The organism is Galliscardovia ingluviei, assembly GCF_014635685.1.
Taxonomy (GTDB): domain Bacteria; phylum Actinomycetota; class Actinomycetes; order Actinomycetales; family Bifidobacteriaceae; genus Galliscardovia; species Galliscardovia ingluviei.
Genome location: NZ_BMDH01000002.1, coordinates 115,344 through 230,686, shown reverse-complemented (window position 1 = coordinate 230,686; position 115,343 = coordinate 115,344). Strand labels below are relative to the sequence as shown.

Below are 115,343 nucleotides of genomic sequence, written 5' to 3'. Positions count from 1 at the left end.
GTGTATGAGGTGGGAGAGATAAATGAACAACTCAAAGAAGATTCTTGCAATCGCAGCATCTGTTGCTATGCTGGGTAGCCTTGCTGCGTGTGGTAATAGTGGTAGCTCAAGCTCTGGTTCAGGGTCGAGTGAAGATGTCAAGCTGCTAGTTTGGACACCTCAGGAGGACCAGAAGGCTGGATGGATCCAAGATCAAGAAAAAGCATTTGAAAAGGCACATCCTGAATATAAGATTACTTGGACGAATAAAGTAGTTTCCGAGGGTGATACTGGTACCACAGTAAAGAAGGATCCTGCAGCCGCTGCTGATGTATACCTCTTTGCAAACGATCAGCTGGGTATGCTCGTAGAAGCAAATGCAATCGGTGAGTTGTCTGATTCTGCTGCTGAACAAGTAAAGGCTGATAATGATGAAGCTATGGTTCAGTCTGTAACCAATGATGGCAAGCTCTATGGCGTGCCATTTACTGGAAATACTTGGTTTATGTATTACAACAAGTCCAAGCTCTCCGATGCTGATGTGAAGAATTTCAACACCATGATGGATAAGGCAAAGGTTTCCTTCTCCATTGACAACTCTTGGTATCTGCCAGCATTCTATTATGCAAACGGTGGCACACTCTACGGTCCAGACGGTACTGACGCTAGTGCTGGTGCACAATTCGGTGGTGAGCAGGGCGCTGCTGTAACTAAGTTCCTTGCTGAAAACATTGCTGCAGGCAAGATTATTGATGATGTGGATGGCTCCGGTCTTGCTGGTTTGGGCAATGGCTCTGTAGACGTGATCTTCTCTGGTACTTGGGATGCAGAGAATGTTAAGAAAGCACTCGGCGATAACTATGCTGCTGCACAGCTGCCAACTGTAACCATTGACGGTAAAGAGCAGCAGATGAAGAGCTTTGCAGGCTCTAAGGCTGTAGCTTACAATCCTAACTCCAAGTTCCAGAAGGCTGCTGCACAGTTTGCTGCATTCCTTGGTTCTGAGGAAGCTCAGCTTGCTCACTATGAGAAGCGTGGTGTAGTACCAACTATCAAGTCTTTGCTTGACAATGACAAAGTTAAGAACGATATTGCCGCACAAGCACAGGCAGCAACGATTGCAAACACTGCAGTATTGCAGCCAACCATTACTGAGATGTCCAACTTCTGGGATCCAACTCAGGCATTTGGTAAGGCATTGGTACAAAAGGATGTAACTCCTGACAATGCTGCTGAAAAAACTGAGGCTTGGGTAGCTCAGCTAAACAAGCAGTAAGCCGTTCTTACTGAGACTTTTCTTGAAGTTAAGACATAGTCATTTATGGTAAGATTTGAATGGGGTATGTCGCTACATGGCATACCCCTGTTTTATGTGAGTTTGATATCCATACTCTTATCAAGAGAAGATTTAATGGGAATAAAGTAGTTTTCCATTTACATGTGAAAGGGTCGACATGGCTGGTACCACAACAGTAGCGCCATCGACAAGGCGTGCTCATGCACGCAAACCGAAAAAAATTGGTGCAGATTATGTGCCTGCTGAACCTTGGACTTTACGCGCAGCATTGCAACAAGGTGATATTTTCACCCGCTTATCGGCGCTAATCTGGGGTTTAAGTAATGTAGTGCGAAAGCAGTACGTTAAAGCTGTACTGTTTTTTGCCATAGAAATTGCTGCTATTGCATTTATTATCGTTGGCGCAATACCATCATTGGCACAGTTGCCAGGACTTGGTACAGGAAAAGTAGAAAAAGTTAAGGATGCTGACGGTTTCTGGCAGACTATAGTGCCGACACCATCTGTTGTTTTACTGTTGTATGGCGTTTCATCACTGGTCATGATTGTGCTTATTGCATGGTTCTGGACAGTAATGATGCGCTCGCAATACAAGGCTCAGTATTTAGCAAGCACACAAGGACACGCACCTACGTTCAAAGAAGATTGTGAAGATCTGCTTTCTGGACGTTTGTGGCTTACGCTGATGACATTACCAACTCTGGGCATTTTCACGTTTACCGTCTTGCCATTGATCTTCATGATTTCTATGGCATTTACGAGTTATGATGCGAAACACCCAACAAAGTTTGACTGGGTTGGTTTGCAAAACTTCGGTCAGCTGTTTTCAACAACAGGTTCCACAGTAAATTTTGCAATTTTTACTGAAGTTCTTATCTGGACGTTGGTTTGGGCTTTCTTTGCAACATTCTTGAACTTCTTCCTCGGCATGTTCTTAGCTATGGTGATTGAGCGCCCTACAACAAGGCTTAAGGGCATGTGGCGCGCAATCTTTTCCATGTCTATTGCAGTACCACAATTCGTGTCTTTGCTGGTTATGCGCCAGATGCTGCAGCAGAATGGTGCTATTAACCGATTATTTATGCAATGGGGTTGGATTGATCAGCCATTGCCATTCTTTACTGATCCAACGTGGGCTCGTGTAACAGTAATTATTATCAATTTGTGGGTTGGTATTCCATTTACCATTATGCAGATCACCGGTATCTTGGAAAATATTCCTGGAGAGCTTACAGAAGCAGCAACATTGGATGGTGCAAATTGGTGGCAGCGCTTTACTAATGTTACGATGCCATACATTATTTTTGTGATGACGCCGTATTTGATTACGACCTTTACTGCAAATGTTAATAATTTCAACGTTATCTACCTGCTTTCTGGTGGAGATCCGACACCGGTTGGTTCCTCTGCGGGTAAGACAGATTTGCTGATTACATGGTTGTACAAGCTAACTGTGGATAAGAATAATTACAATATTGGTGCAGTTATCGGTATTTTCACCTTTATTGTGCTTGCTGTAGTTTCCTTGATTACATACCGTTCAAGCGGCTCTTATAAGAATGAGGAGGCATTCAGGTGAGTAGTGCATCCGTTTCGCGTTCAGTATCTGCAACTAGCACAGGTGGCGAATTGCCAAAGAAAAATTTCTATGGTCGTCGTGTAGCAGGTGATGTGCTCAGCTACCTGTTACTTACTGTTCTTGGTATTGTCTGGCTTGTGCCAATTGTATGGGTGGTACTTGAGTCATTTAATGCAGACCCTCAGCCATACCAAGAGACCTTTTTCCCTAAAGAGTACTCGCTCAATAATTATGTGCAATTATTTGCGGATAAATCAGTATTTGATTTCCCACGTATGTACATGAATACGTTGATTATTGCAATATTTACATGCTTAATATCCGTATTCTTTGTGCTTTCAGTGGCATACTGTATGTCCCGTTTGCGTTTCCGCATGCGTCGCACCTTCATGAATATAGTGCTTATTTTGGGTATGTTCCCAGCAATTATGGCTGTGGTGGCAATCTACTTTATTTTGAAGGCTGCTGGTTTAACTTCTGCAAACATGACTGTTATTGCGCTGATTTTGGTGTATTCTGCTGGTTCTGGCGCTGGTTTTTATGTGATGAAGGGATATATGGATACTATTCCATACTCTCTTGATGAAGCCGCTCGCCTTGATGGTTGCAATAATTGGCAAGTATTTACTAAGATTATTATCCCAATTACCAAGCCGATGATTGTATATCAGGCAATTGTCTCATTCCTGACTCCATGGCTTGACTTCGTGCTGGTGAAAACGATTGCCACTACGCAGGAAGGATACACTGTTTCATTGGGTCTGTGGAATATGCTGCAAAAGGAATATATCCATAGCTACTATGCGCGATTTGCCGCTGGCGCAGTGCTTGTTTCCATTCCAATTGCCATCTTGTTTATCGTGATGCAACGGTTCTATCAAGAATCAATGGCAGGTTCTACCAAGGGCTAGAAGGCAGTACATAGACAACCTAATTCTTTCTTCTACATTCTAGGGGAGATTGCGGTGACGTAGTCTCCCCATTTCCATGTAGCCTATCCGTTTCTATATTGAAGTTCAGCCTGATACTTTGGTTAATGAAGCGCAGTATGTCAACAAGTTACCTTACGGATTGCGATATACTGCACATAAGATACCTGTCGTTAAGCAAGGATTCACCATGGAATCTGATTCTAGAGCAAGTAGTATTTCACACGAACCATATACCGCGATTTTCTTTGATTTGTATGGCACACTTGTTGATGCGCATACTGAGGAAGATGAACTGCAAACGTTTGAGGAATTTAACAGATGGTTGAGTGCACAGGGTTGCCATTTTGCATCGGCTGTTGTTTTGCGAGAACGCTATCGTAAAGCATTGTTGCAAGTGCAATCGGCACTGCCTAACGGAGTTGCGGATATTGAGCATGAATTTGATATTGCCCCTGTTTTTGTCAGTATTCTTCGTGCGGGCATGGGTGCCCATAGTGCCATAACTGCATCGATGGTACAAGCATGTGCTACAGCATTTAGAGTGGCTAGTAATCGCAAGCTTGAGCCTTACTCTCATGCTGCATCGCTTTTAGTACTATTGCGCGCATGGGGGCTCACTACAGTACTAGTTTCCAATGCGCAGTCACTATTTACACGACCAGAACTGGAAGATTGTGGCTTAGCGAAGAGTTTTGATCATGTGCTTATCTCTTCAGAAGAAGGAATCCGTAAACCGAATAAAGCGTTTTTTGAGCGGGCGTGTGCGCTGGTGCCCTGTGCGGCGCAGTCTGCTCTGATGGTTGGAAATGAAGAAGTCAATGATATTCAGGGAGCTGGTAGGGCGGGAATTGATGCATTTTACTTGCATACTTCTCCTGCTTCATGGGGACAGCCTGAGATTGCCCAAGATGCCGTGTGCTCAGTGCAAGGAGCAGATTATTACCGTCTGGCTCAATATATTGCTCAGCATAACGGTTTGACAGGCGAAGCAGTACAGCAAATAGATCGATTGCTCAATAGCAATGAATAGCAGTGATAGTGCACACGTTGCTATTTGCTTGGTATAGATAACATAGGGGATATAGTGGCATTATATAAACGTGAATGGAATACCAGTATCCATCAGTCAGCTCCAGAGGCTCCGAGGCGGCGTAAACGTCAGCGTGGGTTGAGTATGTTTCGGCTAAAAATCATCGCTATGGTTTTACTTACCTTAGGGACGCTGAATACCGCTGTTGTAATGCCGCATATTGATATGAATAATATAGGTGATTTAACACTTGCCATATTGCTTGACGCGGTAAGTTGGGTCGCCATACCAATATTTGCGTGGATTACCGTTATGGGTGTGCATCATTCACAGCACCTGTGGCATTACTTAGGTAGAGTGCTGTTGCTTGCTGCACTGAGTGAAGTGCCCTATGATATGGCAACCAGTCATGTGTGGTTCGACAGCACATCGAATAATCCTGTGTGGGCTGTTGCTGTTTGCATAGTAGTGATTGTGGTATTGCGATCATTAGACACACGTCCAGTGCATGATGCCTACACAGGTCCTGTATATCAGGTGAGCTATGGACAAAGTATTGGTATTCGGATAGTGGTTTGTGCTGCTGCTGTGCTTTGGTTAATCCTTGGTCATTTTGGTGTGCGTGTAGGTGTGATGAATGAGGGACTGGTGCTCCTTGCCATGGTTATTATTTTTGAAATACTGCATCGTCATGAAAATACGATGATGTACTCTGCGGCTGTGGTAGGTGCTCTTGCAGGTCTAACGCCAGGATTAGGCGTGGCAGTGGTGCATTATCACAATGACCAGTTAGGATATACCAAGAAGGCGGTAGGTCTTGGTTTTTATGTGTACTATGTAGTGCACCTTGTGCTTTTTGCTGTGCTGGCTGTATTAGCGTAGTATGTTGTGAGCGCCATTCACGCACTATTCACAAAATCTGTGTCACACTACTAGCTAAACCGTGTAGCACTCATGCTAGAGTAGTGACCTAGTATTACAGCTAGTATTCCAACTAGTATAGCTAGTTGTACAGGCTAGTGATGAGGTATTACAACTAGTATTTGGTACTAGAATTATCGTAATGACGATGTAAACGAAACTGCTACCGGTGAAAACCTGCAGGAGAAAGCGTTAAGCCAGGGAGAACATAGTGAGTAATCAAAACGAGGACGTGCTCCACGTTGTTGGTGGTAAGCCACTTCATGGAACAATCAAAGTTCGCGGTGCTAAGAACTTTGTCAGTAAAGCGATGGTTGCAGCGCTACTGGCTCCGGGGACTTCGGTATTGCGCAATGTTCCGGAAATTCGTGATGTGCATGTAGTGTCAGATTTATTGCGCTTGCACGGTATTCATGTTGATGTTGATGGTGCTCAAGGCGTAGTCACTATTGATGCCAAACATGTGGAAATGCCAAGTGTTGCTGATGTGGATACTTTGGCTGGCTCTTCGCGTATCCCAATCCTGTTCTCCGGACCGTTGTTGCATCGTCTTGGTGAAGCGTTTATTCCAGCCTTGGGTGGTTGCAATATTGGTGGACGTCCAATTGACTTCCATTTAGATACATTGCGCAAATTGGGTGCCAAAGTTGATAAAGAACATGCAGATGGTATTCATATTACTGCGCCAAACGGCTTAAAAGGCGCTAAAATTCATCTGCCATACCCTTCGGTTGGTGCCACTGAGCAGACATTGCTTGCAGCAGTGCTTGCTGAGGGCAAAACTGAGCTTTCTGGTGCTGCTACTGAGCCGGAAATTATGGACTTGGTTGCTGTTTTGCAGAAAATGGGCGCCATTATTTCGGTTGATGTAGACCGTACATTCCGTATTGAAGGTGTTAAAGAGCTTAAGGGCTATACGCATACGGCGCTTACGGATCGCATTGAGGCGGCAAGCTGGGCTTCGGCAGCATTAGCAACGCATGGTGACGTGTTTGTTAAGGGTGCTACTCAGCCTGAGATGATGACCTTCTTGAATGTATTCCGCAAGATTGGCGGAGAATTTGATATCACTGATGCTGGTATTAGATTCTGGCATCCAGGTGGCGATTTGAAGCCAGTTGCTATTGAAACAGATGTACACCCTGGGTTTATGACTGATTGGCAGCAGCCGTTGGTCGTGGCTTTAACTCAGGCTAAAGGCTTGTCTATTGTGCACGAGACGGTGTATGAGAATCGCTTTGGTTTTACTAAGCCACTCGTGCAAATGGGTGCAACTGTGCAACTGTATCGGGAGTGCCTAGGATCGTTGCCTTGCCGTTTCCAGCAGCGTAATTACAAGCATTCAGCTGTTATTTTTGGGCCAACTCCACTTACTGGTCAAGATATTGACGTGCCTGATTTGCGTGGAGGCTTTAGTCATCTGATTGCGGCATTGACTGCAAGCGGTCCTTCTGACGTGCACGGTATTTCGCTGATTGACCGTGGGTATGCAGACTTCCGTGGCAAATTGACAGCTCTTGGTGCGCAAATTGACTAGTTCTTTGTAATATGGCGTGTATGTGTAATACCGTGTATTTGGTATTACACATGAGTAGCTCAATATTTTTTTGATAACCATAGTGTGGTATAGCAATATACCACACTTTTTTATTGGAATTTCAAGCAAAAAGAATAGTTACTCCCTGATTATCGTAGGGTCTACTGGAGGATTATCGTAGGGTCTACTCCCTGATTATCATAAATGTCGCGCCTAGATTGTTATTAGAAGCGCATGAGGTACAATGCCAACTATGGTTTCTAAAGGTACTCCTTCTCCGCGTAGCGCAGTTACACCGCTTTCTGATGAGCAGGTAGCAAAACTTGCTCAAGAGCACACTTTGGTTGATAGTACGCGCTATTACCCAACTGGTGTAGTAAGACCGAATGAGGCAGAAATCAATGCGCAGAATCCCAAGGCAACTGATCGATTGCTTGCGGGAACTTCTCTGGTGCTGCGTATGCATAGTAAAGTGCGCGCGTGGGGATTGGATCAGGTGCCGCAGACTGGACCATTTATTACTGCTGCTAGTCATGTAACCATGTATGACGTGTTTGTGCCTATGTCAGCACTGTTTCATATGGGGCGCAGACCGCGATATATGGCTAAAGCGGAGCTTGCAACGTGGCCGGTGCTGGGTAAATGGTTTCAACTTGTTGGTATGCAGCCTGTTGCAAGGCGTTCTGGTCAGGGGCATGCCATTATCGATGAGTCGATTCGTATTGTTACCTCCGGTCGTCCGCTTACCGTGTGGCCTGAGGGGACAGTGACGCGCGATCCGAAAAAATGGGTAATGAGTCTCAAAGCTGGTATGGCAATTGTGGCATTGGAGTCGTCGCGCAGATTAGGCTATCAAGTGCCTCTTTTTCCTGCGGTAACATGGGGTGCGGCGAGTATCAACCATTGGTGGCCGTGGCCGCGCAAAAATGTTGTACTGCATTATGGATCGGCTATTGATTATGCGGATTTGTTAGCTGATCAAGATTCTTGGGGGGATCAGCCTCCTGCTCATGCTGTTGAAGCATTGACTATGCGTGTGTTGAAGCGCATGAATGCGATGATGGCTGAGATTCGCGGTGAGCAAGAACCTGCAGAAGGGTATTGGGATTATGCCACGATGAGCCGCAAGCCATATCCTCCCGAGCTTGGATAGGTTTAGATTTCCGTGTTCTCAGTTTTGCGTATAATTACTGTTACCAAGTATCAAATAAAGTCAAGTGATTTTGCTTAGGGCATAGTTTCCTGTACAATCTCTGCGGTTGCAAGCGTTAGATGACATCGTTGCGATGCGAGTGTAAAGCAGTATGTTTGCGTACTCATGCGCACTTGCGATTTTTATGCATAAGTGTGATCTAACGTGCATTACTGATAGAGCGGAGAATGACGTGGACTTTTCACTTACCACACAGCTTGCTGCTGAATGTGTTGGTACAGCATTTCTAATGATTTTTGGTAATGGTGCAGTAGCAAATACAGAGCTTGCGCGCACTAAGGGTCATAAATCTGGCTGGCTTAATATCGCTATGGGTTACGGTTTTGGCGTAATGTTCCCAGTGCTTATGTTTGGTGCAGTTTCTGGTGCACATATCAATCCTGCAATGACAATCGCCCAAGCGGTAGCTGGCATGTTCCCATGGGCAAAAGTTGCGCCATATATTGTAGCTCAGCTTGTTGGTGCTGTTATTGGTCAGCTTATTATTGTCGCAGCATATTGGCCTCATTATCGTGAAACAACGGATGCTGATGCTATTTTTGCCTCATTCTCGACTACAAATGCAGGCGAATCAAAGTTCAACTACTTCGTCAATGAGTTCTTCGGTACGTTGGTACTTGTTTTGGGTGCTTTGCTGTGCTTGACTATGCCTTGGGGTGAAGCCAATCATGCTGCCGCTTCTATTGTTGTTGGCTTTATTGTGTGGGGTTTGGTGACGTCTCTTGGCGGTCCTACAGGTCCTGGATTGAACCCAGCTCGTGATTTGATGCCACGAATATTGCATCAGTTGTTGCCAATTGAGCATAAGGGATCTTCTCGCTGGGGTGAAGCATGGATTCCAGTTGTTGCTCCGATTGTTGGCGCTATTGTTGGTGTACTGCTATATAAAGCACTGTTTGCAGTGGCACTATAAGCTAAAAAGTTCAATGCTTTGGTTGTAAAACAGGTACACTAGAGCATATGACAGCAGATAATCAGACGGTAGATTCTTGTGTAGGGTCTACCGTCTCTTCGTATTCCATGAAACATTGTGTTGAACAAACAGTGAATAATGCTGGGCAATATTGTGTGCAAAATACCGCTCTTGTACATAACACCCATATTGCGCATAGTAATGTCACTACGAAGCAGTCTAAACCGCTTGGTCGATTTGCGCCATCTCCAACTGGCAGAATGCATCTGGGCAATATTGTGGCAGCAGTGGCAGCTTGGGCAGCGTGTGAAGGAAATATGCTGCTGCGTATTGAAGATGTTGATACCGATCGTGCTCGCCAAGATGCCGACCGATGGATTATGGACGATTTACATTGGCTTGGTTTAGATTGGGTCGGAGAGCCGCAGTATCAATCACAGCGCACGGAATTCTATACTGAGGCACTGCGCAATTTGCCAGTTTATCCGTGTTATTGTACTAGGGCACAAATTCGCGCAGCATCAGCTCCGCAAGAGGGTGATGGTTTTGTGCTGTACCCTGGCACATGTCGGCCGAAGCATGTGACACCTGGATTGTATAGCGCTGTTGAGCGGCAAGACTTTGCAGAGGGCAAAGAGTGGTTGGCACAAAATCGACCGGTAGTGGAGCGGCAAACGAACGCGCATCAGCGTTTTGCGTGGAGACTAGCAGTTCCACAGTTGGGTGAGTCTGAGTCGGTTATCCGCTTCACTGATGAACATGCGGGCGTGCAAGAGTACGCTGTAGCGCAGCAACTAGGCGATACGATATTGCGCAGATCTGATGGATTATTTTCCTATCAGTTGGCGGTGAGTGTGGATGATGCGCTGATGGGGGTTACGCAAGTGGTGCGTGGTCGTGATTTATTGCGCTCTACAGCATTGCAGCTTTATATACGGCATGTATTGCAACAGGCTCATATAGTGCCAGTGGTTCCAGATCCGCAGTTCGCTCATATTGGTTTGATTCGTGATAGTGATGGTACGCGCATGGCTAAACGGTTGCAATCGATTGATATGGGTGTCATTCGCCAATCTACGCACTCTGCTCAAGCTGTGCTTGGAATATGTGCGCAGTTACTGGGATTGCAGGACTCTTTCACGCCGGTTACTAGTAATGAGTTGCAGTATTTATGGAAGTGCCGGCACGGGGATCGCGTATATAGCGATACAGTATGCGATATGGCTGCAATATTGGGTAGCTTGGCGTAACTTTGGAAATTTTTGGAACACCGTGTGCTAAATCACACCACCCCTTTGAGTAGGGGGTATACTGTACTTAACTACGCGGTGTTGCAAATATGGAATGCGTCTCATACATAGAGGTATGGGCGGTTTCTAAGAGGGAGGAGAGATGGTATAGAGCTTGTGAGTTGTGTAATTTTTACAATAAATTTTTTGGTCCAAGGGGGGTTATTTTTTAAGCAATTTGTGTAGCATGCTCCATAAAATCCATGAATAAGGGGGATTGGTTCTTATTTTACGGGGGTATGCGGCATTGAAAAAATGCCAATATACTTCGGTACGAAGAGAACCTTGGTAACCGTATTGGTTACAAACATGCGATAGTAACACTGTGATACACAACGAACTGGAGAGTATGAACACTCATAAGGCGCAACATTATTCACTAAAGAGAGAAGGAAAAGGGGAATATTATGGGTACCTTGGGTGGTGGTTCGTTTAGTGCGCGTGAAGTGGCATATTTACAGTCGCTTCCAGCAGTAGAACGTGTGAGCAATAAGCGAATCGAATATACAGAAGAATTTAAGCGATATGTGATGCGTAGATATGCTGCAGGAGATTCTCCAGTAGTAATTTTCAGAGCAGCCGGTTTGGATTCAGCGCTTATTGGATATAAGAGAATTGAGCGTTGCATTGCTCGATGGAAGCAAACAGTTGATATCAGTGCGCAGTCTGCTGAAGAAGAATCACAGCCATTGCCAGCGGCATCATATACGCCCGTTGAAACCGATGAAACCGTAGAAACTATCAGTAGAACGCTAAACCCATATATGGCAATGATTCAAAATGGGCATTATGACATCCTCATCGCGCATCAGCTACGACGTATTGATGATCTTGAGCGTGAGGTCAGTCAGATTAAAGAGCGCATGGACAATGTGCAAGATCAAGTAGACGACCAAAGCGCATAAGTTAAGTAAGTATGTAAAAATAATTGCTTAGCGCTGTCATGAGCTGTTACTCTCAACCTGTTATGCAATGCGCTATGATTGCATTGCAAGTAACACGTGTGGAGGGCAATTGTGGCATATATGGATCACAAAAATTTAGCAAATACGCAAATTAGTGATCAACGAGCACAAGAAATCGCTGATAATGTGCATCGCGTACAAGAACGTATTGAAGAGGCTGCACAAGCCGCTGGTCGCAGTGCGCAGGAAGTGACACTTTTAGCGGCAACCAAGACACGCGATGTGGGTGAAATTATGGCAGCATTGCGCGCAGGTATTCGCACTATCGGTGAAAATCGTCCACAAGAACTCACTGCAAAAGTCGATGGCTTGCACACAGCATGCCAAGAGCTAGGTTGGCAGTACGGCGCAAGCTTGCCGTATCACACCGATGCGGAAGTCCATATTGATGTTCATTGCATTGGACAATTGCAGTCAAATAAAATTAACAAAGTGCTACCTATTGTCAATGCTGTTGAATCTGTAGATAGCTTAGATCTAGCACAAAAAATTGCCAAACGTGTTCAAGTACGAAATCAAGAACTTGCAAGTAAAGGCATAGCAGTTGCGCCATTAGGGGTGCTACTGGAAGTGAACGAATCTGGCGAAGTATCAAAATCTGGCTGTGATCCACAGGAAGCACTGGATATCGCATATGCTATTGCACAGTGCGAAGGACTGCAACTACAAGGGTTTATGACGATTGGTGCGCATGTTGATGATGGGCGCACGATTCGTGCTGGCTTTGCTCATCTACAATCTTTGCGCGACCAAGTGCTCGCATCCAAAGAACACGGCACTGAGCATGCGCAGACCCTATCTATGGGTATGAGTGGTGATTTGCAGTATGCGATTGCAGAAGGTTCAACTTTGGTGCGCGTTGGAACGGCATTATTTGGCGCTCGTGATTTTATATAATTGGCTCACATGCTCTGCGCTGAGTGCGTAAAAATAGATTCATGTAGCCCTGTAGTCGATGCTGATATGGGCATATCGCTACACTGTGATTATGAGAATTGCACGGTTTTCCCTTAATGACAATGTTCGTTATGCCTTTGTGCAGACTGACGAATATGAAGGCAAAGATTATTTAGTAGCATTAGATGGCTTCCCTCTGGCAGCAGGACAAGTTCATCCAACAGGTGAACGCTATGCTTTGGACGCAGAAGGTGTGCGTTTGCTTGCACCAATTATTCCGTCAAAAATTTTCGGACTTGCAAAAAACTATCAAGCACATGCCCAATACATGGATGAGCACCATTTAACCACAGCTACTCCAAAACCTGGCGAAATGATGATTTTCACCAAACCATCCACGGCAGTTATCGGTCCAGACGATCCTATTGTGTTCCCTTCATATTCCAACGATATGAATTTTGAGCCGGAAGTAGCTGTTGTAATCGGGCGTATTGCAAAATATGTTCCGGTCGAGCGTGCTATGGATTATGTGCTCGGCTACACTTGCACCAACGATGTGACTTTACGCGATTTGCAAATGTCAGATCCAATGTGGACACGTGCTAAGGGATTTGACACGGCTTGCCCACTCGGCCCTTGGATTGAGACTGAACTTGATTACACAGATGCTCGCATTGGTTTTAGCTTAAATGGTGAAGTAGTTCCTGAAGCAAGTGGCACTACTGCTCATCTGATTCATTCAATTCCTCAGCAGATTGCCGCAATTTCACAGTTCAGCACGTTGCTTCCAGGAGATGTTATTTTGACAGGAACGCCAAACGCTACAGGTTCGTTGCATCCAGGAGACGAGGCTGTGGTGAGCGTGGAAGGTATCGGGCAGTTGCGTAATGTAGTGGTTCGTGGCTAAAATAACCCCAGCCAAATCCATGTGTGGCAAACTATAGTCCACAGGAATAGGCGTGCAGCGTGTGGTTCTACCATGCCTGCACGTTTTTGTGGTCTATGGGGGCAGGGACGGAGCAATTTGCAATCCTCATACTGTATCTATTGCAAATTGTGTGGCTTCCCAGATACAGTACATGAGTGAAGGAACTAGGGATTCCATGCAAAAGCGATATTGGCGTGCAATATTGTGCACGGTATTAGCAGCTTGTTTACCATTTTCGTTGGCAGCATGCTCTTCGAGCGCAGCGCAGAGTGAACAACATGGGTTGAAAAAAGTAACGTTTATGCTTTCTTGGGCACCAGACACTAACCATATTGGTGTCTACGTTGCCAAACATTTAGGATATTATGCCAAAGCTGGGCTGCAGCCCGATATTGTTGCAGTAGCTCAAGCAGGTGCTGAGCAGGCAGTGAATAGTGGTAATGCTGATTTTGCACTATCTAATCTCACAAATGTTTCTATAGCCAGTACCAAGGACGCGCAACTACTGCAAGTATTACAAGTACAACAAAAGCCAAGTGCTATTTGGTGCTCGCTGCAATCAAATACTGCTATTACCAGACCAAAAGATTTTGACGGCAAAACTTTTGCAACATTTGGTTCTAATGAATCGGATGCTGTGATTAAGCGCATGATTGAACACGATGGCGGTAAAGGTGAGTTTGATAAAGTCACCGTCGGTACATCGACATTCCAAACGCTCTCCAGTGGCAAAGCTGATTTTGGTGGATTCTATGCCACATGGGAAGGTGTGCAAGCTGAAATGAATGGGCCGCAATTGCGTTGCTTTACCGAGCCTGATTATGGGGTGCCGGGCAATGCTGACACTATCGGTGTGATTACTAATAGTAAAACAGCAAAGCAAAACCCAGAACTGGTACGCAAATTCACCCAGGCGACACAGCGCGGCTATGCGTATGCCTATGAACACCCTGATGAAGCTGCGAAAATCTTAGTGGATGAAGCGCCAGAAGCGAATTTAGATCTGGCTTTTGTTAAGCGCAGTATGCATACCATTGTTGATGGAGCGTATTGGGGCGATATGAATGCCATGAAACAGGGCAGCTTTACCTTAGGTACGAATGATGTGTCTGGTTCGCAGCAGTATATTGACTTCTTGGCGCAGGCAAAGGTGTTTACTGATGCTGCAGGTAAGGTGGTAGACACGGTACCACAGGTGCAAACGCTTTCTACCGATAAGTTCCTGCTGAGTGCGCAAGAACTTGCACCTTCATTCAAGTAATGTGTCCGTGTAGTGCATTCAAGTAGTGTGTTCATGTAATGCATTCGTGTAATGCATTCCGATAGGTGCAAAACTATGCGGATTAAGATGTAAGGTCTGCAGGCTCTAGCTAATCTATCCACTTCATCCAGTGCCCGCATAACGCCATAGTATATGGAATGTGTGGGCACTTGATTAGCTATGCAGTTCACAAGAGGGGAGTGAGCGGGATGATAACAAATAATGCTGTAGATAATTCAGGCACGCAACCGGTGTGCATTCTTGCAGATATGGACACGGGTATTGATGATACTTTAGCGTTGTGCTTACTTATGGCATTACAGCGTGCTGGGCGGGTGCAGTTATTGGGATGTGTGGGAACCTATGGCAATGTGTTAGCCACAGATGCCATGCGCAACTCACGTACAGTACTTGATGCTTGCGGTGGTACTGAAATCCCAGTGTATGCTGGACTTGCTGCTCCTCGGTGGGCACAGGGATTTGCTGTTGATGCTGGTTGCGCTCGCTTTCATGGTGCTAATGGTCTGGGTAATGTGTGCTGGGAGAGTGTGCGTGCGCAGAGTGCTGCAAATTCACACAGCGGAGCTGATACTTCTGCTAATTCGTCCGCTAATATGTACGCTAATACTTCTGCCACCGCGCCTGCAGTGCAAGCTATCGAATCCTCCCAAGTTGGTGTGCTATCTCTTGGCGGTGAGCGCGTCCAGCCTGATGATCCACGATTAGCGCATAGGCAGATTCAATACCAAACAGATATGCAGTCATGGACTACTTATGCCAGCAAACAGTGTGGCTTTGTGCTGCACGATGGAGTGCAAGCGATTATCGATACAGTGCGGCGTTATGGTGACCAAGTAACTATTTTGGCAACTGGTCCTTTGACTGATATTGCCGAAGCGTTAGAACAAGCTCCAGATATTGCACAGCAGATGAAGTTGGTGCTGATGGGTGGTTCGCTTACACAAGAGGGCAATTGCTACGATCTAATTTGTGAAACTAATATATTCCAAGACCCTGAATCTGCTGATGTTGTATTCCACTCTGGCGCCTCGGTGACAATGGTTGGTCTCGATGTGACCCATCAATGTTTGCTCACGCGGGAGCATATGCGTGCTTTTGCTGATGCTGGTAGCAAGTTGGGGAAGATGCTGGCGCAAACACTGAAGTTTTATATTGAAGCCAATGAAGCGAGTGATCCGCTTTTTGCGCAAGGTTCTCCGTTGCATGATCCACTTGCGGCACTTGTTGCTGTGGAACCTGGTGTGGTTACTTGCTTACCACTGGGGATGAAAGTTGAAACACGTACCGGTGTGGGTGCAGGTTTTCGAGGCAGAACTATTGGAGATCCTGCTCAAGTGCGCAATGCTCATCCGCGCACGCAGGTGGCAGTGCAAGTTGATGCGCAGCATGCTGTTGATGAGATTATTGATGCTGTGCTTGGCTTATGTCGAGTTGTGAAGTGATGTGTAAGTAATGTTGTATGCGCTGCTATTTGCACTGATGCTCGTACTGTAAAAGTTGCAGTATTTTCAACGATGCTTCTGGGCATCGTCTGTGGAACAGTTACTCACTCGTGTTCAATCACTTCACAACTCGGTAGTTGGGGTGTTTGAGACTGGGTTTGTAGGAGGAATTCAGAGCGAATGTAAAAACTTGAGTCAAACTAGCTCAAGTTTTGGGAATAAATTGATGCCCCTCAAGGTTATGTATTGCAGAACGTGAAGATTCAAGAAGTGAAACCGTGTATACATGCGATGGAGACCTCTTGGATTGCATGAGGAGGCATTATGGAACAGAATTTCACTCGACTTGCCCAAGAAGCCATAGGTGATGCTATTCAAAGCGCATCAGCTGCGGGGAATGCGCAAGTCGAAACATTACATTTGATGGACGCATTACTACGCCAACAAGAAGGCGTGGTAGCAGGTTTACTGCAAGCTGTAGGAGCAGATACACAAGCTATTGGAGCCGCAGTACGCAATGCGCTAGTAGCATTACCAAGCGCAAGCGGTAGTACTACATCGCAACCACAAGCCAGCCGACAGCTTACCCAAGTTATTGCCCAAGCAGAGCAGGAAATGCGTACCATGGGTGATGAATACGTATCTACTGAGCATTTGCTCATTGCTCTTGCTGCAGGGACGAACACTACTGCAGATATTTTGCGTAAGTATCATGTCAGTGCTCAGGATTTGCGTAAAGCAGTGCCTGGCATTCGCGGTGGCGCTAAAGTAACTAGCCCAGATGCAGAAGGTAATTATAAGGCACTAGAAAAGTATTCCACTGATCTTACAGCGCGCGCTAAGGAAGGAAAGCTCGATCCAGTAATTGGCAGAGATCGAGAAATTCGCCGCGTTATACAGATTTTGAGCCGTCGTACCAAGAACAATCCAGTACTAATTGGTGAGCCTGGCGTTGGTAAAACAGCTGTTGTAGAAGGTCTTGCACAACGAATTATTGCAGGAGATGTGCCAAGCAGCTTGCAAAATAAGCGACTTATTGCGCTAGATATGAGTTCGATGGTAGCAGGCTCGAAATATCGTGGAGACTTTGAGGAACGCTTAAAGTCAGTTCTTGAAGAAATTAAGCGTTCCAATGGTGAAGTCATAACCTTTATCGATGAGCTGCACACTATTGTTGGCGCGGGAGCTGCAGAAGGTTCAATGGATGCTGGCAATATGCTTAAACCAATGCTAGCTCGTGGTGAACTACGGTTAATTGGTGCTACCACACTTGATGAGTACCGTGAAAATATTGAAAAAGACCCAGCTTTGGAGCGTCGTTTCCAGCAAGTGTACGTAGGTGAGCCAAGTGTAGAAGATACTATTGCTATTCTACGTGGTTTAAAGCAACGCTATGAAGCACATCATAAGGTCACTATTGGCGATGATGCGCTAGTAGCGGCAGCAACACTGTCACACCGCTATATTTCTGGAAGGCAATTGCCAGATAAGGCCATTGATTTGGTCGATGAGGCCGCAGCACATCTGCGTATGGAATTAGATTCGCAGCCGGAAGAGATTGACGAATTACAGCGCAAAGTAACCCGTCTTGAAATGGAAGAAATGCAGCTGAAAAAAGCAGAAGATCCAGCTTCTAAGGAACGTCTGGAAAAGCTGCAGGCTGACCTAGCAAATACCCGCGAACGTTTGTCTGGATTGCAAGCACGCTGGAATGCTGAAAAGGAAGGTCATAACAAGGTCGGTGATTTGCGTGCTCAACTTGACGCCAAGCGCGTAGAAGCTGATAAGGCAACGCGCGAAGGTGATCTTGAAAAGGCAAGTCGAATTCTGTATGGAGAAATTCCAGCAATACAAAAGGAATTAGCTCTTGCAGAACAAAGCGACTCTGCTGCTGGTTCTGATGCTGCATCTGCTTCTACTTCTGCCGATGAGGCTCATGCTGCGCAAGCTAATTCGACCACCAATGAGTCCGAGCCAATGGTTCCAGATCATGTGGATGCAGATTCTATTGCAGAAATTGTCTCTGACTGGACAGGAATTCCGGTTGGACGCTTGATGCAAGGTGAAAATGAGAAGCTGCTGCATATGGAAGAGATGCTTGGCAAGCGCGTTATCGGTCAGAAGGAAGCTATTGCCGATGTCTCTGATGCAGTGCGGCGCTCGCGTGCAGGTATTGCTGATCCAAATCGTCCAACTGGTTCATTCCTATTCTTGGGTCCGACTGGTGTAGGTAAGACTGAATTGGCGAAAGCCTTGGCAGACTTCCTCTTTGACGACGACAAAGCTATGGTGCGTATTGATATGAGCGAGTATATGGAAAAGGCTTCGGTATCTCGTTTAATCGGTGCGGCTCCTGGCTATGTTGGTTATGAAGAGGGTGGTCAGCTGACTGAGGCAGTGCGTCGTCGTCCATATTCGGTAGTGCTGTTTGATGAGATTGAGAAAGCTAATCCAGAAGTGTTCGATGTGCTCTTGCAGGTGCTTGACGATGGTCGTTTGACTGATGGTCAAGGACGTACAGTGGACTTTAAGAACACTATTTTGATTATGACCTCTAATTTGGGTTCACAATTCCTAGTGGACGGTCAATTAGATGCTGACCAAAAGCGCAACGCCGTGTTGGATGCTGTTCATCGTCAATTCAAGCCAGAATTCATCAATCGTTTGGATGATCTAGTGATCTTCCATCCATTAACTCGCGATGAGTTGGCGCAAATTGTTGATATTCAGGTTGATCAGGTGGCTCGTAGACTTTCTGATCGTCGCATTACCTTAGATGTTACTGATTCTGCTCGTCAGTGGCTTGCTGATGCTGGGTATGATCCAGCGTTTGGTGCTCGTCCATTGCGTCGTTTGGTACAGACTGAGGTTGGCGACCAATTAGCTCGCATGTTGCTTGCTGGCAAGGTACATGATGGTGACACCGTGCTTGTGGATCAAACCGGCGGAGAACATTTGGAACTCAGCGCATGGTCAAGTGACCCAATTATTAGCGAGTCGGCAGATACTACTGGCACTAATACTGCAGCTTAATAGCAAAACATGTGCGAATAGTGTAGCTAGTGTTTGACGAGACACATCGCTAGTCTTGAGCACATGAGTACTCTAGAGCACGAAAGCATGCATAACGAGCATGCAGCACATGAACATGAGCATCATCATGATCATCACGACCATGGTGATGCTCATGCATGTTCACATGAGACATCAACCACAGTTGGAGCATTTCGCAAAACTGGAGCACGAGGAGCACAAGCGGCTGTCTCTGCATCTGCATCAGGCACAGATGACGGCGCAACTTCGGCAAGTGAGTTTATTGATTTCGGCGCTTCTGAAGGATTTTTTGATGCGCGTGGTCAGCTCGAACCAATGGTGCGTGAAGAGCTACATGACCGCGCTTTTAGCGAGTTACTTTCGTTATCACTCGATCATCATGCTTCTGGGCTTATTGGGCATGCACTGTTGGATACATTAGAGGATCAGGGCTTAAGTGTTGGCGATTTTGATGCTGTCGGTGCTTTGACTACGGCAGCACTCCCAATGGCTTGTGCTATGGTACATGCCGCATCGATGCGTGGAGAAGATTTAGACGCTTTTATGATGGACTTTGTATTCCCCTCTATTAAAGGTCCAAGTATTGCAGGCAAGCACGTGCTTATGCTCGACGCTTGGCTAAGTGAAAAATCCTATGTGCAAACATCGTCGTTAGTTACTTTGCGCAACGGTAATGAGCTCGGGTTAGATTTAAGCATTATTGAGCATGAGGGTGCGCATATTGTTGGTATTGCCGCTCTTGTAGGCGGTGTGGATATGACTGAGCCGAATATTGAGGTAGTTAGTCCTGTAGATGGTTCCAGCCAAGTATTGCCATTTATTCGCGTTTTTGATGAGCAGCAATTGCGCGATTAGGCAAGTGTAAACGCTTGAATAGCGTATGCAATGATAAGAATGATAAGTGGGAATCGATTAGCTGATTGGAGATTGCTGTGCGGCAAATGCATCCGGTAACGCAGGCAGCGCTTGAATCTGATGAACCGGTGTGGCGTGAAGTTGGATTAGGTCCGTGGGCTGAGGTGTATCCGCATCGACCTCGACCGGACAGGCGTGGTGATCCGGCAAATTTTGATGAGCGCTATGATACTGAGCTTATCGAACACGGTGATAGGCGTAATGTGCTCGACCGCTATCGGTATTTGAGCGTAGATGCAATTAAGCAAGATTTGGATCAGCGTGGGCGTCATAGTTTTGATGTTGCTGTAGAAAATTGGACACACGATTTTAATTTAGGGTCTATGGTACGAAGTGCCAACGCTTTTGGTGCAGGGCGCGTATACATTGTGGGTCCGCATAAATGGAATCGACGCGGCTCTCTGATGACGGAGCTTTACCAGCATGTGGAGCATGTGCCAACGATTGAATCGCTTATTACGCAATGGAAACAGGAGCACAATCCTGCGCTTGATGCGAAGTATGCTGATGCCAAAGTGATTGCTATGGACATTGTTCCCGGCTCTATTCCTCTGGAAACCTATCAATTCCCGAAGCACTGTCTGTTGTTGTTTGGTGCAGAAGGTCCTGGGTTAAGTAGCGCTGCACTTGAGATGGCGGACGATGTAGTGCATATTTCTCAGTATGGTTCAGTGCGATCGATAAATGCGGGTGCTGCTGCAGCGGTGTCTATGCATGCTTGGGTGGCGCAGCATGGTGTGCCTATGCAGTCATAGAGCATAATGCTCGACTGTAGATTGGTCGGTGCAGCGTAATGTATGGTGCTCTTACCGGTCAGGTATCGCTTAATGTTGAAGGTAGTGGCAAGGAGTAATAATGAGTTTTGGACCAATTCCAGATATTGAACTTTCTGATGGGGTGCGCATTCCACAGCTTGGTCTTGGCGTCTTACGTATCGATAATGATGCCACTGCTGATGTAGTTAGTGACGCACTGGCAGTTGGTTATCGACATATTGACACTGCTGCTGGTTACGGTAATGAGCAAGGTGTTGGGGATGCGTTAGTGCGTAATGGTTTTGCCCATGGTCAAGCACGCAAGGAAGTCTTTATTACCACAAAATTGCGTGACTCTGAGCAGGGGTATGACAGTGCGCTTCGGGCTTTTGATAGGCAGCTGGGCTATTTGCAAACAGACTATGTGGATATGTACATGATTCACTGGCCAACACCATTTGACTGGCGCAGCACTCAGACATGGAAAGCCTTCTTACAGTTGCGGGATGCGGGTAAAGTGCGCACGCTCGGTGTATGTAATTTCTTACCAGAACACTTAGAGCGTTTGCATAATGAGACTGGTTGCTGGCCTACTGTTAATCAAATTGAGTTGCATCCTACTTGGCAGCAACGAGAGGTTGTTAAGTTCTGTCGAGCGCATGATATTGCTGTTGAAGCATATTCACCGATGGCTCGCGGTGCTGACTTACAGGCTGGCGGAGGTCTGCTTGAAGAGATTGCTCAGGCTCATCAGGTGAGTGTGGCTCAGGTTATTTTGCGTTGGCATATTGAGCATGGCATTATTATTATTCCTAAATCAACGCATCAAAGTCGGCAGATTGAAAACGGTTCTATTTTCGATTTTGCGTTGACGGCTGATGAGATTGCTGCTATTGATGCGCTTGATGGACCAACTCGTGCAGGACATGATCCCATGACCTTCTCCTATAGCTAAGGACTTTCTGCGCTAGCTATGGTGAAGCTCATACAGCAGTTTGAAATATGTTGGGAGTATAGGTGGCAAGGCGAAGAGTACGGCGGTTTTCTGGTAAAACTCCTATAGAACGCTTTTTGATATTGCTGGTGCTGGCAGTAATGATTGGCGTCACGCTGGCTTTTGTATTACCCAAATTCAATACCACGCTTGGGCAGGCAGCAGGAGAATATAGCGCAGTCGGCGATGCTGCTGAGACGTTAGATACGCTTCAAGTAGTGGACAATCGCAAACCTCAATCTCGCTACCAGCGCGCATTGTTTGGCTTCCGCGAATATGACTTTGATGGGAATGGTTGCGATGCGCGCAATGATATTCTTGCGCGTGATTTAACGAATGTGCAATATGCTAATGCTGAACACTGTAAAGTCAATGCTGGTATATTGCATGACCCATATACTGGCAAAACAATAGAGTTCAAACGCGGGCAGTCTACCAGTGCTCGTGTGCAAATTGACCATGTGGTAGCTCTTAATGATGCGTGGCGTTCTGGTGCGGATACATGGGATACGCATAAAAGAAATTTGCTAGCGAACGACCCTTATAATCTGCTGGCAGTTGATGGTCCTGCTAATGAGGCTAAAGGGGATGCTAACGCTGCTGATTGGTTGCCGGAAAATACTCAATTTGATTGTGCATACGTGGCTCGTCAGATTGGTGTGAAAGCGAAATACGGGTTGTCGGTAACTTCTCGTGAGCGTACGGCTATGTTGCAGGTGTTGCATACTTGCCCGAATCAAGAAGTGCCCAAGCAGTAGAACTTTAATGTTTTGTAACAGTGTATTTTTTGGATAATAGATTCGTTGTATAGCAGGTTGGTTGTATGACAGGTTTGTATTAACTGATTTAGCAGTATCTCCGAGTATGGCGCATGGGCAACACGCTGTACATGCAAGCTATTGCAAACACTATATGTAGTTTTCTATAAAATATCTACCCCAACATATAGTGTTCTAACTCGTAATCTATACGACATATTACAGGTGTAGAACATCGGCTAGATAGTCAAACACATTCAAATGTGTGAACTGAACACAGGAATGTGTGAATACGCCTGCGCATGTGACTGTAATGAGACGGTGTATGAATTCAGTTGCAGCAAACAACTCAGGTGGCGCATTGGGGTGATAGCTATGGCACGACTTCGCTCGCGCATACGAACATTAGCGACGATACTTGGACCGGCATTCGTTGCCGCAGTAGCATACGTAGATCCTGGTAATGTCTCCGCAAATCTAAGTGCCGGTGCGCAGTACGGGTATTTGCTGGTGTGGGTGTTGGTACTGGCGAACGCGATGAGTGTGTTTATCCAATATCAGTCGGCAAAACTAGGGATTGTTACCGGGCATTCACTGCCATATTTGCTCGGGTCGCGCTTAAGTTTCAGCGCTCGCGTGCTATTTGTGGCGCAAGCTGAGGTAGTAGCTATTGTTACCGATTTAGCAGAGGTTATTGGTGGAGCCGTGGCATTGCAATTGCTGTTTGGTCTTCCACTTATTGCAGGTGGCATTATTATTGGTGTGGTTTCTTCTGTACTATTGATGTTGCAAGGGCATAAAACACAGCGGCAATTTGAATGGGCCGTTATTGGTTTGCTGCTTATTATTACGATTGGTTTTGTTGCAGGTGCATTTTTAGATCCACCTCCCGCTGAGCGTGTGTTATCTGGGCTAGTGCCACGATTTGCAGACGCGCAGTCGGTGTTGTTAGCAAGCTCCATTCTAGGGGCTACGGTAATGCCGCACGCAATTTATTTGCATTCCACATTGGTAAATGATCATTACCATGCTGAGCGCCCTCCAGTTGCGAAAGAACTCTTTGGTACGAAAATTGATGTGCTATGGGCACTGATTATTGCTGGAAGTGTGAATTTGCTGCTGTTGCTTATTGCCGCTCACACGCTGTTTGGTGTTCAGGGTACGGATACGCTTGAGGGTGCGTATCAGGCAATATTGCATGCTTTTGGTCCTGCAGTGGCATGTTTGTTTGCAGTTGGTTTGCTGGCTTCAAGTTTGGCAAGTACTTCGGTTGGTACATATGCGGGGCAGGAAATTGTGCGTGGACTATGTCATATTACTGTGCCGATGTGGGTGTGTAGGATTATCACCTTGGTGCCGGCGCTTGTGATACTTGCTGTGGGTATTGACCCTACGCAGGCTTTAGTTGTGGGACAGGCAATACTTTCGATTGGTATTCCGTTTGCTATTATTCCGCTGGCCCGCTATACCAGAAATACTGCAATAATGGGAAAATGGGCTAATGGCAAGTGGACAGCGCTGGTATTTGCTGCCATTGTTGTGGCGGTAGTTGGGCTTAATATGGTGTTGATTGTGCTTACTGTGTTGGGTATTCAATAGGTATTTGGTATGCCATATAGGTATTTGGTATGCCATATAGGTATTTGGTATGCCATATAGGTACTTGGTATGGCACATAGGTACTTGGGACGCTCTAAGGTCCCTAGTGGTTAACGGTAGACACTTGGTAGGCATTCGATAGACACTCGGTAGGTATTTAGCAGGCACTCAACAGGCGCAAGATTCGCATGTAACTCATATTCAATAATGCGTCATAAGTTATGCATATAGCGAATTTTCGCCGTGAATATGAAAAATGTGTGCACACATACATGGGTTTCCGCTACGATGTGTGAAGCTGATATTGGAAGGGGCGATCTGTGAACTGGAGTTTCATTGCACAGTACGCGCCGTTTTTTGCAAATGCAGCACTCATGACAATCTACATATCTTTTTTCGGAGTGCTTCTTGCTTTAGCGGTGGGTCTGGTATGCGCGGCAGTTGAATCTGCGCATGTGCCAGTATTGCGCCAAATTGTGCGCGTATATGTGGAACTCAGTAGAAATACGCCACTGCTTGTGCAGTTGTACTTTATCTATTTTGGTTTGCCGAAGCTTGGTGTCGTCCTTTCTGCTCAAGCATGTGCCATTGTAGGCTTGGCGTTCTTGGGCGGTTCGTATATGGCTGAGGCATTACGTGGCGGTTTTGATGCCGTACCGCGAGTACAGCTTGAATCTGCTCAGATGTTGGGATTGACACGCATACAAACCTTGAGTCATGTGCAAATTCCTCAGGCACTGTCCACTGCTATCCCTGGCGTGGTTGCTAATGTGATTTTCTTGGTGAAAGAGTCGTCTGTAGTTTCAGCAATTGCTCTTGCTGATGTGATGTATGTGACGCGCGACTTGATGGGTATGACGTACGACACGTATGAAGCCTTGACGTTGCTCATTATCACATATCTGGTGATTTTGCTCCCAATTTCTATTATTGGCACGATTTTGGAACGGAGGTTTGACTATGCACGGCGCTGAGTTGCTTTTGCAGACAAGTGTATGGTTGCGTCTGCTCCAAGGTCTGTGGGTAACGGCGTGGATTGCGCTGGTATCCGTGGGTTTGTCGGTTCCAGTGGGGCTTATTGTTGGCTGGCTAATGACTTCACGAGTGCGTGTAGTGCGTTGGATTATGCGGCTGTACTTAGAGTTTATTCGCATTATGCCGCAGTTGGCACTGCTGTTTATCGCTTTCTATGGTTTTTCACGAGCCTGGGGATTAAATTTAGACGCTACTGCAGCATGCGTGGTCGTGTTTGTGCTGTGGGGCGGCGCCGAATTGGGCGATTTGGTGCGCGGCGCATTAACTTCTATTCCTCGCTCACAGTATGAATCGGCGCAAATGCTAGGGCTTAATCCTTGGCAAACATTTACTCATGTAATTCTGCCGCAAGCGCTGCGCCGTATGTTGCCTGCAAGCGTGAATTTGGCAACACGTATCGTAAAAACTACATCGTTGGCTGTGCTGCTTGGTGTTGTAGAAGTAATTAAAGTAGGACAGCAGATTATTGATGCAAACCGATTCCAATATCCAGATGGCGCACTGTGGATTTATGGAGTAATTTTCTTTATGTACTTTATTGTGTGCTGGCCACTGTCGATTGTGGCTCGACGACTTGAGCAAAGGTGGAATCACGATGACTGATCAGCGACAAGAAGCAGTACCTGTAGTACCCGTGGATGTTGATGCACATAATAGTAATAGTGCAGCAAGCGATACGCGAATCAATCAAGCTGGCGGATTGCAAATACAGGGTTTAGTGAAGCAGTATCCTCATAGTGATCATCCGGTATTGAATGGGATTTCTCTGGATGTGCCAGCCGGTAAGGTTATGGTTATTTTAGGGCCATCTGGTTCTGGTAAATCAACGCTATTGCGCACTGTGGCAGGCTTGGAATCCATGCAAGGTGGGCAAATTTTGATGGATGGTAAGCCACTTGACCGCCATGATGTGGGCATGGTGTTCCAAAGCTATGATCTATTCCCTAATAAAACCGTGCTCGGCAATATTATTATGGCGCCGATGTTGGTGCATAAGCGCAGTAAGGAAGATGCTACTGCAGAAGCTATGCGCCTGCTTGAGCGCGTAGGGCTTGCTGATCGTAAAGATGCTTGGCCTCATGAGCTTTCTGGCGGTCAGCGTCAGCGCGTGGCAATTTGCCGTGCATTAATTATGCATCCTCGTATTATGCTGTTTGACGAAGTTACTGCAGCGCTCGACCCCGAAATGGTGCGTGAAGTGCTTGACGTGATTGTAGAGCTCGCTGACCAAGGGCTTACTATGATGATTGTCACCCATGAAATGGCTTTTGCAAGGGCAGTAGCAGACAGGATTGTTTTGCTTGATGGCGGCAAGTTGGTAGAGCAGTCTGATGATGCAGAAGCATTCTTTACCCATCCACAAACAGAGCGTGCACGGCAGTTCTTACACACTTTTGCTTTTGAACGTGGTCATCATGCGCAAAATCTTGATGACCAAGCGTAACCTAAAGGCACAGCTGAACAGGAGGTTCCTATGAGCGAGTGTTGTTGTAGTTGTTGTAAAAGCGCAATGCTGTAATTGATGGCAGATTATCAATAGCATATACATTTTATTTTTAATTGTTCTAATACTTGTAGAGTAACGAGTAACTAGGGACGCCTGCATGTATGTGCAAGCGTATGGAGGAGAGCTATGAATATTACGAAAAAAGTTGTAAGAACAGTTGTTGCGGCACTTGGTGCATTGACGATGAGCGTTGCTGTGGCAGCTTGCGGTCCAAGTGCCAGCCTACCAAGCGATGCCAAAGATAGTAGTGCTTCTACTTCAGGAACTGCAGTGAAAGCGCGCACTCTCGATGAAATTAAAAAGTCTGGTGTGCTTAAAGTTGCAGTATTTTCTGATAAAGCACCATTCGGATACGTGGATCAGGATGGTAAGTATCAGGGATACGATGTGGTATTCGCTGAACGCCTTGCTAAGGATTTGGGCGTAAAGGTGGAGTACACGGGTGTTGATCCTGCAGCTCGTGTGGATGTGCTGAGCTCCAACAAGGTTGATATCACTTTGGCAAACTTTACTGTCACCCCTGAGCGCGAAGAAAAAGTTGATTTCGCCAAGCCATATATGAAGGTGGCTCTTGGTGTGGTATCTCCTGAATCTGCTGAGATTACCGATGTCAGTCAGCTTAAGGGTAAGACGCTGATTATTGCGAAGGGCACTACTGCTGAAACATACTTTGAGAAAGAGCATCCTGAGGTGAAGCTGCTCAAGTATGACCAGTATGCTGATGCATATAATGCTTTGCTCGATGGTCGTGGTGACGCATTCAGTACGGATAATACTGAGGTGTTGGCGTGGGCTAAGGCCAACAAGGGCTTCGCTGTTGGTATTACGGATTTGGGTGAGACGAGCGCTATTGCTCCTGCTGTGCAGAAGGGCAATAAGGAAATGCTCGACTACATTAATTCCGAGATTGATAAGCTAGCTGAAGAGAACTTCTTCCACAAGGATTATGACGAAACATTGAAGCCTGTATTCGGTGATCAGACTAATCCAGATGACATCGTGGTAGAAGGCGGCAAGTTGTAATACTTAAATTTCACCTTAGTGTGAGACATGGTATGCGGTTGCTCTAGTATGTAGGGCAACCGCTTTTTCTGTCTATATGCCAGAGTTTATGCAAATTCATCAATAGGATTTATGATAATCCGTTAATAGAACGTTCAAATTGCTGGAATTAGTTGGTTTTTGTGGGCTTGATATTGATTGTGACGTTGTGGTCGAAGTAATTGTATTTTGTGGTGGATCATTTTACTTAGGTCGGTTGTGAGCCGTTTGCGTTGATTTCCTAGGGCGAAGATATCTTTCTGGGTCTTATGTTGAGTTGTGAAGTGATTTACGTGAGCATATTGGTGGGCTATGAATAAAGTGAAATTGATATGGCGGTTTTTCTTTATTTTTCAATGTTTTATGAGGGTTGGTTTGTGCCGTCTGTAATAGGAGATGTATGACTTAATAGAAATCACTTCACAACTCGATTCATGTAGGTAATATTCCGAAGTTAAATATGCAGGGGATTGCAATTTTCGAATATTTCGAATAGAGTAAATAGTGTGGAGGTAAAATCGATGGGAACACAAGTATTAGATAGGGATGTTATTACCCGCTATCCGAATAATAGTGATAGAAGTCAGTTTGAAGATATTGTTAATCTGCTTACTGAGAATGATGCTGCGTATGCTGAGATAAATATTCCTGGGAAAGATTCTATTATCCTCCCAAAGGAGCTTGCAGAATTGCTAGTAGAAGCTGCACGGAGGCTTCGTCAGGGGAAAGCTGTCTTTTTATCGTCGTCAGAAACGCAGTTAACTACACAACAAGCTGCGGATTTGCTGGGGATTTCGCGACCGACTTTTGTAAAGTTACTTGAAGAAAACGAGATTCCGTTTGTTAAAGTGGGTCGGCATCGTAGAGTGTATTTGAAAGATGTAGAAACATATAGCGCGAAGCAACATAATAATTTTATGCTCGCTATGTCTGATTTATCAGCTAATACGAATCCGTTAGATACAGTTGATAACCCGCTGATCAGGGGTTAAGTATGGCGTTTTCAGTGTTTTTGGATACATGCACTCTCTATGGAGAAGTTGTTTGTGACATACTACTTCGTTGTGCTGAGCGAAAGATTTTCGTACCTTTCTGGTCTGAAGATGTGTTGCTTGAATTAGAACGAGTGCTATCAGATAAGATTGGCGATGAAAAAGCTAGAAAACGAGTGAATGTTATGCGTGAATTCTTTCCAGCTTCATTGGTTTCTGATTATGAAAATCTAATTGAAACTATGGAGTGTAGCGATGAAGACAAGCATGTGCTTGCTGCAGCAAGTCATTCACCTGCTAACACCATTGTTACTTTTAATGTTAAAGATTTCCCTCTTGAGAGCACAGAAAAGCTGAATATCGAGGTAGTAACTCCTGATAATTTCTTGTGTGATACTCTAGATCTAGAGCCGAGCGTAGTGATAAATATCTGTTTCGAAGCATTATTAGGCTATAAGAAGTATCCGCAACAGCCTGAAGAATTATGTGCTGTACTGCAGAGGAGTGGTCTGCCAAATTTTGCTCGAGAGATATATTTACCGCTGAAAGTGCGATGGGAAGCGTAGTCTGCACATCTATTTAGTTTTAACCACTCTCTCTATCTTGGGTTATGGGTGGTTTATGTTTTATCACTTTAATAATTTTGCTCTGCAGTATTGTGCTTTTGGCGCGCTGTGGAGATGGCTTATGTTGAGTTGTGAAGTGATTTACGTGAGCATATTGGTGGGCTATGAATAAAGTGAAATTGATATGGCGGTTTTTCTTTATTTTTCAATGTTTTATGAGGGTTGGTTTGTGCTGTCTGTAATAGGAGATGTATGACTTAATAGAAATCACTTCACAACTCGATAGATGTCTGTATTTCATGCTTCTGTACTTGTGTCTCGAGCATGTTGAATTTGCGAAAAACTGATGTGAAACCAGCTTGTAGATAAAGAAATATCACACAAAGCTGGTATAAATAAGAGTTGGGTATAAGTAATGAGGAGCAGATCTATGAGCGCGTTATCAGCTGAACCGTCAACTCAACCAAAGTTGGCAATTGTAGTGCCGTGCTATAACGAAGAAGCGGTACTTGAAATTACGGCTGGAGTATTGCTTGAAAAACTAAACGCTCTTATTGCTAAGGGTATTATTACTGAACAAAGTCACGTGTTGTTCGTGGATGATGGCTCGCGTGATAATACATGGAGACTTATTGAACAACTTCATGAGCAAGAGCCGAATACTTTCCACGGAGTTAAACTTGCACATAATAAAGGGCATCAAAATGCGTTATTTGCTGGGTTGATGACTGCGCGTGAAGCAAAGGTTGATTGTGCTGTATCAATGGATGCTGATTTACAGGACGATCCTAATGCAATAGACAAAATGCTCGAAGAATACAAACAGGGTGCGCAAATTGTGTACGGTGTGCGCGATAACCGTGAAACAGACACTGCATTCAAGCGTGGGACTGCGCACGCTTTTTATAAACTCATGAGTGCGATGGGTACAGAGACCATTCCAGATCACGCAGATTTTCGTTTAATGAGTTTATGCGCATTAGATGCACTCTCGCAATATCGCGAAGTAAACCTTTTCTTGCGTGGGATTGTCCCTTCACTCGGATTTAAAACTGCCAAAGTATTTTATAAGCGTGGCACGCGCGCTGCAGGTGAGTCAAAATATCCGCTGAAGAAGATGATTTCGTTCGCGCTAGATGGTATCACATCATTTTCTAAGAAGCCATTATCCATCATAACTGGTATGGGCATGGCATCTGTGATTATCGGCATCGTCATGTTTATTTACACTTTAGTGTCTGTGTTCTCTGGTCACTCGGTTGCTGGATGGGGTTCCATCATGTGCTCTATTTGGATTTTAGGTGGAATGCTGCTGACTTCCCTAGGTGTTGTTGGTACATATATCGGCAAAATTTATGAAGAAGTGAAAGATCGCCCTCGATATATTTTAGAGAAGAAAATTTAAGTATAAGTTAAGTGTATTTGATTTTGAGCGATGTATTTCATCGCTCTTTTTATATACAAGAGCAAATAGATAGAGTATAATAAACTCCTTATGTAAAGGTTATGCTAAAAGTGTGGTTAGCAAAGATGACTCAATCGGATTGGGAAATTACTGAGAAACGTGGTTGATATGCAGGCTTTGGTTAAATTAATTGCGCTGGTTATTTCGATTCCTTTGACTGTAAGTTCAATTTCAGCTATGAAGATTGCAGATGATATCAATGGTTTAGTCAACTCTGAGAGCACGTATCAGCAATCAATAAGCACACACCATGCAGCTGAACAAGAAGATCCTGATTCAATGCCTGAGAACCCACGAGTTGGATTACCGGATGAGGTTAGTTCCAATATTCCAGCTGATGCAACAGTGATATCAAAGGATCTTACTGTTTCAAAAGATGGTACGGTGCAAGATATAGAAACCGGTCAAGAAGTTACTGACCCGAAAATTGTGGGAACTGAGGATAAGCCTGCGGATCCATTAGCAAAAACTGACGGACAGAAGTTTATACCTGTTGATGTGGGAACTGTGCGTGAGGCTGTAGAGCAGCAAGATGGACATAACACTAATGCTGCAAGTGCAATGAATACCTATGATGAGACTGCATCTGCACGTCCAGCTGTGCAAGTTGAGCATCAAGCTCAGGGAAATGTGCGCTTGGCGGCTTTACAAAATAATTCGTACGGTGCGTACTGGGGATCGTATGGAGGACGCCCCGCGTTCTTCGAGCGTCAAGGCAACCCGTATATCCAAGATGCGAAGGGTGTAATTGATGTCTCTGAGCATCAAGGATATATCGATTGGAATCGAGCCAAAGCATCCGGCGTAGAAGGTGCGATTATCCGCATTAGCTACGGGTGGGGTAATGGCTACGATAAGTGGGGATTGCGCAATATTCAGGAATGCAAGCGACTCGGCATTCCATTTGGTATTTACTCGTATTCATATTCTTATGATGCGAATACTGCTCGTGCAGAGGCTAACGATATCGTAAATCTGATGCGTCAAGCGGGGGTATATCCTGGAACGCTTGGATATCCAGTATTCTATGACTTAGAGAATTGGACTTGGAAAGGGCATCACGTACCCACCAATCCAGATGTGTATGCGTCAATTGTTGACACATGGATGAATATTGTTCGTGGTGCAGGCTACGACGGGCAGGTCTACTCATATACCAGCTATATTAATAGCTCTTTGAATCGTGCAAGTATTCGTAATCGCGTGGGGTGGGTAGCAAGCTATGGTGCTCGTGCTGGTTTTGAGACTGCAACAAATAAACGCGGTTGGCAGTACACTTCAACCGGCTATGTTGCCGGCATCAATGGGCATGTCGATTTGAATGCGTTTGGTGTAAAGAATTTGTCAGCATCGCAAGTTCCTGATCATGACGGTAAGAGCCTTGACTCACTCGGTACAAAAGATAGTAGTATCCCAGAAGGAGACTATTATATTGCTTCCGTTTATGATAACCGATACCTCGATGTATATGGCGCGAGTAAGGAAGCTAATACACGGTTAGATATTTATCCGTTTAATAATGGTAGTAATCAAAAATTCCATATCAAGCATCTAGGCAATGGCAACTATCAAATTAAAGCGGTACATTCAGGATTAGTATTGGATGCAGCTGGGCCTTCTTCTCGCAATGGAACTCCCGTAATACAATTTTCGAGTAATGGTGGGAGTAACCAGCAATGGATGCTGTATAAAACTAGTGATGGCAGCTATCTAATTGCTTCAACGTATGCGGGCAATAAAAACAAGGTGATTGACATACCAAACGGAGATAAAAATCCAACTACGCTCATTAATCTTTGGGCAGCAAATGGCGGTGACAACCAAAAATTCAGGTTGATAAGAACAAATCAATTGAATGCTCAGGGTACCGGTTGGGTATCGAATGGGAATAATTGGTATTGGTACTCGAATGGAACGATGCTTCGTAACAGAGAGTTCCAAGACCCGTACAGTGGGAAGTGGTATCTCCTTAACCCAGATGGTACTATGGCGCGTGGTTGGAAGACTCTTGCTGATGGGCGTAGGGTATATTACAATCCGAGTTCTGGTGCTATTACGTATGGTGAGGCTCAGATTGATGGTCACTGGTATTACTTCGATACCTATTACGGAACCATGGCTCGCGGAATGAAGTATGTACAGTCAAGTGGTGGCAAATGGGTATACTACAACTGGAATAGCGGGCAGATGATGTACGGCGAACAGTATGTTGACTATGATAAAGAACATACTGGCTGGTATTTATTCGATAGCCAGACTGGCGCCATGCAATACGGTGATGTATACCTTACCAAAGGTTCAAAATGGGTGAGGTACGATACATATACTGGCATCATGGTTAAAGGTTTGCAACGCTATGATGGCTCGTGGTATTACTTCGATCCAGTGACTGGTGCTATGGCACATGGGTGGGCATATGTTCCGCAATGGGGTCGAAATCATTACTTTGATATGATAACTGGTAGAGGGTAGTTGAAGAAAGAAATAGTAGAGTCGCAGAATTTTCTGCGACTCTACTATTTCTATTACTTTTTACGTGTTCGTCTTGTATAAATTAGCATTCCTACCAGTCCAGCGATACCAAGCGAGAAGAATACGATGCTAAGCTTAAGTCCTCTTGGGGTGTATTTCATCTCAATATGGTGGGTATTATTTGACTGATCTAATGGAATTGACATGAATACATTCCAGTTTTGTACAGGTTGCACCCGCTTGCCGTTATCGGTGATGGTCCAAGATTCATCGAATGGTATAGTCATGGACAAGTATTTGCTTGAACCGGTGTACTCGATATCAAACTTTGAGCTTGATTTTTCCTCAAGTTTGACATCTTTCTTTACATCACGTAAAACGTTTTTCACAGCCTCTGCATTTTCGGTGTAACTTGTGAAATTATCCTTTGTCAATTCTTGATTTTCGAGAGTTATTGAGACTTGAATAGTTTCACCAGCATCATATTGACCCAGATAGTATGTTTCTTCAAAAGTATGTGTACTGAGTGCCTCTTCTTTATCGTCCTTTTGAATAGTAATGGAGTGTGCATTTTTTGGTATGAACATATAGACAGAACCAGAATGATCAACTTTTATTGTAGCAATGTATGTATTAAGAACATTCTCACCGTCTTGTGAAGACTGACTCCGTTCAATGGAATAAATATTCTTATTAAAAATAGTCTCACTATTGCTGTCAAGGGTATTATAGATTGTATTGATAGTAACAAAAGGATTTTCTGTATTAAAATCCTTTATTGTGTTTTGCTCGAAAAAAATTGGTAACGTGTATGGATTTTCATATATCGCATATTTGTTATTAATATTTTTTACAAGTTCGTATGGCTTATTATGGGGGTTATCAGTAAGAATATATTTAAGTCCGACTAGGCTTTCTGCAGAAAATGGCATATTTGAGTTATAGCCTGCTTGCATCCAGTCACTGATCATACCGAGCTGCTTTGCGAACTCTACAACCTGTTTATTTTCAGCCGACGAATAGTTTGTTATGCCATGATAATTGTAAAAATGAGCATTAGTTCGGGTAGTCTGATTGACAGTTTCTACTCGATAAAGAGGAGATGCTTGTTGTGCATAATCTTTAATTCGAGCAAATAACTTATTTTCCCGCTCAAACCATGTTAATGTTTGTTGATTTTGTTGCTGAACAATTGCAACACTATTTAACAACAGACTGGCTATTATTTGCGCAGTGACAGTAATCACGAGTATATTTGAATTACTTTCAGCGGTTTTGCTAGAAGTATATAGGACTATCAATAGGACTAAACCGAGACTAATAATATCCCAAGTTAATAGGAGTCCTTTATTTTTTCCTGGTACAAAAGCTATCACAGCAAGGAAGAAAATGAGTACAAAAGTAAAAGCTTTTGCAAAGAGAGTAGGTAGTTCTTCGAGGTGAAGGTTACGTATACTTTCAAATGCAATATAGAGCAATAGAAAACTCATGATGAAAGAGTAGCGATAATTGAACCATGAGTTTTGACTCAATCCATGCCAGAATAGATTGATAAAAGAATTAAGAAAACTAAAAGATATTACAAATAATAATACTGCAAATCCAATCTTTTCAATCTTTGTAACAGAGGTATTTAGGAAATACATTACAACAAGTGTTATAGGAAGAATACCTATGTATATTATTGGCGAATTACCCCATAATGTATTCTGTTGTCCAGTGAAAATGCCGGAGAGAATATCAAATGGTGATCGTGGGAATCCCATCTCAGTGAATTGTGAAAGTGGGGAGACTTTTCTAAAATTCGGGATCCCAAGAAATGCTGGTATGAGTACTATTGAACTAATACAAACTGCAATTATTGTCGAACAGCAATACATTAATAAGGTATCTTTTGATCTCACGAAAAAAGCTTTGTATGTCTTTGTTTGAGGAGCGAAGCGAATAAATAAGAGGAAACAGAAAAATATAATGGAGGCAACTCCAAGCATAAAACCAAGATAATACTGTGCAATAATTCCATATGCAAGTGAGAAAATATAGAGTAGATATTCCTCTTCATAAACGAGCTTATAAAGACCTGCAACAATAAGAGGTAAGACCATTACAGCATCAAGCCAAGCGGCATGCCATCCATAGAATATGGTGTATCCCATAAAAGCGTATGAAATGGATAACAGTACTTTTGCTACTCTATAGTACTTAGGTTCAATCTGATTGAGGAAATACAGAAAAGTTATTGAACTGAGGATAATTTTTGAATATGCGACAAAATGAGTTACAGCAATAAAGTGTGTTGGGAAAAGGATAAAAAGTATATTGAAAGGACTAAAAGCAAAGAATGCCAATGATGAAAATTCACTGCTGCCAAAGACTCCATTTAAGGAGTAGAAAATGTTATTGCCCTCTGTGAGAGTTCTTAGATAAGAATAAAAGCCTAGATTTTGATCAGCATCTGCCCATAAAAACAATTTATCGCCAAATGGATATGTATGGAGGCATAACAGAATAGTAGTCAGCATCAACACAGAAACAGTGCCAGTTATCAAATACAAATAGTTATTACGTTTCTTCAACATTCCCTGTACCTTTGAGTAGATATACTTTCACAAGTTTAGAGCACAGCATGTATTTGAAGTAATATCAAAAGTGAAAGCTGAAATGTTTAGGTAGCAAATTTGCGGTACGTAATACCACGCTATATGCAGTTAGTTGTACAGTATATAAGTCATAGACTTTTGTCTTCGATACACGAATTAGGTGAGATTGAAGAAAGGTAAACAAATGGCAATAGTCGCCATGCTGAGCATTTGGGTTCTTTGCGGACTCATAATTGCACTCGGTGATATTTTCATCTCGCGCACAAGAGGTGCTTTGCATATTCTCGGTATCATCATCTCTGATATATTGCTTGTGAATTTTGCTGCATTATTTGTGCTGCGCTTTGTATTTTCAAGAGACTATATCGTCGATCCAGGTGCATATATTACTCCTTATTGGTGGAAGTACGTCATACTAGCTATCCTTATTGGATTACTATTTCTAACCATTAAGGCAGCAATGGTTGGTTTTATCCGCTTGGAACCTGACCATGCTCATCTTTCCCCATGGCGTATTGTAGTTATGGTAGTTGCAGTGATTGCAGCGGCTATTGGCGCATTTGCAGGAATCGGATCATGGTGGTTCCAAGACTTTTATGGAGTAATGACACCTGAGCAATTTCTATTTAATTTTGCTTCTCCTGTAGGCGGCGCTAATGAAGACTCTATGCGTGATTTGTATTCACGTCCAGTGTTTCTTCTTTTCCTCGTAATATTTATCCTAACCTATCTACTTGTTGTACCAGCTAAATTAGGTTTTGGTTTTGAGAAGAAAGTGTGGATTACGCGCAAAATCCGCCAGATGATTGTTATTCCACTATCATTCGCTATATGTATTGGTGGCTGTTTATATGCATATAAGCATTTGCACGCAAAAGAGATAGCACAATCATATATGGTAAAAAGTGAGTATGTGCAAGATAATTATGTTGATCCTACGAGTGTGAAACTTACTTTTCCTAAGCATAAGCGCAATTTGGTGCATATTTATTTTGAATCGGCGGAGACATCATATTTAGATAAGCAAAATGGTGGGTATATGGATGAAAATCTAATGCCCAATTTAATGGAACTTGCCAATACCGGAGTTCATTTCTCTCATACTGATAAGCCTTTTGGTGGTCCTCATCAAATTTATGGTACGAGTTGGAGTGTGGCTGGTATGACCAATATGAATTTTGGTATTCCTTTGAAAGCTCCTGGTACTCAAAATAGTTACGGGCTTGACGGCAGGTTCTTGCCTGGGGCTACTGGTTATACCGATATTCTTGCCAAAGAGGGCTACAACCAAACTATTATGTTTGGAGCCGATGCGCATTTCGGTGGTCTTGACGCTTTTTACCAGAATCATGGCGTACAAACTATTTTTGATGTGAAATATGCGCGTGAGCATGGTTTGATTCCACAGGATTATAATGTGTGGTGGGGCTTTGAAGATAATAAGTTGTATGACTATGCTAAGCAGGAAATGACTCGTCTTGCTAGTGAGGGTAAGCCTTTTAACTTGATGATGGAAAATGCTGATACACATTTCCCTGATGGTTTTGTGGAACCGGAAACCCAAGACAAGTTTGGTAAGCAGTATGCTAACGTGATTTTTAACTCGCAAAAGCAAATTGTCGACCTTATTCAATGGATTCAAGCTCAGCCATTTGGTCCGGATACTACGATTGTGGTGACTGGCGATCATCTTTCCATGGATGTGAATTTCTTCAAGGATTGGGATCCGAAGTATGAGCGTACTACATTTAATGCGTTTATTAATGCTGATTTTCCTGAGCGACATTTTAAGTTGAGAGATCGTCAGTATGCTTCTTGGGATTATTTCCCAACTATTTTGTCATCTCTGGGTGTGAAAATCCAAGGTAATCGATTGGCTTTGGGCACGAATTTAGCATCCAATAAACAAACACTTATTGAACGCGATGGTAAAGATACTGTAGATAAAGAAACTTCATTGTATAGTCAATTCTACGTTGATAAGTTGTTGAATAATAAGCAAAGTTAGTAATAAAGCTAGGTTGAATTATGAGCTATTGCCTTTGTGCTTGGTAATATTCGTGGGTGTTAGCAAGCACAAAGGCTTTTTTAATTCTTTTATCGAAGGAGAGATATTTCAGCAATTAAATTGGTCTATTAGACAGAAGTCGAGTTCAAGCCGTTGCAGTAAGATTGTTTAACTGTGAAGAATGTAGTAAAGCGTTTGCAAAGTAGATACCGCTACGCAATGGTGGTGTTTCGTGAGCTGGTAAAGACAGATTTCCAGCTACGTTACCAAGGATCATTCCTTGGAATGCTCTGGTCAGTAGTCAAACCACTGATGCTGTTTGCTGTGATGTATGTAGTCTTTGTACGCTTCTTGAAGTTCACGGATGGCACGCCAACATTCCCAATTTCATTGCTTTGTGGCACCTGCTTGTGGAATTTCTTCTCAGAATCCACCAGCATGGGTATGCGAGCAATTGTAGATCGAGGGGATTTGCTTCGTAAGATTCATTTCCCGAACTACATTATTGTGGCCTCTACAACTATGGGGTCGATGATTTCGCTGAGCATTAATTTGCTTGTAGTTATTGCTTTCGGCTTCTTTGCTCATGCACATTACACTTGGCGCATACTGTTAGTGCCTTTTAATATTCTCCAACTGTATATTATTGCTCTTGGATTTGCGCTTCTTCTTGGCACGCTGTATGTGTATTTCCGCGATGTTGCACATATTTGGGAAGTAGTGTTGCAAGCGCTGTTCTATGCGACACCTATTATTTACCCAATTTCCATGATTACCAAGAACCCTGAATTTGCTTGGGCTGCAAAGATCATCATGCTAAACCCTAGCACTCAAGTAATTATGGATGTTCGTCATAATTTGCTGTCTCCGGAGTATGTACCAACGGTTTGGACGATGATTCATAATCCATTGATTAATGTACTCCCATATCTCGCTTCGATTATTTTACTTTGGATTGGTGTCGCAGTATTTAGGAAGAATAGCGCAAAGTTTGCGGAGGTACTCTAATGGTAGCGAACGAAATGACGCAAGCAGAGGCTGAACGTCCAGTAGTACTTAAAATTGACCATGTAGCAAAGTCATTCAGGCTTCCTACGGAGCAAGCCACAGGTCTTAAAATGGCATTCCTGAATTGGACTAAAGGCATTAAAGGGTATACTGAGCAAAAAGTGCTCAAAGATATCAACTTTGAAGTACATCAAGGTGATTTTTTTGGAATCGTAGGTAGAAATGGTTCTGGAAAATCCACACTTCTAAAAATTATTTCGCAGATTTACGTTCCTGAAAAAGGAAGCGTGATGGTGAATGGCAAACTGGTGCCATTTATCGAGCTTGGTGTTGGGTTCAATCCTGAACTTACTGGTAGAGAAAATGTCTATCTCAACGGTGCGCTGCTTGGTTTCTCACGTGATGAGATTGATGCCATGTATGATGACATTGTAGAATTTGCCGAGCTAGAAGAGTTCATGGATCAAAAACTCAAGAACTATTCCTCTGGCATGCAGGTAAGGTTAGCATTCTCAGTAGCAATTAAAGCACAGGGAGATATTCTTGTACTTGATGAAGTGCTTGCAGTGGGCGATGAAGCATTCCAACGTAAGTGCGATAACTTCTTTGCTGAGATAAAGAAGGACCCTACCAAGACAGTGATTTTGGTTACGCATTCTATGGATGCGGTAAAGCGCTATTGCAATAAAGCTATCTTAATTAAAGATGGTGAGATTATCGCAAGCGGTGATAAAAACGATGTCGCCGATCGTTATACACTCGAGAATTTAAAGCGAGAGAACTCAAAAGATAGTGCCGACCAAAATACTGAGAAGCTTGACGTCTATCCAGAAGGATTAAATAAAGAAGTCCCAATTTTAAGGATAAATCCTGTATCTCCAACAGTAGCTCAATCTTCATCAGACTTTATATTTGAAATTGAATATATGTATGGGCATAATGATGGGTATATTGCAATTTCATTGAATGATATTAAACGTGGAGGTATTCCATACGATTCTGGCCCTGACACATTTAAGGTACCTCAAGGACACCATATTGTTCGATTCTCCATGCCACTGCATCTTTTTAATGATGGTGAATATAAAGTTTTCTGCACGCTAAGACGGTTGACATTGTCCGATAGTGAGAAAACTGAGATGATTGCATTCACAAACAATAGTAATTCACTTATTTTTGCAATCAGAGATTCAAAAAATACCAACAACTATGCACTGATAAACGATAGATCCATGAGCGTTTCCTTAGTAGAAACCATGCAAGTATAACGAAAAGGTTACATTATGGCTGAGCTTTCGATTATTATTCCTGTATATAACAAGCGTGATTTTTTGCCTGCATGTGTTCAGTCTATTCAGGATCAAGATTTTGATGATTTTGAAATAGTTATTGTTGATGACGGCAGTAGTGACAACTCATTAAACGTAGCTTATGAGATGGCTAATCGAGACTCTCGAATCAAAGTTATTGCATTAGAGCAAAACTGTGGCACGCTTATCGCAAGGAAGAGAGGAATTGAGTCTTCAACTGGGAAGTACGTCACATTCATTGATCCCGATGACGAGTTCACACAAGGCGTACTAAGCAAGCTGATGAATGAGGTGCATCTGTCAGATGTAGATATACTTCATTTCGGTATTAAAGTGGTAGCAGACACACTGGAAGAAAAAACAGTAGCTGGAATGGAATCATTTATGAATCCTATCCCGCGCACTCTGTGCTCACCAGAAATACTTCGAATTGCGTTTGGACAAAATGGTTTTGATTGGAATTTAGCACACAAAATCTTTAGAGGATCATTAATTCGTGGAATTACAGAATATATTGACGAACAATATTTAGTTCGTTCAGAAGATTTGTATACCTTCTTCGTCATAGCATATTTTGCAAAATCATATAAAGCTCTGGCTAACTCGCAGTATTACATCTATCATTTAGATCGAGGTGTATCGAGTATAGATAGCCTTTCGGCAAAAGACTACGAGTATATCTGTCAGCAAGATAGTATGGCAGATAGCTTGTGCATGGATTTTATTAATAAAACAGATAACGATGCTGTAGAACTAACTGAAGTGTACCATGCGATTCATAAGAAACTTGTTCAGCACTCTCTTAATGAATGGAATGATTGTGTTGATCTTTCATTAAAGAAAGAAGCAATAGCATACGCACAGGAGCACTTTACGGATAGTGACATTTACTGGGAGTTGTATCGTTACCTTAGAGATGCTACATATAAGACATTTCACGAGTTAACATCAGGAAAACAGTTACATGACATTGATGACAATCTACAATTAATTGATTTGTATAAAGAATTAATAAAACAAATTGATATTTCAAAAGTTGTGTACGTTGATCGTCAATCAGTTGAAAATAGAAGTTTGGCAATACAACATAGTAAAGATTTAGAGAGAGCTATGATTCAAAGAGAGAAAATTAGTGCATATTCCAACCAACCTATCCGCATTTTTGTAACCACGCATAAAGAAGTGGATATTCCTGATGGCAGTATTCTTCAGCCTGTACAAGTTGGATCTAAGACGCAGCGCCTTTCTTGGGCGTTGCAAGATGATGCTGGAGAAAACATTGCCGATAAGAACCCTATGTACTGTGAGCTGACTACTCAATACTGGGCTTGGAAGAATGTTGATGCAGACTACTATGGATTCTGCCATTATCGCCGTTACTTTAATTTCTCCTCGACAGACTACAAGGAGAATGCGTACGGTGAGATCATGGATGACTATATTGATGCGAAAGCTATCGCTAAGTATGGTCTTGATGATGAAACTATACGTAACTCCATCGAGGGGTATGACGTTATCACAACGAGATTTGGTGATTTACGAAAAATTATCGAGGGACATGGCACACCGAAAGAAGTATGGGAAGCTGCGCCAAAGCTCATTGACGAAGACTTGCATCGTATGTATGACATTGTGTGCGAGCTGCAACCAGCATACAAGCAGGATGCCATTGCTTTCTTAAACGGGCACCAGTCATGCTTCTGCAATATGTTCATCATGCGCAAGGAAATCTTCCAAGACTACTGCGAATGGCTCTTCCCACTGCTGGAAGAATTTGAGCGCAGAACTGACATGTCACGGTACAGCAAGGAAGCGCTGCGCACTCCTGGACATTTAGCTGAACGACTACTCAATATTTATTTACTTCATCATAAGCGTATTGGCGCAGGATGGAAGACCAAAGAGCTTCAGTGCGTGCATTTCACGTCGCCAGCGCCACAAGAGCAGATAGAAGAGCTTTTGACTGTTGATAACCCTGCTTCTATTGTTCCTGTAGTGTTTGCAGCGGACGATAATTACGTACCTCAACTTGCTACTACAATGTACTCGGCAATGGCTAATGCTGATTCCTCACGCTTCTATGATGTCGTAGTGCTTCAGAGCAATATCACTTGGGCTAAGCAGCAGCGGTTGAAAGAATTTTTCAAAAAGCAGTTTGACAATATGGAACTTCGTTTCATTAATGTTGATCGTCTGGTCTCTGGCGTAGAGCTATCGACCAATAACGAGCATATTAGCGTGGAAACCTACTATCGATTCCTCATCCAAGAAGTGTTGCCTTTCTACGACAAGGTGCTGTATCTTGATTCAGACATCGTCATTAACGGCAATATTGCTGAGCTTTTTGATACTCAGCTTGGCGATAACCTGCTTGCAGCGGTTCGAGATATTGACTTCCTTGGCAATCTCAATATGAAAGATGGCAACCGCCTAGAGTACAATCGCGAAGTGCTGGGCATGAAGAATCCTTATGAGTACTTCCAAGCAGGCGTGTTGGTACTTAATACCAAGGCAATGCGAGAACAGTATTCCATTACGCAATGGCTTGAGTTTGCATCTAACCCTGATTACATTTACAACGATCAAGATGTACTCAACGTCTGCTGTGAAGGCAGGGTAGAGTATCTTGATTGGAATTGGAACGTGATGCACGACTGTGCTAATCGAGTAGCAAACGTGTTCTCGTATGCGCCAAATAGTGCTTTTGATGCGTACCAAGCATCACGTCAAAATCCTCTAATCATCCATTATGCTGGATTTGAGAAGCCATGGAAGAACCCAGATTGCGATTTTGCAAGCTATTACTGGCGTTATGCTCGCCAAACGCCATTCTATGAGCGGTTACTCAAGAAAATTGAGCATGAGAACTTCCGTCCAGCAAGCAAGCGACAGATCCTACATGAGAATGCTATCGGGGAGCAGAACCCTCTACGTAAGGTTATCGATCCAATTGCGCCACTTGGTTCTCCTCAGCGAGAAGCCGCAAAAGCGATAGTGCGCAAGTTACGCGGTCGCAAGTAATATGATGGTTTTTATGTTGTAGGTTTATCTGTATCAACCCTGTCATGCTGTTACATGAGTAGTAAAAGGGAATGAGTGGTTATTATGACGAGCGTGAAACGAATATTCCAACTTGATGTGATACGTAGTTTTGCGATTATTTGTGTGGTGTTTAATCATGCTACGGAATATTCGACACACTATAACTCAAGTTATCTAAATAACATGCCGCTGTTACACCGATTAATTGAGATTTCTTTTTTCACTTTTGGAAGATTGGGAGTACCACTGTTTCTTATGCTGACAGGGTATCTATTATTAGATAGAGATTTTTCAGGAGATAATGGTAAAGGAGTCTTGCAGTTTTACCGTAAAAATCTGTTACCATTAATCATCGCATGGCAGTTTTGGATTCTCTTATATGAAGTTTTTGACTGTATCTTTTATCAACATACTTTCTCCGTGTTTGGCTATTTAGCTAGAGCGTTATTGATTGCTCCAGTTAATATGGCACAGGCATGGTATATACCAATGATTATAGGAATATATGTTTTATTGCCTTTTGTGTCAATTGGTATCCATAGTGTTAGTAATAAGGCATTGTCAATTATTACAACCGCAGCTTATTGCTACGTATTTATAGTCCCTACCATCCAATATCTAGACGAAAATATTTTCTCTTTTAATACTGAAATTATTTCACAAGTTAGTTTTCCATTCAGCGGTGGTATATATGGTATTTATGTCGTGTTGGGATTTCTAGCTAAGAGCTTGTCTTTGAAGTTAAGTACTTATTCGAGTAGAAGAGAAGCAGTAATTACTATCTTACTAGTTATCTTTGCAGTTTCGGCTTTTATCGGTACTGTATTATATCAGAATTTTCTATTTAGTCGAGGTGTGGAAGGACCAATCTGGTACTCATTCTTCACTTTGCCGCTAGTTGCTGTATGCATCTTCTTAGTTTTGTATCGAGTAGTAAAGTTGGGAGTATTTAGTTCATTAGTAACAAACTTATCCAGATATTCTTTTGGAATATTCCTTATGCACATGTTGATAATCCTTCCCTTAGAGAAGCACTTTCCTAGCACATTTAACAGATTATGGACACCGGTGTTATTTAGTGCAATAACGATAGTTGTATGCTATTTCGTTTGCGCAATACTTGCAAGATCACAAAAACTCAGATGGTTGATCTTGGCAAAATGACGTATTTGAGAAAAGTGGGTGATATGAGAGTCATATCACCCACAAAATCTAGAATTGTATAAGTTGCTACACGGTGTTTACTTAAGGATGGTTTGTGAAGATGCCATTCCATGGATAGCGTCTAAGTAGCGGCTAGATTTTCACTGATTCAGCTATAAGCAATTCGAACATATGTTTGATTATTGGCGGTAAAATACAATTCAATGTAAATCGCTCAACTAAGAAAGTACTCGATGTCAAGGAAGAGTAACTCAATGAAGAGACAACAGAAGGCGCTCGGTCCCACAAATGATACTGAGGCACGAGATATTTTGCGCCGATTTGTGATAAGAGCACGTCGTGTTGAGGCTCATTCATTAGTCCAGAATCAATCTGTTTTGAAATACATGAATCCTTCATTTACCCTTCGTCACAAAGAGGGATATTCTCCTCAGATGAGGTATATAATGCCTGAACAAGAGATCTTTGAATCACTTGCTGCTCGTACGAGACCATGCATTCTCGAATCAGAACCTGTTTATCTTGATAAAGTATTTCGTTCAATAGAAATGTTGCTTGGTGATCGTCAGTTGGATGAGGATGAAAATCAATGCTTACAATCTTGCCAAGAAACATTTCATAACTTGCGAGATAAAAATCATGGGAAGTCATATACAATTCAAAGATTCGATAAAGAGAATGTTCCAGAATCTGAACCTTTATCAGATTTATTAATAGGTGAAGCTTGGTTGTATTCAGATTTAGTTCATGCCGATCCTAAAGGAAACAAGGCTAAAGCTCTAAGTCTTTCTTATAGGGATCGATATTTTGCTGGTACAGCATTCTTCAGTACATTAGCTGTTCTTATCGTCAACCTTTTGAAGATGATTACTGTTCTTGATAAGCAATTCAAGTTGAATATAGATAAGTCTGCATGGGAAGAACAAGTTGTAGCCACGGAAGAAGATCTAGTGACTTCGCTGAGAATAATGGTCGCTCCTGTTGGTACAATAATTCCTGCAGATTTTGATCTGAGTGCGATTCCGGGGGCTGTAGATGTTTCTAGTATTACAGAAATGGGTAGGTTAATACATCCGGAGCGAAGTCTTGATGTTGTTTTTCTTCACGGTGATGAAGTTGTACACAAGGCTCATGCAGTTTTTTCTCTAAAAGACAGTTGGATATCTATTCTGATTGCTGATGCGTTAATAATTGAATTTAACCTTGCAGAAGTGGATCAAACAACAAATAACCAACTTGCGACGACAAGTATCAATTATCGATTTACTGCTGAAACTGCGGCACGTAATTCTTTACTGCCTATTATTCAGAAAAGTGAGCGTATTTCCTTTGAAATTCCCAATGGGAAGACAAACATACTCCAATGTGACTTTAAGTTGAAGGAGGTAAATGACGGACAGAATACAGATAAAACCATTGCTAGGACCAGTTAACTAGCTGTACTATGAAGTGAATTATTGGAGTAATCGTAGTTTATTATTATATAATTTTCATTATTGCTTAAAATAATAGAGTATCACTCAAATCCCGCTGTTGGGATAGTATTAGCATCAATAATGGGTATTTATCGGGATAGCATGTAGCACATTGCCCGATATGCGCATGAAGGTATGCATCATGTGTGTATGACAGCGCGTACAGCTTGCGAAATATATATGTATAGTGTGCGAAGGAGATTGTATGGCAGAAAAAGTAGTAGCAGCGGGTGAACCACTCACTGATGATCAGCTTCCTGATTTAGTAATTGTTGGCGCTGGTCTGTTTGGACTTACCGTTGCGCAGCAGGCTGTTGAAAAAACCGGCGCTCGCGTTGTAATGCTTGACGTGCGTGACCATATTGGTGGCAATGCGTACAGCTATTTCGATAAGGAAACTGGCGCAGAAATTCACAAGTATGGTGCTCACCTGTTCCACACTTCCAGCGAAGTGGTGTGGAAGTATGTCAACCGTTTCACTACATTCACGAACTATGTGCATCGCGTGTATACCACGCATAACGGGGAAGTGTTCCCTCTGCCAATCAACTTGGGCACAGTCAATCAGTTCTTCCGCGCATCGTATACTCCAGCTGAGGCAAAGGCTTTAATTGATGAGCAGGCAGGTGAGCTTGCTGGTAAAGATCCTCAGAATTTGAATGATAAAGGCATTAGCTTAATCGGTCGCCCTCTGTATGAAGCATTTATCAAGAATTACACGGCGAAGCAGTGGCAAACTGATCCAACTGAGCTTCCTGCTTCTATTATTTCTAGACTTCCAGTGCGCTTCAACTACGATTCACGCTATTTCAAGGATACTTGGGAAGGGTTGCCAACTGATGGCTATACTGCTTGGTTTGAGCGTATGATTGATGACCCTCGTATCGAAGTTAAGCTGGGTGTGGATTTCTTTGACGAGTCTCAGCCTTGGAATAAGAGCGCACTGGTAGGTCGCGTGCCAGTAGTGTATACCGGTCCGATTGACCGCTATTTTAACTATTCTCACGGTGAATTGAAGTGGCGCACCGTTGATTTTGTAGAGCGTCGCTACGATGAAGGCGATCATTTTGGCTGCCCTGTGATGAACTTTGCGGATAGCGATGTGCCTTACACTCGAGCTATTGAGTTTAAGAATTTTAATCCAGAACGTCGCGCACAGCAGAATCCTGATAAGACCGTGGTATGGGAAGAGTATAGTCGCTTCGCCAGCCGTGAGGATGAGCCATACTACCCAATCAACACGGAATCTGACAAATCACTTTATGAAACGTATAGTGAGCTTGCTGACCAAGAGCCGAATGTGGTATTTGGTGGTCGTTTGGGTACGTACAAGTATTACGACATGCATCAGGTGATTGCTACTGCTCTTGCATCTTTTGAGCGCACGATTGAACCAATGCTTGCAGGCAAGGAGTAGTGGAGTAGATTCACAAGAACTTCAAGTGCTGTATATAGCCTCATATGAGTGCCTCCATCGAACTGGAGAATTAGATGCTGCTCGTGTGAGGCTTTTGCATTTTTGTATTTTGTAGTAGCTATTCCGCGGGTTGTGCCAATATAGGAGTATGAATATCGAGAAGTTGGCAATCTGCGTAGTGACTTTTAAACGCCAAGAACTATTGAAAGTGCTCTTTGCATCATTTGAGCAGCTTACCCAAGCACCATGGCGCATTATCATCGTAGACAATGAGCACAGCGAACAAACCCAAACTATGGTTGAGGCTTTAGGTAAGAAACTTGACGAGCAGTGGGGCGAAACTGAGCCTGACGCGCAAGGCAATACTTCTCGAGTAATCTATGCTCCTCAAACTGATAATCTTGGCGGTGCAGGTGGCTTTAGTGCTGGAGTCAAGCGTGCTTATGAACTTGGTGCGCAATGGTTCTGGGTTATGGACGACGATGTTGCAGTCCTGCCTGAAAGCATAGACCGACTAGCTCCTTGGACCAAGAAGTACGAGGTGATTCAAGGCTCACGCTTCGACTATGATGGCGGCCCATTCTACTGGCAGTACCAATTCCTTGTCCCGCTCGGCATTCCAAACCCTATTGCTCCAGCAGCATTTGACGCTCGTGGCTATCGTCCAATGAATACGTTATGCTTTGAAGGCGGGCTGTTCAAGCGCAATATTGTAGACCAGATTGGCTTCCCAGACCCACGATTCTTTATCTACTGGGATGACACCATGTATGGCTACCGTGCTTCAAAAGTTACTAAGCCAATTGTGATTCAAGATCGTATTCTTCGCCGTACTCGTGAAATCGGTAATTGGGATATTGCAGGACTTCGCCAGCTGAACTCTACGTCAGATATGAACCGCTATCATATTATGCGCAATCGTGGGTATATGGCGCAGTATTTCAAACTATATGGTGACTACAATCCAGTAATTTTTGCCCTCGGCACTGCTGCCACAGCAGCAAAAGAAGTCATTCGCTTAGTAGCTGTAGATCGCAAAAATTTGCGCACTGGCATCAAGCAAATATATCGCGGTTGGAAAGATTCTCATGCACTTATGCACGATCCTAACTGGAAGCCCATGCCAGCGCTAGGCTAAAAGTAAGCAGAGAAAGCAAGTAAGCACAATAGCTTATTCTTTGGGTAGAACTTTGTCTGAAAAGTAGATTGATTCTGGGTGGATTCATGGGTAAACGCATAACACTACAACGCGTAAGTTGCTTGGTGCTTGGGTTGCTCCTTGGTCTTATTGCTGCTCTCAGTGAAGCAGTAGCAGTAGATAATGCAATTCAGTTCAACATGCGTTTGCCATTCCACATTTTGTTCTATGCAGCACTCGGCATTGCTTTTATTCACTTTGGTAGGAAGGCTGTGCTGCATGTGGTTAGCGGTACTGCTAGGGGTCGCGGTGATGTGGATAGCGACATAGATGATGCTGCAGCTACTGCGGATGGCGCACATACCACGACTTCGCATCTACGAGGATGCTTTTCGCGTATTCAACGTGCTATCCGAGCAATGCTATGCAACACCACTCGCAAGGGGTTCATTACATCATGGGCTGTGCTTTGGCTAGCATGGGTGCCGTACATCATTTTGCTGTATCCGGGAATTATTTGGTTCGATACACTAACGCAACTCTTGCAAATGCACGGACTGCCTAATGTAATTTCTTCAGGTCAAATCACAGATCATCATCCAGTATTTGATTCGCTTATTTTCAATGCTTTCGTTCAATTGGGCAATGTTATGCATTCAGGGAATTTTGGAGTGTTTCTCTATACCTTGGTTCAGTCACTTGTCACCACTTGTGCAGTAACATGTATGCTTAAGACTTGGTACAATGCTGGAGCTTCACTAAGCCTCTTAACATGGCTCTATGTAATTATCGCGCTTGTTCCTTTTATACCAATTTTCTCTATTGGTATGGTAAAAGATTCACTATTTATACCTGTTTTTCTTCTATTTTTTACGCACTGTTCACTGATTATATGTAAGAAAATTAAGCTTTCAAAGTGGCTTGTTTACGCTGTAATCTTTGAATCAATACTCATGGTGCTTACGAAAAAAACCGGTATTTATATTATTGCACTCACAGCAGTAATTGCTCTTCTTGCAATTCATGGTAAGCAGATCAAGGCTCTTATGGCTGGGATTCTAGCAAGTGCTGTGCTTGTGCAAGTGGTACTTGTTGCACTTATTTTCCCAGCATTTCATATTGCACCCGGTGGGAAGCAAGAGATGCTCGTGGTGCCATTTATGCAAGCAGCTCGTGTTGTTACCACTGTTTCAAATGTTGATCCTGATTTCAAAAAAGCGGTTACCGATCTTTTAGGTGACGATGTGGCATCTCGTTATGTGCAATTTAATGGAGACTATATTAAAGGCAATTCTTGGAATAGCGAAAAACAAGCACATTTACAAGCATTTATGCAACAGTGGACTCGGGGCATAACACTCTATCCAAAAGCATATCTGGAAGCTTGGCTTGGGATGGAATCATCGTGGTTCACGTTGCCGCATACGCAACTTCCTCAAGAATGGAAGAATGCGTATCTAATGCAGGTGTATGCTGAGGGAACAACTTTTGATGCATCTTCTCAGCAGTTTGAAGAGTTTGCAAGAGCAGCTGATTTAGGATTATCTAATAATGACAAGCGCTTTGCTCGTCTGTTGCAAGACATTATATTGTGGATCAACGGCACGGCACTCGGTTCTACACTGTTTTCACGCGCTTTGTGGACTACATGGATTACGGTATTATTATTCAGCTTCGTGTTTGTCAGCTGGGGAAACAAGCGACAGCGCCTGACCTATGGCGTAGCAATTATACCGTTTATAGTGTCATATCTCTTCTTATGGGTTACCTCAAATTCAGGTAGTATTGAAGCCATGCGTTATGCAATGTCTGTAGTATTTGGCATTCCTGTAGTGCTTTGTTTACTTTCTGTGTTGGTACAGGAGCGAGAAACTGTTAAGAGAGCTTGCGAATAAGTTCTATCAGACAGGCATGCGTAGATTTCAATTTAGGGGATTACTATGATAGGACGTTTGCAAAGCAGCAAGATTGCATATTGCTTATGCTGCTTGCTCGGCGTTGGTGCTGCATTCACAATAGTTGTGCTGTGGTTTCCGCACACTGCAGCTATGTGGACGTATCCGATCCAGCAAATTGATGCCCCAGCGCACTACTATTTTGTGCGAAAAATCCTAGATGAGGGATTGCCTGCTGCAGCTAGGCTTTGGCCCAATGACGAGTACTATCCGCCGTTTTTTCACGTACTGGTTGCCGGTCTAGTCAAACTTGCTTCACTATGCGGTATCAAGCTGAGCATTATTGGAGCATTTAATACCGTTTGGATTGCAATTTCAGGCATTATCTGGCCATTTGGTTGCCAATTGCTTGCCTCATATTGGACGAGGAAGCAATTCGTTGATTCGAATCTATTTGCCTGCATCATGGCTATCTGCATCCCAGTTTTTGCAATAAGCTCACCAAGCCACCCCTACTGGATGCTTAATGCTGGGCCGCTTATTGCTTTTGGTATGGCAACTTCAATACTTCCGCTTTGGCTGTATGTATCGCTGAGACTTCTTGACAATCTTCGCTCAATGCGGTTTATTATTGCTAATCTTGTCATGATGGCTGTGTGCCTATTTGCGCATCCACGCATTGCATTTACTTGGTTGCTGTTTATTGTCCCATTTATTGTGGTGAAATTATCACTGAAATATATACTGGGTATGCTCGGTGTATGTGCTGCCGGAGCAGTAGCATTATTTGCCTATATGACGACACATTATCAGTCTAGTAGATACTTTAATCCAAGTAGCTGGTTTCATACTTTTGTCCCTACGCGCACACTACCAGCAAGTATTGGCGTGCTAGTAACGGATAATATTGCGGGGCCTGCGGGAATACTTGTGGCAATGGTAGCTATCGGTGCTGTAGGTATTGTCATCATTGCACCATGGTATTTACGCCATGCAACGAAAAGCGTGAACAACTCTGTTAGGCGAGAGAGTGTAGCAATTGGTATTCTCGTTATTGCTGTATCAACTGTGTATGTATGCTCTGCAGCAGTTACTGGATGGTTTGCCAATATTGTTACTGCAGTATGGTATCGCGGAGAAACTAGACCTATTACTATGCTGCCTCTACTCTTTATCATACTGTTTTCCTATACGTTAAGTGTGCTCTGGTATGGTGCAACAATAGAACGCTTGGCTTGGCGTCAGGTAGTTTGTGGCATAGCGGTATTTATGATCTGTAGCATATGCCTTGTAGGTCAAGTGGCGAATCCGCTACGCACGGATCTGCGCAATACGCTTATAGACAATACGTCATTGCATAACGACAATCCACACGAACAAATGACTACACAGAAATATCGAGTACTTGCTGATGTAGCACAGCGTGTTGATACTGATGATGTTGTAATTGCGGATCCGCTCAATGGGTCTATGTATGGTACTGCTGCTTTTGGAACTGATATGTTGTACCCAATTTATAACCCTAAGGCAGAGAAAAATGGTGCAATTTTTGGGCAAGTGGAGCGTGCATTCGCCTCAGGTGATCCGCAGCAAGTAGAGCAGACCGTATGTCCAATTAGCCAGCAAGGCGAAGAGTATTTCCTCGACATGGGTCAACAGGCGCCGAGTTTACAAATGTTCACTTTTAAAGAGCAATACGACCCATTCCATGACGAGCAAATAATCAACTCATATGTCGATAAGGGAGTACTCCAACCTGTGCAGGACTACTCTCATTTAGCGCCCCGTGGAGAGCAGTGGAAGTTGTATAGGTTTAGTTGTAGATAGTGTGTATACGATGCGTATAAGTGCATATATGCTGTGTGGATGTGTCTAAGGATCAAGGATGCAGCACACCCACACGAGCTATATACATATTTGCCGAGACTATTTTCTACCACGCATTTTTCGCACTATCACCTTTGCGATCTCACGCTGTTTCGAACCAGTAGGAGCTAGAATATCACCGTATTTGCGCAATGGGCTATCCTCAGCAATTGCGCGATCATGATGTTGAATAGGCTTAGGCTTCTGTATCCCAGCCAGCATAGCGATGAGTTGCACTGAGAACGGTGTCTGCTGAGCATAATGCCAGTACAACGGACCAAAATCACACCATGGATTCTTCCAAGGCTTTTCAAAACCAGCATAATGCACAATACTTGGATCGCGGCGTGCTTGCTGATATGCTAAGAAATCCTCAGCAGGAGCAAACGCAAACACCCCATCGACTCGACCAGCACAATCGTGCATCACATTCCAACGCGCATCAAGGTAGAGTACCTTTCCTTCACACTCCATATTTAAGATATCCTGATCGTTGTAAATGTATGCCGTATCTGTAGACATAGCAAGCCATTCTTCAACAGTATGCAACATGCGCAGCTCGTCAAGATTCAGTAGCATTACTCCAGCTTGGAAGTAATTAAACCCATTGTTCATATGCAAAACAGTATCGGTGTACTGTTTTCTCTTACCATCCTTCATAGCCAGCGTGCCAGTAAAATCAATATCTTTTACCGCAGCCAAACAATAGTTCTTAATATCAGTAGCATAGAGCGTTGCAATATCAGCGTTTACTATCAAATCGCAGTCTAAATACAAGACTTTTTTATAGAATGGTAAAATATCTTGAATAATAAAGCGGTAATAGGTTTCTATGCTGATATGTGGATTGTTGGTATCAAGCACGTAGTTTTCAATTATCCGTTGCACATCATAGAAACGGATGGAGGCATGCTTTGCTCTACTAACAAATGAGGAAAGTGTATTTTGATTTTGCACAGAAATATTACGATGCAACACGATAAAATCGTAGTAATACTCTGTGTCTGCATTACTCAGTATAGAATGGATAGTCGTGGCTAGCATAGGCACATATGCATCATCTGCTGCTAAGACAATCGGTATGGTATATCGTGGATTTATATCAAGTGGATTAAGCGTCTCAATTGGCTCGGGATGTGTGAAGTGTACGCATTGAAGCTGCTTAATACGCCACTGTTTACCGATGCGCTGTTGGTGTGCCAAATAGATGTTGAGTAGTCGCTCAGAAAGATGACCGACGGTACGCAGTCTTTGCACATCAGCGGTTGACATATCCGCAGTCTGATCAAAAGCATCAAGCAAAGGAAAAAGCCACTGGCAGTAGTCGTGGAAAATCTCCTTACGCATAATAAACATATTGCAAAAAGCAGCCTTAGTGCCATTCAATACTGCATCCGCGTCGGGCTGATAATCAGGGTATGCATTGACCAAAATATCATACATATGACGCAAATCATGCAATTGCAGGTGGTCATCCGCATTCCAATGATCTTTCAAAGAAGAGAAACCATCCATCTTGCGCACATCGTTATATGGTGTGGTAATCACATCCCAGCCAGCGACATTCGACAACACATGCTCATCATCCAAGCCATAACGTTTGATTGTCTCGTCAGTTATATACGTGTCAAGAATTTCGCCATAATCGTTCTCTTGGTGACGGACGCCAGAAAAATCAAAATATCGACGATAGTGACAGAACCCGTAATAATCAGCATCTACATTTTTCCATGCCCAGTACTGTGCAGTAAGTTCACAATAGCGAGGGTTACGCTCAGAAATATTCTCGCCGATATCATCGCGCAAGGTTCCTGAGAGTTCCTTGTCAGTAAGGGTACTGCCCACATGTACAGGGTAGAAGCAAGTACCTTCTACTAGTTGCGATGGCTTATGGACACTAACGAAAATTTTCACACGCGGATCTGCAGCGTGTGGTTGCTGTTGTGCTTGCTGTTGTGCTTGTGTTTGTTCCTGCGTTTGTGCTTGTGTCTGTGCTTGTGGTGTTGAAGCCATGAAAAGCCACCTTATTTCGTGTTCTATCTATGTCCGCCTATGCAATTTAGTCTCTTAGCAGACGTTATGTTTATCAATATCCGCGTGGTAGCGCAGCAAGTATGAGCCGCGGCATGTCATTCGATTGCCTTAGTAGTTATGTCATAACGAGCACGCTATATTGTTCATAAGTATACGATACAGTAGCGCAATTGTGGAGAGTACAGCAATGCAGTCGCAGAATCAACACGTTCCTTACGATTTATGCAAACCTCAGCATATTTTGGTAACTGGCGGTGCTGGATTTATTGGTGCGAATTTTGTGCATTGGGTGATGAAAAATCACCCAGAAGTATATATCACTGTGCTAGATGCGCTGACCTATGCTGGCAGACGAAGTTCCCTCAAAGGGTGCGATGAGTCTCGATATACCTTTATTCATGGCGATATTTGTGATGCGCAGTTAGTGGAGCAGATACTTGCTCAACCCGGTAAGCGAACTTACGATGGACGCCCTATTGCTCCAATAGACGCAGTCGTACATTTCGCAGCGGAATCACATAATGATAATGCTATTGCGGATCCGATGCCATTTTTGCAAACGAATGTTACCGGCACGGCTGTGCTACTACAAGCAGTGCGGAAACATCACATTCGATTTCACCATATTTCTACAGATGAAGTATACGGCGATTTGTCGCTTGACTCTCCTGAAAAGTTTACCGAACACAGCCCATACAGACCGTCAAGCCCATATGCGGCGTCTAAAGCTGCGAGTGACCATTTAGTCCGTTCATGGTTTCGTACATATGGTGTGCCAGTCACTATCTCGAATTGTTCGAATAATTTTGGACCCTACCAACATGTAGAAAAATTTATTCCGCGACAAATAACGAATATATTAACTGGACGCCCGGCAAAGTTATATGGCGCAGGGCTCGCAGTGCGAGATTGGATTGCCGTTGATGATCACTGTGCAGCAGTATGGGCAGTACTCACTCGTGGAAAACTTGGTGAAACCTACCTTATTGGGGCAAACGGTGAGCACAGCAACCTAGATGTATTGCGTTTAATACTTACTTGTATGGGTAAGGATGAGCATGATTTTGAGCATGTCGCAGATCGTCCAGGTGCAGACAGGAGATACGCATTGGATGCTTCGAAAATTGAGCGGGAGCTTGGGTGGCATCCGCAGCATACTCAATTTGAGGAGCAAATAGAGCGCACAATCGCTTGGTATGCATCGCATCAGGAATGGTGGATCCATGATAAAGCGGCAACAGAGCGCTCATACCAGTTGCAAGGACACTAGAGTAGCACTAGACAGAGGCGATAGGGAATCTAGGCAGGAATATTAACGAATCTGGGGTAGGGGCACTGCTGAGTCTGCTGATTTTACGGAATCAACGGAATCGACGGAATTTACTTACTGAGCCCGCTTAATCTGCTTAATCTGCTGAATCCGCTGAATCAAAACCCCTTGCCTATAGCTACCTACAGCAATTGCTCTAGATTATGGCTAAAAGCTCTAAACCCAAGATGATCATAGAAAGCCTGTGCCTTAGGATTGCCCTCCCATACATTAAGCGTGATACGGCGAGCGCCAGCCTCGCTCGCAACCTCCCGCACATGACGATATAGGGCAGTACCTACTCCTAATCCTCGAGCTTCCTGATCAACGCATAAGTCGTCAATATGCAGCGAAAGCTCTTGCGCTAGTGCGTGCGAACCGTCGTGGTGATGCCATATGCACATCGCATAACCAAGAATATGTTCGCCCTGTGTTTGCTGGTGTAGTGGAGTTTTGCCGCTATCCTCATTGTCAGCCACCGCGACGAAAATTGGCTGATTTGGGTCTGTAAGCAGTTGCTCTAATTCGTGAGGGAAATGCTTAATGCCACCTTGCACAAACAAGTCAGGTCGAGCCTGATAGTGCACATCTTCTACTTGATGCAGCAGGCGAATAAGCTCATCAATATCACTATGCTGTGCGGGACGAATATGCATTATGCCTCCAATTCGGCTGAGTTTGCGCTTGATTCATCGCTTGTGCCAGCGGCGTCCTGTACTAAGAACCCTTGTCCGGCTAGGGCACGTGTTACGCGGTCTTGCATTGTTGACAAAAACATGCCTTGTTTGGCAAAAGCCATTACATTTCCTGTAATGCCGTATGGGCTAAAACCAGTGAACTTAACTAACGCAGGGTTGCCAGGCAGCATCACATCTTGCGTCTGTGTATTGACAAGATCCGTAATGTATTGAGCCAGTTCGTCGATACTCATATTATCGAGTTTAGTGCCGCGCGCCACAAACGGGACTAAAATCATAGCCTCATTCGCGGCTGGTAATTTTTCTAGCGCCGTGGTGTTCAATACTGAATTTGGTACCCACATTTCCATGCCAGAGCGGTCGATAACAATAGTGTGTCGCCAAGTAACATCTTTGACCGTGCCGGTAACCCCCTGGATAGTGACCAAGTCTCCAGGCTGTAACACTTTGCCTAGCATCAGACCAAAGCCGCTGACAATATTAGCAATTGTGTCTTTTAAGCCAAACGACACTGCAATGCCGCCAACACCAAGCGCAGTAACAAGTGTTGTCGGATTAATACCAAACACCGGCTGTAACACAATTGCTGCGGCAAACACCCAAATGAGTACGCGCACGATATTAATGAAAATTGAGGCGCTTGGTATATGTGACTTGTCAAGCAGCATTTGCAGCATACGTGATGTGGCTTTAGTAATAAGGGCTGCTGCGGCAACAACAATGATGAGGAAAATAATACTTGCTGCGTGTGCTTGCAGCCAGAGTAGTGGGTCATCGATAAGTTGTTGCACAGTTTGCTCCTTGTCGTTTGATGTGTCGTTGTATGTGTAGTTATATGCATTGTTATACGCGTCGGACATGTTCTTTGTAATGCATCCTGCATTAGCACATGCATTGTTATAGTTTATTGCCATTGTAGTGGTAGCGGTAACACTGTGCGCATCGTTTCGATTTCTCGGCTCCTCTCGTATCTGTTTATATCTGTAAGGCTATACGCAGTTGTGAAGTGATTATTTTCGATATCGCATTATGTATGAATATGAAAGCTTGGAATTATAACGAACCATAGTAGCGTATAAGCGAATGTTAGACGCAATCACTTCACAACTCGAGAGTGGAGCACAATTGACTGCGCTCGAGTGCAATCGAATGCACCTGACCGCACTCGACTGCACGAAAAGGGGAAACGCGGGTTAGGACACTTCAATATGTTTCATTTCGCATATGAAGTGCCCCTCGTTGCTATACGAGAGGCATTAGTCAGAGGAAAGGGTGACATGTCAGTGGATTTTAGCCGAGTGCCTCCTGACAAGACGAAGCCAAAACAGCACATGCTCTACGACTCTTGATGTTCACGGCAAGTCTGCCCTAAACCCCGAGAAAGCGCAATAGGATCGAGGATATTATCAAGCTCTTGGGAGGAAAGATTAGTACTCTCGGCAGCGATATTGCGTACGCTTTTGCGTTGTGCGGCAGCCTGTTTAGCGATTGCGCTCGCTTCCTCGTAACCGATGTATGGATTAAGCGCGGTTGCGATTGCAGGAGACATTTGCGCATGTTGTTCACCAATATCACGATGCACAGTGATGCCTTCCACACAGTGCGTGCGAAAGATGCTCATTGCGCGAGTCAGCATATCAATAGATTGCAAAATAGTATGAACAATCACCGGGTCAAAAGCATTGAGCTGTAATTGCCCCTCACTGCAGGCCCAAGTTACTGTGGTATGCATGCCAAATGTCATGAAACAGCATTGATTGACGCACTCAGGGATAACTGGATTTACTTTTGCTGGCATAATGCTGGAACCCGCTTGACGTGCAGGCACAGTCAGCTCTCCAAAGCCAGAAGCAGGACCAGAGTTCAGCAGCCTCAAGTCATCAGCTGCCTTTTTCAGGTGCATAGCAAGGGTTTGCAGAGCGTCTGCCGTATGCATATATGAGCTCATATCGGTGACTGCCGCAACTGGGTCAGAGGCTGCGCGGATAGGTAGTTGTGTAATACGAGCGAGTTGCTGTGTGGCTTCTTTTCTAAACCGCAGGTCTGCGCAAATACCTGTGCCAATAGCGGTGGCGCCTAAATTCAGCGTGCATAAATGTGGAATTACCGCGCGTAACATGGCTATGTCGGATTTTAGCATTGTCGCAAATGCATGGAATTCTTGCCCAAACGTCATAGGTACAGCATCTTGCAGCTGTGTTCTGCCGATAGTAATGTCTTCAATATGCTTGTCTGCAAGAGTGTGGAATGCGTTGGCTAAATGCTCACATTCAGCAATCGAAGGTTCGATAGCTCGGATAATGGCCAGTTTACTTGCCGCTGGATAGGTATCATTAGTAGATTGCGATTTATTGACGTCATCATTCGGATGAATATACTCATATGCGCCGCGTGGCTGGTTCAGTATCTCCAAGGCTCGATTAGCAATTACCTCATTCATATTCATGTTAAGCGAAGTGCCGGCGCCACCCTGCAATACATCAATAGGGAACTGATCAAGGAGCTTGCCTTGTTCAATTTCTTGGCACGCGGTAGTAATAGCTTGTGCCTGCTGCTCAGTAAGCAGTCCAAGGTCATGATTTGCTAGTGCACACGCGCGTTTGATTGTTGCAAACGCTTGAATCATGACGGGATGCTCGCCATCTGTGATGCCGCTTACAGGGAAGTTTTCGATGGCTCGCTGGGTGTGAATGCCCCAGTACACTGAATCGGGGACTTGCTTTGTTCCGATGCAGTCATGTTCAAGTCGCATGGTGTTTTGACTTTGTGAAGTATTGTTCGCTTGTGTCGGCGCGGCTGTGGTTGGGGTATGTGTATTTGTGTTCATTGGTGTTATCTCTAATTTCTTGCATTCCATATGTAGTGTTTGCAGTACTTGAGGTATGTATTAAAGGTTATGGCAAATGTATAGCGAAGTTCATCCTAACGCTACATTCTTGCATCAAGCGCATAGCATAGCATTTAGCGCTTCAACAATTACCGACTATGCATCGCTATGAGGCATTATGTTGCTCGTTGCAGCAGCTTTAGAATTTCCGGATATATTATCGGAACTAGCACTGCTGGAGTTGTCACTATGAGATGCAGTGTTCTGCAGCACATTGCGCTGTTGCCACGCAGTTTGAGCAAAAAGCGTGAAAGCCTCGATAATATGGTCTTTATCATCTTTGGAGAGCTCCTGCCAAGCCTCAAGCATATGGGGGATAGCTTTATTAAGTTTGCTTGGCAACTGCATGAACGACTGCACGCCGCTTGCTTGTAATACGCTAAACATGCTATCGATAACTTGTTCGCGTTTGGTATTCGGAAGCTGCTCTAACCACTCATGCAATGATGCACTAAAGAATCGTGAGGTGGAATCAACATGCGGCAAGAAAATGAAATGCGGTTCCTGATTCCGATTTTGCAATCTTTCTTTAGTGTCTGTTGAAACCTTATGTTTTTTTGCGTTCTTTGTGGTTTGTTGAACCCCTGATCGGGTGGAGGCGTCAATTGTTGCAGAGTCTGCCTCTGAAATACCTCCGAACGCTGTGTTTGTTGGGAATTGTGCTTGGAGCAAAGCCTGAGCATCAATTTGCCAACTAAATGCCAGATGTTGCATAATGCCAGATTCTGATGATTTGACTACCTTACATTGTTCTGGAGTGTCAAAAATCATGCCGACAATTGATGTTTCAGGAACGATTTTTGTAATCTTGTGTTCGATTGCGGCATACGAAGGACCAGTAACCACTTCCTTAGGAAAACCTGGACCATCTAATGAAAAAACGTGTGAAATACGCTGCTGTATTTCTGTATCAGCATGAAGCGCGGCATAAACCGCCAAATTACCGCCTTTCGAGTGGCCAGCAGTAATAAGCGCATAGCGTTTATAGAGGTTACCAAGACGGTTAATATACTGTGCAGCATGCTCTTGCGCAGGCACTGGGTACTGAAAAGACATATTAAAATCTTCTTTCCAGCCGATAAAAGAGCTATCGGTACCGCGAAACACAATCAGAAGAGTAGGTTTAGTCTGTGTGGCACTCGTTGACAAAGGTAATAACCGTTGGTTTTGTTGTGCGGCTGATGGCAGAATAAACGCTGCCGCTGCGAACTGCGTTTCTTGATTGGAGTCAAGAATATCGACATAGGCGCCAATCTTTACATCCATAAAACGCGGATTTACAGCAAGAGTGCGGAGTAATTCTTCGGTTTCATCCACTCCAGCAACGCCAGCAAAACCCTGATCAAAAGCAAAGTCGGTGTGCGGTAATGCTGCAGAAACCGTGCGAAGAGGAACAGCCTCTAATTGTGGGAACAAAATGTTCTTCAATGTATTGAAAGCCTTGGAAGCCCGATGTTGCGAGCGCAGTTGAGTAGCATATGCTACGCGATTGCGCAGTGTCTCTTGACGCAAACATGTTTCAGAAATTCTAGGCACACATTGAGGCATGCGCTGATACATCAACTGAGCAAAGACAAGAATATCGACCTCATTGAGTGGGCTTAAATCAAATGAACGTGTAAATGTTCGAGCATAGTCAAGGATATTTGCATGCTGGCTTTGATTATTGTCAGGTAGTGTGGCTCTTCCTGCAAACGGTGTTGTGGCATTGCGAGAACTTCGAGAGGTCACGTTTTGTGCGCTGCCGTTATGGTCCGGAGAGCCTGTTCCTTTTTCGGGAGACGAGTTCTGTAACTCATTAGTTGAGCTTTTCGTCGGGGCATTTGAGAATATGGAAAACGGTAATTGGAATGCGGAAGAACTCCTATGGCGCTGTTTTCCGCTATCGAATTGCTCACGACTACTGTTTTGCATTGTTCCCTCGTAACTACATGTGCAGCCACTTTCCTGTATGTGTATCATACGCGATTTTTTATGCTAAAGCTACCGAGCTGGTGCTTGCTGAGGTGAAGTTTTCGCACGGAATTAGATTGCGCTATGTGTGTCGAGCAGGTGTCTGCATGGAAATGGAACAGGTATCTGTATGGGGTTTTCGTATGGTTTCATGCTGACTTTCCAGGAAGTATCAAGACCGATTTTGGGATGCCGTCTCGTGTTGAGTTGGAAATCAGAATTGATGGTGTATTCGGTTGTTCTACGTTTTATGTGGTGCTTAGCCTCTGGATATGCGCAGTTGAAGAAAGACATTGGCGGAATATGCGAACATATTGTGACTTGTGAAGTGATTGACGGGTGCTCCGGGTTTTTCGAGAAGGAAGAAGACTGAAAAATCGCCAATGATTGTAAGCTTCATGCAATATGCAAAACGAAATCACTTCACAACTGCACGTATCGAGTAACGATGCGCCTGCATTGGGTAATGATCTGAGCATACGTGGTAATTGCTGTAGATTTTTTCGGGGGGAGGGGGTGCCGTACCCATATTGAGTAACGATGCACCTATAGCGGCTAGCAATGCGCTTGAATACCTGTAATTCAACGGTCAGCTCTGTCCATGTATTGACAGTCTGAGATTGAGAGCGAGTTGTTACGCATGTATGCTGGCACCATGATTCATACGTTTCGGTTCCAAAAATCATCAAATATCGCTACTATGGAGAAAGGAATTACAATGAATGGATATTCATTGCACTGCTTGTTGAAATGTGTGAGCTAGTGAGCGACCGACATATGGCGTGCAGGAGACAAGTGTGGTTATGGATTTGGTGAAAGGATATGAATGAGTCACGAAGATCAGCGGTTACAGCCCTCCTATCACCATAATCAGTACCCGATGCAAAATTGGCAGTATCAGCCTTCTGATGGTCAGTACTCACAAAATCCTTATATGGCACCTATAGGATATGCGCCACAGTATGTAAATCGGTTGAAATTGCGGCGTTTTCAAGCAGCTTGGTATCCGAAAGTAAATCTTAAAATTGCGCGCAGAGCGTTTTCTCGAATTGGCTTAGCGTTGCTGGTTTATACACTGTCAACATCAGTGTTTTATTCACTAATCTCTGCGGGCATTGACTTTTGGTTCCCCCAGCCGCAAGGGCAATGGGTTAATATCATCGATACCCTCGAATCTTCCGGAGCACAGTATTTTGTTGGTTTTCCACTGTGTTTGCTAATTATGCAGCTGGTGCCATCTTTCCCTCCCCGCCCACGCGCAGATGATCCAGCTGCTCGAATGACGCCTAAGCGGTGGATTACCATTTTTATTATGGGCATTCCGCTCATGTATGCGGGAAGTATTTTAGGAAATCTGACTGCTGATTCGTTGTCAAACGGTAATTATTCCAACATTTTGGAGAGTATGTATGCAAATCCTACGCCTGCAAGCATGCTGATTGATGCGGTGATTACGGTTCTTATGGCTCCAATTGTTGAAGAAATTGTATTCCGAAAAATGATTATTGACCGCTTGCATCGCTATGGTGAGGCGCTCGCAATTGGGGTGTCTGCACTGCTGTTTGCACTTATGCATGCGAATCCATATCAGTTTTTCTACACACTCGCATGGGGTGCGATGTGGGCGTATATTTATTTGCGCACGGGTAAGATTCAATACACGATTTGGTTGCATATGGCTGTGAACTTCATGGGCGGCGTGGTGCCTACAGTGCTTTCGCTGATTGCTGGTGATGAAGGTAGCTTGGTAATTGATGATCAGCAGTCGGCTAAGGATCAGTTCAGTGAGCTTATGCAAGGCGGCGGCGTAGTGTATGTAATTTATGGCTTGGTTATTTTGGGCTTAGTTATTGCTGGTATCGTGCTGTGGGTTCGCAATCGTAAGAAGATCGAGTTACGTCCTGCGGATTGGCAGCTGGTGCCAGGCATTGCAGCGCGCACAGCTTGGCTAAATGCGGGGATGATGCTCTTCGTGGTGCTAACTGTTTTTGCGACTATTGTTTCGCCGTTTTTGTCGATATTCCAGTAGTTTTGCATGTGATTATTGTGGTTGCCATGGTTGTTATATTTGGGATCGGCGCTCGGAGATATGATGACGGCTGCATAACAAACTACCGCAATAAAGTGCACGCAAATGCATGTAGGGGGTGCTGTGACTGGTATTTCAATAGGCATGGTGAGCATAGTGCTCGCTGCATGCGCGGTAGTAGTTCTTGGGTTTGCTGGTTACGGCATATTTACGCTGCTGCAGCGGGTACATGCAAAGCATGCGTCGAAGATAGGCAAGTTAGGAAGCATCGTCTCCGAGCCTTTACATGATGCAGCTTTTGAACGAATAGCCTATGCGATGATCCAGCGTAGTAATGATGCTATTTGTGTCGCTGATGTATATGGTGAGATAGTTTTTGTAAACGATAGCGCAAAACAGATCGAGCTTTTGGCACAAAACCGCGTCCTGCATGATGGGCTACTGCAAGTGATGCAGGCGTTGGAAAATGATTATGTGGAGCGTGGTGCTTGTCAATGGCAAAGCATGCAGATTAAGCAGCCGGTTGAGGGAACGCAAGGGTTGCTGCTGGTACAGGTGCTGAATTTGGGATTTTGTGGTTTTGAGCGTTTGTGTGCGATTGTTGCGCGTGATGTTAGAGATCAGCATCAGTTGGATACTATGCAGAAGGATTTGATATCTAATCTCTCACACGAGTTGAAAACGCCAATTGGTGCTATTAGCTTGTTGGCAGAGACGCTTGCCGATGTTGAAGATGATACTGAGGCTGTGCATTATTTTAGTTCACGTATTTTGCGCGAAAGTAGGCGTTTGCAGGATTTGGTTGCTCAGATTCTTGATATTTCAAGATCGAGCAGTCAGCGTGCGGAATCGAATTTGAGCGCGAATGTTGGCGACAGTAACATTAGTGTTGACGCTGGCATCGATGTTTACTATGGAACAGCTGGTGGCGTTGATGTATTGGCGGAAAGTGGTGAATCTGCCCCTTTGGGCGGCAATGTTGAACATAGTAATTCTGTTTTGAGCAATGTAGATGCCTGTAACTGCAAGGAAGTTGTTGGTGAAGTTTGTAATGCTGTACAAGTAATTCAACAAGCTATTGATGACAGTGCAGTGCAAGCGCAGGCAAAGCATATTCATGTGGTGTTTACATGTGTGGAGGATGGGCATCCTGTTGGACTTAGGCGCACTGCCGATGATACGGGACAGCATATTGCAGGCCAGCATGTTATCCGGCAGTACAGCATGGATGATGATTCCTGTCGTTGGATAGTCGCGATTCGAGCACAGGATTTGCGGACTATCGTTGCCAATATTGTTAATAATGCCATTGCATATTCCGCGCCATACACCACAGTTTCAATCAGTGTTGAATCTGATACTGAAAAGTATGGGGATTGTATCGCAATTCGCGTTGTAGATTTAGGCGATGGTATTCCGAAGGAGGATACCATGCGAGTTTTTGAGCGGTTTTATCGCGTGGATCCAGCGAGGTCAAGGAATACTGGAGGATCTGGTTTAGGTCTTGCAATTGTAAAGCAGTTGGTTGAACAAGCCGGAGGTCGAGTGGACTTGTGGTCGCGCCTAGGTGAAGGCACCACGGTTACAGTGCTGCTGCCTTGTGCCGTCTAGCAAAGGCGCGTTGTCTGGTTCTGCGTATATCTCGAATCCATTGAATTGTGGTGGCGGTTGCTTGTTCTGTGCGTATATGCTGGATGCTGATGGTAAGACAGAGCCATCCCATGAGCTGGAGACGCGTGATTTTATCGCTATCATTGCGCACTTGGTGTGCGGTGCTATGAACAGTACCTCCTTGATATTCAATGGCGATTTTTAGGCGAGGATATGCTAGGTCCAAGAACCAATAGTCGTATGAAGTATTATCTTGCAAACGAAAATTTATATTTGGCTCTGGTAATCGTCCCTTGACTGTGAGGGCTAAACGTAGGCGAGTTTCCATACTGGAATCAGTATTGGCGCGCGTGTGGGCAAGTGCCCACCGAATATTGGACTTTCCACGTAACAACCCAGTGGAATCAAGAAAAGATGCAGCGTCTCGGCAAAACGTAGGCAATAGCTGGTGTTGTCTGCGCTGTACGAGGTCAAATAATACAGTGAGTTCTATGCGGGTGCACCATTGTGCCACCTGCATCAGTGTTGTGAATACATCGGTTATTTCTATCCCACAGTCAAGGCGGATTGTTCCCATTGGATGAGTCCATACCCTAAACAGCACTCCTTTCAGACTAGTTCGTGATGCGGCATTACGCGCAATGGCAAAAAGTGTATTGCGGTGTTGCTGTGCTTTACGGTTGTGCGGGAATTCTAATCCATGAATAGTAAGTGCGGTAAGCATGCCGAATATGAGCTGCTGCTTTGTGCGGGCTTGTGCCTTTAGGCAGCGTTCTATCATCGTTTGAGTCTGCTGTTGTAATTGCAGTCCATCGATGGGCAGTGTATTCGCATAAAAATTCATAGAGAAAGTCTAGTGTTTGGCGAGCTTGTTTTGAAAGAGTTTTTGGAGTTGTTGACCATTGGATACCCCCTATTAGTTTGAGTAGGGGGTGGAGGATGGGGTGGGAGTAGAAGGCACGTGATGGTGTGTAGAAGGCATGTGATGGGGATAAAGATCTGTGATGTGATGGTGGGCTGGAATACCGTAGCAACTTGCATGATAGTCCCTAGATGACTGTGCACCGTGTAGGCAGAGTTGTGAAGTGATTGCGATTCAAGAGCCTGTATTCGACCACACTGTGTTATTGCAGAAGCGTGTAATTGTAGGGTTTTGTGCAGGGCATCGTCAACAGCAGTGACACATTACTTTTCCAATCACTTCACAACTCGTGACTTGCTCCGCGAAAGAGAGAGAAAACATGCCGTTGCAAACTGGAACAATCGGGCTGTAGCCAACAGGAACAATCGATAGTTTGGCGCTCAAATTCGTTGTGATTGTGCTGAGCGGCAGATAAATCCAATATCCGGTATCCGACGCGTCTGGTACGTTGATATGACTGGCGTTCTTTTTGAACTGTACATAGATTTCCCCAGCTTTTGCGTTTGATATCGTACTGGCTATAGTGTTTGGTACTATCCAGCCTCTATTTTGGTATCACATCGTTTCCATATCCGGTATCGCATCATTGGTATGCCTAGTGCTGCCTCTAAATACGGAATGAACTCATGTAGTTTTCGCACATGCTGCATTGAGCTCTCGGACGGTACATTTCGCATATTCAGTACAGTGCCTATAATCATTGACGTAAACAATCTCGTACCGCATAGCTACATACTGGAGGGCGAGCGAGTATATGATTTTCCAAGTTCCTGCAAAGACATCCCAAAACGGCGTCAATCATTCGATTCGCATGCTCATTGTTGAAGATGAAGAATCATATCGTGAGCCACTCGCATACCGATTCCGCCGTGAAGGATACGAGGTACTTACCGCGGCAAGTGGAGATCAAGGTCTCGATATTTTTCTCAATAACACCATCGATATTGCCATTCTCGACGTGATGTTACCAGGGCTTGACGGGCTTTCGCTGTGCAAAGCCATCAGGAAGCAGAGCCATATACCAATTATTGTTGTTTCTGCAAAAGGTAGTGAACTTGATAAAGTGCTTGGTCTTGAACTCGGTGCAGATGACTATGTGACCAAGCCATATTCATTTCGTGAGTTGCTGGCGCGTGTCCATGCGGTTTTGCGCCGTCATGGTTTTTCAACGAATGCTGAAACTGCTTCTGATGCCTCACTTGCATTTCAGGAGCAGACAGGTATTAAACCGTTGTTGTCCAATGATTCTTCAGATAACCAAGTTGTGCTTGAATATGGCAATATTCGCTTAGATGCTGCTCGGCATATTGTTGCTGTCCGCGGTCAGGATGTGCCATTTCCGCTGAAAGAATTTGAGCTACTTGAGTATTTGATGCGTCATAAGGGCTTGGTTGTTACGCGTGCGAAACTTATTGAGCGTATTTGGGGTGCTGATTATGTCGGTGATACGAAAACCCTAGATGTTCATATCAAAAGGATTCGCGCGAAAATTGAACTTAATCCTTCGCGCCCACAGTATATCACCACCGTGCGCGGACTTGGTTATCGTTTTGACCTTCCGCAGTCTCAAGAGTAGGGTTTTCTAATATTTTGCATAATATTTTGCATGGAGTGATTCAGAAGTTTTACCAAGTTGAGTATCGGTATTACAGGGTGTATCCATATTACACCGTGTATCAGTATCGCATGATGTATTAGCATCACATGGAATTGTATAGCTACACTGCAGAATTACTCACCTCAAAAGCACTTATGCTAAGAGTTCACCTATTGTTCATATAAACTGCACGCTTTCCCAAACCCATGATTTATGCTTGAAGTAATGAAAGCTACGTGTGTAAGGGATAAGATGCGAGTTTTTCGGTTGCTGAATCTCAAGCATAATCAGCATGCAGGTTTTTTCATGCAAATGATGAACAAACACAGTAAATACTCAGTTCCAGCAAATACTGTTGCTAATACCTTGAATGCTGTTCACACCGCTAATATCGTTAACACTGCCGATACGGCAAGTCCTGTTAACACGGCAAATCCTGCTAACACAGCAAAAGTCACTAGCGCAACTAATACTCCTAAAGTTGTCAATACTCCCAGTAAAACCGTGAGTAACGCTTCCTCAAATGTTCCACGAGTAAAGCGCTTTATTGCCGCACTCTGTATAATCGGTGTATTACCAGCTTTGAGTGCATGCGGCGATAACTTCCCAACCGCACAGGATTTACGTTCCCAAGCTCAAGGTGCTGGTCTTACCCAGCAGGATTTAGCGCCGCATACTGACCTCTCAGGTGAATTTTCTGGTGCTGGCGCTTCGTCGCAGCAGGCAGTGATGGAATCGTGGATTGCAGGATTCCAAGCGAGTAACACTGATATTGCTATTGGATATGATCCTTCAGGATCTGGTGCTGGAGTCAATACTTTTCTTATGGGTGCGTCTGCTTGGGCTGGCTCTGATGCTGTGCTCAGCGATGAACAGCTTGCTCAATCATCTTCCGTATGTGCGGTTGGGCAAGCTTTCGATGTTCCGGTTATGATTTCGCCAATTGCAGTGATTGTCAATCTTCCAGGTGTTGTGGGGCAAGATCAGCATATTGTTATGGATGCAAATACGCTCGCAAACGTATTCAATGGCACCATTACTCGTTGGAATGACCGTCGTTTGCAAGCGCTCAATCCGCAGTTTAATCTTCCTGACTTGCCAGTTACCGTGGTGCATCGTTCAGATAAATCAGGTACAACACTGAATTTTGTAAGCTATCTCAAGGATGCCGCAGCCGGACAATGGCAGTATGATTTGAGTGAAAACTGGCCTAATAATGTTGGTCAAGGTGCCAAGGGTACATCAGGTGTAGTCGCCACAGTACAACAAGCTGCGGGTACCATCGGGTATGCTGATTATTCTCAAATTGGCAAACTCGCAACTGTTGCATTATCTGTTAATAGCAGTCAACCTCCTGTTGCAGTGAGTGTAGAAGGGGCAACGAAGGCACTCGAAGATTCGCATATTGACCAGAAGCGCTCGCAAAATAATCGTGTGATTGTACAAGTAAATCATACAACGGACAAACCTGGGGCATATCCGATTGTTCTGGTTTCCTATGCCATAGCATGCACGCAGTATAGCAACGCTTCTACGACGCAGTTTATGCGCGTATGGCTTGATTACATAACGAGTGAGCGTGGGCAGGCGTTGGCTTCTCGAAATGCTGGAACGGCGCCTCTTCCCCATAATTTACGAGAGCGTGTTGCGCAATCGGTGCAGGCTATCGAAGCTCCGGCGGCCCCAGCTTCCTCGGCAGTTCCAGATCTCCCAGATAGTCCAAATAATCAGTCCGCATCAAAATTGTGATATGCAGTATCTCATCGAAATACGAATAGCACATATATCAGAGGACGTCAGCGCGCGTCGGAGCGCGGCATAGTACTTCAGAGTAGAGGATAGTTTGGTGAAAGAAGGTCAGGCAATGAGTGAAGCAACAACAGCTGCACCAACTATGACAACCAGTAGCGAACATAGTGGTAAAGCTGCGGATACCATTTTCCGCATTATTGCAAAACTTTGTGGATTGCTTATTTTGGCAACGCTTGCCGCGGTTTTCATTTTCCTAGGGTTACGCGCGTGGCCAGCTCTCGGCGGCAATAAGCAAGAGATAGCAGACGTAATTGCTAATCTCACGGGTGGGGGCGCCCAAACGTTTTGGGGTTATGTTGGACCTCTGCTGTTTGGCACGGTGTTAGTTTCCGCAATTTCTTTATTATTCGCATTCTTCGTATCTATTGGTATTGCACTATTTATTTCGCATTATGCCCCTAAGCGCCTTGCTGCAATCTTGAGCTATATTATTGATTTATTAGCTGCAATTCCGTCCGTAGTGTATGGCTTGTGGGGCGGATTAGTGTTAGTGCCTGCAATTGTTCCAGTTTGGAAGCAAATTTCAGCAGTATTCGGCTGGATTCCAATTTTTGCTGGTCCAGTCGCAGACCCATCACGCACTGTTGCAACAGTAGGCATTGTACTTGCTGTAATGATTATGCCGATTATCACCTCGCTTTCACGCGATATTTTCCTTCAAGCACCTAAGTTGCAGCAAGAGGCGGCGCTTGCTTTGGGCGCTACCAAGTGGGAAATGATACGGCTGGCAGTACTTCCATTCGGTATGTCCGGCGTTATTTCCGCGTCAATGTTGGCATTGGGACGTGCTCTTGGTGAGACTATGGCCGTGTTGATGATTCTTTCTCCAGGTCTCTCCTACAGTATTAAACTTTTCCAAGCTTCACAAAATCAAACAATCGCGGCTAATATCGCGGCCCAATATCCCGAGGCGAATGATTTAGGCGTGGCTGTGTTAATTGCAACTGGTTTGGTGTTGTTTGTGATTACTTTTGCAGTTAATGCAATCGCTCGTTCTATTACTCGTAAGGTGGGTGCGTAATGTCTACTCATACACCATCTACAAGGGCTGAATCCTCTTCAGGCACTTCAGGTAGCACACCGACAACCGAGGAGTCTATGTTGACGAAGCAATCAGGGCAGCGACATGAGACTGAGACTACTATCAATACATCTCAGAATGTATTGCAGTTTGCAAGTCAAGATGCAACTCATAATGTAGCGAAAAATGCCTCGAATGGGGATGAGTTGATGGTCCAGCAAGATTCGATGCCAGTGATTAACTGGGAGAAGTTCGAGCCAACACGTTCCCATATTGCTTCACGCAAACGCAAAGATCTGGTAATGCGCGTGCTGATCGGTATCGCATTTCTCATTGCTCTTGTGCCGCTGATTTCAGTATTGTGGACTGTACTTAGTAACGGGCTTCGCAGGTTTAATCTAGACTTCCTCACCCATAATATGAATGGTGTTATTGGTGGTAATCAGACACCTAGCGGAGGTTATGGCGGCATCCTTCATGCGCTTATTGGAACGCTTGAAATCACATTCGCCGCAATGGTGATTTCGATTCCGATTGGGCTTATGTGTGCCGTCTATCTTGTGGAATATTCGCATAACGGTAAGTTCGCCAAAGCAATTTCTCTGCTAGTCGATGTTATGAGCGGTATTCCATCCATTGTTGCTGGTTTGTTTGCTTTCTCTATGTTTACGCTGGTCTTTGGTCCAGGATCCACAAATGGCATTGCTGGCGCGGTCGCCTTGTCATTATTGATGATTCCTACTGTGGTTAAATCCTCGGAAGAAATGCTGAGAATTGTACCGAATGATCTGCGCGAGGCATCATATGCGCTGGGTGTTACCCAACAACGGACCATCGTGCGTATTGTGTTGCGCACAGCGTTGCCAGGTATCGTTTCTGGTGCAATTCTAGCCATTGCTCGCGTTGTTGGCGAAACCGCGCCATTGCTGATGACTGCCGGTTTTATCGCATCCACGAATCTCAATCCTTTCGCTGGCAAAATGACCACATTGCCTGTGTACGTGTATCAGGAATACAGCAAACTCAATGCAACTTGCCCTCCAAATGCTCTTAACACTTGTGTGTCAAGTATTCCTATGGAACGTGCTTGGGCAGCCGCATTGGCGCTGATTATAGTAGTGATGTTGCTGAATTTTATTGGAAGAATGATTGCAAAAATCTTTGCTGTACAAACGCAAAAATAGGCGTAGGGCGACAAGAATACTGCACTCGTAAACACTTACACTAGATATTTGTTATTGGTAAAGGAGAATCATGGGACAGCGTATAGACGTAAACCATTTGAATGTATACTATGGTGATTTTCTTGCTGTTGAAGATGTGAATATACATATTCAAGCCAACAAAGTTACGGCCTTTATTGGACCTTCGGGTTGTGGAAAATCAACAGTATTGCGCACACTGGATCGCATGCACGAGATTACTCCAGGCGCACATGTGACGGGAGAAGTGCTGTTAGAAGGCCGAAATCTGTATGGCGATGATGTTGATCCCGTTGCTGTCCGCCGCGATGTGGGTATGGTGTTTCAGCGTCCGAACCCATTCCCGACCATGTCTATTCGGGAAAACGTGTTGGCGGGAGTTCGACTGAATAACAAGAAAATCAGCAAATCTGATGCTGATGATCTTGTAGAGTGGGCACTGCGCGGTGCGAACTTGTGGAATGAAGTAAAAGATCGACTTGATAAACCTGGCATCGGGCTTTCTGGCGGTCAGCAACAGCGTCTGTGTATTGCCCGTGCTGTTGCTGTGCACCCTCAAGTGTTGCTTATGGATGAGCCTTGTTCTGCGTTGGATCCTATTTCCACACTGGCTGTTGAGGATTTGATCAATGAGCTCAAGCGAGACTATACCATTGTGATTGTGACTCATAACATGCAGCAGGCTGCTCGAGTCAGCGATTATACGGCGTTCTTTAATCTCAAAGAGATAGGAAAACCTGGTCACCTTGTGGAAATGGACGAAACAAAGGTGATTTTTGAAAATCCAAAAGACACTGAGACTGAACGATATATTTCTGGACGATTTGGATAGAGTTCGTACTGCTCAATCGATGGTTTTGATTGGAATAGGGCTAGATCAAGCGATCTAGCCCTATTTGTATGTGTGGGGGCGTGCAGGGAACGTGTCTCTAGGCATGTTGTAGAGAATGTGTACTTGTCTATGCCGTGGTGAGTTTGTTGCTTTAGCAGGGATATGAGTGTTTATCGGATTGATTTTTCTCGGAATAAGCGAGAGATTCTGCTGTAAATAACGCAGTATCGAGTTGTGAAGTGATTTGATAAAGCGTCCGTAACTCTAAGCTAATAGTTCGGCGGAATTTCAAGCAAATAATCTCTGCTAATAGGATGAGTGAACTTCAATCACTTCACAACTCGGCAGATGGTTCAGGTAGAGGAAAAGAGGTGAGGCTGAAGGGGGGGTCCATTGGCGAAAAGTTGGTCGGTATAGATATAAAGCGGTGATGAAAGCAGTGGAATTCTGAGTTGTGAAGTGATGCTGCAAGACATCTGTAACACTGAGTTAGCGGATTGACGAAATATCAAGCAAGTAACCGTCATGAATAAGAATACTGAGCTTTAATCACTTCACAACTCGACAGATTTGTGTCATAGAGGGCAATGGGAAGGATGGGAGAAGACGAAAGTCGTGGTGGCGATGAAGAAATGAGGAGGCTGAGCTGGATAAGGGGAGTGAGATGAGCATTGGAGTGAGGTGAGCATGGGAGACGAAAGCGATGAAAGAGGTGGGGAAGATGTAAAAGCGTTGATGCAATGTGAGCAAAGAAAAGCCGTAAGAACACTAGGTAGGAGCATTTGGTACGGCTCAGTGCACGATATGTGACGACAAGATAGTCACATGTAGGGGAGCATAAAAAAGCTCTTGAACCCGATGAGTTCAAGAGCACAAGCTATATCACATATTCACTCAGGAAACACACTGTACCTGAGTACCTGATGATTAGTACCAACGCTGAGAAAGCCAAACGCTATACGCATGGGAAGGGGAACCGTACCGACCGGCAATATAATTCAGACCCCAAGTAATCTGTCCTTGCCAATCACCAAGTGCAGGGCAAGACTGTCCGCCGCTTGGATTGCACTGTGGAATGCCTCGCGCACCAGAAGACGGATTCAGCGCATTTGGATTCCAACCGCTTTCATGATTCCATAGCTGCACTAGAGCGGTAAAATCAGCTTCGCTCCATCCACGTGCAATAACAGCATCATGAGCTGCCTGCTGAATTTGGCTCACAGGTGCAGTGGTCCCCAGATTCACTGATGCGGAACCTGCAGAGTTGCTTGAGACCTTCTTCCCAGTGCCAACAAGGATAACCTTCTCAACTGGAGCCTGCTTAACATATGCGCTAAATGGCACGCTGCTCACCACATTGTTTCCAGTCTTGGTTACAAGGTTGGTGGATTCCATAACACCATTCTTGCCTTCTGTTTTTACTTTGCGAGTTCCCTCTGGCAACGAATCGGTTTTCTCTTCGATAGTGTTGAATGGGATTTCGGATTCGCTGGTTTCAACTGTTGTCCCAGCACGTTCGATAGTAATAACTGTGGACTCGGTGACCTTTGTGGTAAGGCTTGGGGAAACAGTGTCCTCTGGCTCTAATGTAATGCCGCCTTGATCAAGCACTGATTTCACGTCGGTGAAATTAACGCCAAGCACGACTTTGGACTGACCGTTGATTACGACTTTGATGTATGAAGTATTGGCATCTGCGCCACCACGACCTTCGTTTAGTGTTTCACGGAATTCACCACGGGAAGCTGCCTTAAACGCATTGACCTGACTAGAATCCGTCGCTGAATACTGCGAAATCCCGTTTGTAGGAGACTGTGCTGGTGAAGCACTGACAGCATGCCACACAGTACCGCCAGTTGCCAAGATTGCCACGGTTGCTAGCGCTGCGATTGCGGCTCCTTGACGTGTGCGAATCTTAGTAAGTAGAGATGACTGTTTGCGGTGTTGTGCCATAATTCTCCTTGAAAGCAACATGTACACAGTTCCCAACAATCATAGTCCTACTGTCCGACTGTCGGAATAATTTCTTGCGAATGGCGATATTATAAGCCTTATTTACGTGCTAATTCATAAGACTTTTGAATTTGGATTCTCGAATATGAGTCCATGCGCACGTGTGCCTAGGTAGATATAAGGCAAAGGCGAAATACAAAAGAGCTACCCAAGCACATAGCCTATATATGCTTAGATAGCTCCATATCGTTTATTTTTAAGATTATTGTAATGGCTTACAGGTTACTGACATCATTCAAGTAACTACAAGTAACCATAAGTAAGCACAAATAATTACAGAGCCTTAATCTTGCCAATTAGCTCTTCAAGTGCTGGTGCTGGCAAAGCACCTGCCTGCTTGAATACTACTTTGCCGTCTTTGAATGCCATCAAGGTTGGTACTGCTTGAATCTGTGCGGATTGTGCCAGGGCTTGTTCTTGATCGACATCAACTTTTGCGAATACAATATCATCGTGCTCGCCGGAAGCTTTTTCGTAGATTGGTCCGAAAGCACGGCAAGGTCCACACCAAGTTGCCCAAAAGTCAATAAGTACAATAGGGTTTTTTGTAATGGTGTCTTCAAAATTCTGTGCTGACAATGCCTGTGTTGCCATGATTCCCCTTTCATAGTGTTGTCAAGCGCATAGCGCCTGACCAAGTGTCATTGTATGACCAAGTATTGCTCACTTGTGCCTGATACATACGTAATGCCTATTGGTATTAGCATCTCATATTACAGGTGAGATGGCTAGGATACACAGCAAATTCATCTCACAGCATGACATGGGTTTTGGTAGGTATCTCACATGTATTCACATGCGTCTCACATGTATCTCGAATGTATTTTGAGCAATAGATCAGTTGGGCTTATGCGTTGTAGGATCTAATTTGGTGCGGAGTATGCGAAGCCGGTAAAAAATTCTGTGATAAATCATTAACGGATGCTAGCGAAACCGAGGCATATAGCTCATAATGGAACTATGCGCGTTTTACATGATGAAGTACCAGATGACGATGATTTCGATGCAGGTCGTCGTCGTGGAGAATTTGACAATATTACTCCGGATGATTTGATTCACGGTGCAGACGGCAATCCGCCGGGCTGGCTTGATGCTCGTGATATTGAGCGTGCCCGCAAGCAAATGCCGATTGTTTATGTGCAAGTAGTGCCAGTACAAACTGATGATTTAGGACGTGCAGTACGTATTGGCACGCTGCTGAGCATTGACGAGACTGAAGAAGAGGGTCTTACTGGTGTCAATATTGGCGGTGCAGAAGGGGTCAAGCGCACTATTGTCTCCGGCAGAATACTGTTTCATGAGTCAATTCGGGAGGCTATTGCGCGCAATATTTCTAAAGACCTCGGAGAGCTTGCATTGCCTCAACTTCCTTTAGCATTGCAACCATTCACTATTGCACAGTATTTTCCAACCCCCGGCGTCAGTGAATGCTACGATCCGCGACAGCATGCAGTAGCGTTATGCTATGTAGTGCCTATTGCGGGTGATTGCAAACCTAGCGATGAAACATTAGAAGTTGAGTGGACAAGACCTGAGGTTGTGGCATCAACAGCATTCTTACAAACATTGGAAAATGGACAGGCTATTGTATTAAAGCGCGCGCTTGCTTGGCTTGGGATTGAAGAATAGTACGTAAAAGCTAGCAATAGGAAGGTGGACACATGGCACAGCAATATTTTGATATTGGCGTAACGACGTATCACACACAAACATTGGCAGCTAGGCAGTCTAATACTTTGTCAGCGGTACAAGAGGTACAAGAAGCACAGCAGCCTCAAGTACCTATCATCCTTATTCACGCTTTTCCTATTGACCATCGCATGTGGGACAAAGCTGCTGAACGATTGATTGCACATTTTGATGATGATGCTAATACTCTACATATTGCTGCTCGTGATATTTATGCTTTCGAAATGCCTGGCGCTGGTGAAACGCCAATTCCAACTGCTGAGCAAACAGGCGAAGTCGCTGAAGATGGAGCCTACACGCAGGCTATGGATCGTATGGCTGAATCATTTGTGGCAAAGCTGCATGAGCTTGGATATAGTCAGGCAATCTGGGTTGGTATTTCCATGGGTGGATATGCGGTGCTCGCTATTCATCGTTTATTCCCTGAGGCTGTGCAAGGATTAGTGCTGTGCGATACAAAAGCGAGTGCTGATTTGGGGCAAGCTCGTGCCAATAGGCTACGTATTGCGCAAATTTGCGAAACTGAGCATACCACGGATCCTGTTATGCATTTTGTAGAAGTACAGCCTCATGATTCTGAAATTAAGCGCTCGCCGGAATTTATTGAGCAGTTTACCTCGTGGATTCGTTCGCAAAATCCGCTTGGTATTGCTTGGCGACAGCGCATGGCAGCAGGTCGTACCGATGAGACGCCGTATCTTTCGCGTATGGATGTCCCTGTTGGCATTATTTGCGGTGATCGTGACCCTTCGAGCCCTCCAGAAGCTATGGCACAGCTTGCAGACCAGATTGAGCAATCTACCCTTGTAGAGCCCCCTTCGGTAGTATTCACGGTGATTTATCATGCTGGTCATTTCTCCTGTGTAGAACAGCCACAAGTTTTTGCCGATGCACTATATCGATTTATAGCTCGAGTTGATGGCGTGCATATTGAGGATATCGACATTCATGAGTAATTCCAGTAATAATGCTAATACCAATAATCTCAGTGCTACTAGTACTGTGCATAACAACGTTTCTGCAAAGGCTGGAACAAACAGTAGCAATGATACAAGGAGCAGTAACGGCGCACTTTCTGCATTGAATCCTTTGGCGCTCGCTCATGTGCTGGAGTTTTTGCCTCTTGCGCAGCACACGTTAGATCAGCAAGTAGATAGGCGAGCAGATCCTCATGTAATGGAGCAGCTCGAAGCTGATTCGCACACACGTGTGGTGTTAGTCTGTGGCGAATTTGTTGCGATTCCTTTGCAAGAGATGGCGCAAGTGCAGTTTCAAGATGCAAAGCTGCATTTAGCAACGCTGCCGTATTCCTACGTGCAGGATCTTGCGCATAATCCGCATATTCACCCTATATTCTTAGGTGTTGATAAAACCGATAGTGTTGATAAGCATGTGCCTTATATCGCTTTTGATCTGACTGAGGTGTTTGCAATTCATCGTGTGGATGCTCAGCCGGGGGTCTCGCTGAGAGCAACATTGCAGCTTAAAGACAATGTACCGCAATCAGCATTACCTGCACAAAATTCTCCATCCCAGTATGCACTATTGACAGCTATTGCACAGAAATATGCTTGGGTATCGCTTAAACAATTTGCTCCACGCACTAGTGCTCGTGACGCTGGAATGGCAACAACTGCTGTTAGTGTTGCGGCATGGCACGCCCTTGAACAATACTGCCCGCGCTGTGGTTCACGGCTTAGCATTGTTCATGCAGGATGGGTGCATCAGTGTGAGCATTGTTCTAGTGAATCTAGTGACTCTAGTGATCAGCATCAGCAGCTGTTATTTCCTAGAATTGAGCCTGCTGTTATTACCTCAATTATTGATGCTCAGCAACGTATATTGCTTCAACATAATACTGCTTGGCGTCAGAATTTCTACTCGGTTTCGGCTGGTTTTGTAGAGGCAGGCGAAAATCTAGAACATGCAGCTCGGCGTGAAGCACTAGAGGAGACTGGTATCGAACTGGGGAATTTGCAATATTTGGGCTCACAGCCGTGGCCGTTCCCGTCTTCGCTTATGGTAGCGTTTGCAGGGGTTGCGCGAAATACTAATATTCATGTTGACGGCAAAGAAACGCAGTTTGCACGTTGGTTTACGCGAGATGAACTGCTCCATGAGGTGATTGCTGGTAATGTTGTGCTTCCTGGTAAAGCAGCAATTGCTCGCTATATGATTGAGCAGTGGTATGGCTCGCCACTTCCTGATTGTTAATAACTGATTGGTAATGCAACTGGGGTAAATCGTTAATGGGTTAAAGTGCTAACAGGTACTAACAAGTTTATACAATGTGTTTTTCCTCACAGTATCATGCTGTAATTGCTATTTTTAGAGGGGTTGAAGGGACTAGTTTCACTATGCACAATATTATGAGAAAAACACTAGAGCATTGTCGAAAAGTTGCGTACACTTATGTAGAGTGGTTGAGCTAAGGAGAGATGCATGACAACGCGAGAGTGGCTTGACTCCCATGCGGATGATGATCATGATGAACAACACGGTATGACTTCTTCTTATACTGATGAGTCGACAGTAGTGATGGAGCCAGTTCAGCAGGTTACTGCAGCTGATGATTTGGCTGCGTTTGAAGAAGATCCGCAAGCTGCACATAGTGGTGCGGGTGAGCATGTTGCTCGCAAATCACATGGTTCTCGTGTTGGTCTTATTGCTGGGTTGATTGTTTTTGCAGTACTTATTGTGCTTTTTACTGGATATTGCATTGGTGCAAGCTGGTATTTCAAAGATAAGGTTGCACCTGGGGTATCGTTCGGCTCAACTCGTGTGCTGGCAATGGATAAAAATGAACTACAGCAGACAGTAAAGCAGGCTGTGCAACAAGCAAAGGTGACCGTAACTAATAAACAAGGCGAATCAGTACAAGCCTCACTATCTGATTTAGGTGTATCTACCGATATTGATGCTACGGTACAACAGTTGCTTAATGCCAAAAAAGACCATTGGTATGAGGTTGTCAATCCTTTTGCTAAACAAAATATTGATGTACAGGGTGAGGTAGACCAGCTGGCGTTGACCCAGTATCTATCTAAGAACTTAATTGACGATAGTCAGCGTGTAGTTAATGCTAGTGTTGCGTACAATAATGATGCCGCGAAGTTTGAGGTAGTGCCTTCGCGTGATGGTGAAGCTCCTGTCATTAATAATGTGCTTACCGCAATCAAACAAGTCCAAACTGATCCAGCAGTTCACGATACTGTGGCTATGAAAACGAAGAATGAGCCAGCTGCTATCGATGATCAGACGGCACAACAGACTGCGGATGCTGCTAATGCTCGATTGGCAAATGAGTTAAAAATTTCTAATGGTGAAAATAAAACATTCACTATTCCAGCTCAGACTGTTGCATCTTGGATTCATGTCACTGGCAATATTCAGGAGAAAAAGCTCGATATAGCCTATGATACTGATGCTGTGAAGCAGTATTTAGCAGATACTTTGCCTAAAGAGCTTAATCAAGATGCTGTTACTGAGAAAAATGTTGTCGATACTTCTGGCAAAGTGTTATTTGTTGATGTGAAAGGTGTTAAAGGCGTCAAAGTTGGTTCTGTTGATCAAACAGCCACAGATGTTATTAACGCTTTAGAGCAAGGTCAGCCCGCGGAAATTAAGGCTGCAGTACAAACTGAGGATTTTAAGACTGAGTCGCGCACGGTACGTTATGATGTGCCAGATGGTGATCCTCATATGGTGGTCAATCTGAGTGAACAAAAGGCGTATGCGTACAAAGGTACTACTTTGGTGAAAACATTTAATATTTCCAGCGGTACATTGCAACATCCAAGTGATAATGGTACATTTTTTGTGTATCTGAAGTATGAGTCACAACGTATGCGTGGTGGTGTTGGTGCTGATGCATACGACATTCCTGGCGTACCATGGGTTACTTATTACAATGATGGTGAATCATTCCACGGTGCTCCGTGGAATTTGTATGGTGTTGATCATGGTATTCCAGGATCTCATGGTTGCGCTGGTATGTATCCAGAGGATGCGCATTGGGTGTATGATTTCTTGCCGATGGGCTCTATGGTGCAGGTTATTGGGTCAACGCCAACCTCGGCAGTGCGTCCTGCCTGATTTATTGGGTACACTCGTTCTTAGCTGAATACAATAGCCAGACTATGACTGCATAATGTGCATGTTGTAGTTTGGCTGTTGTGTATTATAGAGAAAATTTGTAACTATATATGTAGTAGCAATACATGCTGTTGTAGCGTATTACAGGAGGAGCATGTAATATGGACGATATGCAAGAATATGATCCATTTGATGATGCAAATGGTTTTGAAGATGTTGCCGAAGATGGTGATATGTATACTGCGAATTTGAATACTCAGGAGGCAGCGGCACAAGTTGATATACCGGCTCATTTGCTCTATAGCGAGGAGCATGTTTGGGTTGACGATAGTGTAGATCCGGTGGTGTGCGGGGTAACTGCATTTGCATCCGAGCAACTTGGTGAGCTAGTGTTTATTGATTTTCCGGAGATTGGCACCCATGTAGAGGTGGGGGATGAGCTTGCTCAACTCGAATCTTCGAAGTCGGTTTCTCCACTGATTAGCCCGGTTGCTGGCACTGTGCGCTATGTCAATCACGAGGCGTATGACGATCCTTCAGTGGTTGATTCGGATCCGTATGGTGAAGGTTGGCTCGTAAAAATTGAGCTTGACGAAGATCCTGAACTATTAAGTGCTGACGAGTACGCAAAAATTGTGGCAAAAGCACAATAAGCTGCTGATGTTGCTAAGGTATACTGCTTGGGCTTTGCGAGCATGCGTATGTGCAAAATGTGATGAAATAGTGTAGACTAAATGCTTGAGCATACGCATGGTATTCATGAGTTGAGGAAAGTGCAAGGTGAGCGCAGTTGGTAGAACCAAATCAAAACAGTCGCAGCCAGTTGCAGCAGTCGGGGCGCGCTGATGGCTTGCCTCCAATTCCTGCACAAACCACAAGCTCGAATTTCGAAGCATACGGTAAGTTTACCAGTATCGATCATAAGCCATTTTCGGTGCGTGTGATGCGTCGAGCAGTGACAGAGAGTTTTGATGTTATCAGTGCGGCAATGGTGTTTTTTGCAAAAAAGTTAGGGTGGTTTCCTCGCGTCGAACCGTATATTGGGTATGGTACTGGCTCGTATTCGAGACTGATTTGTAGAACCTTACTTGCCCCTGCAAAGCGCTCGGCTGGTCTACTGGTAAGAGGAATCCGTGCTGCCTGCTTAGTACCTGCTGCGCGTACAAAAGTTCGTATTAATATTGACGGCGTTCCACTGCAAACAGTACAAGTTGGCGATAGTGAAACTTTTGAAATACCAGATAGCAAGCAACTGAAATCAAGTGAATACGCGATTTCTGACGAAAGTGGATATCTAGATCTGGTAGCTATGCGCGAGCTTAAACCTGGCCGCCACGATGTTTCATATACAGTAGGCGATCGTGCTCCGGTGCATTCTACGCTGTATACCATAGCAAGAGATGCCAAAGTTGGTATTATTTCTGATGTTGATGACACGATCATGGTCACCCAAGTACCTACATTTTGGCGGGCTGCATATAATACGTTGCTGCTCAATCCTCGTAAGCGCGTGTCAGTGCCATCTATGTCGGTGTTGTACTCCAAATTACATGAAATGTTTCCTGCCGCGCCATTTTTCTATTTATCAACGTCACCGTGGAATTTGGAAAGCTCGATTCGGCATTTTATTGAATACCATGGTTTTCCATCAGGTCCGCTGTTATTGCGTGATTTAGATCCGCGACCAGTAACGTTTATTCCATCTGGGGTAGAACATAAACTGGAATTTATTGAGCAGCTGATGGCTGATTTTCCAGATATGAAGTTTATTTTGATTGGCGACGACGGGCAGCGTGACCCGACTACGTATGCCACGATTAGTAAACGGCATCCGGGTCGTGTGATTGCGATTGGTATTCGGCAATTACGCCCAGGAGAAGCGGGTAGTTATTTGCAAAAAATTACAGGAATGACTACTACGCAGCCTGCGCCGAGTGCTAATGTTCCAGTATTTTATGGCACAACAGGGGTGAACTTGATTCATACGATGTTGCCATATTTACGCAATGTGTTTTCGAAAAAAAGGCGCTATCGACTCCTGACATAAGCACCCCACAATTCTTGGGTTAAGGGCAAGTTGTGGTGTATGGTGTGAGCAGGGCTTGCACGAAGTGAGTTAAAGGTTGGAAGTGCAATGGATATTCTAGGGTTAATGCCACCGAAGGCAATGCAACAATCTCATATTCGCGATACACAAGGTGAACAGTTTGTCGATCCATATGAATGGATGAGAGACAAAGATTCACTGGCGACACAGGAGTATATTGCAGCACAAAATGCATATACTGACAAGCGTATGGCGCCGTTGGCATCATTGCGTCAGTCACTATTTACTGAGTTAACGCAGCGTGTTCAGGAAACTGATATGTCAGTTCCTACAAGATTGCATGACTATTGGTATTTTGCTAGGACAGAAGAAGGCAAACAGTACGGTATTCAGTGTCGAGTGCCTATTAAACACGAGGATGATTGGGATCCTCCAGCCGTAGTTGCTGGCAGTACAGTAAAACTTGAGGGCGAAGAAGTAGTATTTGACTCTAATGTGGAGTCTCAAGGGCATGATTTCTTTGCTGTCGGTGGTATTGATTTAAGTCATGACGGTCGCTGGATGATGTATTGCATTGATACTGCAGGTGACGAACGCTATGACATTCATATTCGCGATTTGCAAACGGGTGCTGAGCTTCCAGAAGTGATTACGCAAACTGGAGGTGGGTGTTTAACGCCAGATGGCGCATGGGTTTTTTATATTCGTGTAGACGAAGCATGGCGTCCTTTTGAAGTGTGGAGACATCGGATTGGTACAGATGTGAGTTCTGATGTAATGGTATTCCATGAAGATGATGAGCGTTTCTGGGTTGGCGTTGGTATTTCTGCGGATGAGCAGTATGTGGTGATTGATAGTGGTTCCAAAACTACTTCAGAAGTGCGTATGATCGCTGTTGAACATCCTGAAGATGAGTTCAAGCCGTTTATCGAACGCCACGAGGGCGTGGAATATGATGTGAATTTTGCGCATTTTGAGCCTGAGGACGATTCACAGGAAGATATTCCTATTGCTGTAGTTGTTCATAATGTTAATAATCCGAATTTTGAAATTGATATTATTGATATGCGTTCACATCAGCCTCCTTTTACCCTTGGTGAGGGGGTAGTAGTGGCTCAGGGTTCGCCGTCTGGCTGTGAGCCTCCGATGGGGCGTAGAGCTACTCCGCATGATTTGGCTGTACGCTATGAGTCAGTGAATACGGTTAGTGATAATCCTCAAAATCCTGAGGTACTGCGCGGTGTGCAGGGGTTGCGTGTAGATGGTATTGCTATTTATCGCCATTTTGTCACCTTGATGTATCGCGCAAATTCGTTACCTCAACTGGCAGTAATGCCTAAACGTGTGGCTCGTGAAGATTTTGAAGCGGGTCGACCTTGGGGGTTCGGTGGCCTAGTACCTCGTGTGAATGGCAAATTGTATAGCATCGGTATGAGTGGTAATGCCAGTTATGATGCACCTCGTTTGCGATATGCCACGGTGAGTTATACGCAGCCAAGTGAGTTGCATGAGTATGATCCGCTAACTGATAGTGATGTACTGTTGCGACAGGCAACAGTGCTTGGTGATTTTGATGCGCAGGATTATGCGGAGAAGCGTTTGCGTGTGCGTGTGCGCGATGGTGAGTGTGTGCCGGTGTCTTTGGTGTGGCGTAAAGGTTTGGTACCTAGTTTGGATGGTACTGAGGAGGGGCTTACTGATGAGGTGTTGGAGACGCCACGTCAGTTGGCGCTGTCCTATGAGAATATGTCGCTGAGTCAGTCCGTGCGCACGCTTGAGAGTGAAGAGCTAGATGCGTATACGGCGAAGCCATTGGGAGCTATGTTTATTACGGGATATGGCGCTTATGAGATTAGTTCTGATCCGTCATTTTCTGTAGCTCGACTGAGTATGCTTGATCGTGGTGTGCTCTATGCTGTTGTTCATACTCGTGGTGGCGGTGAAATGGGTCATGCATGGTATGAGCAGGGGCGCAAGCTCAATAAAATGAATACATTTATTGATTTTATTGATGCTACGGCTGCGTTACAACAAGCTGGTTTTGCAGATCCTAAGCACACTGTGGCTAATGGTGGCTCTGCAGGTGGCTTGCTGATGGGAGCGATTGCCAATATGGCTCCACAACTTTATGCAGGTATTGAAGCTGATGTGCCGTTTGTTGATGCTCTGACCTCGATTTTGGATACATCGTTGCCGCTGACGGTTACCGAGTGGGATGAGTGGGGAGACCCACTGCATAATGTTGAGGTATATCGTTATATGAGGCAGTATTCTCCGTATGAAAATGTTATGCCGGCAGCAGAGCGTGAGAAACATTTTGGTACACGCCATTTTCCAGCTGTCTTCATTACAACGTCGATGAATGATACTCGTGTGCTATATGTTGAGCCGTTGAAGTGGTTGGCCAAGTTGCAGGAGCCTGAGTCTGAGGTTGATGCCATTGCAAAAATTGAAGTTGAAGCTGGTCATGGTGGTGTAACAGGTCGCTACAAGCGTTGGCGTGAGTTGGCGTATGAGAATGCTTGGTGTTTAGCTGCTATGGGTATTGAAGAATAAACTGGAGTGCAGTGTTTATGGAAGAGTGCTTGTAAGTTAGTCTCACAGAATGGAATGTGAGTACGTATTATGGACACTCTTCCTCTACTCTTGAGTTATGACACAGTCTCAACAAAATAATCAGGCACAATCTGAGGATACTCAGGTGCATTATATTGCTGTTATTGCTGGCGATGGTATTGGCAAAGAAGTCACTCCAGTAGCTCAGCAAGTCCTCGAATATGCAATACAGGGTGTGGCGAAGTTCGAATTTACTCCATTCGATTTGGGTGCAGAACGTTATTTGCGCGATGGCGCGATTTTGCCAGACGATGAGCTTGAAGCGCTCAAATCGTATGATGCCATTTTGCTTGGTGCTATTGGTGATCCACGCATTCAAGCGGGTATTTTGGAGCGTGGGTTACTCTTAAAACTTCGTTTTGCGTTCGATCAATATGTGAACCTACGTCCTAGCAAGCTGTATAAGGGAGTGACTTCTCCATTAAGCAAGCCTGGCGATATTGACTTTGTAGTAGTGCGTGAAGGCACAGAAGGTCTGTATTGTGGAGCAGGCGGTTCAGTGCGAAAAGGCACTCCTGCGGAGGTTGCAACAGAAGTTTCTATCAATACCGCGTATGGCGTAGAACGTGTAGTGCGATATGCTTTTGATTTGGCAATGAAGCGTCGTAAGCATATCACCTTAGTGCATAAGAAGAATGTGCTGGTTAATGCTGGTGATATGTGGCAGCGTATTGTTGCTCGCGTAGGTGAAGAATATCCTGAGGTTACGCATGACTATTGCCATATTGATGCTGCTACTATTTATATGGTCACTGAGCCAAGTCGTTTTGATGTGATTTTGACAGATAATTTGTTTGGCGATATCTTAACCGACGAAGCTGGTGCTGTCGTGGGTGGTGTAGGCTATTCTGCTTCTGGATGTATTAATGCTTCTGGTGAATTCCCGTCAATGTTTGAACCAATTCATGGTTCTGCGCCAGATATTGCTGGACGGGGTATTGCGAACCCGACTGCGGCGGTATTGAGTGCTGCTATGATGTTGCGTCATTTAGGATATGACGAAATTGCACAGCGCATTGAGGCGGCAGTAGAAGCTGATATTGAGCAGCTTGGTTCTACGCCTCGTTCTACAGAGCAAGTAGGGCGCGATATTATTGCACGGCTCGCATAAACGCGGGTAAAACGCAACTACGCACTCAACTTCGTGTATAGATAACCCCGAGAATCTGGAAAACTATATCTGGAATCTCGGGGTTTATCTATGTTGTATTTTATGTTGGCTTACTCTATTGGCTTGTGCTGAACGTCTTTAGCGGAAATCCGCACCCACCGCTTGCTCTACGCTATCAAAGCCATCTTGATGCAGCAGCTGCACAAGTCCGCGCTTTAATGTGGCAATATTTTGTGGACCGACATACATCAGCGATGACACAAACATAACAAGGCTGGCACCAGCACGAATTTTGGCATATGCCTGCTGTGGAGTAAAGACGCCACCAATACCTGCAATTGCAAATCTATCGCCATACTCTAAATATGTACGTGCCACAAGTTCAGTGCTTGCTTGACGGCAAGGCAAACCGGAAAGACCACCTTCCCAGTCTTTTGGCACTGTCGGATATTGCGAGCGATCTTTTTGCAAATTAGCAATAGAGACGCCTTGAACCTCATGCTCTGCAAGCACATCAAGAAAGTCTTTGAACTCTTCCCAAGACTTATTCAACGGCATTTTAACCAGGATTGGCTGAGGATGCTCAATCTCGTCAAGTGCGGTAAACAGCTTATCAAGATGCTCTGGACGCTCAGTAAAAGTCTCGCCAACCATAGTGTTTGGGCATGAAATATTGATTTCAATCATGTCGCTTGTTCCGGCGGCTTTTTGCAGAGAAATGCAATAATCTTCAATACCTTCTTGTAAGTCGCCGCAATACTGGTCATTAGTGCGAGCAAGAGAAAGTGAAAGTTTCATGGTGCGTAACTGCTTATGAGCACGTTGTGCGCGCGGCATTACGATATCTGCGCCTTCGTTGGCAAGACCAGCATGCACAACCATAGATCCGTACTCTGGCAAGCGATGGAACCATGGCTTAGGATTTCCTGGGCAAGGTCGGGAAGTGATAGATCCTGCAGTTTCAAAACCGAATCCTGCGGCATCAAGCACTGGCGCGAGCATACAATCTTTGTCTAATCCTGCGGAAAGACCAAAAGGATTATCGAAATGCAATCCCATAACAGTGGTTTCCAGTGCGGGATCAGTGTATTGCAACAGTGTACGTAATGTCCAATTCACAGGCGAGAGTTGCCCTGCGGAGTGAACACCAGAAATCATCAGATCGTGGGCTTTGTCAGGAGGCATGGAAAAGAATATTGGCTTGGCAATGTGCTTGTAGCCAAAGCGGAACAATTGTGCTCCGGCCCCACTGACAGCGTTGGCAATTGGTGACTGCGAAACATACTTCATACCTATAGTTTTACCAGCACGTCTGCACTATCTTGGTAGTTGGGCATAATGTGGATATGGTGTTAGATAGGTGCTGAGGGTGTCTGCTATAAGACGTCTGTAGGAATTATGCGCTACATTCGATATGTCCAATTCTCGTTTTCAAACTGTGTATGGGCAAGAGTGCGTGTGCGTTCAAGTATTTGTGGCACTTTCGTTGCAACTTCCTGCAACGAGATCAGTTGCGCACCGGGTAGTGTGGTTGCATGCTGTACGAGGTGGTGGAGTATGCCGTGATACGTCCATGAGGTTTGTTCAGATATTGGACTTATGCGCTTTTCAGCCGAAGTTACTGCTCGGTGATTGCGAGTTTTATCACGAAGTTTTTCTGCAGAGGTGCGCAAGATGGTGGAAAAATCTTCCGAAGTGATGCTGTAAGCAAGAGTGGCATGGTATAGCATGCATCCTGATGCGATCTGTGATGTGGTGCCACTATGTGTGGTGCTGCTTGTAGTGCTGAGTGTGCTACCTCGTCTAGTGCTGCGTGCTGAGAACATTTTTGCAGCGCCACCTCCTATTTTGCCGCCGTCTGGCGCGATGAGATCATTGAGTGGGGCAAACTGTGTATTGATGCCGAGTCGATGCAGTGCTTGGATCATCTACCAGGAGCATTGTTGGTAAGTCTCTAGAGTGGTTAGTCCTTGTAACCAGTGCTGTGGCACGTATAGGGAATAGGTGAGTGATTGTTGAGGGCGCACAATCATGGTGCCGCCTCCGGTAATACGTCGCATAATGGTGAACCCTCGCTGTTGTGCCATATCTTGGTGGATTTCGTTGGCAACACTTTGGTGGGCACCGAGTACCACCGTTGGCTCGCTCCAGCCCCAAAAGCGCAGAATTGGTGGGATCTCGCCGTTAGCAACAGCTTGAGAGAGGGTGATATCTAAAGCCATATGCATGGCGCTGGGCAGTGCCGTGGGTTCAAGAATTAAGGGGTGGAGTGTATTCCATGATGAGGCATATCGGTCAATCACTTCACAACTCGGGCTATCCGGATAGGGGGTGTACTCGCTTACAGATGTGTTGAGATGAGTAGTTGCAGAGCTTGGTGAGACCTGCTGCTTGAGGACGCGAATTTGCGATATGAGGAGTTGTGAAGTGATTTGGATATATCCGCCTTGCTGCGCCTGATGTAGGGCGCGTAGATAGGCGAGCAGAATAGCTGAAGTGCTGATGCCGACAAGTCCAGTGGCAGTGTTTGCGCTCACAATCTGTTCTACGGCGCAGGCAAGGCTCGCCATATCCTCGGGACTTTGTACCAATGCAGTCTCAGTAAATAGGCGCTCAAGCTGTTGCACCACTGGGACTGTTGTTCCGAATCGCGTGTGCTCCGTGATGGGAGTGATATCAAAAAAATCTCCGTCGAGGCGGGCTTCAATTACGGTAGTACTTACCGATGGTGTAGAAGGATTTTCGCTTGCAAGTACTTCTCTCGATTCGATACACAAGGAAACTGCTATGAGTTTTCCTTGCCATTGCTTTGCTTCGCCGCGAAACCAATGCTGTGAAATCTCTGTACTGCTCATACGGGGTATTGTAATGCAGTAGTGAGGCACATGAAGATAAATGTAAATTAGGGGATATATCAGGTGAGATATAGTGTGTCGGGTGCTAGACGAGATAGGTTATATGTCTATGATGGATAGCAATGGTGTGTTTGTCTTAGGTATAGTAAGGAATCTACAACACGCCGACTTGTAGTCAGACATCAGACGTCATATCATTAAGTAAGTTCGATACGAGAGTAATACCTCAATACTCGAACGCGATCTGATAATCACTCAACGATGAGGAGATCAAATGATCATGAGTAGTAGAAAGTTTACAGCAGCAGTTGCTGCAGCCGTAGCAAGTATGATGTTGCTTGCCGGTTGTGGGTCGGGTAGTGGTACGTCAAGTGGATCTTCTGCACCAAAGGCAGCAGGCACCTCAGTCGCAGATACCATTACTGCACAGGTTGCCTACGCAAGCCGTGATTTTTCGCCTTCAACTACATCTGGCGCATTACCAATGGCAGGCAACTGGCACGTCACTGAACCACTATACGCTTTAGATTACAGCACATTCAAAGTTTTTAATGCCTTAGCAAAAGGCGAGCCAGAGAAGGTATCAGATACTGAATATGTGGTCACATTGCGTGATGGCGCAAAATTCTCAGATGGCAAAGATGTTACTGCAGATGATGTGGTCAGCTCATTCAAGCGCACCACTGCAGAAGGTAGCCTGTATATTTCCATGCTCAACTTCATTGATTCTGTGGAAGCAAAAGGCACTAACCAAGTAGTATTCAAGTTAAAGAAGGCATTCCCACTGTTCAAGCAGCGCCTTGCCTTGATTCAGATTGTCCCATCATCGATGTCTGATGAAGAGCTTAAGAATCAGCCAGTTGGCTCCGGTCCTTGGAAGTACACTTCTATTACTGATAATCAAGTCAAGTTTGAAAAGAATGATTTATATAACGGTCAGTTCCCAGCCCAAACCAAGAATATGGTATGGAATGTAACCGTTGATGATACTGCACGTGTTACTGCAATGCAGGGTGGCAAAACCGATATTATGGAAATGGTTCCTGCTAAAGCGTTCCCAACATTGGAATCGTCTGGTTCTGAATTAAAGACCACACAAGGGTTCAATTTGCCATTCATTATGTTCAATACTAAGAAGGCTCCATTTAATGATAAGCGCGTTCGCCAAGCAGCCCTGTATGCTATTGACACTGACCAGCTTATTAAGAATCAGATGAGTGGCCAAGCAGAGGCTGCAACAAGCTTCTTGCCAGAAAACTTCCCGAACTATCACAAGGCAAAGAACGTTTATACCAAGAAGGTTGATAAAGCAAAGTCTCTATTGAAAGAAGCAGGTATCGACGGTCCTATCAACTTCACGCTGTATACCACCGATCATTCCTGGATCACTCAACTTGCTCCACAAATTAAGAATGATTTGGCAGAAATCGGTATGAATGTTGATATTCAGTCGATGAAGTCTTCTGCCTTGTACCCATCAATTACTGATAAGCAAGATGCAGATTACTCTATGGTATTGGCTCCTGGTGATCCATCAGTATTCGGCAATGACCCAGATTTGTTGATGAATTGGTGGTACGGCGATAATGCATGGACCAAGACTCGAACATTCTGGAAAGATTCTGAGGGATATACTAAGTTGCATGAGCTGATGGATAAGGCAATCGCTGCTTCAAGTGATAGTGAGCGACAAGACTACTGGAATCAGTGCTTCGATTTGCTCAGCGATGAAGTGCCACTGTATCCTCTGTTCCATCGTAAAACTACCACAGCTATTAAGAAAGGCGTATTCTCTCAGTACGAAGCTATTGGCGCAACAGGTATCAATGTTGTACAAGCCAAACTTGCTAAGTAGCATATAACTTCATTGTTTCTCTTCCTCCTGGAAAGCCGATTCGTTCGTTCCTCGAACTTACCTTCCGAGCGAGTCGGCTTTTTTATAGCTATAACTTCATAATTACAGCTTTATAGCTATAACTTCATTTCATATTCAAATACACAAATACATATCACAACACAAAATACGAAAACACCGTTTTACACGTTTGGATTTCTTATGAGTAACTTCTTGAGACTGCTAGGGCGAAGGCTTATTGCCCTACCATTTATGGCATTCGGAGTTACATTTTTAGTATTCTTCTTAATGTCATTTTCGAAATATGATCCTGCAGTTGCAGCATTAGGTGAGAACTCTTCTCCTGAAGCTCTAGCTGCCTTCCGTCACGAGATGGGTTATGACCGTCCTTGGTGGGAACAATTCGGTTCCTATATCGTCGGTTTATTCCATGGCAATATGGGAGTGTATGGCGTTAACAAGGATTCTGTCGCTCTACGTGTGGCTCAGGCATTCCCAGTAACCTTGCAGCTGACCTTTATTGGCTTGCTTATTGCAATTATTTTTGCTGTTATTTTTGGTGTGCTTGCAGCATTGTACAGGGATACATGGGTAGATCAAGTTATTCGTGTTATTTCCATTATTGCTATTGCAACACCATCATTCTGGTTAGGTGTATTACTTATTTATATGCTGCAAATTAAAATGGCATGGCTTCCAGGATCTGGTGATTTGGTACCGTTTACTACGGATCCGAGTGCATATCTTGCCCGTATGGCAATGCCTTGTTTTGCACTTGGGCTTCCAGTAGCCGGTCAGCTTACACGTATTATCAGAACCTCTATGGTAGAAGAGCTTGATAAAGACTATGTACGCACAGCAATTGGTGCCGGCATTCCAAAGAGCGTAGTTGTTGCTCGGAATGTGTTTAGGAATGCGCTTATTACGCCTATCACCACATTGGGTATGAAAATCGGGTATTTGATGGGTGGTGCTATTGTTATCGAGGTTATTTTTGCACTTCCAGGTATGGGAACTGCAATGTTTGACGGTATCAATGGTAATCAGCCAATGCTCGTACAAGGTGTGGTATTGGTGGTGGCATTGGCGTTTATCATCATCAACATTATTGTCGACTTGCTGTATGTACTGATTAATCCACGAATTAGGACGGTGTGACATGCTATTTGTAAAAAATCAAGTTGCTGAGGCTGTCACTAAGCCAGGTGTTAAAGTAAAGCGATTCAGGAGCATGTCATTAGGCTCGCAGATCTCTTGTATTGTGATTATTTTGCTTGCTATTTGTGCAATTTTTGCGCCTATTATTGCTCCTAAAGACCCTCTCGCCATTACACAAACTTATCAGGCACCAAGCGCCGAACATTGGTTTGGTACCGATAATCTTGGTCGTGATGTGCTCTCTCGAGTGTTATACGGTGCACGCTATTCGCTGGTTATTGGTCTTTCCTCTATTGCCTTTGCTTTAGTTGTTGGCTCAATTATTGGTGCTATTGCAGCTGTCTCTCGAACATGGATTTCTGAATGCATTATGCGACTTATTGATGTCGTAATGTCCATTCCAGGTATTGCACTGGCTGCGGTTTGTGTTTCCATTTTGGGTCAATCTATGATTGGTATCATTATTTCTATTGGTGTACTGTATGTGCCACAAATTGCTCGTATTGTTCGCGCCAATATTATTAGTGAATACGGCAAAGATTATGTTCGTGCAGTTATTGTTTCTGGTGCTCGTGCTCCTTGGATCTTATTCAAGCATGTCACACGCAATATTGCAGCTCCGGTTATGGTATTTACCACACTTTCTGTTGCTGACGCCATTGTATTTGAGGCTTCGCTAAGCTTTATTAATGCGGGTATTCCAGAACCAATTCCAACATGGGGTAATATTCTGTCCTCTGCAAAAGCCGGTGTGATTTTCGGCTACTGGTGGCAGGCAATGTTCCCAGGTCTTGCGATTATGATCACCGTATTGTGCTTGAATATTCTCTCTGAGGGCATTACTGATGCTATGGTTGCTGCTCCTACAGCACCAATTGATAAGTCTGCAGCAGATGCGGAAGCCGAACGAAAAGAAGATCGTTTGCTTACTGACCCAGTCGCAGCATACCGTGAGCAGCACGATGCATTAGTGGAATCACTTGCTAAACTCAAGGAAGCTGAACTTAAGCGAACTGATCGTTTGCAGCCAACGTCTATGGAGCCTCCAGTTATTGAGGTCAAGGACTTGTGCATTAAGTTCCCTCGCCATGGTGATGTCAATGTTGTTGATCATTTGAGTTTTGCGGTACGTCCTGGTGAAACTATGGGTCTGGTTGGCGAATCTGGTTGCGGCAAGTCCATTACTTCGCTTGCAATTATGGGATTGCTTGATCCTAAAGCAGAAATTACTGGAGAAATACTATTTGACGGTAAGAATCTCGTTGACTTATCTGCAAAGGAACATAATGCTTTGCGTGGTCATGAAATTGCCATGATTTATCAGGATGCTTTAAGCTCGCTGAATCCATCTATGCTGATTAAAACACAAATGAAGCAGCTGACTTCTCGTGGCGGTACACGCACTGCTGAGGAGCTGTTGGAACTGGTCGGTTTGGATCCAAAGCGTACTCTAGAATCTTATCCTCATGAGCTTTCAGGCGGTCAGCGTCAGCGTGTGCTTATTGCAATGGCACTTACTCGTGATCCGAAGTTGATTATTGCTGATGAGCCAACAACTGCTCTTGATGTTACCGTGCAGAAGCAGGTTATTGACTTGCTTAATGAGCTTCGAGAAAAGCTTGGCTTTGCGATGATTTTTGTATCTCATGACTTAGCGTTAGTTGCAAAAGTTGCTCATTCAATTACAGTAATGTATGCGGGTCAGGTTGTTGAACAAGGTTCGACCAAGGAAATCTTAACGGATCCTCGTCATGAGTACACTCGCGGATTACTCGGTTCGGTTACTTCTATTGAAGCGGGTTCTGCTCGTTTGCACCAAGTACCGGGCACAGTTCCTTCTCCTTCAGACTTCCCGAGGGGAGACCGTTTCGCACCGAGGTCTTCGCACCCAGATATTGGTTTGGATACTCGTCCAATAATGAAGCAGGTTCCAGGTACATGGCATTTCTATGCTGCACTGCCTGATGATGTACTTGCCGCAGCAGTTCAAGCCGGACAAGCTCCGATAATAGATCACAATGCGCAATTTACTCAGGCACAAGTTCAGGAAGGAGCACGCTCATGAGTCACGCAAACTCACGCAATATGAAGCCAGTTAACGACCCGAATGTGCCAATTATCGAATTGCAAGATGCTGAAGTAATTTTCACTACACGTGCTGGCTCAGGCTTATTCCATAAGAACCGCATCACGGCCGTCAATAAGGTTAATCTCAAGCTCATGCCTGGTCAGACCATTGGTATTGTTGGAGAGTCAGGATGTGGTAAATCAACAACAGCCAATATTATGTGCGGCCTGCAGCAAGTGACAAGTGGCACAGTGTTGTTCAAAGGGCAGGATGTCACACATCGCACCGCAAAAGAACGCATGGAGATTGGTCGTGTAGTGTCTGTGGTATTCCAAGATCCTGCAACGGCATTAAATGCACGTATGCGCGTTATTGACCAGTTAATTGATCCCTTGGTTGTTCATCATTTAGGTTCAAAAGCTGAACGTGATAAGCGTGCTCGTGAGCTGATTCGCATGGTTGGTTTGCCAAGTCAAGTACTGGGGGCTCTGCCTGGGCAGCTTTCTGGCGGTCAGCGTCAGCGCGTTGCTATTGCACGTGCATTATCGCTTAATCCTGACGCCATCATTGCTGATGAGCCTACCTCTGCGCTGGATGTTTCTGTGCGTGCTCAGATTTTGAATCTGCTTTCAGATCTGAAGAAAACACTGGGACTTTCTATGGTGTTTATTAGTCACGATATTCAAACAATTCGATACATTTCTGACGAAGTTATTGTGATGAATAAAGGCACTATTATTGAACGAGGCGAAACACAGCAAGTTATGCGCCATCCTCAGGATGATTACACCAAGATTCTGATGGCTGCAGCACCATCACTTCTGCATCCATCTGAAGAGGAATGCGCTTAGCATTACACCTCACTTATCTAGGATTTGCATCGTCTCCACACAGCGATGCAGCTGGCTCTGGGAATTCCCCAGAGCCAATTTTTTATGGTCTTTATCGATATGCGCCACGGGTATATGCTGCTGGATATGGGATCTCGTCTCGGCTTAGACCTAGCTTATGTGCTGCTTTCAATGGCCAGTATGGTTCACGCAGTGCTGCACGACCGATTTCTACAACATCAGCCTTACCGCTGGCAATAATCTTCTGTGCTTGCTTTGGTTTAGTAATTAAGCCAACAGCACTTACAGGGATTCGGGCTTCACTGCGAATAGCTTCAGCAAAAGGTACCTGATAATTTGGCTCAACTGGGATACTGACTCCTGGCATAATGCCGCCAGTAGAAACATCAACCAAATCAACACCGTGGTCACGCAGTGCACGTGCAAGTTCAACGCTTTGTTCCAAATCCCAACCGTGTTCAGCCCAATCCGTGGCAGAAATACGAACGATCAGAGGCATATCGCTTGGAATGGTTCCACGCACAGCATCAACTACATCAAGCGTAAGTTTCATACGCCCCTCAAGGGATCCACCATATTCATCGGTACGAGTATTGACAAGTGGATCCAAGAACTGAGAGAGTAGATATCCATGTGCTGCGTGAATTTCGATAGCTTGGAATCCAGCGGCGAGCGCACGCCTAGCTGCAGCAGCAAAATCAGCAATAATGCCATGAATTTCTTCAATAGTGAGGGCATGAGGGCTGACCATACCATCAAAAGCAATATCGGATGGACCTACAGGCTGCCAACCGCCTTGCTCACTAGGTACAGTTTGCCCCTCAAATCCTATGCGGTAGTCGCCACTTGAGGCTTTACGACCAGCATGGTTCAACTGTACTGCCGCAACAGCGCCTGCACGCTTGATACCATCAACAATCCATTTCCATGCTTGTACTTGGTCATCATTCCACAAACCACAATCATTTGGCGAAATACGACCTTCGGCGCTTACGGCAGTGGACTCCGTAATAACCATGCCAAATCCGCCGAGTGCACGTGATACGTAGTGTTGGAAATGAAATGGTGTTGGCTTGCCATCTTGTGCTTCAACCGCGTACATGCACATTGGTGGTAGCCATACACGGTTGCGTACTCGAATACCCCTTAGATCAATAGGATCAAATATACCGTTTGTAGGCTTTGTGTGTTTTGAATGACTCATATTGCTCCATTCGTTACCGTGTAATCCATGTTCATTATAGGAATGCTTCAATGTTTACAAGGACTTTGCTCAAGGTATGACTGATTTAAGCGCTAGGAGTAACTGCGCATGGGGTTGGTGAACAATATATGGCATTGTGTATCGGCGTAATTATTCGGTTAAGTGAGTGCTGACACATGAGTATGAGCATTTTGGATGATAGACGGGAGAAATACCGTAGTACGAATAAAAGGTGAGCCCTGCAGAGGCTCACCTTTATGATATTGTATTTGCAAACTAGAGCGCAGATTGGCTTGCAAACTAGCCTGTAGGCCGGCTCACAAACTAATGGTTTTGCGTATTCGCTTGGTTTTGCTGTTGGTTATTCGTTTGATTTCGCTGGTTTTGCTGCGTAGTAGAACGCGAAGCAGTTTTATTGCTAAAGGCAGTGAGCGCAGGATCAGGAGTACCATAATTGTTATCTGCAGGGATATTGGCGGCAGCAAGATAGGATTCCATGAACTTCTTCCACGTTGGCAGTGCTAAATACAAACCGTACCATGTACTGTAGTAGCGACCATTAATATTACCATGGATACCATTATTTGGATTTTCAGCATCAACAATAACACTAAATGCGGAAACTTGTGGCACAAAACCACCTGTAGTCAAACCAGTCTGCTCGTTAGTACCCGTTTTTGCAAAGGTTTTACGACCGCCAGAAAGTTGTGCTGGTGAAGCAATACCTTTAGTAACATTTAAGTTCATGGCGTAAGCTGTAGACTGTGCAACATTAGGAGGAATAGCTTGATGACAGTCTGCACTTGGAACTTTGAATTCTTTTCCAGTGCTATTGGTTACTTTGGTTAATGCAATTGGTGTACATGCTACACCATTCGCGGCAATAGTGGCATATACATTAGCCATAGTAAGTGGCGAAGGATTCATTGTACCAATCACCATAGTTGGTGAATATGAAGGCAGCTTAGAAATATCCGTACCATCGCCATTGTGGAATCCCAACGCAGTAGCTGTGTTAGCAATAGTACGCAAACCAATACGCTGTGCCATAGATGCCTGGATGGTGTTATGTGACTGATTAAGACCGTTCAATGGCGTTTCTGGATTAACTGTGCCGCCTGAATCGTTAGTAACATGCCAAACTTCATTGCCTCCAGAGTCTGGGAATGAAGAAAGTGGGTAGTTAGTAGTCGTTGGCAAATATTCATTCATAGAATGACCAGCCTGTAACCAAGCAACCATGTTAATCGGCTTCCATGTAGAACCAATTTGGAAACCCATGCCGCCACCATCGACACGGTCTACTGCGTAGTTCATTGATGTTCTTGTTGGGTCAGAGCCAGAAACATCATAAATTCTATTTTGGGCAATAGCAAGCACTTCACCAGTTCCAGGCTTGATTGCTGCAAGTATACTCTCATAGCCGCTTGGATCTGTGGTTGGTAGATAGCTTTCAATAGCATCTTGTGCTGCATTCTGTGCATTGATGTCGAGTGTAGTGTAGATACTCAAGCCACCTCGGCGGATAAGGTTCTTTCGATCTTGTAATGTTTTGCCAAATTCTTTGGAATTCTCAATTTGGTGTAATGCATAATCGCAGAAATACGCAGCATTTCCTGCAGCCTGACATCCCACTGGAACATCTTGTACATGGAGGGTATCTGCGATAGGGATTTTTTTAGCTTCGTCGGTATCCTTTTTATCGACAAAACCCCATTGACTCATTAAATCAAGTGTAATATTGCGCTGATGTTGTGATTCTTCTGGGTTTACCGTCGGATCAAAATTCGCAGGGTTTTTAGTAATTGCAGCAATAGTTGCTGCCTCGACCAGAGACAGGTCTTTTGCACTCTTGGAGAAGTAATGTTGTGCAGCAGTTTCTACACCGTACACGTTCTTACCAAATTGTGCAATATTAAGGTACCCTTGCAGAATTTCTTCTTTGCTATACTGTTTTTCAAGCTCTACAGCAATGAGCATCTCACGTAGTTTACGTGCGATTGTTTCTTCTTGAGCATGGTATGCGCCGATCGGATCATCATTTTGAATGGCTTGATCGATTAAAATATTTTTTACATACTGCTGTGTAAGTGTAGAACCACCTTGTGTATCGCCTTTTTTGACATAGGTTTGCACAAAAGCGCGCGCAATACCCTGTGGATCGATGCCTGTATGTTCCCAGAAACGGTGATCTTCTCGAGCGACAACAGCTTTTTGCATAACATCAGCGATATCTTTTAATGGCACAATAATGCGGTTTTGTTCATAAAATGTTGCAATTACTGTTTTGCCATCGGAAGCATACATACGGGATTGTTGTGGCAAATCTGCTAAATCAAAGTTGAGATCTTCCGGCTTGAGTGTGGAGGTGAGTCCTTGTGTTACGGTGTTTGCGCCGAAAACTGCTGGTAAGAAAAATCCAGTAGCAACAGCACCGCCAGCAATGCAGAACATCAAGAATGCTAATATCAAAGCAAGCACTCGTCGAAATGTTAGGGGAGTCTTTTCAGGCATGTTCTCTATTGTAAAAGGATATGCCAACCTTTTAACCTATGCGTGGTGCTGTTCGCACGATTTGCACTATATCTGTACACATACAATATTTGTATAGATGCCTTCGCATGTATAGACGTTATGCATATTGATAAAGATGCATAACGTTGTAACAAATTTATATATGTATTGACAAAATCAGCAATTACTGGTGTGCTCTGCGAATAAGTTTGCCAGGCTGATAAATAATAATAGTGTGTCCGCGTCTTGAAATCCAATGACGCTGAGTAAAGTCCATGAGAGCTTTGTTCACGGTCTCTCTGGAAGCGCCAACAAGCTGTGCCATTTCTTCTTGGGTAAGATCGTGAGGGACCACTAGACCGTCTTCGCTTGGTTCGCCGAAGCGCTGTGCTAAATCAATGAGTGTTTTTGCAAGTCTGCCTGGCACGTCCATAAAGACGAGATCGCTAATACGCTCGTTATTAAGTCGTGCTCTATTAGCTAATACTTGCAACATATCGATAGCTACTCGAGGGTGCTCACTCAGCCATGCAAAAAGGGCATTGCGTTCGAGAGAGGCAACAATAGTGCCATGCGTCATACATACTGCAGAAGCTGTGCGCGGACCACCAGTTGGATCAAATACTGGAATTTCACCTAGTAATTCGCCTCGTCCATGAATAGATAACAGGTGAATACGGTGATCGCTGGATTCACGTGTTAATTTCACGCGACCGTACTCCAGTAAATACATACGCCTATCGGTATCGCCTTCACGAAATACTGATTCGCCCTTGTTGTAGCGGTGGGTTTGCATATGCGGAAGTAGCTGGTCAGCCTCCTGTGGTTTTACTTGCTTAAATAATGCAGTGCGTAACAGTGCTTCACGTCGGAGATCCTGTTCGTTAAAATCTTGGCTTGCCAAGTGTTCACCCCCCATATCGTTCAGCTTCATTGCTTAACAGTAATGCAATTATTCGATTGTTACTTTACTGCATTCGATTATGCATTATGCATAAGTCAACAGCATAAGTCATACAAAGCACTATTATAGCTATACTTTCTGTGCTGCGTGTCGTTTTGTCACTTTTTTCACTGGTGTGTTGTGAGTGCTCACACGTGTGTTGTAAATATATCAAAATAGTCAAAAATATTTTAACCAATTGTTCATTTAAGTTTGCTTTTTTGAGTTTTTATGTGCGATAATGTAATTATGATTTCATCGCAACGACAACACGTGATTCTCAGTCGACTACGCACACGGGGCGCTGTGCGTATTACGGCACTGAGCAAAGAACTTGGCGTCTCATCAATGACGATCAGACGAGATATTACCGAGCTTGCAGATAAGGGGCTGCTCAAGCGCGTACACGGTGGAGCAGTAACAACCAGTACCTTACTTGCAGAACCGCTTTTTTCTGTTAAATCGCAAATGGAAATTGGGTTGAAAGATACTATTGCTAATGCGGCAATACGCTATGTAGGGCCAGGTGATGTTATTGCTATCGGCGGCGGTACAACAGCATATGTATTTGCACAGCATTTGCTGGAAAGTGACCATGCATCGGGTATTACGATACTTACAAACTCCATTCCAGTAGCAGAGCTCGTGCAGGCCATGGAAAACAAAGATGTAGAAGTTATTGTTACCGGTGGCGTATTAACCAGATCTAATGCGCTTGTCGGTCCTATTGCGGATAAGGTTATTTCAAGTTTGCGTGTCAATACACTATTTTTAGGTACTCATTCAGTTTCTATGCCTCGCGGATTCCTCACTCCAAACTCTTTGGAGTCGGCTACGGACGCTGCACTTATTTCTATTGCTGATCGTTCAATTGTGTTAGCAGATCATACCAAATGGGAAAATACTTCGCTGTCGATGTTCGCTAGTTTTGCAGACATCGATGTGTTGATAACCGACGACGGACTGTCTCCTGAACTTGCCCAAAAAGCCCAAGAACTCGTCAGAAATCTTGTGCTAGCACCACAGTCAGGAGTAGAAGCCTTACCTCAATCGATTAGTGCCGCAAATACTGGAATTTCAGGATTAGGTGCCAATACAGCCAATGCCAGTGTTCATATGACACACACTTCAGGATTACAACAACATTCACCATTTGGAAATTATGGAGAAGATTATGAATAATTCAGCCGAGTCGCAGCAAACGCCATTTGTATACTATCAGCCTAGCGCATATGCAAAAGAGCATATTCGTATCACGCCTACAACACTTGCCGATGGTAGAGATTTCTTCTATTTAGACGATGATCCTGCATACGTTAGCGGCGAGCGCACACGTGAACTTACCGATCCACGCCAGCTTGATTATCGTTTTGCTTCGCATCTAGATGCCGATGGTCACGAAGTGCCTTATGCTGCTCCACAAATGCGTCGTGATCCACTTACCGGTGATTGGATTCCTATGGCAACCGCACGTATGAATCGCCCAATTACAGCGGGTCCAGGTGCGACGGCAACAGGAAATCCACTGGCGGCTCGCAAACCGGGAGACCCATATCAAGATGGCGAAGTGCCAGATACTGATTACAATGTGGTCGTTTTTGAAAATCGATTCCCATCCATGGTGCAGGTGCCGGGAGTAAGCGCCGATGTGCAGTATGTTGATGGTAATCCTTTGTGGGAACGTCGTAATGCTGCGGGGCGGTGTGAAGTAATCTGCTTTGATCCTAATGAACATGGTCTTCCAGCAGATTTGCCTGTTGAGCGTTTGCGTACAGTTGTTGAAGCATGGGCATTCCGTACAGCAGAAATCTCCCATATTGAAGGTATTGAGCAGATTTTCCCATTTGAAAATCACGGTGCAGAAATTGGTGTGTCGCTGGCTCATCCCCATGGTCAGGTGTACTGCTATCCATTTATTGCTCCAAAACTGGAAACTGAATTGCAGCACACTGAGCAGTATTTTGAACGCACAGGTGGCAACCTGCTCAAAGACTTGATGCAGTCTGAACTCGAAGCTCAAGAGCGTGTGGTGATGCGCAATCACAGTTGGGTTGCTTATGTGCCTGCAGCTGCTCGCTGGCCATTGGAAGTACATGTGGCTCCAGTGCGCGATGTGCTTACAATCGACGAGCTTGATGATCAGGAGCGTTGGGATTTGGCACAGATGTATTCGACATTACTGAAGCGTGGTAATGCTTTCTTTGATACTGGTGACGGAAAAGGTATGGATTTGCCATATATTGCAGCATGGCATCAGGCTCCAATTCATGATGCGCGCCGTGAGCATTATCGCTTGAATTTGCAGTTCTTCTCATTCCGCAGAGCTGCAAATAAAATCAAATATCTTGCAGGTTCTGAATCTGGCATGGCTGCTTGGATTTCTGATACCACTCCAGAGCTAATCGCTAAGCGATTCCATGAGCTTGGACCTATTGATATTGATGCCTAACTTGCGTGAAGCGCGTAATGAACTATGTGTAGGACCAACCGTGAAATGAAAACTATGTGATGCATTAACGGTTTGCTGAAAAGGAATACCTATGAGTGAAGTAGCATTTATTGAGCCCCTCACCGATGAAGTTGGTGCGGCTCGTGCAACACAATTATTTGAACAAAGTTTTGGTCAGACGCCACAAGGAGTGTGGGCAGCACCAGGTAGAGTAAATCTTATTGGTGAACACACTGATTACAATGCTGGCTTATGCCTTCCTATTGCATTGCCGCATCGTACTTATGTAGCTTTGCGTCCTCGTGTAGATACTGTGGTTCGCGTGGTATCAGATCTCGCCCCTGAACATATCGGTTCGGCTGATTTAGATGGTCTGCGTGCAGGTAGCGTAGACGGCTGGGCGGCATATGTAGTTGGCGTAGCATGGGCACTACGTCAGGCGGGCTTCGAGCAGGTGCGCGGTTTTGATGCAGCGTTTAGCTCCTGCGTGCCATTGGGTTCCGGGTTAAGTTCTTCTGCTGCTATGACATGTTCTACAGCGCTCGCCCTCGATGACGTATTTGCATTGGGCTTTGGTGGTAGCGATGAAGGGCGGTTAACGCTTATTCGGGCTGCTATTACTTCTGAAAATGATATGGCAGGCGCGTCTACTGGTGGTCTTGATCAGAGTGCTTCTATGCGCTGTACGCTGGGGCATGCGTTGCGCCTTGATTTTACTCCAGGATTAAGCGCTATGGAGTCTGCTCAGGCAGAGTCTTTTGATCTGGGTGCGCATAACTTAGAGTTGCTCGTGCTTGATACTCGCGCTCCTCATCAACTTAATGATGGACAATATGCGAATAGGCGCTCCACTTGCGAGGCGGCAGCTCAGGCCTTGGGGTACCGTAATCTGCGCGAAGTCGCTGATGAAGTTAATGCTAGTGAGCATCCTGATCGGGCATTGCAGGCAGTGCTTGACAAACTGCCAGACGAGGTTAGCGTTAAGCGCGTGCGTCATGTTATTACTGAAATTGCACGAGTTGACGAATTTATCCAAGCATTTGCACAAGGTGAGATTGCTCGCGCAGGACAGTTGTTTAATGCTTCACATGATTCTTTGCGTGATGATTATGAAGTTACTGTGCCCGAGCTCGACCTTGCTGTTGATGTGGCTCGCTCTCATGGTGCATATGGTGCTCGAATGACTGGCGGCGGCTTTGGTGGATCAATTATTGCTTTAGTTGATGCAGGTCATGCTCGTGAGGTTGCTCAAGCAATTGCTGATGCGTTTGCAGAGCATGGATTCAACGCTCCTCAAGCACTGCCTGCGTTTGCAGCACAATGCGCTAGTAAAGTAGCGTAAAGTCGCATAGCACCGCATTGCGTACTGCAGGTTTTGTAGTACGCAATGCAAGGTTTGTGGTACATATGAGAGCATGTGATTGATCGCAAACATAAGTGGTGGGGTAAAAGCCTATCCCACCACTTCTTTATGTAGAGCTTATACATATATGTCTACACATATATGTATATGAGACTAAGCAGCAACTACCTATAATACTTGAAATTACTGGAGTTCTTGCTGGTCGAGAATCGCTTCAATTGGACGATAATGCTCATATACTGCCGCCTTATATTGTTCGGCATCTCCAGCAATTGCCGCATCAAGCATCTGCTGATGAGCATGTGCTGTGGTATCTAGTTCAGTGCTTACTGCAAGTCCGAGCTGAGGTAATACTGCCATATGCACCAGCCACAAGCTATGAGCAAGCTGCACAAGTACATGATTGTCTGTAAGTGACAATAAGTAGTAATGGAATACAATATCCTGCTGCAAAAATGCGTCACCTTGTTGCGCTGACTCATTCATACTTGCGATTATCTGCTCAAGTTCTGGCTGTTTGGTGCCATGTAATCTTGCGACAATCTCTTCTGCTGCTCCTAAATCAAGTGAGCGGCGTACTTGAATAACATCACGCAATTCCTGCAAATTGCGCTTTTTGGATGCCCCTATCATGGCGCGGAAAGCCAATGTCTCTACCAAAGGATCAAGAGAGAGATCTCCTACGAAAGTTCCTTTACCATGCGTAACTTGCACAATATGCAGAGCTTCAAGTTTGCGCACAGCCTCTCTAATAGAAGAACGTGAAGCGCCGAGTTCATCACATAGTGTTTGTTCTGTTGGTAGTACGTCTCCTGGCATGAGCTCGTGATCAATAATATATGACTTAATCGCTGTCATGGTTTCATCAACTCGACTGGAGGCTGCATGCAATTTATTTTGGGCATGGGGTATGCCTAGCGATGGTGAGCCTGCCTGTTGCATCAACAATGACGTATTGGTTGATGGCAGTGTAATTGTTGCTGGTGGAAGAAATAGCGGTTTTTCTGCTATATCTTCTATAAACTGGGTAAATGAGTGCTCGGAAGAGTCGGTGGTATGCGCAATATGATGTGCAGAAGATGTCTGGTCTTTGCCAGAAGAATCATGTTGAGCCGCCATGATAGTTCCTTTCATCGCGCGATATGCACAGGTGCCGATTCCAATATGTCTATTCTATAGTATGTATAACGATGTTCGTGTCTTTTGTGTGTGACTTTTGGTGTGTGGCATAAGTGACATGTGTGCGCAGTATTAAGTTGTTATAGACGATTTTGAAGATGGGTACATTCTATTCGATATGAGGATTATCAAACCATTGCAATGGGATTTGAGTAAAGTATAGTCCCTGCCATTCGTGCTCCCACAGTAATCCTAAATTACCATTAGCCAGCCAAGCCATACATTGATAGACATAGTGGAATGGTCTAAACGTACGCGAAATATTAAACGTTGTACCCCCATCCTCGCTTAGTCGCAAGACACCAGCTCCACGATAAGGGAGCAGTTGCGATGCATTAGCAAATACAAGCCGATTAGGATGCTCAGCATCGGATAGAGAAATGGCGTTTGGTTGTGAAAAAATCTCAGGAAGCTGGCTATGAAAATAAGGAGTACCCCAAGTTTCCCCGCCATCATGTGAGATGGCAATAGCAACCTTTCCCTCAGGATGCTGATTGCGCATAAAGAAGATAATAGAACCATCCTCACGCTCTACTGGCACACACTCATAGAGACAGGCCTCAGCATCTTCAAATGTTTCAGGATCTATAGTGCTTCCATTGAACATACGATTGTCATTAGTAGAATGGCTGCGTTCCCATGTAATGCCGTGATCGTCAGAATATACTACTGCTGTAGAAAAGCGCATACTATTACGACCGCTAAAATACACTGGCATAATAATGCGTCCTACATGTGTGCCATGGTGTAACACAATTCCGTTTCCAGGGCTGGTCCCTAAGAAAGACATCCATGGTTCTTTAACCATATGGTTGATAGTGTGTGGCTCACTCCATGTTTCGCCTTCGTCATCAGAATACAGAACTTCAAGGAAACATGTGCGTTCTACGAGTAGAGTTTGATGTGGATTTTTGTCCTGCGCGCACCAAATATTGCCACCATCGTGTCCATCGAAGTTGACATTACCTTGACTATCTACTGTATATGCGGTAGCTGCACCTTCACTATCAGTTACTGTGCCATCATCATGCAGGGTGTATATCTGGTCTTGTTTGTCATGTAGAAGAAGCTCTCCTTGGGTATTTGCTCCCAATCCATATCCACAGTTTGGCTGACCAATATTGCCCGGAAAACGATCGATAAGCGCGATAACACGATGTGCCTGTTCGTCATAGACCAGTACAGAATCGCTTGCCGAGGCTCCGCTGTGCCCTGATCCTGGTGAATCGATAATAGTTTGTACTGGTAACCATGTTGCACCATTATCAAGTGAGCGGCGAATAGTGAAATTAATGTGGTTTGGGCTGTCATTTGGGATTGTTGTTCGTTGATCTGCACCAGCAATAACTACTCCTGTTGGTAGAGCAATAAGTGAGGGAATTCGGTATGAGCTGGATCCCATAAGCCCACGGTCAAACAGTGCTTGTGTAGATAGTGGAGCAATACGTGCTAAGTGTTTAATTTGTGAGTCATTAAGCGGTGTTGGATAAATCATAGCCTGTGTAGCTTCACCGAATAAACGAATGCCGATAGTGTCTTGTCCTATAACGACGGTGTCTAATTCGTCAATATCGGCGAAGAATGGTTGTCCTGGTTCGTGAAGCTCTCTAAAACCATCGACATAGATTTCTATTGCGCCATAAGCTGCAGTGACTACGACATCATGCCAATTACCGTCATCCCATGCGCCTTGAGCATGGAATATACGCCATTGACCGTATTTACCAAATACGCGATAGGTGATTCCTGTTGTGTCAATGGCAAGGGACATAGCTTCACGTCCTGCTCCTGCAGCAGCAAACATAGTTCCAGCTTGACCATGCCCACGCACGCGGAAGATAACTCGAATACTTCCTGATATAAGCTCGCCCACTTGCATAACATCATATGAAGAGAGATACGGAGCTGCAAACTCTATAAGTGCTGTTGGAGTAGTGGCTTGGGCTAACACTTCTTGTGGTGTGGCAACGCGATCGCTGATTGCAAACTCTCGAATATTGATGAGTGCATTTTCGACAAGGGTATAGTTTGCATCGTCTCCGAGATCGGTAAAAAATGCGGATGTTGTTCCGCCGAATTCTTGATAACCGTCTATAAATATTCGTGTGCCGGAAGAATCAACGGTTATAGCAATGCTATGCCATTGGTTGTCGGCTAGATTGCGAATATCTTCTATTTCAAGTAGTGCAGTTTGCTCTTGAGTGGTAACTCGATATACGAGTTGGTTATTGGTTATGGTAAGACATATTTCGCCTGTTGATCCTTGGGCTGTAAATAATGGTGTATCGATACGTGTTTGTATATCAAATGTGATGGTTCCTTGGCTGTAGGCTGGGCACGGATTGGACGCCATTGTCATCTCCTTATGTACATCTTCGCTAAGTAAACTAAACATCAGACGTCAGACATCTTGAATTAGCATACCATAATCTGTTTTGAAGTACAACGCAGTTGGTGGCTGTATATGTTGACAACACAAGGATTCGTGTTGTCTTGCGTGTTGTGCTATAACTATAATAAAACATAAGACATCAGACAAATGACATCGGACAAATAGAGTGTGTGCTACATAGGCGTAGTGCATACCCAGTGTCAAAAAGGAACACCATGCGACAGCAAGCACAACAGATTCCATTCGTCGTAGGAGCTTATGCTTCTATGCCGGCAGATAAAGAGAGTCAATCACAGTATTACCAACTCTTAGGAGAACAGTCTTGGATTGCAGGAACTGAACTGCCATATCCCGGAGATTTAGCAGACACTGCTACGAGGGCTTGGTTGGCAACCACGTTACCAAAGCATTGGCATGCCAATACGGTAACGGCAATCCCTGGAACGATGCAACATGTGTGGAAAGATGGCACATTTGGTCTTGCAAGCCCTGACGAGCAAGGTCGGAATGCAGCTATCCAGTGGCTGAAAACATTGCGCGATGCTGTAGAAGACGTTGCTCAATTACGTGGTTCGGATGATATTACAGCAATAGAAATCCACAGTGCGCCGACCGAATTAGCAGATGCAGCAGCATTCCAGCGCTCGCTTGAAGAAGTCTGCGCATGGAATTGGTCGGGGGCTCAGCTGGTTATTGAACATTGCGATCGGTATATTGCTGAGCAAAAGCCAGAAAAAGGCTTTCTGAGCATCGATCAAGAAATTGCAGTTGCGCAACAACTCGGCATTGGGATCACTATCAATTGGGGTAGAAGTGCTGTGGAAGGGCGTGATGCTCTCACGCCTCAGCAGCATGTTGAGGCTGCAGCTACAGCAGGAGTACTACAAGGATTGATGTTCTCTGGCGCCGGTCCTGAAGAGACGCAATACGGTTACTCGTGGATTGACGGTCATTTGCCAATGAATGTTGATGAGCCAAGCTCGCTGATGGATGCCGAACGTATTCAAGCATGCACGCGAATTGCCATCGATCAAGCTGAGCAGTTGCAATATTTGGGTGCCAAGATTTGCGTGCCCAAAGATGCAACGTTGGCAACAAGACTATCGTTCTTGCAGCATATTCATGATGCAGTAATTGCTGCATAACAGCAATCGGCAAAAGTATTCACCCTGTAACTAGGCGAGCTTGCGAGGTAACCCATGTATGTTGGTATCGATATTGGCGGAACAAAAATAGCAACAGCTGTTGTTGATGCAGCAACTGGAAGTGTGGCTAGCGATGTACACAGCATCGCAACACATGCTGAATTTGGCGGTGTTGAAGTATTACAACGCATTATTGGACTGGCGCAGCATGAAGTAACGCAGGCTCGTTTAGCAGGATTTGATATTGCGGGTATTGGTGTTGGCTCTGCTGGCGTAATAGATCCTGAAACAGGCTCTATACTTGCTGCCACTGATATTATGCCAGGATGGGCGGGGCAGCCTCTGGGAGCAGCATTGGAACAAGCTACAGGATTGCCGGTGCAAGTGACCAATGATGTTATGGCACATGGCATTGGTGAAGCAGTATGGGGTGCTGGTGCTGAATATCAACGTGTGCTTGCCTGTGCTGTAGGGACTGGCATCGGTGGAGCCATTATTGTCGACGGCATGCCGGTTGAAGGTGCGCATCATGTTGCAGGGCACATCGGACACGTGTGCCACCGCTTGGCATACGGCATGCACTGCTCTTGTGGTAGCGATAGTGGACATCTAGAAGCGATAGCCTCCGGAAGTGGTATCCATGCTTGGTATGAGCAGCGTCGACTTGCTTGTGTTGCTCAATCTAATGCTGGGTCAGACGTATCAGAGCAAGCAGAGCAGAAACTTGCATTCCCTCCAGCTGCTAATGGAGGGCAAGTTGCGCAGTTCGCATCCCAAGGCAATGTGCTAGCAAGCCAAGTAATTCATGATGCTGGAATAGCACTTGGAGAAAGCCTTGCAGGCATCTGCCATATAGTTGATCCAGATATTGTGGTGATTTCAGGGTCAGTTACTCATGCTGGAGAGCCTTGGTGGCAGGCAGTACAACAGGGGTTTGCTTCAAGTTCAATGCCATCAATAGCTGCAACTCGTATAGTGCTAGGCAGTCTTGATGCTACGGCACCGCTGCTTGGAGCGGCATATGTTATTGAGTCCTATTTACAACGATGCAACGCACAGGTATAGGAGTACTGCAGATGAAATAGCACAAACTACGCCGAACGTCATATGCAATGCGAGGTATCAAGCAGACTGGTACAGCAAATTCATTGCAAATTGTCATAACACATCGTCATAGCAAATTCATAGTGCAGATGGTTACGGAGCAGACCACCGCGCAGAATGGAGTATATATGCACACAATTCATCCAATAATTCAGGGACTTAAAGGCGGACTTATAGTCAGCGCACAAGCCTACCCAGGAGAGCCCATGCGCACACCTGACACTATGGCGCGCGTAGCACTTGCCGCACAGCAAGGTGGTGCTGTCGCTATTCGTTGCCAAGGCCTTGCTGATATAGCAGCCATTAAAGGGCAAGTTGATGTGCCTGTTATCGGATTGTGGAAAGAAGGGCATGAGGGTGTCTATATCACGCCAACACTGCGCCATGCACGCTGTTGTATTGCTGCAGGATGTGACATTGTAGCTATTGATGCTACGCGCAGACCACGTCCTGATGGCAGAACGTATGCACAAACGGTTGCAGCATTGCATGAAGAAGGCGCCATTGTAATGGCAGATTGCGGCTCGCTTGCTGATGCTGAACAGGCAGCTCTCGCTGGGAGCGATATCCTTTCCACTACGCTGTCTGGATATACCGGTGAGCGTGAAAAAACAGACGGGCCAGACTTTGAACTGCTCAAAGATATGGTGCGTGAATTTAGTGATTTTCCAGTTATTTGTGAAGGTCGTATTCATACTCCAGACCAGTTAGCTCAAGTTATGGAGTGTGGCGCTTGGGCTGGAGTAGTAGGTACTGCTATCACACACCCAACCACAATTACCAGCTGGTTTGCTGCTCGCACACCGCAGGGGTCAGCGCAGTAGCTGTCACAGGGCACGGAAGCAAAAGCAGGGCACAGTGGTGCTGATGGACAGTACTGGTATCAGAGTTATACCAGCGCTTGAAAGCAAATATCAAAAAAATAGTTTTCTTGAACAAGAGAGAAAGTATAAATTAAGGAGTAATCATGACAACATTTCAAGGAGTAATCCCACCAGTAGTAACACCATTAACCGCTGAAGGTGAACTTGATAAGGCAAGCTACCAGCGCTCTATTGACCGTATGATTGACGCAGGTGTTGATGGGCTCTTTATTTTAGGATCAAGTAGTGAAGTAGTGTTTAGCACCGACACTCGTCGCAAAGAAATTGTAGAAGCTGCAATGCAAGCCGTCGCAGGTCGCGTTCCAGTATTTGTGGGCTGCATTGATACAGAAACCAACCGTGTTATTGAACATGCTAAGGTGGCTCAGGAATTAGGCGCGGCAGCATTGGTAGCGACGGCGCCATTCTATGCTCTCGGCGGTGTAGCGGAAATTGAGCGTCATTTCAGGTTAATTCATGAGGCAGTACCTCAACTACCACTGTTTGCATACGATATTCCAGTTTGCGTACATGTCAAGTTGCCAAATGATCTACTGCTGCGTCTGGGGCAAGAAGGCGTGCTGGCAGGAGTTAAAGATTCATCTAATGATGATGTCTCCTTTAGATTCCTGATTGATGCCAATAATAAGGCAGGTCATCCGCTCACACTGCTTACTGGCCAAGAAGTGGTTGTAGATGGAGCATATATGGCCGGTGCTGATGGTTCTGTCCCAGGGCTTGCCAATGTGGAGCCAACCGGATATGTGCGCATGTGGAAGGCCGCACAGGCGGGTGATTGGGCAACAGTAAAAGCTGAGCAAGATACACTTGCTGATTTGATGCGCATTGTTTTGGTAACTCGTGGCGTACAAGGTTTTGGTGCTGGCGTAGGTGCATTCAAGACTGCATTGGCACTACTTGGTGTATTTGATACTAACCAGATGCCAAATCCTGTGCGACCTTTGCAGGGCGAAAATGTTGAAGCTATTGCCGAGGTGCTACGTGAAGTTGGTCTACCGTTAGCTCGCTCAGCCGAGGAAGTGTCTGCTGCAACAAACTGGGAAAAATAGACATAAGGCAAAGTTTTTAAGATTGCAAAGCTGGAGTAATTATGGCAGAAGTAATTATTGTTAAGTCTCAAGACGAAGCTGGTGCTTTAGTCGGGGCTAGTATTGCTGATTTGATTGCTGCAAACCCCCGCGCAGTACTGGGATTGGCAACCGGTAGCACGCCAATTGTTGTGTACAATCATCTAGCAAGTCAAGTTAAAGAACGCAATATTGACGTGTCGCAGGTTCAAGGATTTGCGCTTGATGAGTATGCGGGCTTGCCAGTCGAACACCCTGAATCGTACCGTAGCGTAATCACACGTACTGTAGTAGAGCCGGTAGGGCTCACCCCTGATTTGGTGCATGTGCCAAACGGTGATTTATCTACTATTGCTACAGCAGGTCGCGATTATGATGCTGCTATCGCAGCTGCTGGCGGTGTGGATGTGCAAATTCTTGGTATTGGTACTGATGGGCATATTGGTTTTAACGAGCCTGGCTCTTCGCTCGCATCCGGCACGCGCATTAAAACGCTCACCGAACAAACGCGGCTTGATAATGCCCGCTTCTTCAATTCACTTGATGAGGTTCCAACACATTGCATTACGCAGGGCATTGGCACTATTTTGAAAGCTCGTCATTTAGTGCTTTTGGCATTTGGCGAGAATAAAGCTGATGCTGTGGCACAAAGTATTGAAGGACCAGTCAGCGCGATGTGTCCTGCATCAGCAATGCAGTTGCATCCACATGCCACATTTGTTATTGATGAGGCAGCAGCTAGCAAATTGAAGCTAGCTGATTATTATCGTTGGGTATTTGATAATAAGCCACAGTGGCAGGGACTCTAATCGATAGTTGCGGCCTTGAGGTTGCGGCCTTGAGATAGTAGTTTTGCAGTCATGTAGTTGCAACTGCGATAATCATAGATAATTAGGGGGTATGTGCGGTAAGCACATACCCCTTGGCTTGTGTTGCGGTGTATGGAAATGGTATCTAGTAATCAGTCACTAATTGTCAGCTGCTAATTCTTGAACGAGTGAATTGGAGCCGGGATACGACCAGACCTATTAACAAATGCCTCACAGCTGGACTGGTTGACTGGAATAATTGGCGCATACCCCATCAACCCACCAAAATGAGCTGTTTCACCAACGCCCTTGCCTTCTACAGGGATAATACGCACCGCAGTTGTTTTTTGATTGACCATACCAATAGCAGCTTCATCTGCAATAATGCCAGAAATAGTTGCTGCACTCGTCGAACCAGGAATAGCAATCATATCCAAACCAACAGAGCATACACAAGTCATTGCTTCGAGCTTTTCAATAGTTAAACAGCCTTGTGCAGCAGCATTGATCATATTGCTATCCTCAGAAACAGGAATAAAGGCTCCAGACAAGCCGCCTACATATGAGGAAGCCATAATACCGCCCTTTTTCACCTGATCGTTAAGCATAGCGAGCGCGGCGGTTGTGCCAGGGCCGCCAACTGTTTCCAAACCAATCTTTTCCAAGACTTCGCCAACAGAATCACCAACAGCAGGCGTTGGAGCAAGAGACAAGTCGATAATGCCAAAAGGCACTCCAAGGCGCTTAGAGGCTTCCTGTGCAACTAGCTGACCTACGCGCGTAATCTTAAATGCAGTGCGCTTAATAGTTTCACACAAGAATTCAAAATCCTTGCCCTTTGCCGCATCCAAAGCGCGGGAGACCACGCCAGGACCAGAAACACCAACGTTAATCACAGTGTCGCCCTCGGTGACACCATGGAAACCGCCAGCCATAAACGGATTGTCGTCCGGCACATTACAGAACGCTACAAATTTGACGCAACCGTAGCTATCACGGTCTGCTGTCGCTTTAGCAATATCTTTAATAATCGTGCCAAGCAGCTTCACCGCATTCATATCAATGCCGGTTTTTGTTGAACCAACATTAACGCTTGAGCACACTACCTCAGTCTCGCTGAGTGCTTGCGGCAGTGAGCGAATAAGGAGCTCTTCTGCAGGAGTCATAGATTTAGACACTAATGCTGAATATCCGCCAAGCAAATCCACGCCAACCGTGTGAGCGGCTTTATCAAGAGTATGAGCGATTTGCACGAAATCCTCAGGTGTTTTGCATGCGCCGGCACCAACAAGTGAAATAGGAGTAACAGTAATGCGCTTGTTTACAATGGGGATACCGAAATCACGGCTAATAGCCTGACCGGTTGCTACCAAATCTTTAGCTTTTGTGGTGATTTTATTGTAGATATTGGTGCACAGTGTTTCTAGATCGTCACTGACACAATCAAGCAAACTAATGCCCATCGTAATAGTTCGGACATCAAGTTTTTCTTGCTCGATCATCTGATTGGTTTCGTGAACTTCCATAATATTGAGCATGGCAGTACCTTACGTTGATCGTTAAGCAGTAGGTTAAGTTTAGGCTTTGGGTTGCATGCACGAATAACGTGCTGAATAGTGCAAGGTGCTATTCGTCTATACGCGATGCATGCGAGTGAAAATTTCCTCGCGCTGGCAACGAATATGGACACCAATCTGTTGACCAATAGCATCAAGGTCATTAACCATACGCTCAAAATCAGTGTCAGTATGCGTGTAATCAACAATCATCATCATGTTGAAAAAGCCGTCAATAATTGTTTGAGAAATATCCAACACATTGGTTTGGTGCTCAGACAGATACGTGCAAACGCGCGCAATAATGCCGACAGTATCCTGACCAACAACAGTGATAATTGCCTTATTCATATGAATCCTTGTGTAATGTGGGGTAGATTACATATCCATGCTAACAAAAAGCTCGGGCGTGTGCGCAAAGGTGCTCAGTTATGAGATAGTTGCGGATACGTGTGAGCTTATATGGAATACGCATGGGAATTAAGCTTGAACTTGAAGAAGTCGGTGAGCGCTTGAAGCTGTTAAGTGAGAGCTTGAAGAACTCTAGGTGAGTGCTTGAAGAACTCGAGTGAAACTTACTTGCCTCCCTGGAATCCGAGCTGACGCCAAGCTTCATAAATAGCGATTGAAGCACAGTTTGTAAGATTCAAACTACGCAAACTAGGGCGCATTGGCAAACGAACCTGCTCAGCTACATGAGGGCCAAACATAATATCCGTTGGATCAGGAATATCGCCTGGCTCTGGACCAAACAGCAAAATATCATTCGGACGATATTCGACTTCCGTGTACAGCTTCGTGGCGTGGGCTGTAAACGCAATAATACGAGAATCAGGCATCGACTCTACGAGGCTTTCAAAATTCGGGTGCAATACCACATGAGCCATATCGTGGTAGTCAAGTCCCGCACGGCGTAGCTTGGTATCCTGCAAGTTGAAGCCCAATGGCTCAACAAGATGCAAAATTGTTCCGGTCACCGCGCACAAGCGGATTGCACTACCAGTATTTCCAGGGATTCGTGGAGAGTAGTAGCACAAGTGTGGGGTTACTGTTTGTGCTTTACTTGCCTCTTCTGCTTGTAGCATGGCATCGATAACGCTAATTGGATTGCCGTGTGCGTCGGTGACGAGTTCATCAGGACCATAGCCGGATTTGCGGTATCCATACTCGAACATGGATTCCACGCGAGAAACTGGGTCGGCGTGTGGTGCAGTAGCATCTGTGTTTGGTTGTGATGGTGTTGGTGAAGTTGACACGGGTTCCTTCTCTCAAGTCAGTTTGCACGCTGTTTGCATGGATGCGCACTGGTTATGGTCTCAAGGGCTAAGTCCATGGTTTCAGGCTGGTTCGTGGTCACAAATTGGTTCATGGTTTCAGGCTGGTTCGTGGTCTCAGCGCTGTTCGGTGTTTCCTGAGTACTGATTATAGCGGTGGTGTATCCATTGGGCTTAGGGTGTTGACAGTTGTGAAGTGATTTTATCCTAGAGTCGATTCGTGGAGAAATTTCGGTTTAGCAAATTGTTGCAATCTGAGGGTTATCGAGCAGTGGTGCAAGGCGCGTACCCAGAGGGTATTGCTGTATCACTTCACAACTCGATGGATAGTGGTTCATATAGGTATGGGGAGCAGGGAGTTGTTAAGTGATTGACAGGCGAAGTGCGGTCGAAGTACAGTCGAATTTGCATGAGGAACGGTTACAATATGCAATGATGGGAAAGAATACGGTAAAACAACACGATATTGTGCTCACTTCAAAGATTGAAAGTCCCGATGGTGCGCTGTTGCATGCACATGATGTGCATGCAACACTGAAACAATGGTGGCTGAACAACGCACGCGAGCTGCCGTGGAGATTTGGTCATACTTCGCCGTGGGGAGTGTTGGTTTCCGAAGTGATGAGCCAACAAACGCAAATGTCAAGGGTAGTACCGTATTGGCAGATGTGGATGCAACAGTGGCCAGATCCGCAGAGCTTAAGCCAGGCCACAGCCGCAGAGATTTTGACCGCGTGGGGTAAACTCGGCTACCCACGGCGAGCGCTACGGTTGCAAGAGTGTGCGAGAGTAATCACGCAAGACTACCACGGGATATTGCCCACTACCTATGATGAACTCGTTGCACTGCCCGGCATTGGTGACTACACGGCCAGTGCGGTGCTGAGTTTTGCGTTTGGCGTGCGCATTGCCGTC

At 44.8% G+C, this 115,343-nt stretch carries 88 protein-coding genes (1 of these 88 only partly in view); 68 read left to right on the top strand and 20 right to left on the bottom strand.

What is annotated here, in order from left to right:
- Window positions 1-22: 22 nt before the first annotated feature.
- The 28 genes from IEU85_RS05135 to IEU85_RS05000 all read left to right on the top strand — a co-directional run bounded on the left by IEU85_RS05135 (window position 23) and on the right by IEU85_RS05000 (window position 33,357).
- Entirely contained in the window at window positions 23-1,255 is a 1,233-nt protein-coding gene (locus IEU85_RS05135) for an extracellular solute-binding protein (protein WP_188355171.1), read from the top strand.
- Between the two features lie 178 nt (window positions 1,256-1,433).
- Window positions 1,434-2,855 carry a carbohydrate ABC transporter permease gene (locus IEU85_RS05130; RefSeq protein WP_188355170.1) on the top strand — a complete coding sequence of 474 codons (1,422 nt, stop codon included), beginning with the start codon at window positions 1,434-1,436 and terminating at the stop codon, window positions 2,853-2,855.
- Between the two features lie 50 nt (window positions 2,856-2,905).
- On the top strand, window positions 2,906-3,766 hold the full coding sequence (locus IEU85_RS05125) for a sugar ABC transporter permease (RefSeq protein ID WP_308469303.1): 861 nt from the start codon (window positions 2,906-2,908) through the stop codon (window positions 3,764-3,766).
- 208 nt (window positions 3,767-3,974) lie between these two features.
- Window positions 3,975-4,817 carry an HAD family hydrolase gene (locus IEU85_RS05120; protein ID WP_188355169.1) on the top strand — a complete coding sequence of 281 codons (843 nt, stop codon included), beginning with the start codon at window positions 3,975-3,977 and terminating at the stop codon, window positions 4,815-4,817.
- 54 nt (window positions 4,818-4,871) lie between these two features.
- On the top strand, window positions 4,872-5,699 hold the full coding sequence (locus IEU85_RS05115) for a TraX family protein (protein WP_188355168.1): 828 nt from the start codon (window positions 4,872-4,874) through the stop codon (window positions 5,697-5,699).
- Window positions 5,700-5,949: 250 nt separating this feature from the next.
- Window positions 5,950-7,275: a UDP-N-acetylglucosamine 1-carboxyvinyltransferase gene (gene murA / locus IEU85_RS05110; protein ID WP_188355167.1), complete on the top strand. Its 1,326-nt coding sequence runs from the start codon at window positions 5,950-5,952 to the stop codon at window positions 7,273-7,275.
- A gap of 253 nt (window positions 7,276-7,528) precedes the next feature.
- On the top strand, window positions 7,529-8,428 hold the full coding sequence (locus IEU85_RS05105) for a lysophospholipid acyltransferase family protein (RefSeq protein WP_188355166.1): 900 nt from the start codon (window positions 7,529-7,531) through the stop codon (window positions 8,426-8,428).
- 232 nt (window positions 8,429-8,660) lie between these two features.
- The gene (locus IEU85_RS05100; RefSeq protein ID WP_229714771.1) at window positions 8,661-9,401 is read left to right on the top strand and encodes an MIP/aquaporin family protein; all 741 of its coding nucleotides are present in this window, start codon (window positions 8,661-8,663) and stop codon (window positions 9,399-9,401) included.
- A gap of 47 nt (window positions 9,402-9,448) precedes the next feature.
- Window positions 9,449-10,651: a glutamate--tRNA ligase family protein gene (locus IEU85_RS05095; RefSeq protein ID WP_188355164.1), complete on the top strand. Its 1,203-nt coding sequence runs from the start codon at window positions 9,449-9,451 to the stop codon at window positions 10,649-10,651.
- A 446-nt stretch (window positions 10,652-11,097) separates the two neighbouring features.
- Window positions 11,098-11,595, top strand: coding sequence for a hypothetical protein (locus IEU85_RS05090; RefSeq protein WP_188355163.1), 498 nt, complete (start codon window positions 11,098-11,100; stop codon window positions 11,593-11,595).
- 120 nt (window positions 11,596-11,715) lie between these two features.
- Window positions 11,716-12,552, top strand: a complete 837-nt coding sequence (locus tag IEU85_RS05085; protein ID WP_188355162.1) for a YggS family pyridoxal phosphate-dependent enzyme — start codon at window positions 11,716-11,718, stop codon at window positions 12,550-12,552.
- A gap of 91 nt (window positions 12,553-12,643) precedes the next feature.
- Window positions 12,644-13,459 (top strand): fumarylacetoacetate hydrolase family protein, encoded by an 816-nt coding sequence (locus IEU85_RS05080; RefSeq protein ID WP_188355161.1) that lies wholly within the window; start codon window positions 12,644-12,646, stop codon window positions 13,457-13,459.
- Between the two features lie 196 nt (window positions 13,460-13,655).
- Entirely contained in the window at window positions 13,656-14,741 is a 1,086-nt protein-coding gene (locus tag IEU85_RS05075; RefSeq protein WP_188355345.1) for an ABC transporter substrate-binding protein, read from the top strand.
- 209 nt (window positions 14,742-14,950) lie between these two features.
- A complete protein-coding gene (locus tag IEU85_RS05070; protein WP_188355160.1) occupies window positions 14,951-16,204 on the top strand; it encodes a nucleoside hydrolase in 1,254 nt (417 codons plus the stop codon).
- Between the two features lie 324 nt (window positions 16,205-16,528).
- The gene (clpB, locus tag IEU85_RS05065) at window positions 16,529-19,237 is read left to right on the top strand and encodes an ATP-dependent chaperone ClpB (RefSeq protein ID WP_188355159.1); all 2,709 of its coding nucleotides are present in this window, start codon (window positions 16,529-16,531) and stop codon (window positions 19,235-19,237) included.
- An 87-nt stretch (window positions 19,238-19,324) separates the two neighbouring features.
- Window positions 19,325-20,113, top strand: a complete 789-nt coding sequence (locus IEU85_RS05060) for an orotate phosphoribosyltransferase (RefSeq protein ID WP_229714770.1) — start codon at window positions 19,325-19,327, stop codon at window positions 20,111-20,113.
- 77 nt (window positions 20,114-20,190) lie between these two features.
- The gene (locus IEU85_RS05055; protein WP_188355157.1) at window positions 20,191-20,928 is read left to right on the top strand and encodes a TrmH family RNA methyltransferase; all 738 of its coding nucleotides are present in this window, start codon (window positions 20,191-20,193) and stop codon (window positions 20,926-20,928) included.
- 100 nt (window positions 20,929-21,028) lie between these two features.
- Entirely contained in the window at window positions 21,029-21,883 is an 855-nt protein-coding gene (locus IEU85_RS05050; protein WP_188355156.1) for an aldo/keto reductase, read from the top strand.
- A gap of 62 nt (window positions 21,884-21,945) precedes the next feature.
- A complete protein-coding gene (locus IEU85_RS05045; protein WP_229714769.1) occupies window positions 21,946-22,680 on the top strand; it encodes an HNH endonuclease family protein in 735 nt (244 codons plus the stop codon).
- Window positions 22,681-23,055: 375 nt separating this feature from the next.
- Window positions 23,056-24,279 carry an Nramp family divalent metal transporter gene (locus tag IEU85_RS05040; protein WP_229714768.1) on the top strand — a complete coding sequence of 408 codons (1,224 nt, stop codon included), beginning with the start codon at window positions 23,056-23,058 and terminating at the stop codon, window positions 24,277-24,279.
- A 320-nt stretch (window positions 24,280-24,599) separates the two neighbouring features.
- Window positions 24,600-25,253 carry an amino acid ABC transporter permease gene (locus tag IEU85_RS05035; RefSeq protein ID WP_188355155.1) on the top strand — a complete coding sequence of 218 codons (654 nt, stop codon included), beginning with the start codon at window positions 24,600-24,602 and terminating at the stop codon, window positions 25,251-25,253.
- Window positions 25,240-25,917: an amino acid ABC transporter permease gene (locus tag IEU85_RS05030; RefSeq protein ID WP_188355154.1), complete on the top strand. Its 678-nt coding sequence runs from the start codon at window positions 25,240-25,242 to the stop codon at window positions 25,915-25,917. Before IEU85_RS05035 ends, IEU85_RS05030 begins: the two co-directional genes overlap by 14 nt.
- Window positions 25,910-26,758, top strand: a complete 849-nt coding sequence (locus IEU85_RS05025) for an amino acid ABC transporter ATP-binding protein (RefSeq protein WP_188355153.1) — start codon at window positions 25,910-25,912, stop codon at window positions 26,756-26,758. The genes IEU85_RS05030 and IEU85_RS05025 overlap by 8 nt, the downstream gene beginning before the upstream one ends.
- 189 nt (window positions 26,759-26,947) lie before the next feature.
- Window positions 26,948-27,844 (top strand): cysteine ABC transporter substrate-binding protein, encoded by an 897-nt coding sequence (locus IEU85_RS05020; protein ID WP_188355152.1) that lies wholly within the window; start codon window positions 26,948-26,950, stop codon window positions 27,842-27,844.
- Between the two features lie 539 nt (window positions 27,845-28,383).
- The gene (locus IEU85_RS05015) at window positions 28,384-28,854 is read left to right on the top strand and encodes an excisionase family DNA-binding protein (protein WP_188355151.1); all 471 of its coding nucleotides are present in this window, start codon (window positions 28,384-28,386) and stop codon (window positions 28,852-28,854) included.
- 2 nt (window positions 28,855-28,856) lie between these two features.
- Window positions 28,857-29,420, top strand: a complete 564-nt coding sequence (locus tag IEU85_RS05010) for a PIN domain-containing protein (RefSeq protein WP_188355150.1) — start codon at window positions 28,857-28,859, stop codon at window positions 29,418-29,420.
- Between the two features lie 430 nt (window positions 29,421-29,850).
- Window positions 29,851-30,825 (top strand): glycosyltransferase family 2 protein, encoded by a 975-nt coding sequence (locus tag IEU85_RS05005; RefSeq protein ID WP_229714766.1) that lies wholly within the window; start codon window positions 29,851-29,853, stop codon window positions 30,823-30,825.
- 237 nt (window positions 30,826-31,062) lie between these two features.
- Window positions 31,063-33,357, top strand: a complete 2,295-nt coding sequence (locus IEU85_RS05000; protein WP_188355148.1) for an RICIN domain-containing protein — start codon at window positions 31,063-31,065, stop codon at window positions 33,355-33,357.
- Between the two features lie 53 nt (window positions 33,358-33,410).
- Here IEU85_RS05000 and IEU85_RS04995 read toward each other — a convergent pair whose 3' ends face one another.
- On the bottom strand, window positions 33,411-35,936 hold the full coding sequence (locus tag IEU85_RS04995; RefSeq protein ID WP_188355147.1) for a YfhO family protein: 2,526 nt from the start codon (window positions 35,934-35,936) through the stop codon (window positions 33,411-33,413).
- 205 nt (window positions 35,937-36,141) lie between these two features.
- Between IEU85_RS04995 and IEU85_RS04990 the strand changes: the two genes are divergently transcribed.
- The 10 genes from IEU85_RS04990 to IEU85_RS04945 all read left to right on the top strand — a co-directional run bounded on the left by IEU85_RS04990 (window position 36,142) and on the right by IEU85_RS04945 (window position 52,241).
- Window positions 36,142-37,965: an LTA synthase family protein gene (locus IEU85_RS04990; protein WP_188355146.1), complete on the top strand. Its 1,824-nt coding sequence runs from the start codon at window positions 36,142-36,144 to the stop codon at window positions 37,963-37,965.
- A 219-nt stretch (window positions 37,966-38,184) separates the two neighbouring features.
- Window positions 38,185-38,973: an ABC transporter permease gene (locus IEU85_RS04985; RefSeq protein ID WP_371866651.1), complete on the top strand. Its 789-nt coding sequence runs from the start codon at window positions 38,185-38,187 to the stop codon at window positions 38,971-38,973.
- Window positions 38,973-40,241, top strand: coding sequence for an ABC transporter ATP-binding protein (locus IEU85_RS04980; RefSeq protein WP_188355144.1), 1,269 nt, complete (start codon window positions 38,973-38,975; stop codon window positions 40,239-40,241). The genes IEU85_RS04985 and IEU85_RS04980 overlap by 1 nt, the downstream gene beginning before the upstream one ends.
- 15 nt (window positions 40,242-40,256) lie before the next feature.
- Window positions 40,257-43,304, top strand: coding sequence for a DUF4422 domain-containing protein (locus IEU85_RS04975; protein WP_188355143.1), 3,048 nt, complete (start codon window positions 40,257-40,259; stop codon window positions 43,302-43,304).
- Window positions 43,305-43,388: 84 nt separating this feature from the next.
- The gene (locus IEU85_RS04970; RefSeq protein ID WP_188355142.1) at window positions 43,389-44,489 is read left to right on the top strand and encodes an acyltransferase; all 1,101 of its coding nucleotides are present in this window, start codon (window positions 43,389-43,391) and stop codon (window positions 44,487-44,489) included.
- Window positions 44,490-44,743: 254 nt separating this feature from the next.
- Entirely contained in the window at window positions 44,744-45,922 is a 1,179-nt protein-coding gene (locus IEU85_RS04965) for a hypothetical protein (protein WP_188355141.1), read from the top strand.
- 247 nt (window positions 45,923-46,169) lie between these two features.
- Entirely contained in the window at window positions 46,170-47,381 is a 1,212-nt protein-coding gene (gene glf / locus IEU85_RS04960) for a UDP-galactopyranose mutase (RefSeq protein WP_188355140.1), read from the top strand.
- A 148-nt stretch (window positions 47,382-47,529) separates the two neighbouring features.
- The gene (locus tag IEU85_RS04955; protein ID WP_188355139.1) at window positions 47,530-48,519 is read left to right on the top strand and encodes a glycosyltransferase; all 990 of its coding nucleotides are present in this window, start codon (window positions 47,530-47,532) and stop codon (window positions 48,517-48,519) included.
- Between the two features lie 86 nt (window positions 48,520-48,605).
- Entirely contained in the window at window positions 48,606-50,414 is a 1,809-nt protein-coding gene (locus tag IEU85_RS04950; protein ID WP_188355138.1) for a DUF6020 family protein, read from the top strand.
- Between the two features lie 45 nt (window positions 50,415-50,459).
- Complete coding sequence (locus IEU85_RS04945) at window positions 50,460-52,241, top strand: DUF6541 family protein (protein WP_188355137.1); 1,782 nt, start codon at window positions 50,460-50,462, stop codon at window positions 52,239-52,241.
- Window positions 52,242-52,340: 99 nt separating this feature from the next.
- Here IEU85_RS04945 and IEU85_RS04940 read toward each other — a convergent pair whose 3' ends face one another.
- A complete protein-coding gene (locus IEU85_RS04940; protein WP_188355136.1) occupies window positions 52,341-54,293 on the bottom strand; it encodes a DUF4422 domain-containing protein in 1,953 nt (650 codons plus the stop codon).
- A gap of 208 nt (window positions 54,294-54,501) precedes the next feature.
- Here IEU85_RS04940 and rfbB point away from each other — a divergent pair, with 208 nt between their 5' ends.
- Complete coding sequence (gene rfbB / locus IEU85_RS04935) at window positions 54,502-55,584, top strand: dTDP-glucose 4,6-dehydratase (protein ID WP_188355135.1); 1,083 nt, start codon at window positions 54,502-54,504, stop codon at window positions 55,582-55,584.
- Window positions 55,585-55,766: 182 nt separating this feature from the next.
- On the opposite strand, the gene IEU85_RS04930 is transcribed toward rfbB, so the two are convergent.
- From IEU85_RS04930 to IEU85_RS04915, 4 genes are all read right to left on the bottom strand, one after another.
- A complete protein-coding gene (locus tag IEU85_RS04930) occupies window positions 55,767-56,279 on the bottom strand; it encodes a GNAT family N-acetyltransferase (protein WP_188355134.1) in 513 nt (170 codons plus the stop codon).
- Complete coding sequence (locus IEU85_RS04925) at window positions 56,279-57,112, bottom strand: mechanosensitive ion channel family protein (protein WP_371866639.1); 834 nt, start codon at window positions 57,110-57,112, stop codon at window positions 56,279-56,281. The genes IEU85_RS04930 and IEU85_RS04925 overlap by 1 nt, the downstream gene beginning before the upstream one ends.
- A 545-nt stretch (window positions 57,113-57,657) precedes the next feature.
- Window positions 57,658-59,073, bottom strand: coding sequence for an aspartate ammonia-lyase (locus IEU85_RS04920; RefSeq protein ID WP_229714796.1), 1,416 nt, complete (start codon window positions 59,071-59,073; stop codon window positions 57,658-57,660).
- Between the two features lie 231 nt (window positions 59,074-59,304).
- On the bottom strand, window positions 59,305-60,939 hold the full coding sequence (locus tag IEU85_RS04915) for an Mbeg1-like protein (protein WP_188355131.1): 1,635 nt from the start codon (window positions 60,937-60,939) through the stop codon (window positions 59,305-59,307).
- Window positions 60,940-61,291: 352 nt separating this feature from the next.
- On the opposite strand from IEU85_RS04915, the gene IEU85_RS04910 reads away from it, so the two are divergent.
- From IEU85_RS04910 to IEU85_RS04900, 3 genes are all read left to right on the top strand, one after another.
- Window positions 61,292-61,534 carry a hypothetical protein gene (locus tag IEU85_RS04910; protein WP_188355130.1) on the top strand — a complete coding sequence of 81 codons (243 nt, stop codon included), beginning with the start codon at window positions 61,292-61,294 and terminating at the stop codon, window positions 61,532-61,534.
- A 453-nt stretch (window positions 61,535-61,987) separates the two neighbouring features.
- On the top strand, window positions 61,988-63,190 hold the full coding sequence (locus IEU85_RS04905; protein ID WP_188355129.1) for a CPBP family intramembrane glutamic endopeptidase: 1,203 nt from the start codon (window positions 61,988-61,990) through the stop codon (window positions 63,188-63,190).
- A 123-nt stretch (window positions 63,191-63,313) separates the two neighbouring features.
- Window positions 63,314-64,801 carry an ATP-binding protein gene (locus IEU85_RS04900; RefSeq protein ID WP_188355128.1) on the top strand — a complete coding sequence of 496 codons (1,488 nt, stop codon included), beginning with the start codon at window positions 63,314-63,316 and terminating at the stop codon, window positions 64,799-64,801.
- Here the strand turns inward: IEU85_RS04900 and IEU85_RS04895 are convergent.
- Complete coding sequence (locus tag IEU85_RS04895; RefSeq protein WP_188355127.1) at window positions 64,773-65,645, bottom strand: putative endonuclease domain-containing protein; 873 nt, start codon at window positions 65,643-65,645, stop codon at window positions 64,773-64,775. The genes IEU85_RS04900 and IEU85_RS04895 overlap by 29 nt on opposite strands.
- Window positions 65,646-66,477: 832 nt before the next feature.
- On the opposite strand from IEU85_RS04895, the gene IEU85_RS04890 reads away from it, so the two are divergent.
- The 5 genes from IEU85_RS04890 (at window position 66,478) to pstB (ending at window position 72,187) form a co-directional block, all read left to right on the top strand.
- Entirely contained in the window at window positions 66,478-67,299 is an 822-nt protein-coding gene (locus IEU85_RS04890; protein WP_308469301.1) for a response regulator transcription factor, read from the top strand.
- Window positions 67,300-67,626: 327 nt separating this feature from the next.
- Window positions 67,627-69,069 (top strand): phosphate ABC transporter substrate-binding protein PstS, encoded by a 1,443-nt coding sequence (gene pstS / locus IEU85_RS04885; RefSeq protein WP_229714765.1) that lies wholly within the window; start codon window positions 67,627-67,629, stop codon window positions 69,067-69,069.
- A 115-nt stretch (window positions 69,070-69,184) separates the two neighbouring features.
- On the top strand, window positions 69,185-70,153 hold the full coding sequence (gene pstC, locus IEU85_RS04880) for a phosphate ABC transporter permease subunit PstC (RefSeq protein WP_229714764.1): 969 nt from the start codon (window positions 69,185-69,187) through the stop codon (window positions 70,151-70,153).
- Between the two features lie 209 nt (window positions 70,154-70,362).
- Entirely contained in the window at window positions 70,363-71,337 is a 975-nt protein-coding gene (pstA, locus tag IEU85_RS04875) for a phosphate ABC transporter permease PstA (RefSeq protein ID WP_188355339.1), read from the top strand.
- 70 nt (window positions 71,338-71,407) lie between these two features.
- Window positions 71,408-72,187, top strand: a complete 780-nt coding sequence (gene pstB / locus IEU85_RS04870; RefSeq protein WP_188355126.1) for a phosphate ABC transporter ATP-binding protein PstB — start codon at window positions 71,408-71,410, stop codon at window positions 72,185-72,187.
- A gap of 927 nt (window positions 72,188-73,114) precedes the next feature.
- Here pstB and IEU85_RS04865 read toward each other — a convergent pair.
- A complete protein-coding gene (locus IEU85_RS04865) occupies window positions 73,115-74,140 on the bottom strand; it encodes a resuscitation-promoting factor (RefSeq protein WP_188355125.1) in 1,026 nt (341 codons plus the stop codon).
- Window positions 74,141-74,473: 333 nt separating this feature from the next.
- Window positions 74,474-74,794, bottom strand: coding sequence for a thioredoxin (gene trxA / locus IEU85_RS04860; RefSeq protein WP_188355124.1), 321 nt, complete (start codon window positions 74,792-74,794; stop codon window positions 74,474-74,476).
- A gap of 366 nt (window positions 74,795-75,160) precedes the next feature.
- Between trxA and IEU85_RS04855 the strand changes: the two genes are divergently transcribed.
- From IEU85_RS04855 to IEU85_RS04820, 8 genes are all read left to right on the top strand, one after another.
- Window positions 75,161-75,829, top strand: a complete 669-nt coding sequence (locus IEU85_RS04855) for a DUF4916 domain-containing protein (protein WP_188355123.1) — start codon at window positions 75,161-75,163, stop codon at window positions 75,827-75,829.
- A gap of 32 nt (window positions 75,830-75,861) precedes the next feature.
- Window positions 75,862-76,845: an alpha/beta fold hydrolase gene (locus IEU85_RS04850; protein ID WP_188355122.1), complete on the top strand. Its 984-nt coding sequence runs from the start codon at window positions 75,862-75,864 to the stop codon at window positions 76,843-76,845.
- Window positions 76,838-78,103, top strand: a complete 1,266-nt coding sequence (nudC, locus tag IEU85_RS04845) for an NAD(+) diphosphatase (RefSeq protein ID WP_188355121.1) — start codon at window positions 76,838-76,840, stop codon at window positions 78,101-78,103. Before IEU85_RS04850 ends, nudC begins: the two co-directional genes overlap by 8 nt.
- 228 nt (window positions 78,104-78,331) lie before the next feature.
- On the top strand, window positions 78,332-79,984 hold the full coding sequence (locus tag IEU85_RS04840) for a L,D-transpeptidase family protein (protein WP_188355120.1): 1,653 nt from the start codon (window positions 78,332-78,334) through the stop codon (window positions 79,982-79,984).
- A gap of 233 nt (window positions 79,985-80,217) precedes the next feature.
- Window positions 80,218-80,637, top strand: a complete 420-nt coding sequence (gcvH, locus tag IEU85_RS04835) for a glycine cleavage system protein GcvH (protein ID WP_188355338.1) — start codon at window positions 80,218-80,220, stop codon at window positions 80,635-80,637.
- 170 nt (window positions 80,638-80,807) lie between these two features.
- Window positions 80,808-82,031 (top strand): App1 family protein phosphatidate phosphatase, encoded by a 1,224-nt coding sequence (locus tag IEU85_RS04830; RefSeq protein WP_371866650.1) that lies wholly within the window; start codon window positions 80,808-80,810, stop codon window positions 82,029-82,031.
- Window positions 82,032-82,118: 87 nt separating this feature from the next.
- Window positions 82,119-84,587: a S9 family peptidase gene (locus tag IEU85_RS04825; RefSeq protein ID WP_188355118.1), complete on the top strand. Its 2,469-nt coding sequence runs from the start codon at window positions 82,119-82,121 to the stop codon at window positions 84,585-84,587.
- A gap of 97 nt (window positions 84,588-84,684) precedes the next feature.
- Window positions 84,685-85,758 carry a 3-isopropylmalate dehydrogenase gene (locus IEU85_RS04820; RefSeq protein ID WP_188355117.1) on the top strand — a complete coding sequence of 358 codons (1,074 nt, stop codon included), beginning with the start codon at window positions 84,685-84,687 and terminating at the stop codon, window positions 85,756-85,758.
- Between the two features lie 138 nt (window positions 85,759-85,896).
- Here the strand turns inward: IEU85_RS04820 and IEU85_RS04815 are convergent, their stop codons facing one another.
- The 3 genes from IEU85_RS04815 to IEU85_RS04805 form a co-directional block, all read right to left on the bottom strand.
- Window positions 85,897-87,048: a quinone-dependent dihydroorotate dehydrogenase gene (locus IEU85_RS04815; protein ID WP_188355116.1), complete on the bottom strand. Its 1,152-nt coding sequence runs from the start codon at window positions 87,046-87,048 to the stop codon at window positions 85,897-85,899.
- 113 nt (window positions 87,049-87,161) lie between these two features.
- Window positions 87,162-87,686 carry a hypothetical protein gene (locus IEU85_RS04810; RefSeq protein WP_188355115.1) on the bottom strand — a complete coding sequence of 175 codons (525 nt, stop codon included), beginning with the start codon at window positions 87,684-87,686 and terminating at the stop codon, window positions 87,162-87,164.
- Window positions 87,687-88,613 carry a lipoate--protein ligase family protein gene (locus IEU85_RS04805; RefSeq protein WP_188355114.1) on the bottom strand — a complete coding sequence of 309 codons (927 nt, stop codon included), beginning with the start codon at window positions 88,611-88,613 and terminating at the stop codon, window positions 87,687-87,689.
- Window positions 88,614-88,893: 280 nt separating this feature from the next.
- Between IEU85_RS04805 and IEU85_RS04800 the strand changes: the two genes are divergently transcribed.
- The 4 genes from IEU85_RS04800 (at window position 88,894) to IEU85_RS04785 (ending at window position 94,545) form a co-directional block, all read left to right on the top strand.
- Entirely contained in the window at window positions 88,894-90,468 is a 1,575-nt protein-coding gene (locus IEU85_RS04800; RefSeq protein WP_371866637.1) for an ABC transporter substrate-binding protein, read from the top strand.
- A 201-nt stretch (window positions 90,469-90,669) separates the two neighbouring features.
- Window positions 90,670-91,626 (top strand): ABC transporter permease, encoded by a 957-nt coding sequence (locus tag IEU85_RS04795; RefSeq protein ID WP_268234210.1) that lies wholly within the window; start codon window positions 90,670-90,672, stop codon window positions 91,624-91,626.
- Window position 91,627: 1 nt separating this feature from the next.
- Entirely contained in the window at window positions 91,628-93,691 is a 2,064-nt protein-coding gene (locus IEU85_RS04790; RefSeq protein WP_188355112.1) for a dipeptide/oligopeptide/nickel ABC transporter permease/ATP-binding protein, read from the top strand.
- Entirely contained in the window at window positions 93,688-94,545 is an 858-nt protein-coding gene (locus IEU85_RS04785; protein ID WP_188355111.1) for an ABC transporter ATP-binding protein, read from the top strand. The genes IEU85_RS04790 and IEU85_RS04785 overlap by 4 nt, the downstream gene beginning before the upstream one ends.
- A 91-nt stretch (window positions 94,546-94,636) precedes the next feature.
- Here IEU85_RS04785 and IEU85_RS04780 read toward each other — a convergent pair whose 3' ends face one another.
- From IEU85_RS04780 to IEU85_RS04770, 3 genes are all read right to left on the bottom strand, one after another.
- Complete coding sequence (locus IEU85_RS04780) at window positions 94,637-95,749, bottom strand: NADH:flavin oxidoreductase/NADH oxidase (RefSeq protein ID WP_188355110.1); 1,113 nt, start codon at window positions 95,747-95,749, stop codon at window positions 94,637-94,639.
- A 324-nt stretch (window positions 95,750-96,073) separates the two neighbouring features.
- A complete protein-coding gene (locus IEU85_RS04775) occupies window positions 96,074-98,263 on the bottom strand; it encodes a transglycosylase domain-containing protein (protein ID WP_188355109.1) in 2,190 nt (729 codons plus the stop codon).
- Between the two features lie 184 nt (window positions 98,264-98,447).
- Window positions 98,448-99,182, bottom strand: coding sequence for a Crp/Fnr family transcriptional regulator (locus IEU85_RS04770; protein WP_188355336.1), 735 nt, complete (start codon window positions 99,180-99,182; stop codon window positions 98,448-98,450).
- A 255-nt stretch (window positions 99,183-99,437) separates the two neighbouring features.
- Between IEU85_RS04770 and IEU85_RS04765 the strand changes: the two genes are divergently transcribed.
- The 3 genes from IEU85_RS04765 to galK all read left to right on the top strand — a co-directional run bounded on the left by IEU85_RS04765 (window position 99,438) and on the right by galK (window position 102,997).
- Window positions 99,438-100,388, top strand: coding sequence for a DeoR/GlpR family DNA-binding transcription regulator (locus IEU85_RS04765; RefSeq protein ID WP_188355108.1), 951 nt, complete (start codon window positions 99,438-99,440; stop codon window positions 100,386-100,388).
- Window positions 100,381-101,655, top strand: a complete 1,275-nt coding sequence (gene galT / locus IEU85_RS04760; protein ID WP_188355107.1) for a galactose-1-phosphate uridylyltransferase — start codon at window positions 100,381-100,383, stop codon at window positions 101,653-101,655. The genes IEU85_RS04765 and galT overlap by 8 nt, the downstream gene beginning before the upstream one ends.
- A gap of 91 nt (window positions 101,656-101,746) precedes the next feature.
- Entirely contained in the window at window positions 101,747-102,997 is a 1,251-nt protein-coding gene (galK, locus tag IEU85_RS04755) for a galactokinase (RefSeq protein WP_188355106.1), read from the top strand.
- A gap of 204 nt (window positions 102,998-103,201) precedes the next feature.
- Here galK and IEU85_RS04750 read toward each other — a convergent pair whose 3' ends face one another.
- Both IEU85_RS04750 and IEU85_RS04745 read right to left on the bottom strand, forming a co-directional pair.
- The gene (locus IEU85_RS04750; RefSeq protein WP_229714762.1) at window positions 103,202-104,137 is read right to left on the bottom strand and encodes a FadR/GntR family transcriptional regulator; all 936 of its coding nucleotides are present in this window, start codon (window positions 104,135-104,137) and stop codon (window positions 103,202-103,204) included.
- A 169-nt stretch (window positions 104,138-104,306) separates the two neighbouring features.
- Complete coding sequence (locus IEU85_RS04745) at window positions 104,307-106,550, bottom strand: exo-alpha-sialidase (protein ID WP_229714761.1); 2,244 nt, start codon at window positions 106,548-106,550, stop codon at window positions 104,307-104,309.
- A 254-nt stretch (window positions 106,551-106,804) separates the two neighbouring features.
- Here IEU85_RS04745 and IEU85_RS04740 point away from each other — a divergent pair, with 254 nt between their 5' ends.
- The 5 genes from IEU85_RS04740 to nagB all read left to right on the top strand — a co-directional run bounded on the left by IEU85_RS04740 (window position 106,805) and on the right by nagB (window position 111,598).
- Window positions 106,805-107,734, top strand: a complete 930-nt coding sequence (locus tag IEU85_RS04740) for a DUF4862 family protein (protein ID WP_188355104.1) — start codon at window positions 106,805-106,807, stop codon at window positions 107,732-107,734.
- A gap of 54 nt (window positions 107,735-107,788) precedes the next feature.
- Window positions 107,789-108,799, top strand: coding sequence for an ROK family protein (locus IEU85_RS04735; protein ID WP_188355103.1), 1,011 nt, complete (start codon window positions 107,789-107,791; stop codon window positions 108,797-108,799).
- 167 nt (window positions 108,800-108,966) lie between these two features.
- Window positions 108,967-109,662 carry an N-acetylmannosamine-6-phosphate 2-epimerase gene (locus IEU85_RS04730; protein WP_371866634.1) on the top strand — a complete coding sequence of 232 codons (696 nt, stop codon included), beginning with the start codon at window positions 108,967-108,969 and terminating at the stop codon, window positions 109,660-109,662.
- Between the two features lie 143 nt (window positions 109,663-109,805).
- A complete protein-coding gene (locus tag IEU85_RS04725) occupies window positions 109,806-110,771 on the top strand; it encodes a dihydrodipicolinate synthase family protein (protein WP_188355102.1) in 966 nt (321 codons plus the stop codon).
- 41 nt (window positions 110,772-110,812) lie between these two features.
- Window positions 110,813-111,598 (top strand): glucosamine-6-phosphate deaminase, encoded by a 786-nt coding sequence (nagB, locus tag IEU85_RS04720; RefSeq protein ID WP_188355101.1) that lies wholly within the window; start codon window positions 110,813-110,815, stop codon window positions 111,596-111,598.
- 173 nt (window positions 111,599-111,771) lie between these two features.
- Here nagB and IEU85_RS04715 read toward each other — a convergent pair whose 3' ends face one another.
- The 3 genes from IEU85_RS04715 to IEU85_RS04705 form a co-directional block, all read right to left on the bottom strand.
- Window positions 111,772-113,136, bottom strand: a complete 1,365-nt coding sequence (locus IEU85_RS04715) for a PFL family protein (protein WP_188355100.1) — start codon at window positions 113,134-113,136, stop codon at window positions 111,772-111,774.
- 96 nt (window positions 113,137-113,232) lie between these two features.
- Window positions 113,233-113,505, bottom strand: coding sequence for an ACT domain-containing protein (locus IEU85_RS04710; RefSeq protein WP_188355099.1), 273 nt, complete (start codon window positions 113,503-113,505; stop codon window positions 113,233-113,235).
- 224 nt (window positions 113,506-113,729) lie between these two features.
- On the bottom strand, window positions 113,730-114,329 hold the full coding sequence (locus IEU85_RS04705) for a tRNA (cytidine(34)-2'-O)-methyltransferase (RefSeq protein WP_371866649.1): 600 nt from the start codon (window positions 114,327-114,329) through the stop codon (window positions 113,730-113,732).
- 465 nt (window positions 114,330-114,794) lie between these two features.
- Between IEU85_RS04705 and IEU85_RS04700 the strand changes: the two genes are divergently transcribed.
- Window positions 114,795-115,343 carry the beginning of an iron-sulfur binding domain-containing protein gene (locus IEU85_RS04700; RefSeq protein ID WP_229714760.1) on the top strand. The gene runs 648 nt beyond the window's last position, so only the first 549 of its 1,197 coding nucleotides appear in the window; the start codon lies at window positions 114,795-114,797; its stop codon lies beyond the right edge, outside the window.

Bases quoted from the DNA above. Each gene is read 5' to 3' on its own strand.
- IEU85_RS05135 (WP_188355171.1), top strand. From the start codon at position 23: ATGAACAACTCAAAGAAGATTCTTGCAATCGCAGCATCTGTTGCTATG.
- IEU85_RS05130 (WP_188355170.1), top strand. From the start codon at position 1,434: ATGGCTGGTACCACAACAGTAGCGCCATCGACAAGGCGTGCTCATGCA.
- IEU85_RS05120 (WP_188355169.1), top strand. From the start codon at position 3,975: ATGGAATCTGATTCTAGAGCAAGTAGTATTTCACACGAACCATATACC.
- IEU85_RS05105 (WP_188355166.1), top strand. From the start codon at position 7,529: ATGGTTTCTAAAGGTACTCCTTCTCCGCGTAGCGCAGTTACACCGCTT.
- IEU85_RS05095 (WP_188355164.1), top strand. From the start codon at position 9,449: ATGACAGCAGATAATCAGACGGTAGATTCTTGTGTAGGGTCTACCGTC.
- IEU85_RS05090 (WP_188355163.1), top strand. From the start codon at position 11,098: ATGGGTACCTTGGGTGGTGGTTCGTTTAGTGCGCGTGAAGTGGCATAT.
- IEU85_RS05085 (WP_188355162.1), top strand. From the start codon at position 11,716: ATGGATCACAAAAATTTAGCAAATACGCAAATTAGTGATCAACGAGCA.
- IEU85_RS05080 (WP_188355161.1), top strand. From the start codon at position 12,644: ATGAGAATTGCACGGTTTTCCCTTAATGACAATGTTCGTTATGCCTTT.
- IEU85_RS05075 (WP_188355345.1), top strand. From the start codon at position 13,656: ATGCAAAAGCGATATTGGCGTGCAATATTGTGCACGGTATTAGCAGCT.
- IEU85_RS05070 (WP_188355160.1), top strand. From the start codon at position 14,951: ATGATAACAAATAATGCTGTAGATAATTCAGGCACGCAACCGGTGTGC.
- clpB (WP_188355159.1), top strand. From the start codon at position 16,529: ATGGAACAGAATTTCACTCGACTTGCCCAAGAAGCCATAGGTGATGCT.
- IEU85_RS05060 (WP_229714770.1), top strand. From the start codon at position 19,325: ATGCATAACGAGCATGCAGCACATGAACATGAGCATCATCATGATCAT.
- IEU85_RS05050 (WP_188355156.1), top strand. From the start codon at position 21,029: ATGAGTTTTGGACCAATTCCAGATATTGAACTTTCTGATGGGGTGCGC.
- IEU85_RS05040 (WP_229714768.1), top strand. From the start codon at position 23,056: ATGGCACGACTTCGCTCGCGCATACGAACATTAGCGACGATACTTGGA.
- IEU85_RS05030 (WP_188355154.1), top strand. From the start codon at position 25,240: ATGCACGGCGCTGAGTTGCTTTTGCAGACAAGTGTATGGTTGCGTCTG.
- IEU85_RS05025 (WP_188355153.1), top strand. From the start codon at position 25,910: ATGACTGATCAGCGACAAGAAGCAGTACCTGTAGTACCCGTGGATGTT.
- IEU85_RS05020 (WP_188355152.1), top strand. From the start codon at position 26,948: ATGAATATTACGAAAAAAGTTGTAAGAACAGTTGTTGCGGCACTTGGT.
- IEU85_RS05015 (WP_188355151.1), top strand. From the start codon at position 28,384: ATGGGAACACAAGTATTAGATAGGGATGTTATTACCCGCTATCCGAAT.
- IEU85_RS05010 (WP_188355150.1), top strand. From the start codon at position 28,857: ATGGCGTTTTCAGTGTTTTTGGATACATGCACTCTCTATGGAGAAGTT.
- IEU85_RS05005 (WP_229714766.1), top strand. From the start codon at position 29,851: ATGAGCGCGTTATCAGCTGAACCGTCAACTCAACCAAAGTTGGCAATT.
- IEU85_RS05000 (WP_188355148.1), top strand. From the start codon at position 31,063: ATGAAGATTGCAGATGATATCAATGGTTTAGTCAACTCTGAGAGCACG.
- IEU85_RS04995 (WP_188355147.1), bottom strand. From the start codon at position 35,936: ATGTTGAAGAAACGTAATAACTATTTGTATTTGATAACTGGCACTGTT.
- IEU85_RS04990 (WP_188355146.1), top strand. From the start codon at position 36,142: ATGGCAATAGTCGCCATGCTGAGCATTTGGGTTCTTTGCGGACTCATA.
- IEU85_RS04985 (WP_371866651.1), top strand. From the start codon at position 38,185: ATGGTGGTGTTTCGTGAGCTGGTAAAGACAGATTTCCAGCTACGTTAC.
- IEU85_RS04980 (WP_188355144.1), top strand. From the start codon at position 38,973: ATGGTAGCGAACGAAATGACGCAAGCAGAGGCTGAACGTCCAGTAGTA.
- IEU85_RS04975 (WP_188355143.1), top strand. From the start codon at position 40,257: ATGGCTGAGCTTTCGATTATTATTCCTGTATATAACAAGCGTGATTTT.
- IEU85_RS04970 (WP_188355142.1), top strand. From the start codon at position 43,389: ATGACGAGCGTGAAACGAATATTCCAACTTGATGTGATACGTAGTTTT.
- IEU85_RS04965 (WP_188355141.1), top strand. From the start codon at position 44,744: ATGAAGAGACAACAGAAGGCGCTCGGTCCCACAAATGATACTGAGGCA.
- glf (WP_188355140.1), top strand. From the start codon at position 46,170: ATGGCAGAAAAAGTAGTAGCAGCGGGTGAACCACTCACTGATGATCAG.
- IEU85_RS04955 (WP_188355139.1), top strand. From the start codon at position 47,530: ATGAATATCGAGAAGTTGGCAATCTGCGTAGTGACTTTTAAACGCCAA.
- IEU85_RS04950 (WP_188355138.1), top strand. From the start codon at position 48,606: ATGGGTAAACGCATAACACTACAACGCGTAAGTTGCTTGGTGCTTGGG.
- IEU85_RS04945 (WP_188355137.1), top strand. From the start codon at position 50,460: ATGATAGGACGTTTGCAAAGCAGCAAGATTGCATATTGCTTATGCTGC.
- IEU85_RS04940 (WP_188355136.1), bottom strand. From the start codon at position 54,293: ATGGCTTCAACACCACAAGCACAGACACAAGCACAAACGCAGGAACAA.
- rfbB (WP_188355135.1), top strand. From the start codon at position 54,502: ATGCAGTCGCAGAATCAACACGTTCCTTACGATTTATGCAAACCTCAG.
- IEU85_RS04930 (WP_188355134.1), bottom strand. From the start codon at position 56,279: ATGCATATTCGTCCCGCACAGCATAGTGATATTGATGAGCTTATTCGC.
- IEU85_RS04920 (WP_229714796.1), bottom strand. From the start codon at position 59,073: ATGCGACTTGAACATGACTGCATCGGAACAAAGCAAGTCCCCGATTCA.
- IEU85_RS04910 (WP_188355130.1), top strand. From the start codon at position 61,292: ATGGGGTTTTCGTATGGTTTCATGCTGACTTTCCAGGAAGTATCAAGA.
- IEU85_RS04905 (WP_188355129.1), top strand. From the start codon at position 61,988: ATGAGTCACGAAGATCAGCGGTTACAGCCCTCCTATCACCATAATCAG.
- IEU85_RS04895 (WP_188355127.1), bottom strand. From the start codon at position 65,645: ATGAATTTTTATGCGAATACACTGCCCATCGATGGACTGCAATTACAA.
- IEU85_RS04890 (WP_308469301.1), top strand. From the start codon at position 66,478: ATGATTTTCCAAGTTCCTGCAAAGACATCCCAAAACGGCGTCAATCAT.
- pstS (WP_229714765.1), top strand. From the start codon at position 67,627: ATGCAAATGATGAACAAACACAGTAAATACTCAGTTCCAGCAAATACT.
- pstC (WP_229714764.1), top strand. From the start codon at position 69,185: ATGAGTGAAGCAACAACAGCTGCACCAACTATGACAACCAGTAGCGAA.
- pstA (WP_188355339.1), top strand. From the start codon at position 70,363: ATGGTCCAGCAAGATTCGATGCCAGTGATTAACTGGGAGAAGTTCGAG.
- pstB (WP_188355126.1), top strand. From the start codon at position 71,408: ATGGGACAGCGTATAGACGTAAACCATTTGAATGTATACTATGGTGAT.
- IEU85_RS04865 (WP_188355125.1), bottom strand. From the start codon at position 74,140: ATGGCACAACACCGCAAACAGTCATCTCTACTTACTAAGATTCGCACA.
- trxA (WP_188355124.1), bottom strand. From the start codon at position 74,794: ATGGCAACACAGGCATTGTCAGCACAGAATTTTGAAGACACCATTACA.
- IEU85_RS04855 (WP_188355123.1), top strand. From the start codon at position 75,161: ATGCGCGTTTTACATGATGAAGTACCAGATGACGATGATTTCGATGCA.
- IEU85_RS04850 (WP_188355122.1), top strand. From the start codon at position 75,862: ATGGCACAGCAATATTTTGATATTGGCGTAACGACGTATCACACACAA.
- nudC (WP_188355121.1), top strand. From the start codon at position 76,838: ATGAGTAATTCCAGTAATAATGCTAATACCAATAATCTCAGTGCTACT.
- IEU85_RS04840 (WP_188355120.1), top strand. From the start codon at position 78,332: ATGACAACGCGAGAGTGGCTTGACTCCCATGCGGATGATGATCATGAT.
- gcvH (WP_188355338.1), top strand. From the start codon at position 80,218: ATGTATACTGCGAATTTGAATACTCAGGAGGCAGCGGCACAAGTTGAT.
- IEU85_RS04825 (WP_188355118.1), top strand. From the start codon at position 82,119: ATGGATATTCTAGGGTTAATGCCACCGAAGGCAATGCAACAATCTCAT.
- IEU85_RS04820 (WP_188355117.1), top strand. From the start codon at position 84,685: ATGACACAGTCTCAACAAAATAATCAGGCACAATCTGAGGATACTCAG.
- IEU85_RS04815 (WP_188355116.1), bottom strand. From the start codon at position 87,048: ATGAAGTATGTTTCGCAGTCACCAATTGCCAACGCTGTCAGTGGGGCC.
- IEU85_RS04810 (WP_188355115.1), bottom strand. From the start codon at position 87,686: ATGATCCAAGCACTGCATCGACTCGGCATCAATACACAGTTTGCCCCA.
- IEU85_RS04805 (WP_188355114.1), bottom strand. From the start codon at position 88,613: ATGAGCAGTACAGAGATTTCACAGCATTGGTTTCGCGGCGAAGCAAAG.
- IEU85_RS04800 (WP_371866637.1), top strand. From the start codon at position 88,894: ATGAGTAGTAGAAAGTTTACAGCAGCAGTTGCTGCAGCCGTAGCAAGT.
- IEU85_RS04795 (WP_268234210.1), top strand. From the start codon at position 90,670: ATGAGTAACTTCTTGAGACTGCTAGGGCGAAGGCTTATTGCCCTACCA.
- IEU85_RS04790 (WP_188355112.1), top strand. From the start codon at position 91,628: ATGCTATTTGTAAAAAATCAAGTTGCTGAGGCTGTCACTAAGCCAGGT.
- IEU85_RS04785 (WP_188355111.1), top strand. From the start codon at position 93,688: ATGAGTCACGCAAACTCACGCAATATGAAGCCAGTTAACGACCCGAAT.
- IEU85_RS04780 (WP_188355110.1), bottom strand. From the start codon at position 95,749: ATGAGTCATTCAAAACACACAAAGCCTACAAACGGTATATTTGATCCT.
- IEU85_RS04775 (WP_188355109.1), bottom strand. From the start codon at position 98,263: ATGCCTGAAAAGACTCCCCTAACATTTCGACGAGTGCTTGCTTTGATA.
- IEU85_RS04770 (WP_188355336.1), bottom strand. From the start codon at position 99,182: ATGGGGGGTGAACACTTGGCAAGCCAAGATTTTAACGAACAGGATCTC.
- IEU85_RS04765 (WP_188355108.1), top strand. From the start codon at position 99,438: ATGTGCGATAATGTAATTATGATTTCATCGCAACGACAACACGTGATT.
- galT (WP_188355107.1), top strand. From the start codon at position 100,381: ATGAATAATTCAGCCGAGTCGCAGCAAACGCCATTTGTATACTATCAG.
- galK (WP_188355106.1), top strand. From the start codon at position 101,747: ATGAGTGAAGTAGCATTTATTGAGCCCCTCACCGATGAAGTTGGTGCG.
- IEU85_RS04750 (WP_229714762.1), bottom strand. From the start codon at position 104,137: ATGGCGGCTCAACATGATTCTTCTGGCAAAGACCAGACATCTTCTGCA.
- IEU85_RS04745 (WP_229714761.1), bottom strand. From the start codon at position 106,550: ATGGCGTCCAATCCGTGCCCAGCCTACAGCCAAGGAACCATCACATTT.
- IEU85_RS04740 (WP_188355104.1), top strand. From the start codon at position 106,805: ATGCGACAGCAAGCACAACAGATTCCATTCGTCGTAGGAGCTTATGCT.
- IEU85_RS04735 (WP_188355103.1), top strand. From the start codon at position 107,789: ATGTATGTTGGTATCGATATTGGCGGAACAAAAATAGCAACAGCTGTT.
- IEU85_RS04730 (WP_371866634.1), top strand. From the start codon at position 108,967: ATGCACACAATTCATCCAATAATTCAGGGACTTAAAGGCGGACTTATA.
- IEU85_RS04725 (WP_188355102.1), top strand. From the start codon at position 109,806: ATGACAACATTTCAAGGAGTAATCCCACCAGTAGTAACACCATTAACC.
- nagB (WP_188355101.1), top strand. From the start codon at position 110,813: ATGGCAGAAGTAATTATTGTTAAGTCTCAAGACGAAGCTGGTGCTTTA.
- IEU85_RS04715 (WP_188355100.1), bottom strand. From the start codon at position 113,136: ATGCTCAATATTATGGAAGTTCACGAAACCAATCAGATGATCGAGCAA.
- IEU85_RS04710 (WP_188355099.1), bottom strand. From the start codon at position 113,505: ATGAATAAGGCAATTATCACTGTTGTTGGTCAGGATACTGTCGGCATT.
- IEU85_RS04705 (WP_371866649.1), bottom strand. From the start codon at position 114,329: ATGTTCGAGTATGGATACCGCAAATCCGGCTATGGTCCTGATGAACTC.